Origin of the sequence: Aedoeadaptatus urinae (assembly GCF_900155585.1) — a bacterium.
In the GTDB taxonomy this organism is placed as follows: domain Bacteria; phylum Bacillota; class Clostridia; order Tissierellales; family Peptoniphilaceae; genus Aedoeadaptatus; species Aedoeadaptatus urinae.
Window position 1 is genome coordinate 341,516 of record NZ_LT707418.1, and the last position, 115,343, is coordinate 456,858.

Here is a 115,343-nt window from a genome sequence, read left to right on the forward strand (position 1 = left end):
GCCGATGACCGTATCCATGGCGCCCTCCACCGTAATTTTAAACTCGTCGATGTCCTGCACGCCGTAAGCGCCGGCCTTGTCCGAGTACGTGTTTTTATCTAAATAGGCCTTCATCTGCTCGTCGGAAAAATCTTCGAAGCGCACTCGGGACAGATCGTAGTCCACGTACTTCTCCTCGCCTAAAATACAGTAGGCGCTGATCACCTCGTGGACCTGCCCCCTTAAAGCCGAAAGCATGGCTTCGGCATCGGCGCGGTCCTTAGGCTTGCCTAAAATCTTGCCCTCTGAAACCACCACCGTATCCACGGCGACGACGGTATCGTCGGGCCGTTTGTCTTTCACACTCATGGCCTTTTGATAGGCCAACTGCATGGTGTAAATTTCCGGCGACGACAGGCGCAGATGCCTTTCGTCGTAGGCGGGTTTTTCGATTTCAAAGCTTAAGCCCGCGTCCGACAGCAGTTTTTTTCTGCGGGGAGATGACGATGCCAAGACAAGACTCATAGACGCACTCCGATCGTTTCCAAGTGGCGGCTGGCGTAGATGGCCGTCAAGCCGACAAAGTATCCCGTAAATAATCCTAAGATAAGTAAGAGAGGAAGGTAGGTCAGCAGGCCCATATTATGCACCATGATGATGGCCGTGGCGACCTGTCCCAAATTGTGAAAGAAGGAACCGATAAAACTGATTCCGATTAAGGATGCGCTCTTAATGGTCTTCAGAGAGAGAATCATGGCCAAAGAAGACAGCAAGGCGCCGGTGCCGCTGTAAAAAAAGCTGGTGACATTGCCGGTGACGAGCATGAGCAGCACGCTTTTTAATATGGCGACGACGAAGCCTTCCTTGGGTCCGAAGACCACGATGGTGGTGAGGATCACCACATTGGACAGGCCAAGCCGCGCACCGGGCAGGGGCACGGGCAGGGGCACCATGGTTTCGATGAAGCCGATAGCCACGGCGATGGCGACCATCAATCCTAAAAAAATTTGTTTACGTAAGTCCATCTTTACCTCAACAATACATCCATGGTGGGGGTCTCGTCGCTTTTAATCTCCGCGATAATGCGGTGGGGCAAACAGACGATCATCTCACCGGGCCGTTTGATTGGCGCCATTTTTAAGCAGATGCCGTCGGGGCAATCGGCCTCGGTCATGCGCGCCCCCTTTTCGTCGATGTGTAGCTTGTTCGTACCGCCATGGGCGTGAAATGTATAGGTCTTTCCCCTATGGGCTGCGTCCATGGGAATCTTTTTTACTTCTTTGCCGTCGATCTGCACGCTGACGTAGACGTGGGCCGCTTCCTTTTTCGGCACGAGCTGCGTCGCCCCCAGGCCCAGGGCCACAGCCAAGATGACGATGGCAATGATCACATCGGTTCTGTTCATAGCTCCCCCTTTTTCAACATTTAATTATACCATAGATAGGCGGTGGAAAAAGAAAGGCTCTATGGGAAAAACAAAAGCCCCGGCATGAAATATTGCCGAGGCTTTCTGACTCCGTTATGCTTTCGTTAATTCCTAAGGACATTAAAATTCGTTTTCTACCAGTTCAAACACTTCATCGTAACCCGGTGCCGTAATCCTTTGCCATCTTCTCGGATCGTATTTTCTCTCCTTGATAATAACGCTATCTTTTTCCTCACCGGAATCAAATGAGAACATTATTTCTAATGCCTCCATATCCATATAGAGAACACCGTCTTTAACAAAAGGCTTATTCTTGGGCCTAAAATATTCATAGGTCCCCTCTGGCGCGTAGTAAAGTTCGTCTGTGCTGATGACGAGATTCTTCTCAGCGAAATACACGGCGAAAAACTCGTCTCCTTCACTAGGCCAGGCCACCACATACCAGGACGTACCGTCTCCGGTATCCTTACAATAAGTCGAGGGATCGCTGTATATGCCGGTAAGTCGATCTGCAGGTGTTTTGGGATCGGAAAAGTTTTTCACGCATAGCAAGTTCATCTCGCCGACGGGATAGTAATTGACGCCGTCTTTTCGAATGACATTTACCGCACCTACGTCCTTGCCGTTGATGCGCACGTTGACGGACCCGCCCTTGTCTGCGGCGTCTTTTCCTTTTCCCGCTTTCACAAATTGGCGGCTCTTTTGATCGTAGTCGTAGGTCGTTTCTCTTTCCTTGCGCACGCCGCCGGTTTCGGACATTTCCAAGTAGGTTTCGTTATTGACGAAATGCTCGCCGATTTTATCGAAAATATCGATGTGGGAGGAAATATCCGGCTCGTAGACCTCGTTGTCCTTGACGCCATAGAGATAGCCCGTGCCGCCCGTAGTGAACAACTTTCTCAGATAGAGATAAGCATCTTTCCCCGCCGCCAAGAGATGGGGGTCGTCGTCAAATCTGTCTTCGTCCACATTGCGAACTTCCCGGGGCTGTAAATTTTCATCGATATAAATAAGCTTTAAGCCGTCACCATTCTGCACAATGGCGTAGGCGGCGAGCTTGCCGTTGTTGTCGTAGTCGTGAATCCACAAGCATTCCTTCCCGCTTTCGGTGGTGTAAATGGAGAAATTGTCCGCCGCAAATTGGCGAATGGCTTTTTCGTCATTACCGCTATCGGGCTTGCTCTTCTTTTCGGGCATATCGTTCAGATAACGGGAGGCGATTTGTTCGAAATTATCCTCGTTAAAATCCAGAACCTCTATAGGCTTTAGGCTGTTTCTGAAGTTCTCCATGTCCTGCGCATTAAAGGGCTCTTTGGTTTCCTCTACGATTTGAATCTTCGAAAACACATCACTTCCATCGGGATAAAGGTCACTGGGATAGGGCCTCCCTTCGCCGCCTGAGAAATCCACGTCATGGAGCGTGGCAAAGCCCTTGCCGTTGGCGGAATAACCGTAGTTGATCTTCAATACGCCGTCCACCACATTGAGCTCGTAAATAGTGCCATCGAAGACGTCGTCGATGTAGAGCCTGCCGTCGGCGTCGGTGTAAAGGCCCGTGGATAAAATGCTTTGGGCATAAGGCTCCAAGGTGTTAAATGTGGCGTAGCTGCCGTCGGAGAAAAATTGCACGATACAGAAAATGTAGTTCTCCTCGATTCGATTGGAGATTATCAAGAGGGGAAAATTAAAATGTCTGTCGTCGTAAAATGTAAATCGGATATTCGGATCCATGGTCATGGACGTGACCCGTCGTTCCATGACGGAGTCACCCAGATCTTCCACGAGATACGGCGCCTGCCCGGTTAGGATCTCGTCGTAAAGGGGGACCATGGCTTTTTTCATAACGCGCTTTTTGTAAAACTTCGTCTTCCCGACGGTGCCGTCAAACACGCTGTGAACCACGCGTTTCGGCACACTCCACTGCGGGTTGTAGCTCTGCCGCGGGATGGGGCTGCCCTTTCCGCTCACACAGCCTGTGATCAAACAGAGCAAAAGAAAAATCGACAGGTAACGCTTCATAACAACCTCCTCACTTTTACTTATTTACATTATAGCATGTTAAAAAATAAAAGCATCGGCGGTTTTTCGCACATAAAAACAGCGCCGACGGGAGGTCGACACTGTTCTCTTCTCAAGACAAAATCTTAATGAACTTTGCTGTTGTCGTCTGCGGCGACGACTTTTTCTTTTTCAGCTGCCTGTTGAGCGGCGGCTGCTTTCTTTTCTTCAGCAGCTTTCAATTTCTTTTGTCTTTCTTTTTCTTTCATTTTTTCAACCCGTTCGGGATATTCTACAAAGATGGCGCCGGTGGGGCACTTCGATGCGCAAATACCGCAGTTGATGCATTTCGAATAGTCGATCCTTGCCAAATTGTCTTCGACGTGGATGGCGTCTTTCGGACAATTCCGTTCGCAAAGACCGCAAGCGATACATCCGATGGAGCAATTGGTGCGTACCACTTTGCCCGGATCGTGGGTCGAACATTTAACTTCCGTTTGTTGTTTGTAGGGCATGAGGCCGATAATCTTCTTCGGGCAAATGTCGATACATTTTCTACATGCCACACATTTTTCCTTGTCGACGGAAGCGATGCCATTTTTAACGTGGATGGCATCGAATTCACAGACGCTGACGCAGGTGCCGCCGCCTAAGCAGCCGGAAGCACAGCCCTTGGAGCCGCGAGCGTAATCGCCGATAAGGCGACAATCCACCATACCGCTATATTCGTATTTGTTTTTGGATTTGTCGCAGTCCCCTTGGCAACGAACGACGGCCACTTGTTTTTCCACATCGCCTGCCGCTTGTCCCATGATTTCTGCCACTTTTTCAGCCACTTCTTGCCCGCCGATGGCGCATCCGTTTACCGGTGCGTCGCCGGCTACAATGGCGTTGGCCATCCCGGCACAGCCGGGGAAGCCGCAAGCCCCGCAGTTGGCGCCGGGCAGCGCATCTAATACATTGACGACGCGGGGGTCCATGTCGACGGCAAAAACCTTATCGGCAAAAGCCAACAAGACACCGAGCAGAAGACCCAACACGCCTAAAATAATAACCGCATAAATTACGTTTTGTGCATTCACGTGAATCGCCCCCTATACTAATCCTTGGAATCCCATAAAGGCGATGGCCATTAAGCCGGCACTAATCAGCGCAATCGGGACACCTTGTAACGGTTTCGGAATCGGCATGATTTCCATGCGTTCACGAAGTGCACTTAATAAAAGCAGCGCCAAGGTGAAACCTAAGGAAGCACCTAAACCGTTAATAATGGCTTCGAAAAGATTGAAATCACTTTGAATGTTCAAAACGGTGACACCCAGTACCATACAGTTGGTGGTAATCAAGGGTAAGAACACGCCCATGGCGGAGTACAATGAGGGAGATGATTTTTTAATAAACATTTCTACAAATTGTACCAAGGACGCGATAACGAGAATGAACACGATGGTTTGTAAGTATTCCAAGCCGAATACATTTAAGACGAAATGTTGAAGCAACCAAGTAACCGCCGATGCAATGACGACGACGAAGGTAACGGCGACGCCCATGCCCGTTGCGGTTTCCGTCTTCGAGGAAACGCCCAGGAAGGGGCAGATCCCGAGGAATTTCGCGAAAATATAGTTGTTAACTAAAATGGTCGATATAAGAATCGTAATAATCGTTGACATAGTTTACCTCCCTACGCTCTTTTAGCCATGATGCCGCGGTAGAGGGCAATCAACAGACCTAAAAGGATAAATGCACCGGCGGGGGAAGTGAAAATTCCGATACCGGGATAGGATTCAGGGAAGATTTGCATGTCTAAAAGCGTGCCGTGACCGAGTAATTCTCTGACCAGGGCCATAGACAACATGGCCAAAAGATAGCCGATGCCCGTTCCTAAACCATCGACGATAGAGGGAATAACTTTGTTTTGGTAAGCAAAGCCTTCCGCTTCACCTAAGATACAGCAGTTAACGACGATCAAAGGCAAGAAGATACCTAATGCGTTGTAGATCGCAGGGCTGTATGCGTGCAGAACCATTTCAACTAAGGTTACAAAGGCTGCAATGACGACGATAAACGCCGGAATCCGAACGTTGTTCGGAATGAAGTTTCTTAACATACTGACGACGGCATTGGAACAGATCAACACGAAGGTTACCGCAACACCCATGGCGATGGCCGAGGAGACGGCGGTACTGATGGCCAATACCGAACACAGGCCGATCATTTGCATAAAGATCGGATTGTTCTTGAAAATACTATTTGAAAAAACTTTTCCTAAATTCATGACTACCCCCTACTGTGCGCTGATTTCTTTGTAAGCGGGAAGAATGGAATTGATCCCATTGAGTACGGCGGTAGATGATATGGTCGCGCCACTGATCATCGGAATTTCATCTTCGGCTTTCGGATCTTTGTTTCCCTTCACTTCGCCGTTCTTATAGGACTTGCCTGCGAATTGTTCGAAGTAAGGCGATTCGGTAATTTGAGTACCGATACCGGGCGTTTCGGCATTTTGAATGTTTCTGAAACCGGCAATGGTTCCGTCATTTAAAAGGCCGATGGCATTGGTCATGGCGCCGCCATAGCCATTTGCCGTGTGATTGATACCGTAGCCGACGATTTCGTCGCCTTTTTTCGCTACGAAAACATCTTGAATGTCTTTGTATTTTTCGACGAGAGCCGCTTTTTTCGATTCGTCCAGGGGCTCAAATGTATCGGCTTTGTCGCCGTAAATTTCTTGATAGGCTTGAACGGATTTTTCAAATTCGGCTTTGGCAATAACTTCAGAAGTAAAGCTGTTGACAACAGCCAATAGTCCTGCCGCTATAGCGGAGATAACCAGGAGGACAAGACCTGTTTTAAGATAATTTTTCATTTACTTTGCCTCCCCATATGCTTCCGTTTTTGTCAAACGTTCGATCAAGGGGCTTGCTACGTTCATAACCAGGATGGAGTAGGACACGCCTTCCGCCATATTGCCTTTCATACGAATGACGGCCGTAATGATGCCGCAGCCGATGGCGAAAATAATCTTTCCCTTAACCCCTTGCGGTGTGGAGCTGTAGTCGGTCGCCATAAAGAATGCGCCGAGGAACAAGCCGCCGCCAAGAAGCTCGTAAGGAAGCAGGTCTGCGCTTAAGCCGAAGACCAAGAGGAAAACAGCCGTCGTCGCGATGTAGATGACGGGGATCTTCCAGTCGATGACCTTGCGTACCAATAAGTAGCAGGCGCCGATTAACAAGAGAATGGCGGATGTTTCACCGATGACCCCGCCGATGTTACCGATAAACATATCTTTTAACGGAGGGAGGGCATCTAAGTGTTCGCCGGCCTTGATGATGTTAAGAGGCGTTGCTGCCGATGCGGCATCTGCGGTTTCAGCCACTTTAGCCATGGCAGGTGCCGTGTAGGTAGCCATGAGTGCGGGCCAGGACAGCATCGCCATGGCACGACCGGCCAGAGCCGGGTTGACGAAGTTGCCGCCGATACCGCCGAAGGCTTCCTTGACGATGACGATGGCAAAGATCGACGAAATGGCGGGCACGTACCAGGGCACACCTGCGGGCATGTTCATGGCGAGCAGGATGCCGGTAACAGCGGCGGATAAGTCGCCGATTTGAGATTCCTTTTTCGTTACTTTTTGGAAAATAAATTCACTGCCTACGCAGCAAACGAGGCTGATTAAATAAATAATAAGTGCCTGCATTCCGAAGAAGTACACACTGCCGACGACAGCCGGTGCCATAGCGATGAGCACATCGCGCATAATCTTGGTGACCGAGTCGTTGGAACGAATATGGGGCGCTAATTGTACGAAGCGTCCATCTCCTTGTAAACTAGGAGATTTGGTTTTTACATTGTTTTCCATGACTACCTCCTATTATTTACGGGCATTGGCGCGGACTTCGCGTTTAGCAAGCTTGGTCGATTCGCTTAAATAGCGTTTTGCGGGACACACAAAAGAGCAAATGCCGCATTCCATGCATTGATCCGCATGGTATTCCTGACATTTGTCAATTCGGTTTCTCAGAATCGAAGCGTTAATTCGCGTCGGATTAATGTTGGCCGGGCAGTGATCCACGCAACGACCGCATTGGATACAGGGGCCTTCCTTGGAATCGTCGATTTCGACGTCGGTAAAGGCTAATATGCCGGAGGTAGTCTTCGTGATCGGCGATGTGAAATCGAAAATGGATTTGCCGGTCATGGGGCCGCCGCAAATGTATTCGATGACATTGTCTTTTACGCCGCAGTAGTCCAAAATATCTTGAACCGGCGTGCCGATGCGAACCAAAAGGTTCTTCGGATGTTCGATGCCGGAGCCGGAAACGGTAATGATCCGTTCGATGGAGGGCATGCCCTTGGCGATTAAATCGTAATAGGCCTTCGACGTTTGCACATTGGTTAAGAATACGCCCACGTCATTGGTAACGCCGTTTTGCGGAACAATACGACCGCAGACCGCTTCCGATTGCCGTTTGGAGTCCCCTTGAGGATATTTGGTCTTCATGGTAGCGACCTTTAAGGTCGGATATTTGGTTGCGACCATTTCGTTCGCCTTTTCAATGGCATCCGGTTTGTTTTGTTCGATGGCCAGATAAGCTTCGTCCGTGTGATAAAGATCTTGGAACAGCTTTAAGGATGCGAACAATTCGTCGGCCTGTTCCAGCATCAAGCGGTGGTCACAGGTCAGGAAGGGTTCACATTCCGCCCCATTCAAAATAACGACATCCAGTGCAGGATCGTCGCTCTTCAGCTTTGCGTGAAGCGGGAAACCTGCGCCACCCATGCCGACGATACCGGCATTTTTTACCAGGGCGACAATGTCGTCAATGCTCATATCTTTGTAGTTTTCTACCGGTTTAACGGAAGGATCCATATCGTCCTTGCCGTCGTTTTCGATAACGACCATATCCGTGTACATACCGTTTGCTGCATAACCTTTTTCAATGGCTACTACATCGCCCGATACACTGCTATGTACGGCCGCGGAAATAAACGCGTCGGAATTACCGACAATTTGCCCTCTTAATACGTGATCGCCTACGGCAACAGTAGGCTTACACGGTGCACCGATGTGTTGGCTCATGGGAATACGGACCAACTTCGGCGAAGGCAGAACTTCAATTGCGACTCCTTCTGACAGCTCTTTGTGTTCATCAAAATGAACGCCGCCCACAGAAAAAGTGAGATTCGTCTTTGCCATTCTTTCACCCCTTGCATTCTAGGAAATGAATCGCCGGGCAAGCGTTTTTGCCTGCAACAAAACAGACCGCAACGATAGCTGCCTGTCCTCGGCTCTTCAGGTTTCATCCTTCCCTATCTTATCAAAATCATTATGAAAAATCTAGTATTTGTCAAAAACGAACGTATAAAATGCGGCCCCAATTCGCCTGCAACGGGGAAAATATAGGGCCGACACGGTTTTTGTTTTTTTTAAATTTTTCTAGTAAAAAATTTTATGAGGGAAAGATGCGGGTAATGATTTCCCCTCGCATCACGATGTCGCCTTCGCCGACCTCATAAACAATTTCTCCCGCCTCGGGAGAATGGACGGGCAAGGTCATCTTCATGCTCTCCATGGTTAAAAGCAATTGCCCTTTTGAAGCGTACTCGTGAGGCTTTAAATAAAGGCGAATAATTTTTCCCGGCAAGGGCGCACGCACAATCACGACAACACCTCCCATAATCTTTCTCTTAAATCCGTAGGCGTCAGGACTGCATCGACCAAGCCGCTTTTTTGCGCCGCCTCGGCGGACAGGTGCATGGATTTATAGCTCTCCAGGTTTTTATTCGTTAAATGAAGGATGGTCATGGCAAGCTCCGCGCCCATGACACCGATACTCGCCTGCTTCAGCGCGAAGTAAGCGTCGGCACCCATTTCCTTACATCCCATGGCCATGTAGGCGCCGCCGAGGACCTTGCCCACGACCACCGTCGCCTTCTTTTCTCGGTGGCGAAGGTAGGCATCGAGCATCCGCCTGCCGCCGCCGAGGACGTCTTCTTCCTCCGACTGTGTGCCCGGCAAAAAGCCCGGGGTGTCCGCCAAGCTGATGACGGGAAGATGAAAGCGCTCGGCGAGAGAGTAAAAGGCCGCCGCCTTCTCCGCCGCCCCTTTATCCAACACCCCCGCCGCCACGGATGGATTATTGGCAAAGATGCCGACTCGCATCCCCTTGATCCGCGCAAAAAGCGTGATGGCGGAAGGCGCCCATTCTCTCCAAAAAGAAATGGCGCTTTCCTCGTCGATGATGCCGCGGATCAGAGCTTCCATGCTCACCGAATCGCCGACGGGCAAACTGTCCATTGCTGTCCCCTGCTTCTGTCTTAAAAAAGCCATGACGCGCCGGCAGTCCTCCGCCATCTCCTCTTCGTTGTCTGCGGGAAAATGAACCAGGCCCCGCTTCGCCCCTTCCTCGGCGCCGCCCATAGCCGAAAGCGTCGTCTCTTCGTAAATCGCCTTGGCGACGATCTTCGGCCCGGTGAGACACAAGGCCGCCTGCCCCTTCACGGCGAAGACCATGTCGCAAAGCTCCGCCATGTAGGCCGCCGCGCCGACACAGGTTCCGTAGGATAAAAACAGCTTCGGTGTGTCCAAATTGTGCAGGGCGCGAAATACGGAGCCCGCCGCGGAAAGAGACAGCTGGCCGTCGCTCATGTCCGCCCCCGCCGACTGACAAAGGATCACCAAGGGCGCGCCTCCTTCCTTCGCAATAGCGACGGCACGCACCAAAGACTGCCCTTCAAAAAAGCCTAAGGCTCCGCCCTTTTTCGTCGGGTCGAAGGCCGCGATGACCGTGGGCTTTTCCGCGATCTTTGCCGTGGCAACCGACACCGCCGATTGATTCTTTTCTATGAAATACAAGTTGTCCTCGTCCACAAGGGCTTCCATTCTCTCCCCTGCATTCGTCATTGGATCCACCTCCGAAATCGTGATACACAAAAAGCCGCACGAGAACGCGCGGCTTTCCTTGGTGCGGGAAAAGGGACTTGAACCCCCACGTGATGACTCACACATGATCCTGAATCATGCCTGTCTGCCGATTCCAGCATTCCCGCTCACGATAAATAATTATAACATGGGTTAAAGCTATTGTAAATAAGAAATAAAACAACTTCGTCATAAAAAACGGCTCACATAGATTTTATCTACATGAGCCGCTTGTGATTTGTTGGTGCGGAGAAAGGGACTTGAACCCTCACGTGATGACTCACACATGCCCCTCAAACATGCCTGTCTGCCGATTCCAGCATCTCCGCTCATCACAGGAATTGATTATAGCATAGGTGATCACCCTTTGTAAATCTTTTTTTAAGGAATCGAAAGCATCTTTTAAACTGCTTTTGGCCGAGAAAAAGCCTCGCCGATTTTCTCGACGAGGCTGATTTTATTTTTTTGTCGTTTTTTTTGCAGGATTTTTTCCCACGGTCACATCGTCGATGCCTCTTAAAACGTAAAATGCATTGGGACGCATGCGCCCATTGACGCGAGGCCCGGTGACGAGGACGTTTTGCTTAAAGACCAAGGGAACATAAGGCACGTCGTCGCGGAAGATTTTGTAAATCTTGTCAATGGATTCCTTGCGCTCGGAATCCTTTTGGGCGTGAGCCAAATTTTTCAGCTCCTCGTCCATGGCCGGATTGCTGTAGCGGCTGATGTTCATGCCGCCGATGCCGCCGGAGGACAGAACCTGAGACAGATTCACCACAGCGGAAAAGTCCATGCCCACCACGGCCATTTGGTAGCCGCCGCTTTGAAGGGCGCGGGCATAGCTGTCGGCTTGGGACTCTTGCTTTTTCTCTGCGTCCTCCCCTTCTGCCGGCGTATCGTTTCCTCCTGCAAAAGCCACGTGGGAGCGAATGCCGATTTTTTTGAGATCCTCGGACACCAGCTGCGCCTCGGTCTTCAGTCGGTGATTTTCGCCGTTGGTGAGAATGGTCAAATTCAGCGACTCGCCGTTTTTTCCCTCGCGGAAGCCGTCGCCGTCCACGTCTTTGTAGCCCGCCCGATCCAGGACAGTCATGGCGCCGTCCACGCTTAAATAGGATTCCTCTTTAGAGAAGGTGCCGGCGGAAAGTTTCGGATTAATGAAGAAATTCGCCATGGTGCCCTGAGACAGGTAGAGGCTGTCGATAATTCGCTCCTTATTGATGGCGAGGTCCAGGGCCCGTCGCAGCTGCACATCCTTCAGCATCGGGTCTTGGGTGTTCATGCTCACCACTTCCACTCGCTGGGTTTCGAAGGGCTCCACCTTGCTCTTTTCGTCGCTCTTGTAGCGATCCCAGGTGTAATCGTCTACGACGAAAAGATCGATCTGTCCCGCATCGTAGGCCTGTTGAATGGCTTCTTGATCGGGAAAGATTAAGCCCACGATCTCATCCACGTAGGGCAGATTGCCGTAGTAGTTGGGATTTTTCTCCAGGAACACCTTCTTGTTCTTCTCCCGCTTTTTAAGAAGGAAGGGACCGGAGCCTACCACGTCGAAGTCCTCCGGATCCAGCATGGCTTCTTCAGAATAGATATGGGCGGGCAAAATCGGAAAGCTTAAGAGCTCCAGGTAATTGCCGTAGGCTTGATTAAATTCGAAGTCGATGTTTCTCTCGTCGAAGATGACGGCCTTGGCCACCGAATCCAAATTCGTGCCGGCGCCGATGCCGGGAGTTCGTCGAAACAGCTGCTGATAGGGCGAATCCTCCGGCGCGTGCTTTACGGCATTAAAGGTAGCGGCTACGTCTTTCGTCGTAATGGGCGTGCCGTCTTGCCAGTAAATGTCTTTTCGCAGTGTAACGCTGACGCGGCGGCCCTCATCGGATGTCTCCACGTGCTCGGCAATGGAGGGCACCAATCGCCCGCTCCCCTCGTATTCAAAGAGGCGATCGAAAAGCAAATGGCTCAACTGAAAATAGGAGCGGTTTTGCGTGAGCAGCGGATTCAATGTGTCGAAATTGGTTAGTGGCACGGTGAGCGTCCCGCCGCCCTCGGAACTGTCCGCTCCTTTTTCTTCCACGACTTTTTTCGAGCCTCCCAGGGAACAGGAGGTTAATAGCAGCAGGCACAACAGAATAAGGAAGCCCTTACATTTTTTCACCGGTCCACGCCTCCAACGCCTCGTCTACCTGATTGTATAGATTCATTAAGTCCCCTGAATTGTCGAAAATCGCCTGAGCCCGTTTTTTCTTTTCAGCCAAGGGCATTTGCGAGGCGATTTTTTCCCTGGCATAGGCTTCGTCGATGTTATCGCGAGCCATGAGACGGGCCAGCTGTACCTCTTCATTCGCATCCACGAGCCAAATGGCGTCGAATTCCAACCCGTTGGCCTTTATGGCGTCGTACTCCTCAAAGAGCAGGGGGATATCGAAAAACACGAGGCCGTGAAAGCTTTCGGACAGCTCCACCATGGCGCGGATAATGGCCGGGTGCATCAGATCGTTGAGTTTGCGGCGGGCGTCCTCGTCCTTAAAGACCAGCTGCCCCAGCTTGTCCCGGTCCAGAGCGCCGTCGGGTTGCAACACATCGTCGCCGAATGTTTCCGCGATTTGTCTTAATGTATCGGATTCCGGGCGCACCAGATCCGCGGCAATGGCATCGGCGTCGATCACCGGATAGCCCAACCCCAGAAGATAGGCGGTCAACACGCTTTTTCCCGAGGCGATGGAGCCTGTAATGCCGATTTTATTTTGATTCATACCAATTTTCCCCCGTTTCCACTTCTACCTTTACGGGAATCGCCAGAGGCAAGGCCGATTCCATGGTCTCGACTAAAAGCTCTTTCACCCGCTCCCCTTCCTTCTTATCCGCTTCGATAATCAATTCGTCGTGGACCTGCAGCAGGAGCTTGGCGTCCAGGCCTTCGTCTTTTAATTTTCTGTACACGGCCACCATGGCCTTTTTCATCATGTCCGCCGCCGTTCCCTGAATAGGCATGTTCAGCGCCACCCGCTCGCCGAAGGAGCGGACGCTGAAATTTTTCGCCGCCAGCTCGGGAATGTAGCGCCGCCGATGGAACAGGGTTTCCACATAGCCTTGGGCCTTCCCCGTTTCCACGATGTCTTCCATAAATTGGTGAACGCCGCTGAATTTTTTCAGGTAATTGTCGATGTATTCCTTGGCTTCTTTTCTGGAAATGTCCAAGTCCTGAGACAGGCCGTAGTCGCTGATGCCGTAGACAATGCCGAAGTTTACCGCCTTGGCTCTAGAGCGCATGAGGCTCGTAACCTCGCTCGGGTCCACGTGAAAGACCTGAGACGCCGTGGTGGTGTGGATGTCCGCGTCATCCTTGAAGGCCTTCTGCATCACCGGATCCCCGGAAATGTGGGCCAAAATACGTAGCTCGATTTGGGAATAGTCGGCGTCGATAAATTCCGCCCCTTCCCCGGGCAAAAAGGCCTTTCGAATGCGCCGGCCCGCGTCGGTCTTAATGGGAATGTTTTGTAGATTCGGATTGGTGGATGAGATCCTTCCCGTGGCCGTAATGGTCTGTTGAAATTGGGAGTGAATCTTTCCGTCCGGTGCGATTTCCGCTTTGAGCCCTTCCACATAGGTGGACTGAATCTTGGCGAGCTGACGATATTTTAATATGCGGTCCACGATCACGTGCTCGCTTCGAAGCTTCTCGAGCACGTCTTGATTGGTGCTGAAGCCGGTCTTCGTTTTTTTAATGGGCGTAAGTCCCAGGTCCTCGAATAAAATTTCCGCCAGCTGCTTCGTGCTGTTAATATTAAATTCTTTGCCGGCGTCGTCGTAAATGGCGGCCTCCAAGCCTTGGATTTCATCCGCCAGATCGGCGCCGATTTCATCCAAGACCTTCTCGTCTACGAGAATGCCTTCGTGTTCCATGGAGGCCAGGGTTTCCACCAAGGGCATTTCGATGGTGGAAAAGAGCGCCCACATTTGAAGCTCTTTTAACTTTTCTTCCTGCGCCGCCATGACCTTAGGAAGGAATTTGTGCAACCGGGACAAATAGCCGACGACGTCCTCTTCCGCATCGAGGAGGGCTTTTCTGCTCTTGCCCTTGCCTAAAAAATCATCCGGCGAGGCGATGCTTTGGTTTTCGTATAAACCGATTAAATGAGACGCCTCGTAATTGGATTTCGTCGGATCCAGCAAATACTCGGCCACGGATGCGTCGAAGGCGACGTTTTTCGGTTCCATGCCGTAGTGGAAGGCGTAGAGAAACAGATCCTTTAAGTCGCTGCCCACGATGGTCACATCGTCGTCTTCCAAAATTTCCTTCAGGCGCAGAAAATCCGGTTCATCGGGAGACTTGACGATAAAGCCCTTTTCCTTTGCGGAAAGGCAGATGTAATCCACTTCGCCGCCGAAGTAGGGCCTGCCCTCCGTCATCAGGTGGATCATCACCTTGTCGGCCCCCGCCAGCCCCTTCACGGCATCCTCCATAGATGCGATGGGCAAGTCCTTTGCCTCCGCCTCCTCTTCCTCCCCTTGATCGGGAAGGCGCTTCAAAAGGGTGAAAAATTCATACTGAGTATAGAGATCCCGCAAAGCGTCCAGGTCGTAGGGCGTTCGCTCCAAATCCTCCAGGGTAAAGTCCAGAGGAATGGTTGTAATAATGGTGCCCAGCTTTTTGCTCAAAAAGGCCTGTTGCTTAAACTCTTCCAGATTTTCCTTTCGCTTCTTGCCGGTAATGGCGTCGAGGTTTTCGTAGACCCCTTCCATGGAATGAAAGTCGTGAATCAATTTCATCCCCGTCTTTTCGCCGATGCCCGGTACGCCGGGAATATTGTCGCTGGAATCTCCCATAAGCCCCTTGAGGTCGATGAGCTGCTTCGGCGTCATGCCGTATTCCTTTTCGATTCGATCCACATCGTAAACTTCCAAGTTCGTAATGCCTTTTTTCGTCATGAGGACGTGAATGTTCTCGTCAATTAATTGGAAGTAGTCCCTGTCGCCGGTAAGCAGATACACCTTCTTCCCCTCGGCGGCGGCCATTTTCGCCGCCGTGCCCGCCAGGTCGTCGGCCTCGTATTCCGGGGAGTCCACGGTTTTTATGCCCATGGTCTTTAAAATCTTCATTAAATAGGGCCACTGCTCGTCTAATTCCGACGGCGTCTTTTGCCGCGTACCCTTGTACTCTTCGTAGAGTTCATGGCGGAAGGTGCGGCCCTTTTGATCAAAGCACACGAGCAAATACCCGGGATCTATTTGCTCCACGGCATTTTCCATCATGGAGACGAAGCCGTACACCGCATTGGTGTAAAGCCCCCGCTTCGTTTGCAAAAGAGGCAAGGCGTAAAAGGCCCGGAAAAACAAACTGCTTCCATCTATTATTAAAATCGTATTTTTATTCATGGCTCCTCCTTGCCTTTATTATACACGAGTCGCCATGGAAAAGCCTTTACAGCTTTTTTAAGCAATCGTCTCCCCGCGTAATCCGGGGCTAAATAATACTTACCGTTTAGTGGACATAAAGCCGCTTAATACAGCACTACCGGGTTCTGTTTGAAAATCAGCGCACAAAAAAAGACGAAGCTGCAATTATCTGCAGCTTCGCCATTTCATTTTGGTGCCGAAGGCGGGACTTGAACCCGCACGGTGTTGCCACCGCTGGATTTTGAGTCCAGTACGTCTGCCAATTCCATCACTTCGGCCAACTGATACTTCGCTAGTATAACATATCCGTTAGCCGCGTGTAAAGAAAAGATTTTATTTCATAGTTAAAAAGCTGCCATAGGCTCTGTAGGTGGAGTAGATGTCCGCTTTGGACGCCACTTCCATGGGCGCATGCATAGAGAACAGCGCCGTACCCAGATCCACGACCTCAGCGCCGGTTTCGGCGAGGATGTAGGCCACGGTGCCGCCGCCGCCCTCGTCGACTTTGCCCATTTCCCCCGTTTGCCACAGAATATTGTCCTTGGCAAATTGATCCCGAAGGGCGGCGATAAATTCCACATTGGCGTCGTTGGTCGAGTTCTTGCCTCTGGCGCCGGTGTATTTCATCATGCAGACGCCTTCGCCTAAGCGAGCGGCGTTTTTCTTGTCCATGACCTCGGGATAGTTGGGATCCAGCGCCGCCGTCACGTCGGCGGAAAGAACGACGCTGTTGGCCAGGGCCCGGCGCACCATGACATTGGAGTCCACGCCCATTTTGTAGAGCACTTCCGCCACGGCGTTTTCAAAATACTTTGCGCTCATGGAGGTGTTGCCCACGGAGCCGATCTCTTCCTTGTCGGCAAAGATGGCGACACTGGTTCTCGTGTGGTCCTTTACCTCCAGCTGCGCCCTCAGGGATGCGTAGGCGCAGACCTTGTCGTCTTGGCCATAAGCCGCCACCATGCTACGGTCCAGTCCCAGGTCTCTGGCGTTAAAGGCGGGCACGACTTCCAGCTCTGCCGTTTCGAAATCGTCGGGATCCATGTCGTATTTTTTCTTTAATTCGTCGGCGACGGCCTCTTCCACGGAGCCGTTCAGCGGACGATGGCCGAAAAGGACGTTTAGATTTTCGCCGATAACCCCTTCCGCCAGGGATTTTTTATTTTGCGACTTGCTCAGGTGAGGCAAGAGATCCGTTACGGTAAAGATGGGATCGCCGGGATCGGAGCCCAAATTCACTTCGTGCTTTTTGCCGTCCTTCGTCACGATGACGCCGTGAATGGCCAAGGGAATCGCCGTCCATTGGTATTTTTTGATGCCGCCGTAGTAATGAGTCTTCAACAGAGCCACATTTTCCTCTTCGTAAAGGGGCGTCGCTTTTACATCCAGGCGAGGCGAATCGATGTGGCTTGCCACAATGGCCATGCCCTCTTCCAGGTCGCCGGCCAGATCGAAAAGGACCACGGATTTTTCCTTATTCAAGAAATAAATCCTGTCGCCACGCTTTAGTTGATCCACGGCATAAAAATCCTTGTAGCCCGCTTCCTTCGCCAGACGCACGATTTCCTTCGCCGCCATGCGCTCGGTTTTCGCCCGGTCCAAAAAGGCCTTGTAGTCGTCGGAAAAACCCATAATGGCTTCTTGCTCTTCCTCTCTGTCCCAATAAAACTTTTCATTTTCCATAATATGCTCCTATCTAATGGGAATCCCCGATATCGGGGACATCGTCGTTTTCTTTTGCTGCCAAATTATCTTCGGTCTTCGTGTGCTTCTCTTCGTCTTTGTCGTCGGGCTTCACCGTGGCCACGGGCTTGTTGTAGAGCAAGCAGTGGCCCAGCATGTGAGACATGAGTCGCTTTGCCGGATCCTTTAATTGGCCTTCCTCGTCGTAAAAATTTCTTTGATTCTTGGCGTCCTTGTTCCAATCGATTAAGGTGACGTTGGCGTATTTGTCGGCGATGCGCTGCAAGATGTCGTTGTTTTTATCTTCGAATTGCGGATCCGTCACCACATTAAACAAAAACACGGGGCGGCCCTGTGCGGTCTTTACGATTTCGTCCACGGCATCAAAGTTCAGGGCGCCGTCGTTTCCGATTTGAAGAATAATGGGGCCGTCCGCCGAGTATTCCTTGATCCGCGACACGTACCAGGAGGGATTTAAATTATCCGATCCCTGTACCTGCAAATTGGGCATGAGGCGCAGATAGGCTTCACGGGCCGATTGGGCGGTGCCGTCGCCTAAGAGGAGTCCCTCTTGCGACTGAAGCTTGCCCAAGTCCTCGTTGGTTAATTTGTAATAGGGCTTTTGGGCATTGACCTGCTCGATGGCTGCGGCCAATTCGTTTGACGGCTCGAACTGCTCCGTAATGGATGCCTTCTTTTTATCGGCTTTTTTATCGTCGGTAACCGCCTTTTTCACCGTTGCCTTTTCCCGCTTCTGCTGCTTCATGATCATCGGGCTCTGGGTCGCGTAGCTCAGGATCATGATCCCGCAGAAGACGGCGGCCAAAATCCCAAACGCCCGCTTGTTAAACAGACCTTTGACACGGAAAATATAATATGAAGCTTGAGACACGAGGAGCAGGACGATAAAGGCCAGGGGAATCCAAAGGCCACCGCTTAATTGAAGCCTGTCCCCCAAGGCGCTCATAAAAAAGAACACGGGCATGCTGTAAAGGTAAATGGAAAAAGCCCGCTCCCCTAACATGGTAAAGAGGGGAAATTGAAAGACGGCTTCGAAGGCATTGCCGTCGCGAAACAGAAACAGAAGGAAGAGGCTCAGCAACAAGCTCGTGAGAAAGAGCCCGCCCAGATACGCCGGCGCCGCCTCGCCCATAAAGAGCACGAAGATGACGAAGAGGATAATAATGCCGAGCATGGACATGTCGCGGCTGACCGTGCGGCTCCGTCCTTTGCCCAAAAGCTCATAGGCCACGGCGGGAAAAACAATAAAAAAGCTGAAGAGTCGACTTTCGGGGCTGTAAAATATGCGGGCCTCCGCCAAATCCAAGCCGCCGAAGATGCCCATAACGAGAGCGGAGACGATGCTGAGAACGCCGCCTAAAAAAGCCACGGAAATAATTTTTTGCCGGGTCTTCTTCCCTAAAATCACCAGGGAAAAAATGAAATAGCACTGCATCAAAAGAGACAAAAACCACAGATGCCCGAAGGGCGAGGGCTGTTCAATGCTCAAGGGATGACCAAAGAGGCTTTGAAAAATATTATTGCCGAACAGTAGTGACCACAGGGCCTGTCCCCGAACCATGGACAGATCGGCGTAAAAGAAAATCGCATAGACAGCCGTTACTACGGTCACCATGGCGAAAAGCTCCGGCCATAAGCTGCGAATCCTTTCGACTAAAAAAGGTCCCGGATAGGTTTTTTCCTTAATATAGCTTCGGAAGGTTTCAAATCCGAACAGTGCAAAGAGCAGCTGATAGCCTAAGTGGCCGCCTAAAAATACGCGGCTGAAGGCCATATATAGTAAGATAAGGCACAGGGCAAAGCCTTTGACTCCCTCCGCCATCTTTTTTTGTTTAATGGGCATAACTCGACTCCTTTGTTTGATGGTAACATTTTACCATAATCAAATAAAAATGGCTTATTCTTTACGTTGACGCCTTTTTTGTAAAATTCTTTAAAAAATGTCTGGACAAATGATCTCTGCCGCTATATAATTATTTCTGTTATCGACGTTTGCATCTTTAGCTCAGTTGGTAGAGCAACTGACTCTTAATCAGTGGGCCCAGGGTTCGAGTCCCTGAAGATGCACCAGATACGCGGAGCTTCGGCTCCGTTTTTTTATGCTTTTTTTTATTTTTGCAAAGAAAAAGCGACGCCTACACGTCGCTCTTATCTTTGCTTTTCCAGTAAAGGTCCCAAATTTTTTTCATGAGAATATCCTTGTCCCGCTGCCCTATCTTCTCCGAAGCCAGGGCTTTTTTCACACCGCTTAAAGATTGGCGCAGGATTTTGTAATCCTCGTATGCGTCCTCGTCCTTTTGCGGCGCGGCGAACTCTTCATCCTCCCGAAGGAGATCGTTAATGTCCACGTCGAAAATTTGGGCCATTTTTTTGTAAATCAATCGATTCTTGGGATAGCTGTCGCCGGATTCATAATTTTTTACCGTGCGCACGCTGACGCCCAAAGCGTCGGCCAGCTCTTGTTGAATCCAGCCTTTTTCCGTGCGCAGAATTTTTATTCTTTCTGCAAAAGTCATCGCATCACCCGAGCTTTCTATGTCCGATACTCATTTATCGGTCGTCCGTTTCTGCTTCCTCTTCGTCATCAGCCTCATCCGTCGAGCCGTCGCCGCGATTTTTTTCCAATATTTCCATAAATTCCGCGCCGGTTATGGTCTCCTTCTTCAAGAGATAGTGGGCAATGGCGTGAAGGCTGTCGATGTTTTCCGTCAGGAGCTCGTGACTCTTTTCTTGAGCCTTGGTAATAATGGCGCTGACCGCCATATCGATGTCAAAGGCCCGTCGATCGGAAACCGCCAAGGTGGTGTCGCCGCCTAAATACTTATTGGTTAAAGTTTCCATGGCCACGAAGCCGAACTCGTCGGTCATGCCGTAGCGGGTGATCATGGAACGGGCGATTTTCGTCGCCTGCTCGATGTCGTTGGAGGCGCCGGTGGTGCGGGTGTTGAAGATTAACTCTTCCGCCGCCCGTCCGCCGGTGAAGGTGACGATTTTATTAAAGGCCTCTTCCTTGCTGATGAGGAACTTTTCTTCTTCATCCACCTGCATGGTGTAGCCCAAGGCGCCGCTGGTTCTGGGAATAATGGTAATCTTGTGCACCGGCGCCGATTCCTTTTGCATGGCGGCCACCAGGGCGTGGCCTACCTCGTGGTAGGCGATGATTTCTTTTTCCCTTTGGCTGATCACGGTGTTCTTCCGTTGATGCCCGGCGATGACCACTTCCACGCTTTCCATTAAATCTTCTTCGCTCATTAGGTGGCGACCGCAGCGCACGGCGCGAAGAGCCGCTTCGTTAATCATATTGGCGAGATCCGCCCCGCTGGCACCGGCGGTGGCGCGGGCCACGGCATTGTAATCGATGTCGGCTTCCGTCTTCACATCCTTCGCGTGGACCCTTAATATGGCCTCGCGACCGACGAGGTCCGGCAGCTCCACGGGAATGCGGCGGTCGAAGCGACCGGGACGCAAGAGCGCCGGGTCCAAAGACTCGGGACGGTTGGTGGCCGCGAGGATAACCACGCCGCCATTGCCTTCGAAGCCGTCCATTTCGGCCAAGAGTTGATTCAAGGTTTGTTCCCGCTCGTCGTTGCCGGAAAAACCGGCGCCGTCGCGCTTCTTGCCGATGGTGTCGATTTCGTCGATAAAGACGATACAGGGCGCCTTTTCCTTAGCCTGTTCAAAGAGGTCCCGCACCTTGGCGGCGCCGAGGCCCACGAACATTTCCACAAATTCCGAGCCGGAAATGGAGAAGAAGGGCACCTTGGCTTCTCCCGCCACGGCCTTGGCGAGCAGGGTCTTCCCTGTCCCCGGAGGGCCTACGAGAAGGGCGCCCTTCGGAAGCTTGGCGCCGATTTCGGAATACTTGCTCGGGTTATGCAAAAAGTCTACGATTTCTCTTAAATCGTCCTTTGCCTCGTCCTGCCCCGCCACATTGGCGAAGGTGATCCCCTCCACGCTTTGGTCGTAAATTTTTGCGTTGCTCTTGCCGAAGCTCATGGGACCCACGCCTCCCTTGCCCATGGATTTCGTCATGGAGCGCAGGAAAATTTGTCCCACGGCCACCATCACAACCACCATCAGGGCAAAGCTCAAGAGGCTTTGCAAAATGGGATTCATTTCGCTGGGATACTTGCGGTCAAACTCCACGCCATTGTCGTAGAGGCGATTGACCAAGCTTTCGTCGGGGAAGCGCGCCGTTTCGTAACGCACATCCTTTTCCCCCTTGACGGTAAAGGCAATTTGCTTGTCGGCAATATGTGCCTCTTTCACTTTCTTTTGATCCACATCGGCCAAAAACTCGTTGTAGCTCACGCTCTTGATCTTTACCGGATCCTTTAAAATTTTCGGCATAAGCATAAACGAAATCAAAAAGACCAGGACGATTCCAATGGCGTAATATATAAACATCGGTTTATTTATATCTTTTTTCATCGACTCCTCCATTCATTCTATTTTTAATGTATATCCATAATTTAATGACTTATGCATTTAGATTCACTTTGATACTACCACAGGCCACGGGCCTTGAAGCGGCAAGACGAAAAACTTATCCCCATCTTTGCCTTTGCGTCCCGATAGTAAAGACTCGCGGAAAATTTCCTCCACGTCCCTTCTTTTTTAACTTTTGAGTAGGGCTTATGGTAAAATAGAATCAATCAAAATGCAATATATAAAGGAGGACCTATGAAAAAAATAAAATTATCCGCACTGACCGGCATCTGCCTCGGTCTGCTTCTGGTGGCTACGGGCTGCGCCAAGGACACGGCAAAGGCTGAAGAGGCGAATAACCAGGTGGAAGTGGTTGAAAACCAAAAGACATCGGAGGATTTAAACAAAGAAGCCGCCGAAAACAAGGCAAATGAAAATAGCGAAGACAAGAACGACGCCGAAAATAAAAAAGGGGAAAAAGACGCAAAGGACGGGGAAGAAAAAAGCTACGACGTCACCTTGACCTATCCCTCCACCGCCTACATCGTCGATGGCGACGAGGACAACAAGAAGGTCACGGAACAGGTGACCGTCACCGCATCGAAGGACAATGTGGTCACCAAGGTACTGGATCAATTGAGCCAAGCCCCCAAGACCGAAGGCGCCGAATCCGTCGGCTTGGATAAATTCGATTACTCTAAATCCAAATTAGACGGCACCACCGCCGTCGTCGATCTTTCCGGCGACCTCACCGGCGGTTCCCTGGACGAAGACGTGCTGGCACGCTCCATCGTCAACAGTCTGCTCTCCGTGAAAGGCATTAAGGCCGTAGAATTTACGGTGAACGGCGAAAAGGCCGAAAGCCTTATGGGTCATGTGGATATTTCCGAACCCTTTACGAAAAATCTGTAATCGAATATAAAGCTTGAGTCCGGCGAAAACCGGGCTCTTTTTTTGCAGCCGTTAATCGCCGTGCCGCTTTTACATTTTTTCTCCCAAAATAAAAAAGCCAAGGGGATTTCTCCCCCATGGCTTTAAGACGTCGGTCCGTTGAGTTTTAAATTTTCTTCCACCGCCGACGGATCGCCGGCCTTTGCCTTGTCCAGCATCTTTTTAAAATAGTCTCGTGTCGCGTCGTCACACTTGGCGGGGCTCATGTAGTTCATGGTCGGTGCCTTTTCCAATTCTTCAATAGCTTTATCGGCCCGCTCTTTATCCGTCTGATAATTTTTCAGCCACTCCTTTTCCCAAGCTTCTTCCCAATATTGGGACGCCCGCGTGTCGCCATAGCCCGCTTCGAAGGAGGCTTCTTTTTCCCCGTCCAATTCCGTAGGCACGGTATAATTGTCGGGCCAGTTTAAGGAAGCTGCCGTTTCTTTAAATTCTTTATTTGCAGCGTCATAGGAATCAAAGCCTTCCATAATGCTCTCATGACAGGCACAAAGGCCGAGAGCCGTGGCGAGGACAAAGGACACGCACAGGATTCGCCTAAATATTTTTCTCATATCAATCTCCTTTTCAATGTAAAAGCATCTCTACATCTCAAAGGATAGCACGGCCCCTGTTGCGAGTTTTTAATTCCCCTCTACGATATTCTTACTTTTTTCCTACTTTTTGAACCTTATCCGAAAACACACTTCATCGTCGGCGCTTTCCGCCGTGATTTCCGCTCCGTGGGCGCGGAGGATTTCTCGTGCGATGGCAAGACCCAAACCGGATCCGCCGGCGGAATGCCGCGAGGGATCCAGGCGGTAAAAGGGCTCGAAAATATTTTCCAAGGCTTCCTTGGGAATGGTCTTACAGGCGTTGGCAAAGTCAACGGTTACATCCGATTCCCCTTCTGTGACGGTCACATGAACGGCGCTGCCCCTGTCGCCATACAAATAGGCATTTTTCAAAAGATTGCCGAACACCCGAGACATCTTGTCGGCGTCACAGGAAAGAATCACATTTTGCGGCACATCAAGCTTGCAATCCATGCGCTTTTCGTCAAAGAGCGGTTTAAATTCAAAAATAATCTGCTCCAAGAGAAGGCTCAAATTGCATTCTGCCACGTCCAATTTCAAGTCAGACAAATTAAATTTCGTCATCTCGAAAAACTCGTCGATTAAATCGGAAAGCTCCTCGCTTTTTCTTAAGACGACGGCCAGATATTTCTCTCGCTCCTCGCCGGACAATTTCACATCGCCGCTTAATAAATTTAAGTAGCCCACAATGGATGCCAATGGCGTCTTCAAATCGTGAGCCAAATTCACGATCAAATCATTTTTTTGCTTTTGGCTCTGTGCCGCCAAGGCCTCGTTTCGAATGGATTCCGCCTTAAGTGCATTGATTTTCTCGGCAATGGCGGCGAGTTCCGGCGATAAGACAATGGAGTCCGCTTCTTTATCGAAGAGAAAGCTTGTGGCTTCCTGCAGCTCATCCACATAGTGAACCAATTGCTTAAACAGGCGGTAGGTGGTGAGCATAATGAGAAGAACCCAAGTGCCGAGGGCCGGGTAGAGCAGGTAAAGGTCCCGGTAATACAAATAGTTGAAGGGATCGTGACCGTTTAACCATCGGCGCAGGCAAAAGCTTGTAAAAAGCGTGGCGAAAAACACCGTGGCGGTTATGGCAACGACTCGGATCACGTAGCGCTTAAAAAACCCGCGGAGTAAGTAATCGTTGTTATTTTTCGATGACATAGCCCACGCCCCAAACCGTTTTAATGTACTTGGCGTGGCGTCCGGAATCGTGCATCTTTTCTCGAATCCGCCCGATGTGCGCCATCACCGTATTGTTATTGTCCATGTATTTTTCCCGCCAAATGGCTTCGAAAAGCGCCTCCGATGACACGACATCCCCCAGGCGCTCGCATAAGTACCACACGATTTCGAATTCGATGGGCGTCAGGGAAAGAGGCTTTTCGTTTAACATGCATTTGTGTTCCCTTTTATTGATGACCAAACCGCGAACGGAAATCTCCTCCTCCGCCCCGCCGCTTCCCTGATTGTATTGGCCACTTCGGCGAAGCTGAGTCTTGATTCTGGCCACGACCTCCAAAGGATTAAAGGGCTTGGTCATGTAATCGTCGGCCCCTATGGTCAGGCCCAAAATCTTGTCTCCCAAACCGATTTTCGACGTGAGCATGAGGATGGGGAAAAAATAGTCTTCGCGAATTTTTTTGCACAGGCTGAAACCGTCCAAGTCCTCCAACATAATATCTAAAATCATGGCGTCCGGCGGATCCGCTTTAATTTTTTCCAGGGCTTCCTCGCCGTCATAGGCCGTTTCCACGACGTATCCGTCGTTATGAAGATAGATCGCAAGCAGATCGCAAATTTCTTTCTCATCATCCACGATGAGGATTTTTTCTTTCATGGTTTTTCTCCGTAAGTCGTTAAAAATTCTTCCGCTTATTTGACTTCACTATACCACGAATCTGCATTTTCCATTGCAAGGATTTGTTTAAGGCATCTCCTTGCAAACAAAAACAAGCCTCCGCAGAGACTTGTTCATGAGAGAATCTGAAATTTCTTTTTACTTTTCCCTGTAATCCGTGCGATGGGCCAGAGCCGTGGCCACGGTGAGCTCGTCGTAATACTCCAAATCGCCTCCGACGGGTATGCCGTGGGCGATGCGGGTAATGTGAATGTCCACGTCGTCGAGCATGCGGGTAATGTAGCGGGCGGTCATGTCGCCGTCCTTCGTGGGATTGGTGGCGAGGATCAGCTCCTTCACCGGCTCGTGCTTTAATCTCTCCAAAAGCTCTCTGATGCGAAGCTTTTGCGGCACGATGCCACGCTCCGGCACGATGACGCCGTGGAGCACGTGGTACAGGCCGTTGTACTTGCCCGTGGCTTCCATGACCTGCACGTCTTGGGGCCGCTCCACCACGCAAATCACCGATCGGTCCCGCCGTTCGCTTTTGCAAATGGTGCAGGGATCGGAGTCCGTATAGTCGTGGCAGATGCTGCATTCTCTGATTTTTTCGCGGGCTTCCTGAATGGCCAGCGCCAAATGCTCCGCCTCCTCCGGCGGGGCGTCAAGCAAAAAGTAGCTGAGGCGCCGCGCCGTCTTCGTACCGATGCCGGGCAGGCGGCTCAGGCGATAAATCAACTCTTCCAGTGGCTTATCCATGATTAAAACATGCCCGGCATATTCAGTCCGCCGGTTAAGCGGGACATTTCCCCTTCCGTCTTAGCTCTGGCGCTCGCCATGGCTTCGCGTATGGCGGCGAGGATTAAGTCTTCCAAGGTTTCCACGTCCTCGGGATCCACGACGTCGGGATCGATGGACAGGCGCAGCAGCTCTTGCTTGCCGTTGACCACGGCGGAAACGACGCCGCCGCCGGCTGTGGCTTCAAACTCTTCCTTATCCAGATCCGCCTGCATTTTCTCCATATCCTTTTGCAGCTTTTGAACCTGCTTCATCATATTGTTCATATTTTTTCCGCCCATATTGGGAAATCCCTTTGCCATACTTCCTCCTTATTCCTTTTCAATGGTCACATCTTTAAACACGCGCTCCAAGGATTGAAGCACCGTATCGTCTTCGTCGCCGATGGCTTCCACGCGAACGGCTACATCGGGGCCCAAGACCTCGTGCACGCCCTCCGCCAGTGCCGCTTCATTGGCGTCGTTTTTTAACATTTGCAGATGGAAAGAAAATTTCGGTTGAAAGAGAATGGTCAAGAGATTCCCTTCCCACTTCGTTTCCTCCGCGTCCTTTAACAGGGCCGCACAGGCCACACTTTTCGCCTGAACCGCCGACTGCACGGCTTGCCACTTGTCCCCGTCAAGGGGCGATTTCTCGCCTTGTATTATATCACGGTCGTCGGTCCCGCTCAAAGGTGCGGGGACCTCGGGCTCCCCGTCGTCACCTGTCTTTGTAATGGTTGGCTCTTCTCTCTTCGGCGGCTGTTCTTTTTTCGGCGTCGCTTTTTTTATCGGCGCAGCAGGGCGGACGGGCTCATGCCGCTCGTCGGGAAACTCTCCCACGGCCCCTAAGTGAAGGGCTTTTAATAGAAGAATTTCCACCACGGCCCGAGGATCCTTGGCGTAGCGAAACTGCTCCCTGCCCTTTTGAAAGAGTTCCAGGCATCGGAAGCCGAAGTCTTTGTCCAAATTCTCGGCGTGGGCCTTAAAGGCCGCCCTGTCCCTTTCGCTGAAGCCCTTGGGCGGGGTTTTCGTGTACTCGTAAAATAAGAGATCTCTGAAATAGTCGATGATGGCATCGAGAAGCAGGGCAAAATTCTTTCCTCGGTCGTAGGCGCGGTCCAATGCGTCCACGATCAGGGCGCCGTCTGCCGTAAAGAGCCCGTCGACGATGCGAAAGATGCCCTCTTCCTCCGTGAGGCCCAGGGCGTCGTATACCGTCTCCCCGTCCACCCTGTCGTTTCCCATGGAAAGAATCTGATCCAAAATGGATAAGCTGTCCCGCATACTGCCGTCGCTGTGGGCGGCGATGACCGCCAGGCCTTCCTCGGTGTAGCTTCTCTTTTCCAGATCTAAAATTCGCGCAAGCTCCCTTTCGATCTCCTCTTCCTTTAATCGGAAAAAGGTGAAGCGTTGAGCCCGGGACAAAATCGTGGCGGGGATTTTTTCCGGCTCCGTGGTCGCCAAAATAAACAGGGCGTGGGCCGGCGGCTCTTCCAAAATTTTCAGCAGGGCGTTAAAGGCTCCCTTGCTGAGCATATGGACCTCGTCGATGATGTAAACTTTTTTCTTCGCCACAGCCGGTGCATAGGCCACGTGTTCGCGAATCTCCCGTATGTCGTCTACGGAATTGTTACTTGCCGCATCGATTTCCATAACGTCAAACAAGCTCTCGTCTAAAATGCCCCGGCAGACCTTGCATTCGTTGCAGGGATTGGCGCCCTCGGGCGAAAGGCAATTCACGGCGCGGGCAAAAATTTTCGCCACCGACGTCTTTCCCGTGCCTCGGGTGCCGGAAAAAATATAGGCGTGATGCACGCGCCCTTCCTTTATTTGATTTTTAAGTGCGGTAATGGTCATTTCTTGGCCCACCACCTCGTCGAATGTCTTGGGCCGATACCTTCTATACAGTGCTTGCATAATCTCCTCCGACCTTTAGTATACATGAAAAAGGCGCCGCGAGAAATCCTTGCCCTTATCCTTTTCTTAAATTTACACTGAAAACTTTGACCGTTCCTTCACGTTTTTATCACAAAGGGCCGCTATACTTAGGGTACATCAATGATATGAATCTTTTAGGAGGTATTTCGAAATGAAAAACTTGAAGAAAATCGCTAGCGCTATGGCAGTAGGTACCCTTATGTTCGGTCTCGTTGCTTGCCAACCCAAAGCTGAAAAAGCTGAAAACGCTGCAAACAACGCTAACAAAGCTGCTAACAACGCTGCTGCTGAAGCTAACGCTGCTCAAAACAAAGCTGCTAACAAAACCGAAAACGCTGCTAACGCTGAAAAAGCTGCTGACAACGCTAAAGAAGCTGCTGACAACGCTCAAAAGGCTGACAACGAAGCTAAGTAATCGACGCTTCGATTTAAAAAAAGCTCCGGTTCTTCCGGAGTTTTTTTTATGCATTCATTTTTGTGACTTCATTCTGTAATCTTGTGATTCTGTGTTATAATCTGGTGTAAGAGATGAAGAAGGAGGACGATCTATTGTATTGTTTTCAATGTGGCGAAGAGCTGGTTAAGGGCGCAAAGTTTTGTCACGTTTGCGGCGCCAATCAAGAAGAAGCGCGCAAGCTTTTTGAAGAAAATTTCAAAAACTCCGCACCTGCAACCGGTTCCGGTCATCCCGCTTCCGGCGGCGACACGAAAGTCGCCTATTCCTCCGACCCGGATGACGGCGAAGCCTTAAAAAATTACTTAAATAAAGTCGATACCCACGTGGGTATGAGTATCGAAAAACACGAAACCCTTTCCGGCGCTCGTCCCAAGCCGAAAAAACAAAAGGCGAAGGAAAAGCCCGCGAATAAAGCCCATGATCCGATCGAAAAAAACATAGCTCCCTCCCCGGCAAAGGAAACGGCACCGGTAGAAAAAGCGGCGTCGAAAGCGGAGGCACCTGCCAAGGTCGACGAACCGAAAAAGAAAAAGAAGAGCTTTTCCGCCATTTGGAACAGCTTCATCGACGAGGAAGACAATCCTTACTCGGTCTTCGGAGAAATGGCCGATCGCCTGGAGCAAAATCAAAAGGTTGTAGACGATACCGATGCGGATCGCCTTCGCGTCTCCCAAGACATGGGAGACATGGATCAGGAGCCCTTCGCTCAAACCGGCGATTTGTCCTCTTTAAATAAAAAGGTCAACGACATTTTAGACGCACAGGAAAAAGAAGAAGAGAAAAAAATTACCTCCAAGGGTATTCTCTCTTCCTTCTTCTCAAAGGATAAAGAAAAGAAGGAATCTCCTAACGCAAAGGACGACGATACCTTCGAAGCGTCGCCCGTGAATTCGGCTACGCATGGAGAACCGGAAGAAAAAATCATTCCTGCCGACGCCGTTCAACGAATCGATCTCACCGGATCTGAGGAAAAAATCATTCCCGCCGATGCAGAAGAAAAAGTCATTTCAGACGACGCCATTCAGCGAATCGATCTCACAGGCTCCGAAGAAAAAATTATTCCTGCCGACGCCGATGACTTGAGCCGGTCGAAAACGGCTCCTGTTGAAAAACAAGCGCCTTCCTTCGACGAAGCAGTCGCGCCTGAAAAGAAATCAGACGAGGCCCCCGTCGTCGACCGCGCGGAAGAAAAGCGAAAGAAAAAAGAAGCCAAGGCGGCTGAAAAAGCGAAAAAGCGTGCCGCAAAAAAAGAGGCGGGTCAAAATAAAAAGCCCTTCGCCTCCCTTTTCGCCGGCATAAATAACGGAGAAAAAAATAAGCGCAATGGCGCAGAGGGCGTCGAAAAACGTCAGCTCCACGTCAGCGAGCTTTCGAACAATCCCAATGTCTTAAAGGCATATGCCAAATTGTCTCGCGCTCGCAGTCGCGTCATGGCAAAGGGCAAGCAAGGCGTCTACGGCCTCTTAGGCATTGGCTTCGTCATCAGCTCCCTTCCCGTTTTATTTGCCTTCCGCGGCATCAGCATTCTGGCCATACTCTTTTCCATTTTAAAAGTCGCCATCGATCTCTTCGCCTTTTTCTTTGCGAACAATGTGGCGAGAAGGAACAGCTGTGAAGAAGACAATTTGCGTTCACGTACCGTGGACAATCTCATTCACTGGGTTCTGTATTTGATCCCCTACACCCTGATCTTCTTCATCCTGCCCTCCTCCTCGGCCATGGGCCGCACGACGTTGGGTTCGGTGACCCCCCACTTCCTCTTGAGCCTTCTGCTCTATCTGTGGATCCTGTTTTTGGCTTATTCTTCGGCCCACAAAATTTTGCCCAAGGAAAACAGCCGCGACTTCATTGCCTGGTACGGCATCATCTATGTAAGCATCGACCTGATCTCGAAGCTCTTCTGGATCATCGCCATCTTCCTTACATCCACCTTCTCGTAAAATCGAACCGCCTCGCGCGGTTCTTTTTTTCTTTTCGCCCTTATCACTTTTTCACGGCAAAGCCCTTGTTTCCTTCGGGAAAAACTTTTACAATAGGATAAGATTACCTAAAGGAGGATACTATGCCCATCGTTTGTAAATTCGGCGGCTCATCCCTCGCCAACAGCGAACAGTTTCATAAAGTTAAAGATATTATCGAAAGCGACGATAATCGCCGATACATTATTCCCTCGGCGCCGGGAAAAGCAAAAAACGGCGACCAAAAGGTCACGGATCTGTTGATCCTTCTTTATAATATGGCCGTGCACAAGCTTTCCTCGGCGGAGGTCATGAATATGATCGAATCCCGCTACCGGGAAATCTTAAACGGCATCGGCATCGAATTCGATTTAAAAACTGAGCTGGACGAGATTCTTTCCTACATTGCTTCCGGCAAGGTCAGTAAATCCTACGTCCTCTCTCGAGGCGAATACTTAAACGGAAAAATTCTGTCCGCCTATTTAGGCTATGACTTCGTCGATGCCAAGGACGTCATCTGTTTCGACGAAAACGGCACCTGGGACGAGGAGAGCAGCTACAAGGCCCTGGCAAAAATGCAAGAGGAGCACGAGCGGGCCGTCATCCCCGGCTTTTACGGCTCCACCCCTTCGGGCAAAATTGTCACCTTCAGCCGCGGCGGCAGCGACCTTTCCGGCGCCATTGTGGCCCGGGGCGTGAACGCCGAGCTCTACGAAAACTGGACCGATGTCTCCGGCCTTCTCGCCGTGGATCCGTCCGTTATCCCCCATCCGAAAAAGATCAAAAATATTTCCTATCAGGAACTGCGGGAGCTTTCCTACAGCGGTGCCAAGGTTATGCACGACGAGGCCATGTTCCCCGTCATCGAAAAAAATATTCCCGTGGTCATTCGAAACACCAATGCCAAGGACGACGCCGGCTCCTATATTATGGCCGACGTCCCCGAGGATGCGGAAGGCGAAGACATTACGGGCATCGCCTGCCGCAAGGGCTTTGACGTCATCAATATCGAAAAGTTTCGCATGAATCGGGATCTGGCCTTCCACAGAAAGGTGCTTTCCGTTCTGGAGGCCAACGATATTTATCTGGAGCACATGCCCTCTTCCATCGACTCCATTTCTCTGGTCATCGCCAGCAAGTATTTAAAGAATAAAACGGATCAGCTCATTGCCGAGCTTCAAACCTTTACCAATGCCGACCGCATTACCATGGATCACAACATCGCCTTGATCACCATCGTCGGTCGCAATATGAAAAACCGCATCGGCACCAGCGCCCATGTTTTCAGCGCTTTGGCCGCCGCCAATGTCAATATCCGCATGATCATTCAAGGGGCTAGCGAAATGAATATTATCGTCGGCGTCTTGGAGGAAGAAGCGGAAAAATCCATCGAAGCCATCTATAACGCCTCCTTCTGATAAGAAGCTTTCTTATTCCTATGAAATAGGGTATACTATGATTCATAAAGGGGTGCACACAGCTGAGAGAGGAAACACTCAACCCATAGAACTTGTACAGATAATGCTGTAAAAGGATAGGCCGATGCACGCCGGTGCATCGGCTTTTTTTATTGAAAGGAGTTTTAAAATGAAAGCAAGTATGGCTATTCAAGTGCTGCCTATGGTAGACGGCGGCACGGAAGAGGTCGTTCGCATCGTAGATGAAGTCATCGCCGTCATTAAGGACAGCGGATTAAATTACGTGGTCGCCCCCTTTGAAACCACGGTGGAAGGGGACTCCATGGACGAAATCATCGACCTGCTCCGCAAATGTGAAGCCAAGGTCATGGAAGAAGGCGCCAATTCCGTGTACTGCTACGTCAAATTAAGTCACGGCAAGGAATCTATTTTAACCATCGATGAAAAAATCGGCAAATATCAGTAAGCTCTTTCGGGGAAGCATTTTAATCGTCGCCCTATTGATCCTATGGCAGCTGTTGAGCACCTCGGGCCTGTTGCCCGGCTACCTGCTCCCCTCGCCGTTGCAGGTCATCAAGGCCTTTGTACAAGACTTCCCTCTCTTGGTGGGCCACTCGAGGGTCACTTTGGCCGAAGCGGCTCTCGGGCTTTTCTTCGGCATCGTCTCGGGCTTTCTCTGCGCCTTTTTAATGGATCGCTCGGCCTTTTTTAAGGACGCCCTCTATCCCCTTTTGGTCCTGACGCAGACCGTGCCCACCGTGGCCATTGCGCCGCTCTTGGTCCTTTGGATGGGCTACGGCATGACGCCGAAGGTGGTGCTCATCGTCATCGTCACCTTCTTTCCCATGGCGGTCAATCTTTACGAAGGCTTCGCCTCGGCGGATCCCGACGAAATGAAACTTTTGCGGGCCATGGGCGCCGAGAAGCGGGAAATTTTCACCTATGTGAAGCTTCCCAACGCCCTGGACGGCTTTTTCTCCGCCTTGAAAATCTCCGCCTCCTACTCCGTGGTAGGCGCGGTTATCGCCGAATGGCTCGGTGGCTTTCAAGGCCTCGGGGTCTATATGACCCGAGTGAAAAACGCCTACAGCTACGACCGCATGTTTGCCGTCATCTTTTTGATTTCATTTTTAAGCTTAATCCTCATGGGCCTGGTCAATCTCTTTCAACGAAAGGCCATGCCCTGGAAACAATTACATTCTTAGGAGACTGTTATGAAACGATTTTTACCCGTTCTTCTCGCCCTCTTTATGCTGGTCGGCTGCTCCAACGGCGCCGATAAGAAAGAGGACGGATACAAGCAAAAAGTACGCCTGGTCCTGGACTGGACCCCGAACACGAATCACACGGGCATTTACGTGGCCAAGGAAAAAGGCTTTTTAGATGAAGCTGGCATCGATCTCGAAATCCTTCAACCGCCGGAAGGCGGCGCGGAAGGCCTCGTCGCCAATGGCGGCGGCGAATTGGGCATCTCCTTCCAAGACACCATCGCCGCATCCTGGACCAAGGAAAATCCCCTTCCGGTCACCGCCGTGGCCGCTTTGGTACAACACAATACCTCGGGGCTTTTAAGTTTGAAAGACAAGGGCATCGACTCCATGGGCAAGCTCACCGGCCACACCTACGCCACCTGGAACATGCCCATCGAACAGGCCATGATTAAGACCATGGTGGAAGACGACGGCGGGGACTACTCCAAGGTCAATCTCATCCCCTCCAATGTCACCGACATCGTCGCCGCATTAAAAAGCAATGTGGACGCCGTGTGGGTCTACTACGGCTGGGACGGCATTAAGACGAAGGTCGAAGGCCTGGAAACCAACTACATTCCCTTTATCGACTCCCACCCCGAATTCGATTACTACAGCCCCATTTTAATCGCCAACAACGACTTCTTGAAGAATGATCCTGACACGGCTAAAAAAGTCTTGGCCGCCATCTCCAAAGGCTACGAATACGCCGCCGAACATCCGGAAGAAGCCGCCGAGATCTTGTTAAAGGCATCGCCTGAACTGGATAAGAAATTGGTGGGCGAAAGCCAAGCTTACCTTTCCACGCAATACATTGCCGATGCGAAACAATTCGGCGTCATCGACAAGGAACGCTGGAACGCATTCTACGGCTGGCTCTGGAAAAACAAATTGATCGATCGGGAAATCCCGGCAGATTTCGGTTTCAGCAATGACTACCTCCCTCAATAATCCGGTCTTAGTCGGCGAGGGCATCTGCCGCCGCTTCGGCGAAAAAACCGTACTGGATCACGTGAATCTTTCCATTCCACGGGGCAAGGTCGTGTCCCTTTTGGGCCAAAGCGGCAGCGGCAAGACCACCCTCTTTAATATTCTCGCGGGGCTGGATGTGCCCAATGAAGGCACGGTGCATCTCTTAGGCGAAGACGTCACCGGCGAGCCCGGTCACGTGGCCTATATGCTGCAAAAAGACTTGCTCCTTCGCCACTTAAAGATCATCGACAATGTGTCTTTGCCCCTGCGCCTGGCGGGCAAGAGCAAAGAGGAAGCCCGCGCCGCAGCCGACGGCTATTTTAAGGAGTTCGGCCTGGAAGGCACACAGCACAGCTACCCCGGCGCATTGAGCGGTGGCATGGCGCAGCGTGCGGCCTTTTTAAGGACCTTTCTCTTCTCGAAGGACCTGGTACTCCTGGACGAGCCCTTCTCACGCTTAGACGCCATTACAAAGGCCTCCATGCAGGATTGGTACCTGGCCATCAAGGAAAAATACGTGCTCACCACCGTCCTCATTACCCACGACATCGACGAAGCCCTGCGCATGAGCGACGTGATTCACGTGCTGTCGCCGAAAAAGAAATCCATCGCCTACAGCTACACCATACCGGAAGGCGATCGTGAGGCCTTTCAGCTGTCGAGAGAGTATTTGGACGCGAAGAAAGCCATTCAAAAAGCCATTATGGCATAGAAAAAAGCATCTGCCGAAAAGCAGGTGCTTTTTTCATGGGTAAATAGAGTTTCCAAAGGGACTTAAAAAAAAGGGACGCAGCGAAGAGACTGCGTCCTTTTTCAAAAGACAAGATTCTATGAGATTTTTTACTTCATAGCGGCCAAAGCATCAAGCATGGCTTGATAATTATTTGCCGCCAATAGGATTTGGACATAAGCCCAGTGATTTTCACTGACGTCCTTAAAGGAATTGAATTTCGCTTTTATCTTCATTAAATCCTGTTTGCTCATGTTCCGGCCTTCATAGCGATTTAGAATCGTTACAGCTTCAGCTCTCGTAATGGCTCCGTCGGGTTTAAAGGTACCGTCGGGGTAGCCGACAATTCGACCGTTGCCAAAGGCTTGATTAATGGCAGCTTCAAAGGGATGGCCCTTTACATCGGCGAAAGGCGCGATGCGATCCGTCTTTTTGTCGATGCCTGCCAGGGCCCGGGCAAATTCGGCTCGCGTAATGGGTTCGTTGGGACGGAAGTTTCCATTTTGATCCGCCAACATCAAATCATTTTTCACCATGGCGTTAATCGCTTCGTTGTACCAACTGCTGTCCGTGTCCTTAAAATCAGGTTTGGCCTTGTTGCTCGTATCCAGACCCGCCAAAGAAGCGATCATGGACGCCGCTTCGGCGCGACTGATCTTTCCTTCGGAGCGGAAGCTATTATCGCCGTAGCCGAAAATAAATGCCTGATACTTTACTTTCGGCTCCACAGGCGTACTCGGCGTTTCCGGATTTTCCGCAGCCGTCACTGCAACCATATCCCCGTTTTCAAAATACGTGTCATTTGCAAATTTTACATAGACAATGGGCTTAATATATTTGGCATTTTCGGGTAGCTTCGTGATTTCGATTTCATAGCCGCCGGCTACTTGTTTTACCGTGTAATCATCCCGAGGCACTTCCTGCTTCTTATATTTCGGCGTCGCCGACGTGCTTGTATCCACCCTCGTCGAGGGACTGCTTACTGCCTTGGGTTTCCCTTCTTCAAAATCCTTCTGTGTCACATAATTCAGCTTAAAGAAAGCTTTTTCATTCTCGCCGATCTTTCCGGCCCCTGCAAGATTCGACTGAATTTCAATCTTATTGTCCTTTAATGCCACATACTTTTTATTATTGTGGGGGTTGAGCTGATCTCGCTTCCCCAGCACCTTATAATTGACGAGGGCTTTTTTCGTATAATCCCTGAAGAGGCCGGATTTCTTTCCATTAACCTTTTTATAAGGGACACTTTCAATAAATTTCAATTCCTCTTCCGTAATTTTTTCTTTGCCTAATAAAGTCTTCGCTTTTTCAACGGCGCCCTTGACTTCATCTTTCACGCCCGGCTGAAATTCAATGGAATCGCTGTCAAGAACCTTCTCTTCCACTGTTTTCATGTACCTTTGAAGTTCGGCCTTGGCCTGTCTAACCCTTTCGGCAAATTCCACATTGGTCTTGTCCTCTTTGGAATTTTTCTCTTTCGCTTGCTCGCGTTCAAGGCGACTTATACTTTGGTTCCCGACAAGCGCCGGCTTTTGATTCGCATTCATTGCCCTATTCGTTTCGGAGCCGGAGGCGGCATAGGAGGATCCCGGCAAAAATCCTGCAATTAAGGTAAAGCCTAAAAGGCATGAGACGAAACCGACAGGCAATTTTCGCATTCCGTAACGAGGTCGTTGCTCTTTTTGTTTCATATTTTCTCCTTCATTATAAATTCCATGGCCCCTTTGTCCGCATCAAATCTATGTATTTTTCCATAGCAGACCTAATCCAAAGTTGTCATGATCAAAGTGATCTTCTAATTCGAAATTATATCACGCTGATAGTAATTATCAACTGTTATTTTGATATTCTTTCTCTTTTCTTTTATTTTTGCCTTCTACTGCCTTTTTATTCTTATGTTCTAGCTCATTTAAATTATTTCTTCCGCGCGGCTTTTTGAGGACTCTTTCAAAATAAAGAAAAAGCCTCTGCAGTCGTTTCCTACGCATGCAGAGGCTTTTCTCATTTCTTTTTTGATTGTCCGTTTAATTTAATTGATTTTTTAAATTCAGCATCATTTGAGTGGCTTCTTCTCTGCTTGCCGTGCCCTTGGGGTCGAAGAGATTGCCGCCCTTGCCGTGTAAGATACCGCGCTTCGTCAAGCTCGCCACGGCGGGACGAAAGACGGGATGAATCTTCCCGCTATCCTTGTAGGGCAGGCGGGCGTTGCCGTCGTCGTACTTCATGGCGACGTAAATAATTTTCGCCATCTCTTCCCTGCTCACCAGCTTATCCGGGCGGAAGGTGCCGTCGCCGTAGCCGTCGATGAGTCCCGCCTCCTTGGCCGCGGCAATGGCCTTGGTGTAGTAGGCATCGGGGGCCACGTCGTTAAAGCCCGTGACATTACTTTCCATGGGCAAATGCAGGGCCAGACTCATTAAAAGGGTAAATTCCCCGCGGCTCATGTGCTCCCGTCCTTGGAAGCTCTTCAGGCCTCGATAAAGGGCGGTGTTGATTCCCGCTCGCTCGGCCCTCGCCGGCACATGCTTGGCCCAGTTTGAGGTGGAGTAATCCCTCGTGGCGTAATTTAAAATGGCCATGGTGTCGTGGTAGCGAGCGTCTTTTCCCTTGGAACCCATAACCACGGAAATCAGGTGACGGCCTTTTTTCGTGTAGGTCGTCGTCAGGCATTGGCCGGAATAGGATGCCGTGCCCGTCTTAAAGCCGTTGATCCCGTTAAAATTGCGAAACTTTCGATAAAACAGATTGGTGGATCGATAGACCTCGTTTTTAAACATGGTCTGATGCTTCGACGTGGTGTTTAAAATCTCCGGGTAATCGCGAATAATGGATCGGGTCAAGAGGGCTTGGGCCCTGGGCGTGACGCGGTTGGGCTTCAGGCCGTTGGCCTCGGTGTATTGGGCATCGATCCCCAAAGCCCTCGCCTTTTCGTTCATGCGCTCGGCAAAACGGTCCTCGCTGCCGCCGCCCAGGTATTCCGCCATGGCGATGCCCATTTGATTGTTGCTGCGAATTAAAAAGGGCTCGAAGAGATCCCCCAGCCGCTCCGCTTCGTCGAAGGGCGTCTTGTCCCAGGGCGATTGGGTGCGGGCGTTGTCCGAAATGGGGATCACCGCGTCCCAGCTCACCTCGCCGCTCTTAATGGCGTCCAGTATAATATAGGCCGTCATGACCTTGGTCATGGAAGCGGCGGAATAGGCCTTGTCCGAATTTTTTTCGTAAAGCACCTGCCCCGTGTCGTAGTCCATAACGACGGCGCCCTGTGCGCTGATGGCCGGCGGCTCTGCGGCAAAGGCCGCCCCCGGCGTCATAAGCATGGCGATCATTAAGATCAGGGCCACCCATTGTTTGAATTGTTTCATTTCAAATCCTTTCCGTAAAAAATGTCTTCGTTTATTTTAACAAATCGCCATGAAAAAATCCCTACGGTTACCGTAGGGACTCTGTTATTTAATAGGATTGTCAAATAGAGCCATGATCTCGTCGGGTTTGTAGCCCTCGACGACCTTTCCGTCTGAAATGATCACCGGCACAAAGCTGTAGCCCTTTTCCTTAAATTCGTGAAGAGCTTCCGGATCCTTGGAAATGTCCTTTTCAACAAAGGGACGGTGAAGTTTATCCCTGAACATGGTTTTCGCCATAACGCAATATTTGCAGCCCTCTTTCGTATACATAACCACGTCTTCCGTTGCCTGTGCCGTCGGCGCATAGTCTCCGGCTTTTTTTGAAATCTTTGCCATTTCCGAGCGGCGCACGGGACGGTCCCCTCGGAAGTATCCGTCGCTGCCCTCGGCGGCGAGCACCCCTTCTTTTACCAAAGCGGCCACGTAGTCGGCTGCGGGAATTTGCACGTCGATCTCGTTGGATACGGTGCCTATTTGAGCCAGGTCTTTCACCTTCAGATCGGAGTGATCCTTCATACCCTTAAGGTTTAAGGCCCTGGCATAATAGGCGGCCACTTCTTTGCGGGCAGGGTACGTTATTCCTTTCGTCTTAAATTGGCCGGCGGCCTGTGCCGCTTTCAATTGCTTTGGCGTTATAATGCCTCGGTCCATGGCGTAGGCGGCGCTTTCCACCGCCCAATCGGGCACGTGGCAGGCTCGGGCCAAATCGCCATAGGAAAGCTTGGCTTGTGAGAGCGCAGATTCCGAGGGCTGTTTCACGCCTTTGATTAAAAGAAAAATTTCCGGCAACGTGACGTAGTTATCGGGCTTAAAGGTGCCGTCGGGATAGCCGCTTAAAACTTTTCTGTCCGCCATTTCGGAAATATAGCTATAGGCCCAGTGGTTCGTGCCCACGTCCTTAAAGCGGGCGGCGTAAGCGGCCGGGCTTTGAATGACCAATGTCAGTGCGGCCAGCGTCAGGGCTACAAGGGCTCTTTTCTTTTTCATCACTACTTCTCCTCCTCAAACAATAAAACAGAATTCGGATCCACGCGCTCCCTATGGGCGCTCAATGTTTCTTCCAATCGTCCCTTTACCTGTTCTGCTCGGGGACAGGGGGTCTCACCGCTTAATACGGCCTCTGCAGGCAAGACGTCGAAGTGCAGCCGGTCGCCCCAATACTTGTCCACGTAGAGCGCATCGGGCAGAAAGGCACTGACGCGAGTGCCCTTTTCATCCTTCGTCAGCTGAGCCCGCACCATTTGCCCCGTTTCCACCCGAGAGGTGTTCATGTACTCACGCCGCTGATTGGAAACGAAATTGCCCATAGAGTAGGCGACGAAGGTGCGCCTGTCGCCGTTTACGATATTGTCGATTCCCAGAGGCACGTGGGGATGGCTTCCGAAAATAATGTCCACGCCCTTTTTCGCCAGGTAGGCCGCCTGCTTCTTCTGCTCCGCCGTTGGCTCCTTCACATACTCCACGCCCCAGTGCATAAAGCAGACGATGGCATCGACGCCAGCCGCCTTTAATGCCTTGATGTCTTCATCCGCCTTTTCTTCGGAATAGACGGCCACGGCTTCGGGCTTCTCGCTGTTTTTCAAGACGCCGTCGTTTCCGTTGAGGCCGTAGGTGTAGGCGAGGAAGCCGATCTTCATGCCGTTCACGTTTTTGATCAAGGGCTCCGCCTTATTTTCGCCGGTGCCCACCACATCCATCCCCGCATCGGTTAGGGCGCGGTAGGTGGTCTCCACTCCCGGGCCGAAGGTGTCGTAGGCGTGGTTGTTCGCCGTGGCCACCACGTCAAAGCCCACGGTCTTTAAGTCCCGGGCGATTTCTATAGGCGATGCAAACATGGGAAAGGTGGTATAACCCTTCGCCCCGTCGGTCAATGTGGTTTCAAGATTGATCATGGCCACGTCGGCTCCCTCGATATAGGGCTTCAGGTACTGAAAGTCGCCGGTGAAGTCGAAGCCGTCTGCCGTCTTCGCTGCATTGATCTGCGGTCGGTGCACCATGTAGTCGCCGAAGGCGACGAGATTCACCACCTTCGCAGGCTCCGCCCTTTTCGCCGCCGGCTCTGGCTTTTGTGCCGCCACACAGCCGCTTAAAAGCAGAAGGGCCGCCAGAACAAGGGATACAAATTTTTTCATCGCAATTCCTTTTCTTAAAATTATTCGACACCCATATTGTACCAGTGTTTGTGAATTTTTTGTATGAAAAAAGCGGGGTCTCCCCCGCTCTCATCGACTACGTCTGTAAGCCGTGTTCTGTATCGGTTAACTATCTGTCTGGTCTTTCCGTCGCCGGAAAGCTCTAGCGACCTACCTACCGGAGGCGACGAGCAGCCGCCTTTGTTCCTCTTTGGTCTTGCTCCGAATGGGGTTTACATAGCCGCACAGTCGCCTGTGCGCTGGTGAGCTCTTACCTCGCCTTTCCACCCTTACCTTTGCAGGCGGTATCTCTCTGTTGCACTAGCCTTAGGGTCGCCCCTACCGGACGTTATCCGGCATCCTCGCTCTGTGGAGCACGGACTTTCCTCGCATGCGCGCAGTTAACTGACGTACTCGACGAATTATTTTACCACATTTATCCCTTCAGTTCAAAGACAAAGGGCGAATTCATCATAACGTGGGCCCGAGCGCCGGAGATTTCTTCCACCCACTCCGCCATGGCCATTAAGATGGCCTTTTCGCTGTGGAAGTGGCCGATGTCCAAAACCATGAGGCCGATTTCGTAGGCATGCTGGCCGTCGTGATGCTTAACATCCCCGGTGATGAGCACGTCGGCTCCTCGAAGGGCCGCCTCGTCGATGTAATCGGCACCGCTTCCGCCGACGAAGGCGATGGTGGAGACCGCGTCTTTTTTTCTGCCGTAGCCTCGCACGTTTTCGATGCCTTCTTCTTTAAAAATCGCCGCAAGCTCCGGCAGGGTTAAACGGGCCTCGCCCAGAATGCCCAGCTCGTCTTCTTCCGAAAGGACGCGGACGTTTTCGAGGCCCAGCTTGCCGATCCATTGATCGTTCACGCCGCCCTTGGCTTTGTCCATATTGGTGTGGGCGGAGTAGACGGAGATGCCCCGGCGAATTAAATCCACCACCATGGCGCCCTTGGTATTTTCTTCCGCCACATGGGAAAGGCCGCCGAAGAAAAAGGGATGGTGGGTTAAAATCAATTCCGCGCCCACTTTCTCGGCGAGATCCACCACCTCGGGGGTGACGTCCATGACCACTACCACATTGGTCACCTCGCGGTCCGTGAGTTTGATCTGCCAACCGCTGGCGTCCCAGGGTTCCTGGGTCTCTTCCGGCGCCCATGCCCGCAATTTATTTACGATTTCTACACAGTTCAATGTACGCCTCCCACTTTTCCACATCTCGTTTTGCTTTGTCGATTAAATCCTTTTTGCCGCTGACTTCAACGGCACGGGCCACGCCCTCGAGCCGCGCCTTTTCTTTTTCCGCCATGGGAAGAAAATCGTCGCAGGCGATAAAATTTTTCCACGACACAGCATCCGATCCACCCGGTGCGATTTTCATCATGGGATAAAATTTGCCACGCTCTTCCACGAGATCCGCTTCCAAAAGCTGAAAGCCCCCACGGGAAATGTAGTCGAATAAATCCTCCGCTCCCTGCATGGGCTGGACGATGCACCAATCCAGGGCATCCGCCACACCTTTTCCGCGAGAGAGAATGTCCGCAATTAAAAGGCCTCCCATGCCCATAATAATCGCTCCTTGGATTTCGCCGGGAGCAATGGGTGCGAAGCCGTCGCCGAGGCGGGTTTCGAAACGGCCCTTAAAGGCCCCTGACAGAAGAGAAGCCGCTTTGTTTAAGCTGGGTAGGGAAATATCCGTGGCGATGACTTTCTCGGCTCTATTTGCCTCTAAAAGGGCGTGGGAGATATAGCCGTGATCGCAGCCTATATCTCCCACGCATTGAACCTTCGGGATCATATGAAATACGGCCTGAAGCCGCTTGGACGATTGAATCATTCCAAAAAGTCCTTCAACTTTTTGCTGCGGCTCGGGTGGCGCAATTTGCGCAGAGCCTTCGCTTCGATTTGACGAATCCGCTCCCGGGTGACGTCAAATTCTTTGCCCACCTCTTCCAAGGTGCGTGCCCGGCCGTCGTCCAGGCCGAAGCGCAATGTAAGCACTTGTTTTTCTCTTTCCGTCAAAGTGGTGAGCACGTCGCCTAATTGTTCCTTTAGGAGAATAAAGGTGGCGGCTTCCTGAGGCGATAAAATATCGTCGTCGGGAATAAAGTCTCCCAAGTGGGAATCTTCTTCCTCGCCGATGGGCGTTTCCAGGCTCACCGGCTCTTGAGCGATCTTTTGAATCTCGCGCACTTTGTCTACGGTAATGCCCATTTCCTCGGCAATTTCTTCCGGTTGGGGATCCCGCCCTAAATCCTGAACCAATTGCCTTTGCACGCGCACCAACTTGTTAATGGTTTCCACCATGTGCACGGGAATACGAATGGTCCGCGCCTGATCGGCAATGGCACGGGTAATGGCTTGGCGAATCCACCAGGTTGCGTAGGTGGAAAATTTAAAGCCCTTGGTGTAGTCGAATTTATCCACGGCCTTCATCAGCCCTAAATTGCCCTCTTGAATTAAATCCAAAAAGCTCATGCCCCGGCCCACGTAGCGCTTGGCGATGCTCACGACGAGACGCAAATTCGCCTCAGCCAGCTCACGCTTGGCCAGCTCGTCTCCCTCTTCCATGCGCTTGGCAATGGCCACCTCTTCGTCGGGCTCCAGAAGGGGAATCTTGCCGATCTCCTTCAGGTACATGCGCACGGGGTCGTCGACGCTGCCGCCTTTGATTTCAGGCACCTCTTTTTTCTTTTTCGCCGCAATCTTGACCTTTTTATCCTCGTCGTCTCTTAAAATTTCCACGTCAAGGTCTTCAAACTCCGCATAGATGTCGTCCATTTCGTCGCTGGACAGGTCTATATCGTCAAGGGCATCGACGACTTCCTGCGCCGTTAAGCTGCCGTGCTTGACGCCTTTTTTAAATAACTTTTCAATGGCGGGATCTTTGTCCAAAATATGCTCGTCAAATTCGTGGATTTGATCCTTGTGATCCAAGTTGTTCGTCATCTATGATTCGTCCCCTTTTCTACTTCGTGTAAACGTCGGTTGATCTCATTCAGTTCGTATAATTTTTCGGACAGGCTTTCGTGCCCGTTCCCTTCAGACGACTGTTCCATATGTTCAATGTCGTGCAACAACTTCTGACTGCGCAGCCTGAGGCCCTCGGAATAAATTCGATCGATAAGCTCGCTGACTATGGCCTCAGCATGTATTAGATCCATACCCTTTGTGGAGCGATAAAAACGCTCTTTCATCTCGGGATAGGCATCAAAAAATTGGCCCTTTCGCTCTTCCTCCGGCAGGTCCTCCCTGTAAAGGTCCGACAAATAGGCAAACATGCGGCCGACACTCTCGTCCGCCACGTATTTCCACTGATCCTTCTTTTCGATAATGGCGAAAAAATCTTTGTCCTCCAGGCCGTACTGCAAGAGGCTGAGCCACAATCCTTCCTGACGATCGGCCTCCGGCTTTTTCCGCACTTCCTTCGGGCGGCTCGCCTGGCCGCGGCGAAACTCCGCTTCGAAGGACTCGGGCCTGACGCCGTAGGTCTCCGCAAATTTTTTGGCGAAGACATCGCGCTCCACGGGGCTTTTTACCTTCGATAAAATTCCCGTAACGCCCTTTAAAAATTCCGACAGAGAGGCGGCGTCCTCCAGATGGTAATTTTTTTCCAGATTCTGAACCTGAAACTCCACATAGGAAAGGCCGCGATTCAATTTCCCTTCAAAGGCGATTTTGCCGTAGTCGCGAATGTATTCGTCCGGGTCCTTGCCACCCTCCAAAACGATGATGCGGGGGCGAATGTCCTCCTCCAACAACACGTCGATGGCGCGATCCGTGGCCGCCTGTCCCGCCTTGTCGCCGTCGTAGCAAATAAATACCTGCCTGCCGTAGCGCTTGATGATGCGGGCCTGCTCCCGTGTAAGAGAGGTGCCCAGGCTCGCCACGGCATATCCGATGCCCGCCGCGTGAAGAGAGATCACGTCCATGTACCCTTCCACCAGGAGAATGCGCTCCCGGTCCGACATCTTCATCACGCGATTCAGCCCGTACAGCTCGCGACTCTTTTTATAGAGCAAGGTGTCCGAGGAGTTTAAGTATTTGGGCAGGCTGTCGTCCAACACGCGTCCGCCGAAGCCCACCACCCGGGATTTTCTGTCGATAATGGGAAAGATCAGGCGGTTTCTGAAGCGGTCGTAGTAGTGCTTGCGCTCCTCGTTATAGGAGAGGAGATTCGCTTCGAAAAGCTCCTTTTCGTCGTAGCCCTTCGCCTTCATGTGGCCCAGCAGCTGATCGCCGCCGGCGGGAGCAAAGCCCAAACCGAAGGCCAGGATCATGTCCTGTCCGATGCCGCGATTTTTTAAGTAGTCCAGGCTGTAGGGATTGCGGCTTAAAATTTCCATGTAATAAAGGGCCGCCTCGCGGTTCATGGCCACCATGCGCTCGCGCTTTTTGTCCGCGGCCGTGTCTCGGAAGGAAGGCTTTAGGTCGATGTGAAGGTCCTCGGCCAGCTTTTCCACGGCCTCGATAAAGCCCAGGCCCTCTTTTTCCATGAGAAATTTAATCACGTCGCCGCCGGCGCCGCAGCCGAAGCAATGGTAGTAGCCCTTATCCGGCTGCACAGAAAAAGAAGGGGTCTTTTCCGTATGAAAAGGACAAAGACCCATATAATTTCTTCCCTTTTTTTCCAGCTTGGTGTAGCGACCGATCCATTCGACAATATCGCTCTCTTCTTTTACCCGCCGGATAATTTCATCGTCGATGATCGAAGCCATATTGTCACCTGCTTTCTACAGACTGTGCCAATCCTTGGGCACAAACAGTTCCTTCCATACGTTGATGGCGAAGCGATCGGTCATGCCGGCGATGTAGTCGGTGACCATATCGTCACTCGTCATGTCGTGGGCCTTTGAAAAAGCCACGTGAGCCTCGGGTATGGCCTCGTGATTTTCCATAAAGTAGGCGTAGAGATCTCGAATGAGCCGCTCCACCTTTCCGTCTTCGCTCTTGACCGTGGGATTGAAGTACACCCGCTGAAACATAAAGGCGCGAAGATCCGACATGGCCTCGTAAATTCCCCGGTCCATGGTGATTTCATTTAAGTCACCGCTGGCATCGATGAGGCTTTTCACCATGGAGGTAATGCGCTGAGAATGGGTCGCTCCCAAGGTGGCCACGATGTCTTTCGGTATGTCTTCCATGGAGAGGACACCGGCGCGAATGGCATCGTCGATGTCGTGATTTAAATAGGCGATGCGATCGGCAAATTTTATGATCTGCCCCTCCAGGGTGTGAACGGGATTGACGGCCTGTTCCTTGGAATGATGTAAGATGCCGTCTCTCACTTCCCAGGTTAAATTCAGCCCCGGCCGGTCCCCTTTGGACTCCAGCAGATCCACTACCCGCAAGCTGTGGGCGGCGTGATCGAAGCCCTTAGGATGCAATTGATCCAGCACCGCTTCCCCGGAGTGGCCGAAGGGCGTGTGGCCCAAGTCGTGTCCCAGGGCGATGGCCTCCACTAAATCTTCGTTTAGCGCCAGGCCTCGGGCCATGGTGCGGGCGATCTGCGCCACTTCCAATGTGTGGGTGAGGCGGGTACGGTAGTGGTCCCCCTCCGGCGCCACAAAGACGTGGGTCTTATGCTTCAGGCGGCGAAAGGCCTTGGAGTGGATAATGCGGTCCCTGTCTCGTTGAAAACAGGTGCGCATGGAACAAGGGGGCTCTTCAACTAAGCGCCCCCTGGACCGGGCGGCGTGCGAAGCCTTCTCGTGCAGTATCGCCTCTTCGATTTGTTCCCATCGCTCGCGTTGCAGCATAGATCCTCCTAAAATCTGCTCACCATATAGTCGTTAATAATTTCCGCCGTCTCTTCGATGGCCTTATTGGACACGTCGATAATCGTACAGCCGATGTCTTTCATAATCTGCACGGAATAATCCACTTCTTCCTTGATGCGGTCCACATTGGCATACTTCGCCGAGGAGTTCAGTCCCAAGGCGCGAAGCCGCTCTTCCCGAATGGTGTAGAGCTTTTCCGAATTGGCGATTAAGCCGAAAAGCCGGCGCTTGTCCTTTTGATAGACCTCCTTGGGCACGGGCACTTCCGGCACCAGGGGCACATTGGCCACTTTGTAAAGCTTGTTGGCAAGGTACATGGACAGGGGCGTCTTGGACGTGCGGCTGACGCCGACGAGGACGATGTCCGCCTTGACCACGCCGCGAGGGTCCTTGCCGTCGTCGTATTGAACGGCAAATTCAATGGCTTCGACTTTTTTAAAGTAATTGTCGTCGAGGCGGCGAATGAGTCCCGGTTGACGCATGGGCTCGTAGCCTAAAATCGATTGGATCTCATCCATTGGCGGGCCCATGACATCTACCATATGCAGATTCAGCTCGCGCTCTTTCTGTTTCATATAGGCCCGGGTATCCTCATCCACATTGGTATAGACCACTAAGGCTCGCTTGTGCTTGGCCGCATCCTCCAACAGGGGCTTGACCTGCTCCACCGAGTTTGTGTAAGGGAAGCGCTTGATAGCGAAATCATTGGTATCAAATTGCCTGACCGAAGCCTTGGCAATCAGCTCGCCGGTTTCGCCGATGCTGTCGCTAATGACATACACCATAAGTTTCGAATCATCCCATGCGGAATCAGTCATCTTCGTTTCCCCCTAAATCTACAAGTAATCGGTTAATGTTGGTCTTTGTCAATCGGCCTACCACCTTCAAATGCTCTTCGCCCTCCACCACGGGTAGGGCGTCGATCTGGCCGTGATCGATGGCGCGGGCCGCTTGGTAAATGCTGTCTTTCGGTCCCACGGAAATTATATTTGGCATGCGGGTCATAATAAGCGAAATCGGCGTCTTTTCAAGATCCACCTTGCCGATGGCCGAGCGGAGCAAGTCCTTTCGCGAGACGCAGCCCACGAGATAACCGTCGCGGGTGACGAAAATCGTACCGATGTTTTCGAGAAAAATCATGCAGATACCGTCGTAAACGCTGGCCTTTTCGTCCAGCACCACGGGGACGCTCATAATTTCTTCCACCGTCATGCTGTCTAATATTTCTCTGATCCTCAGGTGGGTGGGATCGCCCTTGTAATAATAACCGACCTTGGGTCTGGCGTCTAAATAATCGAGCATGGTGAGCACGCTTAAATCATTACGAATCGTGCCTCTCGCCACGTCCAAGAGACCGGCAATGTCGTCGCCGATAATGGGTCCTTCTTCTCGAACGATTTTTATAATCTGCTCTTGGCGCTTACTCAGTTTCACAGGGCACCTACCCTTCGACGATTTGTTTTCCGTTAAACTCCCTTTGAACCAAGGCGTCGATTCGTTGAATCAAGCCTAAACGATTTTTTCTGAGTGCTTCGTCTTCCGCCATAACCATGACGCGGTCGAAGTATTGGTGAATGGAATCGGTTAAGCTGTTTAACAGCTCCAGATACCGTGCGTCGTCGCGGGCTCTGTAGGCATCGTCCAATTCAGGCTCCAAGGCGACGACCTTGTCGTACAGGTCTTTTTCTTCTTCCGTTAAGATTTCTTCGTTTACGGCTTCTTCCACCGGATCGTTTTTCGACGCGATGTTTTCCACGCGGGTCACCGCTTCCAGGAAGGACTTCCGGTCCCCGTCCACGAAGAAGTTTTGCAGCGACTGTGCCTTTTCAAAGACGCGCAGGCTGTCTTCCCCTTCGATGTCGTTTAAGCCTTGGATGATATCGTAGCGAATGCCATCGTCGTCCAGCATGGTATCGATGCGGCCGCGGAAGAATTTAAGAATTTGTCCCCGCACGTCTTCCCGGTCGAAGACCAGGCCCATGGAATCCACAAAGGAGAACAGGGAGGCGTCGATGCAGTCGCTTAAGGATAATTCCCAGCGCTTTTCGTTGATCATGCGCAGGATCCCGATGGCCTTTCTGCGAAGGGCAAAGGGGTCTTGGCTGCCGGTGGGCACTTCGCCGATGGCAAAGAGGCCGCAGATCGTGTCGAACTTATCGGCCAAAGAAACGATGGTTCCTGTGGTTGTTTCGGGCAGCTCCGCACCGCTTGATACGGGCATGTATTGTTCCCGAATGGCCTCGGCCACGACGTCTTCTTCCCCGTCCAGAGTGGCGTAGATGCTGCCCATAATGCCTTCGAGCTCCGTAAATTCCTGAACCATATTGGTCATTAAATCGGCCTTGGACAAATAACATGCCCGCTTTGCCGATTCCACGGTCTTGTCGCCTACGGCTAAAATTTCGCCGATGCGAACGACGAGATCTCCCAGGCGTTTGGACTTGTCCGCCATGGTGCCCAGCTTTTCCTGAAAGACGATGCCGTCCAATGCGTCGACGTAATCTTCCAAGGCGCGCTCTCTGTCGTTATCGAAGAAGAAGCGGGCATCTTCAAGGCGGGCTTCCAATACTTTTTCGTTGCCTTCGGCCACCACGTCGGCGTAGTCTTCGTTGCCGTTGCGAATGGTGATGAAGTAGGGAAGCAGCTCCCCTTCCGGACTGTAGACCGGGGTGTAGCGCAAGTGTTCCCGCATCGGCGTGGTAATGACCACGTCGGGGAGGGAGAGGAATTTTTCCTGAACATTGCCTAAAATCGCCGTGGGGTATTCCACGATAAAGGTCAGCTCTTCTAAGAGATCCTCGTCTTTATGAATTTCGCCGCCGTTGGATTTGGCTATGTGGCGAATTTGATAGAGAATAGATTCCTTGCGCTTTTCTTGGTCGAGAATGACGAAATTTTTCTCCAGAGCTTCTTCGTATTCCCGCACGTCGTTAATGACGATGTGGTCGCTGCCCAGGAAGCGATGGCCGCGGGTCACATTGGACAGGGCGATGCCTTCTAAATCGAAGGGCACGACGCGGTCGTTTAACATGGATAAGATCCAGCGAATGGGGCGAGCAAAGCGGATGTTCTTGCCGCCCCAGCGCATGTTTTTCGGGAAGGGAATGTGGTGGATGGCATCGGGAATAATCTCCGCCAAAATCACTTCCGCCGCCTCGCCCTTTTTATGAATGTGGGCGTAGACGTATTCGTTGCCCTTGAGCTCGCGCACTTCCAAATCTTCTTCCGAAACGTTTTGGCTGCGTAAAAAGCCTTCCAAGGGCTTGTTAACGGAGCCGTCTTCTTTATAAGCGATTTTCTTCGCCGGTCCCTTGACCCAGTCCTCGATATCGCCTTGGGCATCGTCGATGCCGTGAATCATGAGGCTCAGACGCCGCGGCGTGGCATAGGCGGCGATGTGATCGAAGTCCAGGTTCGCTTCGTTCAACGCCGTTTCCACCAGCTCTTTAAATGTATTTAAAGCATTGCGAATGTAGGAGGAGGGCAATTCCTCCACACCCACTTCAATTAAATAAATATTGTCGCGATTACTCATGATCGTCCTCCCCCTTCTTGATCAGCGGGTAGCCCATAGCTTCTCTCTGTTCAATATACTTTTGCGCCGTCAGACGAGCCATGTTCCGTACTCTGGAAATATAGGCTGCCCGTTGAGAAACGGATATGGCGCCTCTTGCGTCCAATAGGTTAAAGGTGTGGGAGCACTTCAATACGTAATCGTAGCCCGGCAAGACGAGATCTAAATCCAGGACACGGGTCGCTTCCTTTTCGTACATGTCGAAAAGCTGTTTCAGCATGTCGATGTCGGCAATTTCAAAGCTGTACTTCGAATGCTCGTACTCGGCTTTTTTAAAGATGTCGCCGTATTTAATGTGGTCGTTCCAGTCGATGTCGTAAACCGTGTCAACATCCTGCAAGTACATGGCGATCCGTTCCAAGCCGTAGGTCAGCTCCGCACTTTCCAAGTCACAGTTAATGCCGCCTACTTGTTGGAAGTAAGTAAACTGTGTGATTTCCATGCCGTCGAGCCAAACCTCCCAGCCTAAGCCCCAAGCGCCCAGGGTCGGGGATTCCCAGTTGTCTTCCACGAAACGAATGTCGTGCTTTAAGGGATCGATGCCCAACACTTCCAGGCTCTTTAAGTAAAGCTCCTGCACGTCTTCGGGGGACGGTTTTAAAATAACTTGCAGTTGATGGTGTTGGTAGAGGCGATTGGGATTGTCGCCGTAGCGGCCGTCCGCCGGCCGTCTGGAAGGTTCAACATACACGGTGCGCCAGGGTTCGGGCCCCAAAGTGCGCGTAAAGGTATGGGGGCTCATGGTCCCGGCTCCTTTTTCCGTATCATAGGGTTCCAAGACCACGCAGCCTTGTTCGTTCCAGTATTCTTGTAACTTCTGTATCATTCCTTGAAAATGCATTTCTTCCTCCCCTCTACATCCTCAACTGTAGAGATTGTATCTTGTCCAATTGTAAATTATCTACGGCGTAAGCTTTCATCAGCTCATAGATTTTTTCTAATGTACTCGGAAGCACATGGGATAAATTTATCTTATCCAATGGAGTATATAGCAAATGGCGAAAAGTGTAAATATCCTCCGGGTCCAAGGCGGTTCCTCCCGCGGCACCGTCGGCTTCCACCACGCCGCTGTCTGCGAGAAACACGTAAGAGCCCTCGTCGGTTTCGGGCATCATGGGCCGATAGCCCATAAAGCTTAAATACTTGATTAAAAAGCCGAGAAACACCGGAAGGGGCGCCTCTCTGACGGAGAGCTCGTGAAGGGCCTTCCGAGTCAAGGAAAAGATACGCGCCGTGCCCTCCCCTTCCACGCTGCTCTTATCCACGATTTCCACCAGGGCCGACGCATAGACCAGGGCGTCGTAATCATTTCTCAACCCCATATTGGCCTGCAAAATCTTTCCGCTGTTTAAATAATAAAAGCTCTTTCCCGCACTGAGGCGGTAGAGGCCGAAGGTGAAGGTCTCGCTTAAAGCCACGGTGGCCGATCGGCGGGACTTGGCGCCCTTTACCAAGACGGAAAGCTTCCCCGCCCGCTCTGTGTAGAGGCGAATGATTTTGTCGCTCTCCCCGAAGGGCATGGATGCGAGAACTACCCCTTGACACTCAATCCGCTTTGTATCCAAAGGCCTTTACCTTCTCGTCTTTTTCACGCCAGTTCTTGCTGACCTTGACCCAGAGCCGGAGGTTCACCCGCTCCGACAAAAAGGCTTCGATTTCTTTTCGAGCCTCGGTGCCGATGCGCTTCAGCATCTGTCCGTCTTTGCCGATAATAATGCCCTTGTGGGAATCCCGCTCCACGTAAATGGTGGCTTGGATTTCCATGATATCTTTTCCTTCCGGCTCTTTCATGGAGTCGATGGACACGGCCAGGCCGTGAGGCACTTCGTCCCTTAGATAGAACAGTCCCTTTTCCCTAATCAGTTCGGCGACGATAAATTTCTCCGGTTGATCGGTGATCATGTCCTCGGGGAAGTATTGGGGCCCTTCCGGCAAGTGGTCAAAGATCACATCCAACAGGTGGTCCACATTTTCGTCCTTTAAGGCGGAGACAGGGACGATGTCGTCGAAGCGTTCCATGGCGGCAAACTTGGCAATAATGGGGAGCACTTCGTCTCTGGGCGCCATGTCCACCTTATTAATGACCAGAATCGCCGGAATGTCCTTTCCCTCCTTGTCCATGGCATCGAGAATCATCTTGTCCTTGGGGCCCAGGTAGTCGCTCATATCCACTACCATAAGAATCACGTCCACCCCTTCCATGGAAGAGACACTGGTCTTTAGCATGTAGTCGCCCAATTTATTTTTCGGCGATTGAATGCCCGGCGTGTCCAGAAAAACAATCTGGCCCCGATCGTCGGTGTGGATCATGGTGATTTTATTTCTCGTGGTTTGGGCCTTGTTCGAGGTAATGGACAGTTTTTCCTTTAGTATTCTGTTTAATAGCGTGCTTTTGCCCACGTTGGGCCGTCCCACGACGCTGACAAATCCTGATTTATGCATCGACATCTCCTTTTACATTTTCCGGCCCGAAGCTGTGGGGCAAGAGCTCGTCCAGAGTATGGACGTGATAGTTTTCTTCGTCTTTCGCCACGACGATCGTGGCGTCTTCTCCAAATTCCCGAAGCACCTGTCGGCACACGCCGCAGGGATAGCCCATGTCATCACCCGCCACGACGGCGATAATTTTCACGCGCTTCGCCCCTTCGCTGATCGCTTTAAATACGGCCACCCGCTCAGCGCAGACCGTGGGCGTATAGGACGCATTTTCGATATTGCAGCCCGTGTACATCTTGCCGTCGTCGGCGAGAAGGGCCGCCCCCACGGCGTAGCCGGAGTAGGGCACATAGGCGCCCTGCTGCGCCTCTTTGGCCGCGGCGATTAATTTTTGAATCGTTTCTTTTCGGTTCATCTTATCCCATCCATACAAATATAATGGCGGCGACGGCAATGCCCAGGATCGCCCCCGCCACGGTTTCTATGGGCTTATGTATTTCCCCTTCGATACGGCTTTCCGCCACCAAAAAGGCCAGGCCAAAGGCGAGGGCGGCGATAAATCCGTTCATGGAAATAAAGGTAATGGAGGCCGCCATGCAAAAAGCAAGGGCCGAGTGGCCGCTGACGGCGCCGCCTTGAAAGTAACTGCCGCCGCTTTCCCGATTGTAAAGCTTGGCGCCCACGGTCAAAATCAAGACGATAATAATGGCCACAAAGGTCAGATGGGGCCCGGAGTTTTTAATTCGCACCAAAACCACGTCGGAAAAGGAAATGATCCGATCGAAGAAAAGCAAATAGCCCGTCACCGCCGCGTTAATGCCCGCCAGAAGCACCGCCCCGGCGCTGATGTCTTTGACCAGCTTCGCCATAGGGTGGTATTCCTGGGTAACCATGTCCACGGTGCGCTCGATGGCCGTGTTAAACAGCTCTGAGACGATGACGAAGGTCACCGCAAAGAGCAGGGCGATAAATTCGATGCGGGACAGGTTAAATAAAAGGCTGAAGGCGATGACGCCCAGTGCCGCCACGTAATGAAATTTCATGTTCCGCTCCGAATGAATGGAGCTGACGATGCCCTGTACGGCAAAGTTAAAGGATTTAATAAAATTACCGCGCTTCATATTCTTCCCCTTCAAAAGCCGCCAGAAGCTTTTCTTCCATTTCCCGCATGGCCGCCTTTTCATCCGGCTCCTCGTGATCGTAGCCCACCAAATGGAGCAGGCTGTGCACCGTTAAGTAGGTGAGTTCCCGGCGATAGCTGTGGCCGAAATCCTCGGCCTGCTCTTGAACCCTGCGGGTATTTATGATCACATCGCCTAAATTTCTGTAGTCGCCGTAAGCCTCATCCATGGGAAAGCTCAAAACGTCCGTGGTTTTGTCCACGCCGCGAAAATCCCGGTTCAGTCGACGGATCTCTTCGTCTTCTACAAAGCTGACGGACACCTCCACCTCGGCTTCCTCTGCGATTTTAGGAACGACGAAGGAGATCAGCTTCTCGATCAACTCCCTGTCCTCGTCGGATAAGGCGATGGTCTCCTGCCGGTCGTCCATATAAAGGCTAAGCTCAGTCATGGGACTTATCCTTTTTGTCCTTCTTGTCCGGCTCGTCGGCCGCCTGTTTTTCCTTTTCCCTGTCGAAGCGATCGTAGGCGTCGATGATTCGTTGCACCAAGGGATGGCGCACGATGTCGTTTCTGCCCAGGCGAATTATTTCGATGCCCTTGACCCCGTCTAAAATTTTCATTACCGTCTTCAGACCCGACTGCTTGCCTCGAGGCAAGTCGATTTGCGTCACGTCCCCGGTAATAATGGCCTTGGAGCCGTAGCCCAGTCGGGTCAAAAACATTTTCATCTGCTCGTTGGTGGAGTTTTGCGCCTCGTCTAAAATGACATAGGCATTGTCCAAAGTGCGGCCCCGCATGTAGGCCAAGGGAGCCACTTCGATAAGACCCTTCTCCAGGTACTTTTGAAAGGCGTCCTGACCCAAAATTTCAAAGAGAGCGTCGTAGAGAGGACGAAGATAGGGATCCACCTTCATCTGCAAATCCCCGGGCAAAAAGCCCAGGCTCTCCCCGGCTTCCACGGCGGGGCGGGTAAGGATGATGCGGTTTACCTCTTTTTCCTTAAAGGCCTTCACCGCATTGGCCATGGCGATGTAGGTCTTCCCCGTACCGGCGGGGCCGATGCCGAAGACCACGTCGTGGCTGCGAATGGCATCTAAGTAGCGCTTCTGCCCCAAGGTCTTCGGACGAATGGGACGGCCCATTTCCGTGTAGACGATGACGTCGTCCAGGAGAGAGGTGAAGCTGTCTTCGATGCCCGCCCGAACCAAGTCGATGCTGTAGGCCACGTCTTTTTTGTCCACCCGCTTTTGCTTGTGAATGGCCTCGATTAAATTTTGCAGGACGATGCCCGCCTGTCTTACGGGACGTTCCTCGCCCTTTACCGTGAGACCGTCGTCTTCCTGACGGATGTGCACGGAAAAGGCCTCCTCGATCATTTTCGTATGCTCGTCCAAATGGCCGAACAATTCCTTTAACACCTTGGGTTCACTAATGCCGATTACTAATTGATCTTGCAAAAACGTCTCCTTTACTTACGCTTACACTTGGGTTTGCTGAATACTTCACTGTAGATAAACGGCCGGTAGGCCTCGTCGAATCCCTCGATAACGGCAAAGGGCGATGGCTTTTTCTCTTCCGCTTCCGGCTTGACCGGCTCCACGGTACTTTCCATGGCCTTCTCGGCCTCTAGGGCGTCCTCTGTGGCCTTTTGAAGGGCCGCATCGCTCATTTGCCGCTTCTGTTTCGAGCCCTCGCTTATATGCCTCTGAGTTTTCTTTTTCGCTGTGTTTTTCTCGGGCTGTTGAAATTCTTTAATGGCATGCTGCACCTCAAAGGGCAGGGTCTTGTAATCCGGCTCCCGCCGTTTATGATTCTTATGATTCCCCTCGCCGCGACGTCTTTGCCCCATACGGCTTCTGATCAAGCCGTAGGCGGCTATGAGAAGAAGGGTTAGAAGACCGTTCATTCACGGGCCTCGTCGGATTTCTTTTTGTCGCCGCCAGCGATGGCTTCACGCATGGCCGTGTCGCTCTTTAAATTTTCAAGCTCGTAATAGCCGCCCACGGAAAGTTTGCCGGATTTCAATGCTTCCGCCAAGGCCTTGGGCACTTCCGATTGAGCTTCCACGACGCGGGCGTGCATGGCTTCCACTTCCGCACGCATTTCCTGTTCCCTGGCGATGGCCATGGAACGGCGTTCCGACGCCTTCGCTTCGGCGATGCGCTTGTCCGCTTCCGCCTGGTCCGTTTGCAAACGGGCGCCGATGTTTCGCGCCACGTCCACATCGGCAATGTCGATGGATAAAATTTCGTAGGCCGTGCCGGAATCCAATCCCTTGTCCAAAACGACGCGGGAAATATTGTCCGGGTTTTCTAAGACTTCCTTATAAGTTCTCGAGGAGCCCACGGTGGTGACGATGCCTTCGCCGACACGGGCGATAATGGTTTCTTCCCCTGCCCCGCCGACGAGGCGGTCGATATTGGCTCTGACGGTGACCTTGGCGATGACCAAGACTTCGATGCCGTCCTGTGCCACAGCGGAAATTTTCGGCGTCTCGATGACCTTCGGATTGACGCTCACCTGTACCGCTTCCAAAACGTCGCGGCCCGCCAAATCGATGGCGGCGGCCTCTTCAAAGTTCAACTGAATGTCGGCGCGCTGAGCAGCGATTAAGGCGTCCACCACGGCATCCACATTGCCGCCGGCCAGGTAGTGGCCTTCCACGGACGAAATATTTAAGCCCATGCCGGCCTTTGTGGCCTTAATCATAGGATTGACGATACGCCGCGGTCTGACACGACGCAGCCGCATGCCGATCAAATCGGTCATTCGTACTTTCACGCCGGAGAAAAACGCCGTGACCCAAAGGCCGATAGGGACCATGGTCAAAATAACAAAGAGAAAGACGACCACCACAATAGCGAGCAGTATGCCTAAGACGGATCCGATTCCCATTCGATTACCTCCCGAGGAATGATTTGTTATAAATTGGTTTTATCATTGCGTTTCATTTCGATTTAAAAAAAGTGCGGGCGAAAAATTATTCCCCCACGGCTCTGACGCTGACGCTTCGGCCGCGAATAGCCACGATTTCGATTTTGCGGTGGCCTTCGATTAAAGGGCCGGCGGAGTGTACGGTGATTTCCTCGCCGTTAAATTCGCCGATGCCTTCGGGGCGAAGCTGGGTTCTGGAATAGCCCACATCCCCCACCTTCAGAGCCAAAGGCTTTTTTGTTAAGGCCGGGCTTTCGCCCATAAGCTTCCGGACCACGGGCAGGCCTTCGCCCTTTTCCCACAGACCGCGAGCCATAACCAGAACGATGACGGCGGAGAGAACAAAAGTAAGTACGGCTTGAATCCCGCCGTCCATGGCAAGAGCCAGGGAAAGGAAAAACAGGACGATGCCGCTGATGCCCGCGACGCCGAAGCCCGGCACGATGGCCTCGACAAGCATAAGAATGCCGCCGACTAAACACAAAAGCAAAGTGACGACGGAGGCTCCGCCGACGAAAATTCCCGTAAGGAAATAAATAAGCAGTGCGGCGGTGCCGAAGATCCAGCTTTTGGAAAACTCTTTCGAAAAAAGGGCGTAGGTAAAGCTCGCTAAACCGATTATAACCAGCGCCGAGCGCAGCCACGGCAAGATATCGGCCGCAGCCCCCGTGCCGTAAGTCGGCGTCGTCGCAAAATAAGTGCCTAAGCTCGCCAAGAGAGCCTTCATACCCACACACCTCCTGATACAATTATACCCGAGGAAATTGCCATGTAATCGAAAATAACCCGGAGGCGCTCTCCGGGTTACTTTAATTTAAAATGCGATTGACGATGGCGTTAACCGCTTTGCCGTCGGCACATCCTTGTACCTTCGGCATAATGTTTTTCATGAGAAGACCCATTTGTTTTTTCTCCGTGATGTTGTTTTCTTCCATCACTTGGCGAATCAACTTTTCGAGCTCTTCTTCCGATAATTGTTCGGGCATGTATTTCATGAGAACGTCGATTTCCGCCTTTGTGCTTTCAACCAAGTCGTCGCGGCCGCCTTTTTCGAATTCTTCGATGCTTCCCCGACGTTCCTTGATTTCTTTGGCGAGTACCTTGAGTACGCCGTCGTCGTCTAGCTCGACGCGATCGTCCACCTCTTTTTGTTTAATGGCGGCGCGCACTAAAGTGATCGTATCCTTCGTTCTCTTATCCTTCGTCTTCATTGCAGTTTTTAAATCCTGCATTAAGGTTTCTTTTAAAGACAAATTAACACCTTCTCAATTAGTATTTACGTTTTTTTCTACGTGCTTCCTCAGATTTTTTCTTACGCTTTACACTGGGTTTTTCGTAGTGTTCGCGCTTGCGAACTTCTTTCAAAACACCACTGGAAGCACATTGTCTTTTAAATCTTTTTAAGGCAGATTCTAAAGACTCGTTTTCTCCAACGCGGATTTCCGACATGATTTCCCCTCCCCTCTTTTTGAAAAGAGTGAATAGCCTTTTCGACTAAATTCTTAACTATTATACACGTTTCGGGAGGCGAATTCAACAAAACTAAGGTTTTTCAAGGATCAACCCGGTGGCCATTGCAAACTGCGGCCGCCTAAGACGTGGAAGTGCATGTGTTTTACCGATTGGCCGCCGTCTTCGCCGATATTATTGACGACGCGGTAGCCGTCCTTCAGGCCTTGCTCCTTAGCCAGGTCGCGAATTTTTTTGAAGACGTAACCGATTAATTCGCCGTCTTCATCGTCCACGGTGTCCAGTGAGTCGATGTGTTTTTTCGGAATCACCAAAAAGTGAACCGGGGCTTGGGGATCGATGTCTTTAAAGACATAGATCTTGTCATCTTCGTACAAACATTGGGAAGGAATTTCGCCTTCGATGATCTTACAGAACAGACAATCCATTCGCATGCTCCTTTCTGATTCGGCCGGTGATCTCACCGCCGCTTTCTCCCTCAATTGTAACATATTGCAGGGTGTTTCTCAGATCTTCTTTTCCCTCTACGGCCATGTAAATGTAGTTCGGCGTATAGCCGTAGTTCTTGCCGTCTTTCTTCTCTTCGAAAAGCACGGGATAGGTCTTGCCGATTCTCTCCTTCACGAAATCCGATGCCAGCTTGTCCCCGAGGGCGATCATGCGTGCGGCCCGCTCTTTTTTTACGGGACCGGGAATTTGATCCGTCCTCTTAGCAGCAGGCGTATTTTTCCTCATACTGTAGGGAAAGACGTGGAGCCGCGAAAAGCCCATCTCCTCGACGAAGTCCAGGCTCTCTTGAAAATCCTCTTCCCCTTCTCCAGGAAAGCCCACGATGACGTCGGTGGTCAGTCCCACATCGGGAAAGACGCGCCGAATGCGCCGCACCGTGTCACGATACTCCTCGGGGCTGTAGTTGCGGTTCATCTCCCGCAAGGTTTTTTCAGCGCCGCTTTGAAGAGACAAATGGAAATGGGGCATAAAGCTTTTCAGCTTCGCCACCCGATCTAAAAAATCGTCGGTAATGGTCATGGGCTCGATGGAGGAGAGGCGAATCCGCTCGATCCCTTCCACCCGGTCCATGGCTTCGATGAGATCGATGAGGGACACATCCTCCGACAGATCTTTTCCGTAGCTGCCCACGTGAATCCCCGTCAAGACGATTTCTTTAAAGCCGCTTTCGGCGAGGCGCTTCGCCTCCTCTGTGGCATCGGCCATGTCCCGGGAGCGGATAAAGCCCCGGGCGTAGGGAATGATGCAGTAGGAGCAGTATTGATTGCAGCCGTCCTGCACCTTCATGTAGGCACGGGTGTGGTCTTCGATTTCTTTGATCTTTAAATGCTCGAAGTCCTCGCCCTGCTCGTGAGCCCTGACGTGGACGATCTGCTCCGCCCCCTGAAAGAGCGCGTCGATATAGCCGGGAAGGGCGGCGCGATCTTTCGTGCCTAAGACCAAATCCACGCCTTCGATTTTCGCCACTTCTTCGGCGGACACCTGGGCGTAGCAGCCCAGTACCACCACTTTGCAATGAGGATTCTCCCGCTTGTGCCGACGAATAATCTGGCGGCTCTTCCTATCGCTCTCGTTGGTCACCGTGCAGGTGTTAATGATGGCGAGATCCACGTCCATGGAATCGTCGTGGATATAGCCTTCTTTTTCGAGCATTTCCTCGACGGCTTCCGTTTCGTATTGATTGACCTTGCAGCCCAATGTATAGGTTTTAAATCGCCCCATGAACACCCCTTTCTATTTTTCGCTTCATCACATAGGATGCCACCACGCCTGCCGTCTCCGTTCGTAATATCCGCTCGCCCATGGTGACGAAGGCGGCCTTTGCTTCTTCCAGTAGATCGACTTCCCTTTCGGAAAAGCCCCCTTCCGGGCCGATGATCAGATAGATTCTCTTGGCACTAGACAGATCCGCATCTTCGATTTCCACGGCGGCCTCCCCCTCGTAACAGACGACGAGGAGATCGTCAGGCTCCGCTCCCTCGACGAGCTCGTCCACGGTAAGAAGCTCGCCGACATCCGGCACGCGGCGCCTGTTAGATTGCTTCGCCGCCTCTTGGGCGATTTTTTCGAAGCGGGCCTTTTTGCCCTCGTACTTCTTCGAAAGATTGGAGACGGAGCGATCCATCTGCAGGGGAACGAAGCCGTCGATGCCGCATTCCGTGGCGTGCTTCAGCACGGTCTCCGTCTTTTGATTCTTCCCCACGCCCTGAGCCAAAATCAGCTGCGCCTGTTCCTCTTCCCTCGCCAGAGCCTCTTCCACCCGCACAAAGGCGCGGTTGCCGATGATCTCAAGCATGCCGCGGTAAAGACTTTCGTTCCAAGCGATTTGGATTTCGTCGCCCTCCTTTGCCCTGAGCACGCGGAGCAGGTGGTCGCTGTCCTCGGCCTTTAATGCCGCGAGCTCGCCGACGGTAGGCAAGTCCTCTACAAAAAAATGCCTCATGCCGATCGCCTCGCCGCAATGGCCGACCAGTCGCCGTCGGTTTCGCTTTCGAGAATAACAAAGCCTTCCTTTGCCAAGGCGGCTTTTACATCCTCCAGCTTTTCTTTTAAAATTCCCGATGCGATGTAAATGCCCCCGGGCTTCACGTGAGAATACACGTCACTTGCCATACCGATAATCACTTCGGCGAAGATATTGCTCACCACCACGTCGGCTTCTTCCTTCACCACCTGAAAGAGATCGCCGAGGCGCACGTCGATCTTATCCTCCATTTGATTTTTCGCCGCGTTGTTCTTTGTGGCTTCGATACACTGGGGATCCAGATCCCCGGCGATGACTCTCCCGGCCCCCGAGGCCACGGCCACCAGGGACAAAATGCCGCTGCCGCAGCCGATGTCGATGACCGAATCCCCGAGCTTCACGTAGTGGCGCAAATAGCGAGAGCAGAGAAAGCTGGTGGCGTGATTGCCGCTGCCGAAGGCCATGCCGGGATCCAGTTGCAGAATTTTTTCGCCCTCCCGAGCATCGTAATCTTCCCAGCTCGGCACGATGGAAAGCCCCTCGTCGATGGCAATGGGATGGAAGTAGCGCTTCCAGTCGTTGGCCCAATCCTGATCGGCCACGGCTTCCGTTTCCGCCGAAAAGCCCAGGTCGCGAGCCGCCTTTAACAATTCGTCCATTTCATCTAATTGGGAGGCATCGAAATAAGCCTTTAATTCAAATACATCCGACGGAACCTGAAGCAAATCCTCGTCGATGCAGTCCCAAATAAAGGCGCCTTCTTTTAAATTGTCGATGGCTTCCGGAGAAATCACTTCGTAGCTGTCCACGCCCATGGACTGAAAGAGGGTCTCCCCTTCATCTTGCCGCGCCCGTTCCCCGGTGAGTTTCAGCATGTGGTATTGTATCATTCAAAAAAGTCCTTTAGTTTTTGTAAAAATCCCTTTTCCTGCTCGGTCTTTTTGTTTCCTACTTCGCTGCGCAGCTGTTCCAAAAGCTCCCGCTCCTCGTCGGATACTTTCGTCGGCACGAGAATTTTCACCATAAAGATCAAATCCCCGGCGCCCTTTCGACGAAGGAAGGGCACCCCTTCCCCTTTGATGCGGAAGTTTTCGCCGCTTTGCGTGCCGGCGGGAATGTCGTAATCGACGATTTCCTTCAACGTAGGAACCTTAATGGTGCCGCCTAAGACGGCGTCTTCGTAGCGAATGGGAATCTCTACGTATAAATTATTGCCGCGGCGGGTAAAGATCTCGTCCTCTTCCACGTGGAGATAGACGTACACCGTGCCCGCTTGGCCGCCGTTGTCACCGGCGTGGCCTTCCCCAGCCATGGTCATGACGCTTTGATCGTCGACGCCGGCGGGAATGCGCAAATGAAGGGTTCTGCTTACCGTCTCCTTGCCGCTGCCCTTGCAGTGCTTGCAGGGCTCTTCGATGACGGTCCCCGTACCGCCGCAGGTGTTACAGGGCACCACGCGCATAAAGCGGCCGAAGGCCGACGAGGTGGATTGGCGCACCTGGCCGCTGCCGCCGCAGGTTTCGCAAGTGTGGACCTTGCTCTCGTCCTCGGCGCCGGTGCCGTGGCAATGGGAGCAGTTTTCCGTACGGCGAATCTGAATATCTTTTTCCGTGCCGAACACCGCTTCTTTAAAGGTTAAATTGATATCGTAGCGAATGTGGGCGCCGTCTCTGGGCGCCTTGGCTTGATTGCCGCCGGAAAAATTCGCGCCGAAGCCCCCGCCGAACATGTCGAATAGGTCGCCGAAAATATCGCCGAAGCCGCCGCTGAATCCCCCGCCGCCGGAGGCGTAGTCGTTCTTAATGCCTTCTTCGCCGTAGACGTCGTAGGTGCGCCGCTTCGTTTCGTCGCTTAAGACTTCGTAGGCCAGGTTTACTTCCTTAAATTTATGTTCCGCCTCGTCGTCCCCCGGGTGCAGGTCCGGGTGGTACTGCTTCGCCTTTTTGCGATAGGCTTTTTTTATCTCCGCCGAGGTGGCGGTACGCTCGATCTCTAAAATCTCATAAAAATCTCTCATAGATACCATCTCTTTCTCTTCGCTCAAATAGTGATATCATACCCTATCCGCGGCGACTTTAAAAGATTCTAAAACAAAAAAAGAGCACCGAAGTGCCCTTTTTGCCCAATTGATTACTTATCGTCTTCATCGTCGACTACTTCGTAGTCTGCATCGACTACATCGTCGTCGGCCTTGGCTTCATCGCCTTGTGCGTTTCCTTGCGCTTGGGCTTGTTTATAAAGTTCTTCCGATACCGATTGGAAAGCCGTTTGAAGCGCTTCGGTCTTGGCCTTGATGGCGTCGAGATCGTCCGTATCCTTGACGCTCTTTAAGTCTTCGATGGCATCTTCCACCTTTTTCTTGTCGGCGTCGGAGATTTTGCCGTCGACTTCTTTCAGTGCGTTTTCCGAAGCGTAGATCACGGAATCGGCGTTGTTTTTAATTTCGATAGCTTCTTTTTTCTTCTTGTCTTCTTCGGCGTGAACTTCGGCTTCGCGAACTTTTTCCTTGATTTCATCTTCCGTCAGGTTGGACGAAGAGGTAATGGTAATGTGTTGTTCCTTGCCGGTGCCTAAGTCTTTGGCGCTGACGTTGACGATGCCGTTGGCGTCGATGTCGAAGGTGACTTCGATTTGAGGTACGCCGCGGCGAGCCGGTGCGATGCCGTCTAATTGGAAGCGACCCAAGGTCACATTATCTTGTGCCATTTGACGTTCCCCTTGAAGGACGTGGATATCGACGCTGGTTTGATTGTCGGCGGCCGTCGTAAAGATTTGGCTCTTCTTCGTGGGGATGGTGGTATTGCGTTCGATTAAGCGGGTGGTGACGCTGCCCATGGTTTCGATCCCTAAGGAAAGGGGCGTAACGTCTAAGAGAAGCAAGTCCTTAACATCGCCGCTTAATACACCGGCTTGGATGGCAGCGCCTAAGGCGACACATTCGTCGGGGTTAATGTCTTTTTGGGGATCCTTGCCGATAAGGTTCTTAACCAAGCTTTGTACGGCGGGGATACGGGTGGAGCCGCCTACCAACAGGACCTTGTCGATGTCCGATGCGGAAATGTTGGCATCCTTCAATGCTTCCATAACGGGACCTTCGGTTTTCTTTACGAGGTCGGCGGTTAATTCGTCGAATTTCGCGCGGGTCAGGTCCATGTTCAAGTGCAAGGGGCCTTCAGCCGTTGCCGTAATGAAGGGCAGGTTAATGTTGGTGCTCATAGTGGAAGAAAGTTCTTTCTTCGCCTTTTCTGCCGCTTCTTTCAAACGTTGCAAGCTCATGCGGTCGGCCTTTAAGTCGACGCCGTTTTCTTTCTTGAAGCTTTCGGCGATCCAGTCGATGACCTTTGCGTCGAAGTCGTCGCCGCCTAATCTATTGTTGCCGCGCGTGGATTGTACTTCGAAGACGCCGTCGGACAGTTCCAGGATGGACACGTCGAAGGTGCCGCCACCTAAGTCGTAGATCATAACCATGCTGGAATCCGTGTCCTTGTCTTCGCCGTAAGCGAGAGCGGCTGCCGTCGGTTCGTTGACGATACGCTTAACATCCAAGCCTGCAATACGTCCGGCGTCTTTCGTCGCTTGACGTTGGGCGTCGGTAAAGTATGCGGGAACGGTGATAACCGCTTCGGTAATGGTTTCGCCTAAATAGCTTTCGGCGTCGGATTTTAATTTTTGTAAAATCATGGCCGAGATTTCTTGGGGCGAGTAATCTTTTCCGTCGATGGTGACTTTGTGATCGCTGCCCATTTCTCTCTTGATGGACGATACGGTTCTGTCCGGGTTGGTGATGGCTTGACGCTTTGCCGTTTCACCGACGAGGCGTTCGCCGTCTTTGGTGAATGCCACGATGGACGGGGTCGTCCGGTTGCCTTCGATGTTCGGGATAATCGTCGATTGTCCGCCTTCCATAACGGCGACGGCGGAGTTCGTTGTACCTAAGTCAATACCAATAATTTTTGCCATTTTGTTTCCTCCTAAAATGTACGTTTTTTTTAATCTATATTATTTTGAGACCTTGACCATACTCGGTCGGATGACGCGGTCTTTAATCTTGTAGCCCTTTTGCAGGACGTCGATGACCACGCCGGATTCCACGCCTTCTTTTTCTTCAGTCATGACGGCGTGATGTAAATTGGGATCGAAGGGCGCATTCAGCGCGTCGATCTCTACGATGTCGTTTTTCGCCAACTCCCCTCGGAACTGATCGGCGATCATTTTCATGCCTTCGTAAAACTTTTCGTCCTTCACTTCGTCAGTAGCCAGGGCGCGCTCGAAATTGTCCAGCACCGGCAGAATGTCCAGGGCCAGCTTTTCCATGCCCAAGAGATGCATCTGCTGCTTTTCTTCGCCGCTACGTCTGCGGAAATTGCTGTAATCCGCCTGCAGACGCAGGTAGCGATCTTCGAGTTCCGCCAAGCGTTCATCCGTTTCCGGCGTCGCTTCGCCGACGTCGGCCTTTGCCGCTTCATCGGTCTCAACGGTTTGTTCCATTTCTTCATTTTCTTCCCGAGGATCCATATCCTTCGGTTCTTTGTTATTTTTTACTACCACTTCTCACCTCAACGTTCCTTCCCAAGTCTTTTCGACAGTGCATCGGTAAATGCCATAAGAGAATTTGCCGACTTTCTATAATTCATCCGCACCGGTCCGATCAATGCGATTCCGCCTCGATCGGTGCCGTTGATCGGATAGATCCGACTGATTAAGCTGTTGTTCTTCATGCTCTTCTCTTTGTTTTCCGAGCCGATGCGAAACCGTATGGCTTCGTCTGTGGCCATGGGATGAAAGAGCCGCAAAAGATTCGCCTTGTCCCGCACGTAATCCATCATGGATTTCATGCGATGGGGATCTTGAAATTCCTCGTAGCGAAGCAGATGGCCCACGCCGCTGATGACCACGTCCACCTCTTCCACCGCGTGAATGACGGAGGATAGGATCTCCGTGATTTGCAGCACGAAGATTTCGTAGCGAACCAGCTCGCCTGAGAGGACGAACTTCACGCCGTCGATGGCATCGAAGGGCGTGCCTACGAAGGCATCGGACAGGACGCCTGAAACGTAGCTCAGCTCCTCCTCGTCCACGCCGAAGCCCAGGTCGATCATGCGCTTGACGACGACACCGCGGTCGCCGACGATTAAAAGCATGACCATATGGTCGTTTACGGGAACGAGATCCAGATACTTAAGTCTCCGGTCGCTCTTTCTCGGCATCATCATCAATGCCAAGTTCTCCGTGTAATCGGCCAGAGCTTCCACGGCGGTGGAATAAAAATCCCTCGTGCCGTAAAGCTCCATGGGCATGGCGTTTTCGAAATAGTCCACGAGAGAATTCGGGTAGTCGATCTCGGGAATCAATTCGTCAACATAAAATCGATAAGCGCCCTCGGACGGAATGCGCCCGGCGGAAGTGTGTGGCTTTTCCAAAAAGCCCAGCGCTTCCAAATCGCTCATCTCGTTCCGTATCGTCGCCGATGACACGGCGAGGGACGGAGATTTCGAAATGGTGCGACTGCCTACGGGCACGGGAGAGGCGATGTAGGACTCGATAATCAGATTTAAAATTTCTATTTTTCTCTTGTCCAACGGATACCTCCCTTCCGCATTAGCACTTGTTTGATTCGAGTGCTAATCGCTTATGGTTTAAGTATACCACGGTTTTAGCACTTGTCAAGTGCGATTGCTAAAAATAAAAAAAGATTCCCCTTTTGAAGAATCTTTTCGTGACAAAGCAAGGGGCTATTTAATTTTCATGGCCGATTTCTTTTTGCCCTTTTTTACAGTCGAAAGAAATCCAATTCCACCTGATTTGCGAGATCTCTTCCTCTATTAGTCAACACCAGGCGATCGTCGATGACGGCAAGCAGGCCGCTCTTAATATTTTTTTCCATGGCCTCCCTGTGTACGGCTTCAAAGCTTTCCCCGGAAGGCAGAGGCGCCTTTAAGGAAATCCCTTCGTTGAGGCGAAGGCCCAGCATGGTGTACTCGTTGTCTCTATCTATATCCGAGAGGTGCTCCTCCTCGCCCATAGGCGCGCGGCCTTGAGCCAAGGCGTCTTTATAGGCGGAGAGGCTCTCAATGTTTTTCACCCGCCGCCCGTCCATGTGACCGCTGGCGCCGGGGCCAAGGCCGATGTACTCGCCTAAGCGCCAGTAATTTAAATTGTGGGCGCATTTGTGGCCGCCTTTTTCGAAATTAGAAATTTCGTATTGCTTATAACCCATGGCGGCGAGGCCCCTCTCGTAGGCGTGGACGTGGATGCGATCCAAGTCCTCCCTCTCTTCCATGCTTTTTCCGTAGCGGCGATCAAAGGCCGTGCCCGGCGCCACGATTAAGCTGTAAAGGCTCACGTGCTCGGGATTCAGCTTTTCGATCATGGCGAGGCTCGCCTCCACATCTTCCATGCTCTCTTCCGGCACCGACGAAATAAAATCCAGATTGATGTTTTTCGCCCCGCCCTCACGCAAATGAATGAAGGCGGCCTCGGCGGTCTTTACGTCGTGAATGCGGCCCATGATTTTCAACAGCTTGTCCGACGCACTTTGCACGCCCATACTGAAGCGATTGAAGCCGGCGTCGATTAAGTCTGCCACGTCGAGGCGAAGGACGCTTTCGGGATTGCCCTCCATGGTAATCTCCTTCACCTCCCCTAAATAGGGGCGCAGCTTTTCCATGATGCGCAGGAGGCGATCCGTGCCCAAGAGCGAGGGGGTGCCGCCGCCGAAAAAGACCGTGCTCACTTTTCTGGCGGACAAAATATCTTCGTACAGATCGATTTCTTTTGAGAGACTTTCCACATAGTCGTCGAAATCCCCGTCGCCCTTCTTCGCCAGGGAATAAAAATCGCAGTAGTCGCACTTTTTTTCGCAAAAGGGCACGTGGATGTAAATGCCCATTGGCTTTTTCATAGAACCTCCGAAAAAAACGGACCCCTTTAGGTCCGTCTTCCTTATTTGTCTTCGTCGTATTTGAGTACGGCAAGGAATGCTTCTTGAGGCACTTCCACATTGCCGATGGAGCGCATGCGCTTCTTGCCCTCTTTTTGTTTTTCCAAGAGCTTCCGCTTCCTGGAAATATCGCCGCCGTAGCACTTTGCCAGGACGTCCTTCCTGACGGCGCGAATGGTTTCTCTGGCGATGATTTTCGAGCCGATGGCCGCCTGAATGGGCACGGCAAATTGATGGCGAGGGATGACGCCGGTGAGGCGCTCGCAAATCTTTCTGCCCCGCTCGTAGGCCTTATCCTTGTGCACGATAAGGGAGAAGGCGTCCACCAGCTCCCCGTTAATGAGGATGTCCATCTTCACGAGATCGCCGGGCTCGTAGCCGATGAGCTCGTAGTCGTAGGACGCGTAGCCGCGGGTCTTGCTCTTTAATGCGTCAAAGAAATCGTAGATGACTTCGTTTAAAGGCAGCTCGTAGGTAATCATGACCCGGGTCTCTTCCAGATAGTCCATGCTGATGTAGCGGCCCCGTCGATCCTGGCAAAGCTCCATAATGGTGCCCACGTAGTCGGTGGGCGACATGATTTCCGCCCGCACGAAGGGCTCTTCCATAGATTCGATGGAGGTGGGGTCGGGAAGGTTCGACGGGTTTTGAATTTCCTCCGTCTCACCGTCCACGGTATGCACGCGGTAAATAACCGACGGCGCCGTGGTAATGATGTCCAGATCGAATTCCCGCTCCAGCCGCTCTTGAATAATTTCCATGTGCAAGAGACCTAGGAAGCCGCAGCGGAAGCCGAAGCCCAGAGCCACGGAGGTTTCCGCATCGAATACCAGGGCCGCGTCGTTGACCTGCAGCTTTTCCAGAGCGTCCCGCACGTCGGTGTAGGATTCCCCTTCGGCGGGATAGATGCCGGAATAGACCATGGGCACGACTTTTTTGTAGCCGGGCAGGGCTTCCTTCGGCGGATTTTTCGGATCGTAGATCGTGTCGCCGACTCGGGCCTCTTTGACGTTTTTAATGCTCGCCGTAATGTAGCCGACGTCGCCGGCGGAAAGCTCTTTAAGAGGGATGCTGCCGTTGGCATTGACGCCTACCTCCACCACTTCAAATTCCTTGCCCGTGGCCCACATTTTAATGCGGTCGCCGGCTTTGACCTTGCCGTCAAAAATGCGTACATAGCAGACCACGCCTCGGTAGCTGTCGTAGATGGAGTCGAAGATCAGCGCCTTTAAGGGGCCCTTCGCGTCGCCGGAAGGTGCCGGCACCTGATCGATAATGGCGTTTAGGACATCGTCGATGCCTACGCCGTTTTTCGCGCTGATCAGGGGGGCGTCCTCCGTGTCCAGGGCGATAATGTCTTCGATTTCTTTTTTAACTTCGTCCACGCGCGCCGAGGGCAGATCGATTTTATTGATCACCGGCACCAGCTCCAGGTCCTGATCCAGCGCTAAGTACACATTGGCCAGGGTCTGTGCCTCCACCCCCTGGGTGCAGTCCACCACCAAAAGGGCCCCTTCACAGGCCGCTAAAGAGCGGGAGACCTCGTAGTTAAAGTCCACGTGACCGGGGGTGTCGATAAGATTTAAAATATACTCCTCGCCGTCACGTTCGTGTACGAGGCGCACGGCCTTGAGCTTAATGGTAATGCCACGCTCTTTTTCCAGAGCCATGGAGTCCAATACCTGGGCGTCCATTTCCCGCTCCGTAAGCATGCCCGTCTTTTCTATGAGCCGGTCGGCCAATGTACTCTTGCCGTGATCGATATGGGCGATAATGGAGAAATTGCGAATATTTTTTTGACGATCGGTCATAGGTCCTCCTTTATACGTCCATTAATGAGAGAATACGGTGAATTTCGAAAAGGGATAGTAACGCAGCGCCGCCCGGGAGCGAATGTGTTTCTTTTCCACGGGGCCGAAGTAGCGGCTGTCGATGGACATACCCTCTTGGCGATTGTCTCCCATGACGAAAAATTCGCCATCCTTTATGTCCCAGGTGTTTTCCTCGTAGGTGCCCGTGGCAACCCCCGGGTGGGTATAATTTTCCTTCAATGCCACGCCGTTGACGTGGACTTTGCCGTCGGAGATTTCGATGTGATCACCGGGCAGGCCGATGACGCGCTTGACGTATTCCTTTCCCGATTCGTCCGGCGCATCGATGATCACGATGTCGCCCCGCTTGGGATCGGAGAAGTAATTGGGAAAGACGAGACAAATCATCCGTTCCCGTTCGTGTAGTGTGGGTTCCATGCTTTGGCCGATGACCATGGTGGTGTTAAAGATGAAATGGCGGATGACTACGGCCAAAACCACCGCCATGATTATTATTTTTATCATTTCTACCGCCGTGGAAGACGATTTTCCTTTTCCCTTCAAAATGTTCCCCTTTCTTGAATCTGACTATTCATTTTACCACAAACAAAATTTTTCTACATCTTTTATGAACTTCCTCTCTCCCTTTCTTGCAAAAGTGGAGACCATGTGGTAAAATTCTACAAGTTAAGGTATCCGAAGGGATAAAATCACAGTCGGAGGTGAATCATGGCAAATATTAAATCCGCTATTAAGCGTATCGGCACAACCAAGAAAGAAACGTTGCGCAATAAATCCGTTAAGACCGGCATTAAGACTTCCGTTCGCAAGTTTGAAGAAGCTCTTAATAAAGGTGACGTCGACGAAGCGAGAGCTCTCCTCCGCGCTGTCGATAAGAAACTTAAAAAAGCGGCATCGAAAAATGTTATTCACAAAAATGCGGCCGATCGTCGCATGAGCCGTTTAACCAAAAAATTAAATCGCGCCAACTAAAAAACAAAAACTGAAAACAGCCGTTTTCAGTTTTTTTCATGCCCATATTTAATTAGTCTCGAAGCATCCCGAGAAGCAAGGTCTCCAGCACGTCGCGATCCGCGGCGGAAGTGCTCTTCATGCGGAGCTCTTCATCTAGAATCAATCGGTAATGCCGCCTAAGCTGCTCTTTCGTATAAGCGCCGCTCTGTGCGGCTATTTTTTTGCCTTCGTAGGGCTTCACACCCATGAAGCGAAAAATATCCGCATCGCTTCTACCCGTCTCCCTCATGGTCTTGTAATACATGAGATTGCCCGTCTGCCGTGCGATCATGTATAGAATGCGCCCGGCGGGCTCTTCCTTGGCTTCAAATTCGTCTAAGAGCTTTAAAATCGTCGCCCCGTCCTTTCGCCCGATGGCGGCGAGAAGATCGAATATAGTGTCCGCGGAAAAGGGATCCAAAAAGGCGTCCACCGCCTCCGTGGTCACTTCCCCCTCCGACACGCTGGCGATTTGATCCAAGGTGTTTACGAGGCTCTGAAGGTCTCCTTCAAACTGTCTGTCGCCGTAGCCTGAAAGGCGAATGAAGTGCTCGAGCACGTCGGGTCGTATGCGGCGATTCTGTTTCGCCAAATAACCGGCGAGGAAATTACGAAGCACCCGGCCCGTGAGCCGCTCCATAGAAATGACCCGGCGGGCCTTGTCGAAGCGCTTATAAAGCTTCTGAGTCTTTTTTATGCTCGTCTCCGTCTCCATTAGAAGGAGCACGGTGGTATCGGGTATGTGAAAGACTTCCTCTAAAAAACGATCCAGATCCGGGTCGCCGCACAAAAGCCCGGCGTCTTTGACGACGACGATGCGCTTTTCCGACATAAAGGGCAGGGTGTTGGCCTTGGCCAAAATCTCTCCCACGTCCCCCGATGCCACGTCGTAGTTTAAATCCCGAGTGGCGGGGTCCAGGTATCTGTTTTCTATTTGCTTTCTCTTTTCTTCCATACCGAATTTTTCCGGTCCGTGAAGAAGATAGACTCCTTTATAATCCACTGATTCCATAAATCGTCTCTTTTCTTAAAATAATTTGCTCCTAAATTAGTTATATAGATCAAGCCTAACAGGTTGGCGGCAAAAAAGATACATTGCCCCGCAGTAAGGCGCCACGGTCTGTAAACGGACACTCGCACCTTTCCTTTTTTAAAGTTCATGGTAAGGGCGCCGTCTTTCGTCTGCCCGTAAGGGATGTGACGGGCTTTTAGGCGGTCCAACACCTCTTTATGAGGGTGGCCATAGGAATTATTCTCCCCCGCCGATATAAGGGCCAGGCGCGGCGCTGTGGCGTCGAGAAATTCCTCCGAGCTCGAGGTCTTCGAACCGTGGTGCCCGAGTTTGATGATTTCTTCCTTATGCCTTAGATCCGTCAGCAGCATTTTTTCCTGCTCGCTCGGCAAGTCGCCGAGAAAAAGCATGTGACAGCCGCCGGAGGCCAGCTCCATAACCATGGACAGGGCGTTGTCTTCTTCTCCGTAGGGCGGAAAGACCTTCATCTCCCAGCCCTTCATGGCAAACTTGCCTTGGATCTGGCGAATCCGCCCTGCCCTTTCTTCGATTTCGTCGTGCATGGCCCGGTCTTCGTCGCTTCCCGGCACCGGGGCAAAAATAGCTTTGATCTTAAAGTTTTTCGCCAAAGTAGTCACGCCGCCGGCGTGGTCCGCGTCGTAGTGAGAGAGAAAAATCCCATCAAGAGTCCCCACGCCTTTGGTCCGCAAAAAGGGCACCACGTATCGCGCCGTGGGATCGGCGCCGAAGCGGCTGCCTCCCGTGTCGATGAGCCCGCGAAAATCCTTCGCCTCCACATAGGCGCAGTCCCCCTGCCCCACGTAGAGCTGGGTCACGGACAGATCGGGGGCGGTCATTCGCCCCCAGGCGATAATCACCAACCCCACGAGAGCCGTCTGCAGCAGGAGCAAACGCCCCGCCTTTAGACGAAGGCGGCCGTAGGGAAAGGAGAGGGCGAAATGGAGCACGAGGTAATAGGCGCAGGCCTCCGCTACATTAAAGCTGGGTAAGACCCAGTTTAACGGCGCCATGGCCATGTGCCGCGTGAGAAAAAGAAAGGGAACGAAGATCCAATGGGTGACGATGGCCGCCCCCGCCGCCACCGGCCCGAAGACAACAGAAAGCAGGCTGACGGCGACGCCACCGTAGAGGATGGCCGCCGCCAAAGGCAGAAGCAGCACATTGGCGAAGAGGCCCATGATCGAAATGCGGCCCGTGGTGTGTAAGAGCAGGGGCGCAATGGCCAGGGTGACGCCCATGGACACGCCCAGCGCTTTCGCCACAGGCTCCCTCGCCGAGCCGAAATAGGGCAGCTTGGGATAGATATTTAAAATGCCGTAGACGGAAAAAAAGCTGAACAGAAAGCCCAGGCGGTAGATGTAAAAGGGATTGAATGCGAGAAAGACCGCGGCGCTGAAACCCAAGGCGTAATTGGGATCCACGGGACGGGTCATTCGCTTGCCCACGTCGGTAAAGAGAAGGGACAACCATACCCGCATGCCGCCGACGGGAAAGCCCGTGAGAAAAAGATAGAGGAGCAGAATCCCGTGAAGGGAAATCTTCCGCAGGTCGTAAGGCAAAGGCAGCTTCTTTAAACCCGCCGACAAACAGGCGAGAATGAGCTCGATATGTAGGCCTGAAATGGACAGAATGTGAATCACATTCAGGCTGCGAAAATCCTCCAGGCCTTCCCAGTCGGCGTCGTTGCCGAAGAGCATGGCAGACAGAAGCTTCGCCTCTTTCGGCGGAAAGTATTTCTCGGTGACTTCTCTGCCGAAATTCCGAAAGCTTCCCCGCAGCCCATACATTTTTTCTGTGAAAGTGTGGCCTTTCGGAAACACCTCTTCTTTCGTCGGGCGCAGAGTTCTGTCGATGCCGTGGGAGAGGCTGTAGTGAAGGCCGTCGAAGCCGCCGGGGTTTCGCGGCCGCTCCGGCTTCATGCTGCGCCCCCGCACCGCCATGGCCGTGCCCAAGCTCGGATTCGCCTCGGAAAAGACGCGCACCTTTTTAAAAGGGCTTACGTGCAATTCGTAGTAATTCTCCTTGGAGACCGACACCACGCCTCGTGCGGAAATTCGCTCGTTAGAAGCATCCGCCCCATGCAAGGACGATGCGGCAAGGACAAAGACGAGGAGGGCCGCTAAGGGATAGAGGGCGTCGGTTTTCTTTCTCCACAGAAACAAGGCGAAGGCTGTGAGAATCAAAACCGGGGCAGCAAAAGAAAGGGGCAGCCGCTCCGCTAGGAAGCAACCCCCGCCCATACAAAGGCATAAGAGAAACCAAACTTGTCTCATAACCACCCGCCCTCATAAATCCGGAATATGATAAAATAAGATAAAACTCGATCAAAAGTTAAAGGAGGCGTCTATGGCCCGCTATGAAAGGGAACCCTATCGTAATTCCATGAAAATAACCGTTCCCGAAACCGTAAAAAGTAAAGACTACCACTATTTTTTATTAGAAGACAGCATCGTCGCCCCGCCTGTTGAAGGCTACTACACCGGCGATAAAATCTTCATCGACGGCAAAGCAGCGGAATATTCCGTAGAAGGCGGCCGCATCCAATGTAAGATGGCCGCCGTTGAAAGCGGAAAAGAGGTGGAGCTTACCATCGATCGGCCTCACCGTCTGCAGGGCATGCAAAATAATATCGCCCGCATTCTCTTTACCAGCGCTCTGGAGTCTCTTCTCCACACGAAAATCCTCTCAGGCTCCACGGAAGACAGCTGCTATCTCGTCGTCGATGCCGCGGACATCGGCTTCGTGTCCCTGGAAAAAATAGAAAACTACGTTAATCATCTTATCGAATCCAATCTGCCGATTCAAGAAGAAAAGGACGAGGTCACCATTCCTTCCGTGGACAAGGTGCACAGCGTGGGGCCCCTTCTGAAAAATACCGGCGAGGTGGCTCTCTTCGCCGTGCAAAAAATCGAAAAGGTCGAAGAGGGACTGAAGCTCACCTTCGTCTGCGGCAAGGAAGCCTTGGACGATTACAGAAACCACCGCTACCTGACCAAGAACCTGTCCATGTATTTAAAAGAAAATACGACCCAGGGCATTTGGCAGGCGGTGAAAAAGCTTCAGGGCAAAATCGACGAGCAAAAGAAAAAAATTGACGCACTGGAAGAAGCCATGGGCAAGGAAGATGTGGAAGAATTCCTGGCCAAGCGCCGCACCGTGGAAGGCGTGGGATACATCTATACCACCCTTGAAAATATTAATTTTAAAAGCTTTAAGCGCCTGTCCGCCGCCATTCAGAAAAAGGCGAAGACTGTACAAATCTACGGCATCCCCAACGGCAACGAAGCCCAGATCCACGTCATTCGAAGCGCCGATGTCTCCGTGGATTTAAAAGACATTATGGACCGCGTGGCCGGCGAAAGGGAAGGCACGGGAAATATGTATCACGTCCAGATCAATGTGCCCCGGGCGCAAATGGGACAGATCATGGAAGCCTTTTTAATCGCCATTCAAAAGAGTTTAGCCTAAAGAGAAAGCCCTCGGAAATTCCGAGGGCTATTTTTATACGTCTTTTTCTAAAATTTCTACGCCGGTGGTGGTGATGTGGAGGATCCGAATGTCCCAGGTGGCATCCAGGGGCTCGGAAATTTTCTCCCAGGTCTTTTTAATGGCATCGAGATCGGCGGATTTTTCCGTAACGAATAAGAGGGTGGGTCCGGCGCCGCTAATGAGCACGCGACCCTTGTGGCTTTCCTCTAAAGTCTTCATGACGTCGTAGCCGGCGATGAGCTTGCTTCGGTAGGGCTCGTGGATCTTGTCTTCCAAGCCGAAGAACAAGGCTTCCGTGTCGGCGGTTTCCAAGCCGTGAATCAAAAAGCCCATGTGGCCGATATTGGACACCGTATCGGCATAGCTGAGGGACTTGGGCAGTGCCGCCCGAGCCTTGGCCGTGGACAGATCGAAGTCCGGAAAGGCGGCGATGGTAGCGAAGTTGTCGATATTATTGATCTTGCGATAGACCACGCCGTCATCGGTGGGCAGGCTGATGACGCAGCCCCCTAAAAGAGCCGGCGCCACATTGTCCGGATGGCCTTCGAAATCCGAGGCCATTTTTAAAATCTCCCCTTGGTCGAAGGGCTCGCCCAGCAGGAGATTCGCCCCCATCATGCCGCCGACGATGCAGGTGGCGCTGCTGCCCAGGCCCCGGGCGATGGGAATGTCCGCATCCACACGATAAAAGAAACCCTCCATGGTGGCGCCGGCCTTGTCGAAGACCACTTTCGCCGCCTCGTAAATCATGCTGTGGCGGTCGCAATCCCCGCCTTCCATGGAAAAGGTAAAGGTGTTGTATAAATCCAGAGCCAGGCCGATGACATCGAAGCCCGGACCCATATTCGCCGTCGTCGCCGGCACGCGCAGTTTAATCATGAAAACCCTCCTTCACGACTTCTTTCATCTCATCCACTGTAATGCTTTCGGTAAAGCGCTCGGGCAAATCGAAGACCTCCGTCAAAGGCTTCGGTACCTCTACGCCGTAGGCCTCTTGAATCTTTTTCAGGAGTTCCTCGTCTCCCTCTCCCTGAATGCCCAGGGCGTCCGCCACCGTCTCGGGAAATTTATAGGGGCTCGCCGTGGCCATGACCAGGACGTGATTGGCGGAGCCGTGCTTTTTCGCCCCATCGTAGGCCACCGCCGTATGGGGATCCATTAAATAGCCGAAGCGGTCGAAGACTTCCTTGATCCGCGCCTCTCCTTCCGCATCCGTGGACCAATAGCCCACGAGTTTGGAGCGGTGGATGGCGTCCATGGGAATGTCGAAGCGGCCCGTGACGTTCAGGGATTCCATTTTCTCGCGCACTTTGTAATCCCGCTTCAAGACCAAGTGCAGATAGCGCTCGATATTGCTCGCCACGAGAATGTCCATGGAAGGCGACGTGGTCTTATAAAAATCACGGTTCTTGTCGTAAACGCCGGTGGAAATAAAATCCGTGAGCACGTGGTTTTTGTTTGATGCGCAAATGAAACGGCCCACGGGAAGGCCCATTTCCCTGGCGTACATGGCGGCTAAAATATTGCCGAAATTGCCCGTAGGCACGCAGATGTCAATGGCATCGCCCATAGCGATGGTGTTTCTGCGCACCAATTCCAGGTAGGAATACAAGTAATACACCACCTGAGGCACCAGGCGGCCGATGTTAATGGAGTTGGCCGAGGAAAATTCGATGCCCGAACGGCGCGACGCTTCTCTCAGCGCCTCGTCTCTGAAAATTTCTTTCACCGTGCGCTGGGCGTCGTCGAAATTCCCTTCGATGCCGTAGACGTAAACATTATTGCCCCTTTGCGTGGACATCTGGCGGCGTTGAATGGTGCTGACGCCGTGGGCGGGATAAAAGACAAAGATGTCCGTGTTCTCTACATCCTGAAAGCCGGCCAAGGCGGCCTTCCCCGTGTCGCCGCTGGTGGCCGTCAGGATTCGCACCTTTCTCCCCTCCGCCGATGCGGCCATAAGGTAAGGGAGCATTTGCAGGGCGAAGTCCTTAAATGCCGCCGTGGGTCCGTGAAACAATTCCGCCACGGTCATGCCGTCGAGATCGAAATAATCCACGGGCTCCGTGCCGGAGAAGGTACCGTAGGCCTTCTTCGCCCAATCCAAAAGAGTCTCTTTGGAAAAGTCGTCGAAAAACAAATGAAGCACTTCCGCCGCCAATTCCACATAGCTGCAGTCCGCGTACTCGTTTAAATCCAAGGTGGGTATGTGCTCGGGCACAAACAAACCGCCGTCGTCGGCGGGACCTTTAAAGATCGCCTCTTTCGCCGAAAAAGCTTGGGATTTGTCCCGAGAAGAAAAAAATCGCATCGTCGTCTCCTTCATGTCCTTTATTTTATTAATGTATCACAGTTTACGCTATTTTCGTCTCCCGTACAAGGGCTTAGAAAGTATGATACAAAATTGACCTTCATGGATATTCTTACCATTGTCTATTATAATGTATATATAGAGAAATAGGGGGGATAGTATGTTTACCATTTTAGAAAAGAAAAATTTGGCGCCTCGCGTCTTTTTGCTACGCATTCATGCGCCTCGCGTGGCCACGGCCGCTCAACCGGGACAGTTTGTCATCGTCATCGCCGACGAGCACGCCGAACGGGTGCCCTTGACCATCGCTAATTTCGATCGCGAGGAAGGTTGGGTGGACCTGGTAGTACAGGCCTCCGGTCCGTCGACGACGAAGCTGTCCGAAAAGAAACAGGGCGATGAATTAAAGGATTTCGTCGGCCCCTTAGGCGTTCCGTCGGAATTCACCGAGCTCTCAGACGAGGAGCTGAAAAAACAACGTTACTTATTTGTCGGCGGCGGCATCGGTGCCGCACCGGTCTATCCGCAGGTCCGCTATCTGTCCGAACGAGGTGTCCACTGCGACGTGATCATCGGCTTTAAAAACAAAGAAGCCGTCATCTACGAAGAAGAATTCAAGGCATTGGACTGCGCTCTCTACGTTACCACCGACGACGGCTCCTACGGCTTTAACGGCATGGTCACGGCAAAGATCGAAGACCTCATCGAAAACGAAGGCAAGAGCTACGACACCTGCGTCGCCATCGGCCCCATGATTATGATGAAGTTCGTCTGCCTCACCACGAAGAAATACGATCTGCACACCATCGTCTCTCTGAACCCGATTATGGTCGACGGCACCGGCATGTGCGGCGCCTGCCGCGTCAGCATCGACGGCGAAACGAAATTTGCCTGCGTCCACGGACCGGAATTCGACGGCCACAAAGTGGACTTCGACTTGGCTATGAAGCGTCAAAAACAATATGTGAACGTGGAAAAGACAAAAGGTCAACAAGTCTGGAGGAATGCATAATGGATCGCTTTACAAGAGTCCCCGTACGGGAACAGGACCCGAATCAACGGAACAAAAACTTTGAAGAAGTCTGTTACGGCTACAATCACGACGAGGCCGTTCAAGAGGCGAAGCGTTGCTTAAACTGTAAGGTGCCTCAATGCGTGAAGGGATGTCCCGTCTCCGTGGACATTCCCGCCTTCGTCCACGAAATCGCCGAGGACAATCCCAAGGCCGCCGCCATGGAGCTTTCCAAGCACACGGCGCTGCCCGCCGTTTGCGGCCGCGTATGTCCCCAAGAAAGCCAATGCGAAAAATACTGCGTCCTGGGCAAAAAGGGCGATTCCGTGAGCATCGGCAAATTGGAACGCTACGCCGCCGACTACGCCCGGGAAAATCATATTCAAACCATCGAAGCCGAAGCGCCGAACGGACACAAGGTCGCCGTCGTCGGCGCCGGCCCCGCCGGCATTACCGTGGCCGGCGAGCTGGTGAAGAAAGGCTACGACGTTACCGTCTTCGAATCCCTGCAACAACCGGGCGGCGTTTTGGTCTACGGCATTCCCCAATTCCGTCTGCCCGACTCCGTCGTGGCAAGCGAAGTGGAAAAACTGAAAGACCTGGGCGTTAAATTCGAAACCAATACTATCGTCGGCCGCACCATGTCCTTAGACGGCATTCGCAACGAAGGCTACGAAGCCATCTTCTTAGGCACCGGCGCCGGGCTGCCCCGCTTTATGAACATCCCCGGTGAAAACTACAACGGCGTCTTCAGCGCCAACGAATTTTTGACGAGGACCAATCTCATGCACGCCTACGAAGCCGGCTACGACACGCCCATTATCGCCGGGCGCAAAACCGCCGTCATCGGTGGCGGCAACGTGGCCATGGACGCTGCCCGCGTCGCCAAGCGCTTAGGCGCCGATGTGACCATCGTCTATCGCCGCACGGAAAAAGAATTGCCCGCACGGGCCGAGGAGGTTCACCACGCCAAGGAAGAAGGCATTCACTTCCACTTCCTCACCTCCCCCGTGGAAATTCACGCCGACGACGACGGCTGGGTCACCGGCATGACCCTGCGTCCCATGGAACTGGGGGAACCCGACGAATCGGGCCGCCGCCGTCCCGTACCCAAGGAAGGCGAAGACTTCGACGTGGAAGTGGACACGGTGATTATGGCATTGGGTACCAATCCCAATCCCTTGATTACCGCCACCAATCCCGACATCGAAACCAATAAGAAGCAAGGCATCGTCATTACCGACGAGGGCCAAAGCTCCGTGGAAGACGTCTTTGCCGGCGGCGACGCCGTCACCGGTGCCGCCACGGTTATCCTGGCCATGGGCGCGGGCAAACAAGCCGCCAAAGGCATCGACGAATACATTAAAAACAAAAATAAATAAAGCCGTTTCAGGCAACAAAAAACAGCCCTCGTGGCTGTTTTTTTGTGCGGGCATATTCGCCGCCCGCTTTTATAAAATTTCCCTTACTCGTGATCGTGGCCGCAGCAGTGGTCGTGATCGTGTTCGTGATCGTGGCCGCAGCAGTGGTCGTGATCGTGTTCGTGATCGTGATTGTGAGCACAGCCGCAGTCGTCTTCCCCTTCTTCGTAGCGGGCGGCGAGCTCGTGAATCTTTTTGTGAATAGCGTCGTCGTGGAGAATGGTGTCCAGATTAATTAAAATCTCCATGGCGAAATCCACATTGCCGTCCTCTTCCGCCTTTTGTGCCAGACGCTTTAAAATTTCCACGCGGTCGGGATTCAAGGTGCCTTGAATGTGCCGCTCCTTCAGGTAATTTAAAAATTCGTCCTTCTCCGCCGGTTCCGCATCGGGATAGCGGCCGCCGATCATCATAAGATTGCCCTCGGCTTCGTCATTGTCGCCGTCGTAATCCTTTGCGATAATGCTCATGGAGAGGGCCAGGGCGGGTTTGTTTTCCTTAAAGAGGAAGTAGCCTTCGTTGGAGAAGCATTGGGAGAAATCCGATGCCAGATAGGCCGATCCAAAGGCCTTTTGATTGTACTCCTTCGCCTTTTCCATGTCCCCTTCCTGACGGGAAACTTTCGATAAGGTCAGGTAGTTGGCCGTGGACATGGGATTCACGGACAGGGCCTTCTCCAAGTAATTTCGAGCGTCGTCGTATTCTTTTAATTCCGCCGCCACGCCGCCGCGAAGGGTGAGCCACATGTCGATCTCGGGTCCCAAGATGGGCCGGCGATCGCCGTCTCGTTCCACGCGGCAGAAAACCTCCTCCACCATGGACTGGAAGGAGAAAAATTTCTCATCACTTTCAAGGGCTTCCAGTGCCGTCTTTAAAAAGTCCACTTCCTCCGCCATGCGGTCGATAAAGGTCTTGGCCCCTTCCATATCTTCGTCCAGGGTTTTTGCAAAAACCGCATCCAATAGGGTATAAAACTTATCGATACCGGCGCCGTCCTGCTTCAGGCTGCGGTAGTCGCCTGCATCGCCGCGGTGCTCGTCCATTAATTTTTGTCCGTAATCTAAAAGCTTTTGGGCCAGTTCCCCTTCCCCGGCCAGGGAAAGCTTTTGTACTTCGTCGTAGATGGCGTTTAAATCATCTACGTAATCGCCTGTAAGGCTGTTTATAAAGTCGTTGTATTCTTGTTCCATTGGTACCTCCACTAATAGTATATCAGAGCTCGAAAGGAGTTGTTATGGCCAGTCTCGTCACTCATTATTTTTTTGCCCGGCGCATCCATCCCACCCTGCCCGAAAAGGCGCGGGAAATTATCGCCGCCTATCCCGACCACTACGCCTTAGGCGCCCAGGGCCCGGATATTTTCTTTTACTATCTTACATCAAAAAAGCACAAGGTAGGCGGACAAATCCACGCCAAGCCTTTAGCGGATTTCCTCAAAAGAAATAAGGATTGGATCGAAAAGGGGCCGACCCTCTCCCCCACATGGGCCTACTTCTTCGGCTTCTTAACCCACTTTTCTTTAGACGCCACGGTGCACCCCTATATCGATTCGGTGGAAGAAAAAATTTCCATCGGCCACGTGGCCTTGGAGCGGGACTTCGACCGGGTGATTTTAGAAGAAGAGGGCTACGATCCCCGGGCCTTTCTCTGCCGGGAGCTCTTGCCCTCCCCCGCCGTCGTGGCGGCGGACGCCTCTGTCCTTTACGCTTCCTACGGCATCGACGCCCACGACGTGCGCCGGGCCGTGGCGTCTTTCCGCATCGGCCAGCAATTTTTCCACGTGGATAATTTAAAGACCTACGACCGGAAGCACAAAATCCTGAAGGCAGTGGGCGTGGACGATGCCTTCGGCGGCATGCTTTTAAATCCTAAGGGCTATTACGATTCCATCTACATCACCAATCCCGTGATGAAGGAGCTCATGACCCTCGCCTATCCCGTGGCCCGCACGGCCGTGACTGCCTTTACGGAAGGCGGCGACCATCCCCCGTTTTTCCAACTGGATTTCAACGGACGGTAACGAAAAAAAGGCCTCATCCTTCGATGAGGTCTTATCTTATTTTTCGCAGAATCAAAAAGCAAATCAGGACGCCGAGGAGCAAATGCCCCGCCACCAGGCCCCACTCTTTCTTTTTCACGAGCTCGACAAGCTCGATGAACCAATAGACGGCGTAAAGGCCAAGGCTGATAAAAATCGCCGCCATGGAAATGCGACTGCCCCAAACAAAAATCGGATCGGGATAGGCGCTCTTTGTAAGAACCACCAAAAGGAAGCCCGCAAGACCTACCATGGCAAAGACGAGGGCCGCCTTTTTAATCGCGGATTTAAGCTTGTTCATGGCGAAATACCTCTTTCGCATGGTCGATAAAATCATAGGCCGACGCTACCAGCAGGATGGAGCAAAGGAGCCGAAGCCAAAGCTTATTCGTATCGCTTAAAATATTTGAGAAAATAGCAAAGCGACTGACGTCGTAAAATAAGAGTAAATATTGTTTCATAAAATGATTTTACACCGACGGAAAAAATATGTAAAGGCACCCTTTCGGAGTAACCCCATAAAGTTGGACTTAATCGAGTAAGCATTTCGCTTACTCGATTTTGTTTTACATAACATTCGTTCTATGCGGATTTCATTGTTTTCCGACCAACCCCGGTTTTTAAGACTTTTTGGATCAGTTCAACCGCGGGCGCTTTTTTCATGGATGCTGTGCCTAAATAACTTCGTTGCGATGAAGAATGTAGTAGTCTTCAAGGTTCGCTCGGACGGGACGGGCACCTTCGAAGGCATCGCCTGTGTAGCGAATTTTTAAACGCTCCCCTTCGTAACGCATCCGAATAATTTGAACCTTTTTTTCATAAGCCGCCAATTCCGAAAATGGAATCCTCGACTCAAACACACGACCCTCCATTTTCTCGATCAACTTATCCGACGTGGTCTTGGCCCTGATTTTTCCGTCGTTTAGAATGATAATGCTTTTTGTAATGGCTTCAATGTCGGAAATAATATGGGTTGAAAAGAGAATGATCTTGTCTTTGGACATGTTGGACAAAATGTTTGAAAATCGAATGCGTTCGCCGGGATCCAAGCCGGCCGTCGGTTCATCTAAAATCAGAATTTTCGGATCGTTGAGTAAGGCTTGGGCGATGCCGACCCGCCGCTTCATTCCACCGGAAAAAGTCGATACTTTTTTGTCCTTTACATCCTCAAGATTTACAAAAGCGAGAACCTGGGGGATTTTTTCCTTCAGTTCCCTTTTACTTAATCCCTTTAATGCGCCCATATAGGTTAGAAACTCACCGGCCGTAAAGCCGGGAAAAACCGCAAATTCCTGGGGCATATAACCTAAAAGATCTCGATACTTTCCTTTCAGCTGAGAAATATCCTCTCCCCCGTAGAGGATACGGCCCTTCGTCGGCTTATCCACGCCGACCAATAACCGCATCAAGGTAGACTTCCCGGCTCCGTTATCCCCTAAAAGCCCATAAATTCCGGCATCCAGTTCCAAGTCCACATCCGAAAGAGCTTCTTTTTTTCCAAATTTTTTGCTTACGCTTTCAATTTTTAACATAATCAGCGCTCCTTATGCTTTACCAAACGACTTCCTTTTTCCCAGCCACATCCCGATCCATAAGAGCGCCCCGTAAATCATGGGAATGATCAGCGAAAGCAAATAGCAACTTTCTAGCCCCGGAGAAGATACGCGGGTACGAAGACCTTCGATGTTGATTAAAGACAAAGGCGAAAGGAATAGGAATTTCCCGGCAGAGGGAGAAGTCCACAGAGATTGAAGCAAGAAATGAATGGACACATAGGCCAGAACGAGGGAAAAGGAGATTTTCACGTCTTTGATTCGATCGCCTAAAAAAAGAAAAAGAAAGACAAGACAAAAGGTCAGCGCGAGCCCGTTTGAAAATTTATAGATAAAATACTGAAGGTAGGTTATCTGAATGGGAAAGAGAAAAAATTCTCTTGAATTTTGAATGAAAAGATCTCGGCCGTCGCTTCCGTAAACGAACAAAACCAATAGAGTAAACAGAGCCACGCCGCCCACATAGGTGAGGACGCCAATTTCCAAACCGTTGATTAGCCGAGCCTGAAAGAGTTTTTTCTTTCCGTAAAGGGTGGCTTCCACCATGTCCTTCGTTTTGAACCGCTCGTCTTCTTTCATTACGGGAACGAGGAGAAAAAGCAAGGCCAAGGCGACGGCGTAAAAAATCTTATCGAAGTTACGGAGGAGAACTTTCCAACCTTCACAATAGCCGATAAGGAGCCGATCCATTGGCTTCGCTCCTTGAGTTTGGCCTGCCTTTTTTATCAGATTCATTCGATACTCGAAAAAGCCTTGTGACGGCTGCTTGTCTCCTTGAAGCAGAGCATCATTTATACTCTCCACCGGCAAAAACTCATTAATGGAAATGTTCTCTTTGACCAAATTTTCTTGAGGCAAGTCGTACTTTGCGATTAAATTCTCCACTTTTTTATCGTTGTACCAGTTCTCCACCATCAGGTAGCGGTATTCCGTACCGTCAGAAATTTCCACGTGCAAGCTCTCTTGAAGATACCTCATCTGTTCCGCCTTGATAAGGCAGATCGACGAAAGCAACAAAAACAGACAGAGGGCCGGAAGGTAGGGGAAGGGAAGCATTCTTTTTCTATTGACTTCCAGTAAAAACTTCATTTGCCCTCTCCTCCTTTTAAGTAATAGCGGTTCATTATCGGCATGGCCAAAATTCGGCTACTCGCAATGTAAATCAAAGACAGAAAGCAGGCCATCGCCGTAAAGGGATAGACGTGGTTTTGAAGGACAAAAAGCTTGGACGCGGAGAAATTACCTCGCACAAAGTTTTGCGGCGTAAAGTAGGCCAGAGTATTCGCCCAAGGCTGCGGCGAATCCGCCCACTTCTCAAGCCAAACAAAGGCGAGCACCAAGACGAGCAGGGAGACTTTCGACTTGCGAAAGACCAGGGAGAATAAGAGAATAATATTGACCACCACGAGAACGGCGGCAAAACCGGATAAGGCTTCCAGAAAATACCCTTGCCAAGTGGTGAGGTTGAAAATCGCCGGTCCGGCATAAAATTCGATGGAGGCATTGGCTCCGTGAAGGGAATAAATCATTCCGTGGTAGAGAAGCAAAAAAAACAAATAGGCGAGGTACGCGAGTCCTGCAAATAATTCTGCCGCCCTTACCTTGGCTAAGTAGAGGGAAAGGCGCCCATTCTTCGCGTGCACATCCATTTCAGTAAATCCCTGCGCCTCGTCGGCTGACGTTAAGGAAGACAGGGCGAGGGCCAAGTAGATTAAAAAAATGTAAAAAGTCATGTGCAGGGCATCGCCCATGTAACGCCATCCTTCATTATAAGCGTAGTAAAGGGGCGTTTTTACTTCACCGGCTTGACGAAGAATGCTTTCAACCTCCGACCGCTCGTAGGACCGATATGAGGCGCGCGCCCATGAGCCGATGGCCTTTAAGCGATCTTGGTAAAAATTTTCAATCCCTTGGTCGCTCATATGAATTGAAAAGTCTTGGATTTCAATATCTTTCGGAAAATTCAAACTTTGCGCGAGCCACTGGAAGGGATAAATCAGCTTCAAGCCCAACTCTTTTTCTTCCGATCGTGCGCCTTCCACAAAGTCTTTTTCTTTGCTTTCGTTGTAAAGGGTCTGGACCTTTTTCATTTGCTCTTCGGTTAAAGGGCCGTCGTATTTAATCCCTTCTTCTTTCATCAACACCCAATAGGAAAGACCGGAGCCAAACTTTCCTCCCTCTAAGACCATGTCTAGGGATTGGCTATAAGGAAGGATCTTGGCCAGACAAATCAACAAAAACAGGCACGCAATCAGGGCATTGTTCTTGGTCGCTATTTTTTTTAATTCCAGTTTTACGACAGCAAACATCGATTTCTCCCCTTTTCTCCTAACACAGGCCGACCTGTATCTGCTCTTCAAAAGAATTTTTTCGTTTTTTGCCCTTATTGAACCGCCTTTTTCAAGTCGTAGTAAGACCCGGTAAAGACCACCTTCCATTCCTTTTCGCCATGAGGCTTGGCCAGGAGAAGTTCGTCATAGGACCCGTCCAGCCGCCTGGCTTCATAGACAAAGAGTTCGTCATTCTTAAGACCTTGAATCGGTCCTGTTCGCGCTTCCGCAGGGATGGTGCCAATCATTTCATCAATTCGGTAATCCACCGTTGGCCCAAAGACCAACTCTGCGTCGTGATCATTCTCGTGTCCCTCTTCCCTCGGTGGATAGATGTCCGGTTTTGATTTAATGTAATTTGACACCGCTTGATCCAATTCGATAAATAGATCGAGACTTCTGTCCTCCCCGGTCGGGCCGAGAACGACATCGCCGCCTCTGGTCACCGAACCGCTCATACCTTTTTCGATCCAGTCCTTTCTGTTCTTCGCCCGTTGCTTTGCGATTTTTTTATCCGCTGCGATATCTTCCGGGCTTCTCTCATCGGGACCGTCCTGTGTTTTGCCTTGGCTATCTTCACTTTTCCTTTGGTTCTGCACCATGGAATAGGTGGATTCTTTTTTTAGATACAGCGCCGAGGCCAGAACGACTAAAACCACAAAAATTCCTAAAACCACTTTTTTCTTGTTCATCATCTTCCATCTCCTTTTCTATTGATTATAGGCAATTTACACCTCGGTCACAGTTAACTTTTGTCCGAACTTTTCACAAAAAAAGAAGAAGGCTTGTGGCGCTTCTTCTTAAAAGGGGTCTATATAGCCGATTTCTCTAGCTTTTTGTACCATTTCTTGGTAATTTTTTACGTCTAACTTGCCGTAAATGCGATTTAATAAAACGGCCAGGGAAGAGGTGGACATATAGGCTTCTTTTGCGACTTCTTTTCGTGATTTTCCCGAGGCATAGAGGCGGAGAATTTTTAATTCGTTTTCCGTGAGCTTTTCCTGAAGATGTTTCTTAGAGGAAAAATACCTTTTGTTCTCCAAGCAAACCCCTCGTATCTTCGCTAAAAGACTTTGGGTCGACTCTTCTTTCGAAATAAAACCCATACAGCCCATATTCTTGGCCTTTTCCCGGTAAAAATCAAGATTATAGCCCGATAAAATCAACACTTTTACACCGTAATCCCGTATCAACGCTTTGCTTAACTCCAGACCGTTTTCTCCCTTCGCCATACCGTCCAGATTAATGTCTATAAGAAGAAGATCGTAGGTCTCTTCTTGTAATTTGTCTTTTATGTCTTTCATTTTCTCCGGAATATCCACCCGGATTTTCCCGCCGGATTCTAAATCCATCTTCAAGCATTGGGCCAGCATTTTATGATCTTCGATTAACATAATCCTCATAGATCCGCTCCTTTTTAACCGGTACATTCACATAGAAGGCCAGGTACTTTTCCTCTCCTTCTCGGCCTTCTTCTACCCGAAATACTCCGTCCAGCCGTTTGGTTTCGAAATCCAATAATTTCAAGCCGGTGCTCCGGCCCGCACCTTCCTCCAAGTAATCGCCGTGATTTATCATGGACAGATGAATCTCCTTTTGTTTTTCCTCCAAATGAATTTCGGCGTAATCGCCCTTTCCGTGCTTGAAAAGATTGCTCACCAATTCGTAAAGGGCTTTATACAGAAAGCTGTCGTAGGGGCCGGGCACTGAAAAGTCCTCGGAACAAGTGAAGTCTATTAGTATGCCCCGATTTTGATACTTGTCTTCCAAATCCTTAATAAGGCCGTAGTAATTGTTGCTTAAGCTTTCCTTCGAACTTAAGATTGGGTCATAGGCATTCAATTCTTGGCGGATTTTTTTAATGTCGTTGGAGAGAATTTCCAGAATTTGATCCCTCTCGGAAAAAGACGGGGCCTTTTGAACCAGCTTCTGTACGAGAATAATGTCCTGCAAAATCATATCGTGGAGAAAACGAGTGTTTTTCTCGGAGTAAAGCCGCGCATACTTATCCAACAGGAGATTTTCCTTTCCCCTGTTCAGGAGGCTGCCTATCTCTTCCCGGCTCAGGTCGCGGTAATTGAAGTAATTGGAGACCATGACGAAAAACGCGCTCAAGTAAAGGGAGAGAAAGAAGATTTCGGTAAATTTCCTTGGAAAACCGTTGACGATAAAAAGGATGAGAAAAATCACAGAGCAAAACTTCGCCCACTCTTTAAAAGACGGGACAAAGGCTTTGAGGGATAAATGACACGCTTTTGTAAGCAAATAGATTAAGATGGCGGCTAAGACGGCCATCATATAAAATTCCTCGTAATTCTCAAAATAATTCCACAGGGAAGAGAGATAGAAACTTCCCCATAAATACAAGACCAGGAAGACCGCAGTCGACACCATAATCCGGTAACTATAAAGGCCCCGCCCCTGTATTTCTTTCTTTTTGACCAGGAAAAAAAGAAGGGGAAACAAACAGAAAATAAAGTAGACCCCCATGTATAGAAAGTTGACCTCCAGAGAAGAAAAGGTCGATAGAAGAAAGATAGCAAAAAAAGCGATGAGGGTCAAAAGACGAAAAGGACCGAAGCGAAAGTGCCCTTCCAAAACGATATCCATATAGGAAAAAATCAGCTGAAGAACAAAAAAGTAGCGAAGAAGAATGTCATTGACCAGATACGCAACGATGAAATCTTCCGAGATAAAATAAAGGGGAATCAAAAGTAGAGTGGTGCAAACCCGATAGACGTAATTTTTTTCTCTCTCCTCAAGCAGAATAAAGAAAGAGATAAAATTCGTGAGCGTAAAAAGACCGGTTAAGGCGACGATATGAAAACTGCTGCCGCCTTTTTTTACGGCAACTAAATAAAACCAATAAAGGGCCAGCTGGGTCAGGCAATGGCTCCAAAGCAAGATCGGTTTTTTATACGGCAAAAATCGATTCACGGCTTCCTCCTCACGTTAATTAGTCTCTATTTTAATCATACTGAATTGAAAAGGAAATTTCACCTAACTTTTGTCCGAACATCATTGGAGCCGTCCTCCGATGTTTGATGATTGATCTAAAGTGAAAATGGATTCCTCCCCTTTCGGCAAAGGATTTGCTCTTACTCAACGCAAAAACACGCCACAAACTAAAGTGACCCCCAAAGATGGATTTCTTGGTCCAACTTTTGGGGGTCAGTGCATTTCGGATGCCTTTTTGATTTTATTCTTTTTTAGATTTTTCGATGATTTCCTCCGCCAGTTGTGCCGGCACTTCTTCGTAGCGAACGAATTCCATGGTGAAGGAACCTCGGCCTTGGGTCATGGCCCGAAGGTCGATGGCGTATTCATACATTTCCGCTTGCGGCGCTTCGGCCATAATCAGCTGACCGCCGCCGGGTTGTTGGTCCATCCCCAGGATTCTTCCCCGGCGTTTGTTCATGTCGCCCATAACATCGCCCATGTATTCATCGGGCACGGCCACTTCAACGGCCATAATGGGCTCTAAGAGCACGGGCTTGGCTTCGGCGATCCCCTTCTTAAAGGCGATGGATGCCGCCATTTTAAAGCTGACTTCGTTGGAGTCAACATCGTGGTAGCTGCCGTCGTAGAGAACGGCCTTGACGCCTGTTACGGGGAAGCCGGCGAGAACGCCTTTTTCCATGGATTCTTCCAAGCCCTTTTCGACAGCCGGGAAGTAGTTTCTCGGCACGCTGCCGCCGAAGACTTCTTCGTCGAAGACAAAGCCTTCGTCGGTGGGTTCGAAGCGAATCCAAACGTCGCCGTATTGACCGGCGCCGCCGGATTGTTTTTTGTGCTTGCCTTGAACGGAGGCGGTGCCGCGAATGGTTTCTCTATAGGGAACGATAAAGGGCACTTTCTTTACTTCGACGCCGAAGGTGTTCTTTAATTTGTCCAGGATGACGTCCAGGTGCACATTGCCTTGGCCGCCGATGGTCATTTGTTTCGTTTCGGCATTGCGGTTGAGGACGATGCCCGGGTCTTCGTCTTGGAGCTTGCGAAGGGAGGTGGTGAGTTTTTCTTCGTCGTTTTTCGATGCCGCTTCAATGGCATAGAAGTAAACGGGTTGCGGCATTTTCACGCGCTTGTACACGACCTTGTGGGCCTTGTCGCAAAGGGTGTCGCCGGTCTTCGTTACGGTAAGCTTCGCCACGGCGCCGATGTCGCCGGCGTGGATGGCATCCACAGGAAGCTGTTCCTTGCCGCGGATGACGAAAATACCGGTGTTCTTTTCTTCCACGTCTTGAGAGCTGTTAAACAGAGCCGTGTCCTTGGATATGGTGCCGCTCAGGACCTTGAAGATGGAAATCTTTCCGACGTAGGGGTCGGTAATGGTTTTAAATACCACGGCGGAGAAGGGATCGGTGTCGGAGATCGTGCGTTCTTCTCCCGATTCGTAGCGGAAGCCAGTGTGGGCCCGTTCGTCGTCCGGTGCGGGCATGTAGTTGACGATGGTATTCAGCAAAATGTCGATGCCGATGCCTTTTTCAGCACTGCCGACCAAGAGGGGTACGGCATCGCCGTTTAAGAGAGCGGCGGTGACACCGCGGAGCAGTTCGTCGCGGGTGAATTTTTCGCCGCTGAAGTATTTGTCCATAAGGACTTCGTCGCTTTCGGCGACGACTTCGGCGATTTCTTCATACATACGCTCCGTGGCCTTCACTTGGTCGTGATTCAATTCCACTTCTTCCGGAGCGGCGTTTTTATATTCAAAGCCTTTTTGGAAAATAACGTCGGTGACGCCGACGAAGTTTTCACCTTCGCCGATGGGAACGGAGAAGGGAATAACCTTTTTGCCGAAGAGGCTTTCGATTTGTTCCATGAGTTCGCGGAAATTGACGTTTTCTCCGTCGATCTTGTTGACGAAGATAATACGGGGCAGACCGATTTCTTCCGTATATTTCCACATTCTTTCCGAACCGACTTGCACGCCGGCGGTGGCATCGATAATCATCAGCGCCGCTTCCGCTGCGCGAAGTGCGCCCATGGCTTCACTGATAAAGTCCATGTAACCGGGCGTGTCGATTATATTTAATTTCATCTTTCGCCATTCGATAGGAATAATGCTGGTACCGATGGATGTACCTCGTTCTTTTTCTTCTTTAGAAAAGTCGGAGAGGGTATTTTTTTGATCCACGTGGCCGATTTGTTTTGTGGCACCGGATTGGTACAGGAGCGCTTCTGTTAGGTTGGTCTTGCCCGATCCGCTGTGCCCGACCAGGGCCAAGTTACGGACTTCCCTCGTGTTGTATGCTTTCATTAATTTGTTCCTCCTATCGTGAATTTCCTCGCGGAAACGTTTTTATGCCTAAATTATATCATAGCCCGATGTAATTTTCATTCTTCCCCGGCCTTTCGTCGGATTTTTATCTCGCCACGGTCCGTATACTAATTTTCGCTCACAAAAAAAACGAGCCGAAGCTCGTTCTTTCAATATTATTTTCGAAGCAGCTCTTCCATTTGCCGACGGGTCCAGCCGAAGGCGCCGCCGGAGTGGATAAAGAGAATATTTTCTTTGCCTTCCCAGCGTCCGTCTAAAATCTCGGAAATGGTGCCGTACATGGCTTTGCCGGTGTAGACCGGATCCAGGATGATTCCCGTTTGGGAAACGAAGTCCCAAATAAATTCCAGCTCTTCGGGACGACTCAGGGCGTAGCCCCGGCCTTCGTAGCCGCCGATGACGGTGACGGCGTCCGCGGGCACGGAGGTGCCCTTTAATTCGTTCATCTCGGCGATAATCGGCGGAAGCAGTTCCTTTTCGACGACCTCCTTCGGCGAGGAAATGGAAATGCCGACGATCTCCTTGCCCGCATTGTGAATGGCGTTGCCGTAAACGAGACCTGCTAACATGCCGGCGCTGCCGGTGACGCAGATGACGGCATCGAAGTTGATGCCCATGTCTTTTTCTTCTTCGAGAATTTCTTCGAAGCATTCCACGTAGCCGAAGCTTCCCAGGCCGTTGCTGCCGCCCATGGGAATGATGTCCACGGACTTGCCTTCTTTTTCCAGCTCCTCTTTCCACGATGCCATGATGGCGTCGCGATGGTTGTCGTAATCTTCCTGGGAGACGAAGCGAATGTCCGCCCCTGCCAGGCGATCCAAAAAGAGATTGCCCTCTTCGGGATAATCCTCGCTGCCCGTTAAAAGCAGGTGGCACTTAAATCCCAGTCGGGCACAGGCCATGGCCGTGGCCCGGGCGTGATTGCTTTGCACGGCGCCGGTGGTAATAATGTCCGTGGCGCCGTCGTCCAATGCCTTTTCAAGCAAGTATTCCAGCTTACGAATTTTATTGCCCGTCACCGACAGGCCCGTTAAATCGTCTCGTTTAATATAGAGGTTGATGGGCAGATCCGCATCCATAAGTTGAACCGGTTCGATGCGGGTCGGCGTATTGGCTAAAGATAATTTTTTCATTGAACACCTCAATAAGAATATCCATCTTTTTTATCAGCTCGACGAAGCACCTGCCACGCGCCGTTTTCGTAGGCGCAGATCCCGAGACCCAAGCTTTCGGCAATGGGTCCGGACCAGAAATCGCGAACCGCCACGCCTTCCATGACGTGATAGAGGGCCCGTATGCTGACGCCGTGACCGACGATAAGGACGTGCTCGTCCTGCGTCTGTTCCAGGCGCCGCAAAAAAGCTTCCGTCTTTCGGTAAAGGTCGTGAAAATCCATGAGGCCTTCCCGGTGATACTTCTCCGGCGTCTTTAAATAAAGGCGGGAGATGGGATCTTTTAAAATGTCTTTAAAAAGCATCCCCTCCCAAGGCCCCAAGGGCAACTCGCGAAGTGCTTCTACTTCTATTATGGGCACAGATCGCGATTTTAGCAAGCCCTCCGCTGTCTTTCGGGCCCGCTTTAAGTCCGAGGTGTAACAGCGGTCGAAGGGCACGGAGGCCAACTCCTCTCTCATGGATTCAATGGCCGCCTGTCCTTCCCGGGTGATGGGCGAATCCATTTGCCCCTGGATGCGATCCTCGCGGTTCCACTCCGTCTCCGCGTGGCGCAGGATATAGAGCTTCATCATTTAGATGCGTTCGAGAACAAAGGCGATGGTTCCGTCGTTTAATTCGGTCTTTTCCGCATCCAGAGGTTTCTTTTCCATGGATTCCGCCAGAGTTTCTTCCATGATTAAAGCTTTCGATGCTTCCAGCGCCGCTTCCACGTCGCCGTCGGCATCGTAGGCGATGCGAATGTGGTCGGTGACGTCGTAGTCGTTGGACTTCCGTTGCTTTTGTACCTTCGAAATAAATTCCCGGACGTAGCCTTCGGCGATTAATTCTTCGGTGAGCTCCGTGTCCAAGATAGCGAAGAGATTGTCGTCCATGCAGACGTCGAAGCCTTCCTTGGAGGAAATGTCCACGAGGACGTCGTCCAGATTGACTTCCGTGTCTTCGCCGTTTAGGTTCATGGTGACGCTGCCCTTCTTCAGCTCATCGTAAAGGGCCTTGGCATCGCCCTGAGCCAGAATTTTTTGGAAGTCCTTGATCTTGGGGCCGAACTTTCTGCCCACCTCTTGGAAATTTGGCTTCAATCTGTAGGTCATGTACTTGCTCAAATCCTCTGAGAAGACCACAGTCTTGACGTTCAGCTCCTCTTCAATTAAATCGGATAGGTCGCCGATAATGGGCTTCAGATTCCCATCCACCAAGACCTCGCTCAAGGGCTGGCGCACCTTGATCTTGGCATTTTCCCGTCCGGCGCGGCCCAAGGTGACCAATTGACGAACGATGGCCATTTTTTCTTCCAGCTTTTCGTCGATGGCAGCTTCGTCGGCGGTGGGATAGTCCGCTAAGTGGACGCTTTCGCCGCCGTCCAGGGTTTGATAAAATTCCTCGGCGATAAAGGGCGCGAAGGGTGCGATTAATTTTGCCACGCCGAGCAAAATGTCGTAGGTGGTCTTAAAGACCGCATCCCGAGAGGGGCTGTCTTCTTCGTCCCAGAAGCGACGTCTGTTTCGGCGGATGTACCAGTTGGAGAAATCCTCCGACACGAAATCCTGAATGTCGCGAACCACCTTATTCACCTCGTGAATTTCCATATTTTCCACCACGGACTTCACCAGGCTGTTGTATTTGGAAAGCATCCAGCGGTCGATTTCGTCGTAGGCGACGTCGGTGACTTCTCTGGGATCCACGTCGTTAATATTGGCATAGAGGGTGAAGAAATTATGGATGTTTCTTAAGGTGCGGAAGAATTTGCCGTTGACCTCTCTCAATCCGTCTTCGTCGAACTTCGTCGGGCTCCACGGCGGAGAGACGTACATGAGGTACCAGCGCACCGCATCGGCGCCGTACTTTTCGAAAAGCTCCGTCGGCGACACGGTGTTGCCCCGGGATTTACTCATCTTCTTGCCTTCTTTGTCCAGGATCAAATCGTTGACCAGGACGCTCTTGTAGGGCGCCTTGCCGGTCATGAAGGTGGAGATGGCCAGGAGGGAGTAGAACCAGCCCCGGGTTTGGTCGATGCCTTCACAGATGAAATCGGCGGGGAAGAGTTTGTCGAATGCCTCTTTGTTTTCAAAGGGATAGTGCCATTGAGCGAAGGGCATGGAGCCGGAGTCGAACCAGCAGTCGATGACGTCGGTTTCTCTTACCATGGTTCCGCCGCATTCGCAGCGCAAATGCACGTCGTCTACATAGGGGCGGTGAAGTTCCACGGTTTCGTCGATGTCTTCGATGGCCTCATCCACCAATTGCTTAATGCTTCCGATGCTTCGCGTCTTGCCGCAATCCGGGCAGCGCCACACGGGGAAGGGGGTGCCCCAGTATCTGGAGCGGGAGATGGCCCAGTCGTTTAGGTTTTCCAGCCAGTTGCCGAAGCGCTTTTCGCCGACGAAGGAGGGGAACCAATCGACGCCGTCGTTGTTTTTCACCAGCTGCTCTTTAAACTTCGTCACCTCGATGTACCAGGAGGGGTGAGCGTAGTAGATCAAGGGCGTCTTGCAGCGCCAGCAGTGGGGATAGTTGTGGACGATGGTTTCCTTGCTGAAGACCTTGTCCTGCATCTTCAGATAGTCGATGATTTCTTCGTTGACGCTGTGAACGAATTGGCCCTTCCATTGGGTTTCGGTAAAGTTGCCGTCGTCGTCTACCGGTTTCACGAAGGCCAAGTCATTTCTGCGGCCCGTTTGATAGTCGTCTTCCCCGAAGGCGGGAGCCGTGTGGACGATGCCCGTACCGTCTTCCGTGGTGACGTAGTCGGCGAGGACGACGACAAAGGCCTTGCCATCCACGTGGATTTGATCGATGAGCTGTTCATAGGCGCGGCCGTCGAGCGCTTTGCCCTTGACGACGTCCAGCACCTCGTATTCATCTTTTAACACCTTGTCTAAAAGATTTTTCGCCAGGTAATAGACATTGCCGTCGGCATATTTGACCTTGGCGTAATCCACGTCGGGGTGCACGGCCAATGCCACATTGGAAGGCACGGTCCAAGGCGTGGTGGTCCATGCCAGGTAGTAGGCATCTTCGTCCTTTGCCTTAAACTTCATGGTAATGGTGGGCGTCTTGTCTTCCTGATAGCCCTGTGCCACCTCGTGAGAAGCGAGGCCCGTGCCGCAGCGGGGGCAGTAAGGCAAAATCTTGTGGCCCTCGTAGATCAGGCCTTCGTTAAACATTTTATCCAGGATGTACCAGACGCTCTCGATGTAGGAGTTGTTGAGGGTAATGTAGGGATCGTCCAAATCCACGAGGTAACCCATGCGGGTGGTCATTTGCCGCCACAAGCTTTCGTATTCGAACACCGACTCGCGACATTTCTTGTTGAACTTTTCGATGCCGTATTTTTCGATGTCTTGCTTGTTGTGAAGGTTCAGCTTCTTTTCCACTTCGATTTCAACGGGGAGGCCGTGGGTATCCCAGCCGGCTTTGCGATTGACTCTATAGCCCTGCATGGTTTTATAGCGGCAGGTTAAGTCCTTTAACGTCCGCGCCATGACGTGGTGAATGCCGGGCTTGCCGTTGGCCGTCGGCGGCCCTTCGTAGAAAATAAAATCTTCCTTGCCTTCGCGGGTCTCCACGGATCGCTTCAACAGATCCATGTCTTGCCAAAAATCGACGATGCGCTTTTCACGCACGTCGGCCATGTCTTGGGACAATGTCTCAAATTTCGCCATAATACTCTCCTTTATTTAAAAATCTATAAAAAAAGTCCCCTCGTCTGATGACGAAGGGACGCTTTTATACGCGGTACCACCCTACTTATAGGATTCTATCACTCAAAGCCTTAACGCGGCGAACGACCATAAGGTTCTAGGGAAGGTGATGCGACTTTCACTGTATTGGCACGTCTCAGCTCCTGTGCCTCTCTGTGAATAGGGAATGAAAATCTTCGGCTTCCATTAATCGATATAATCTGTAATTTTCATGGACTGCAATTGACCGATAACGTCTCTTTGCAAACCGTACATGCTTCGGTGGAATTTGCACCCGGCAATTTCTTTTGTGTTGAAGCGGTTGCAATAGGGGTCATTTGCGTGTAAGCAACGATTCAACTCGATGGGTCCGTCGATGGCGAGAATAATATCGTACAGCGATATGCCTTCCGCCGGACGGTTAAGAATGTAGCCGCCCTTGGCGCCACGACGGGACGCGGTCAGCCCGCCAATGTTCAGCTTGCGCAAAATACGCAATGTAAACCTGGAAGGGATGCCCATGGTCTCTGAGATAGTCGGCGCACCGACAACTTGCCCTTCGTGAGCCGCCAGATGGGCGATAATACGAAAGGCGTAATCAATTTCCTGCGTCAGCTTCAATGCCTCACATCCTCCCTCAAATTTATCTAGATAAGGTATTCTAACATATTTATTTATTTTGGTAAAGCATAGAACCTGCCGTGCTCGGCCATAAATAGTTTGACCAGAAGAGACTCTTCGTCCAAAGCCACGTCTTCCAAATGAATCATCTGTCCCTTTTTCACGGGGCGGCGAAGCTTCGCCTCGCCGACGAGAAGTCCGATGGGAAGGAGGCCTTCGTCGTAAGCCCGATCCGCCTCCACCAATGTGCCGTAGGCCGTGTCGGATCCGATGCCTTGGATGGGTTCGCCCGCCTCCATATCTTTTTTCGCCACGGCGACGGTGTGGGCCACATAGCCCGCCTCCGGAGCAATCGTGGCCTCATTATACAAAACGGCTTTTGCAATTGTCAAAGGGGTTTCGATATTCGTCAGGTGATAGGGTCGGTACAAAATGTAATTGGGCCCGTCGCCCATGGAAAGATAGGGCATTTCCCTTTGAATCACCGGCTCGTCGGATTCCACGGAGACGAAGACGCCGGGGGCGATGCCGTGAACGAAATTCACCGTGCCCCTGCGGTTCATCTCCCCGCCCATATCCTTAGTCAAAAGCTTTTTGCTCAGATCCTTTATATCGGCGTGCATGCCCACGCAGCCGCCCTCGTCGGGCAAGAGGCCCGTGGCATTACATACGGCATTGAGCTCGATCATGGTATTGGTGGCGTCGACGAAGGAGGTGAGCATGCGGGGGCTGATGCCTTTTTTCTCCGCCTCGTCCCTTAAGGTCTCGGGAGTCGCCTCCACATTCATGGGATTGTTCTTTCCCTTTCCGGCGGCGACGACGCGGAAGCCTAAAAATTCGGCGAAATCATAGAGCTCCATAATGGCGCCGGGCTCGTCTCCCGCCGTGCCCGTGTAGCAAAGGCCCTTCTCCTGTGCCTTTTTTAAGAAATAGGGCCCGAGGAGCACGTCGCATTCCACATTAAAGCTGATGATGCGCTTGCCTGCATTCAATCCGTTTTCGTTTAACTGAGCGCCTGCCTCCGTATTCCCGGTGCAGTCGCAAATGGCATCCACTTCCTCCAGCTCCCAGGCCAGAGCGTTGTTCGTGGTAAGAACCGTCTTGCCCTCTTTAAGAAGCTCTCGAACTTCTTTTTCATCCAAGGTAAATCCGTAGGCGTCTTCTTTTAAGCCCACGTCCTTCGCCTTGTCCAAAAGGGCCTCTTCTCCTCTGGACGACCAAAGAACGACATCTATATTCTTAATACTTTTTAATTGTGCAACTAATCCCGATCCCATTAATCCGGCGCCGACGACGGCGATGCGTATGGGACCGTGGATAGACAAATCTTTTTGCAGCTTCATATTTGTCCTCCAATCATTCTTTAGAATTATAGCATAGATTGTCCCCTGCGGCGAAAGCCTCGGCCCACTACAGGCGAATCTTAACGCTATTTTTGATTTTCATCGGCGCCAAAGGGTATGAATTACCAGAATAGGAGTGAATTTATGAACAAGAACTATACATTAATGGAAAAGCGAACCATCGACGAGTTACACGGCGAGGTTTCTCTTTTAAAACATAATCGAACGGGGGCACAGATCCTCCTCATCGACAATCATAACCACAACAAGACCTTCGCCATCGGCTTTAAGACGCCGCCGGAAGATTCCACCGGCGTCGCCCACATTGTGGAGCACTCCACGCTGTCGGGCTCGCGGAAGTACAAGACGAAGGAGCCCTTTATGGACATGGTGGCATCCAGCGTGCAAACTTTTTTAAACGCCATGACCTATCCCGACAAGACCCTCTACCCCATCAGCTCCAGGAACGAGAAGGACTTTTGCCAGCTAATGGACGTGTATCTGGACGCGGTCTTTTACCCGGCCATGAAGAAAAATCCCAAGATTTTTTATCAGGAAGGTTGGCATCCGGAAATTCAGGACGAGAGCCTCGTGGCCAACGGCGTGGTCTTTAACGAAATGAAGGGGGTCTATTCCGATCCCAACAATCGCATCAGCGACATGATTCGAGAAAGACTCCACCCCACGGGCACCTATTCCCACGATTCCGGCGGCAATCCGAAAAACATTCCCGATTTAACTTACGACGCCTTTTTGGCTTTCCACGCCCGCTACTACCACCCCTCCAACAGCTACATCCTTCTCGCCGGAGATTTGGATTTCGACGAGCGCCTGAACTATTTAGACGAAGAATATTTAAGCCGCTTTGATTACGCGGATCCGGCCTCTGACATCGTCGGCCATCCCTTTTTCGACGAGCCCAAGGAATTTCACGACAGCTACGATTTAAGCGAAGAGGAAGACCCCGCCGGGAAGAATTACTTCGCCTTCTCCCTCTGTGCCAAGGAAAATCCCACGCCGGAAGACCTCTTGCTGCGCAGTTTCTTTCAAGAGCTTTTCGTCGAATCGGAAAACGGCCTCTTGAAAAAGCCCTTGCAAGATGCGGGCATCGGCGAAGACGTGTACTCGGAACTTTCCGTATCCAATACCTGGGACTTCACCCTGGTAGCCTACCGCGCCGACGGGGCTCGCTACGAGGATTTTAAATCCATCGTCAACGATACCTTAAACCGCTTGGCCGATGAGGGCATGGACGAGGATCTTTTGGAAGCGACCCTGGAAAAATTTGAATTTACCGTGCGCCGCGGCGGCGGCAGCCACGCCGATCTCATCTCCTACATCGGCGCCTTAAACACCTGGCTCTACGGCCAAAGCCCCTTGGACGGCTTGGAAGTGCTGCCTCTTTTAAATGAAATGCGTGAGAAGATCGGCACGGATTACTATCAGGAAAAGATCCGAGAATTTTTCTTAAAACCGACCCACCGCCTCTTTATGAATGTGGCGCCGGAGAAGGGCAAGCAAAAGAGAGAAGACGAGGCTCTGGCCGCAAAACAAAAAGCGGATCTCGCCGCATTGTCCGACGAAGAGAAAAAAGAAATCGAAGCTCTGGTCAAAGACCTGAGGGATTATCAAATGGCGCCGGATTCCGCCGAGGCCAAGGCCACCATTCCCAAGCTGGATCTCGAGGACCTGGCCGACGGCATCACGGACATCCCCCGCGACGTCGCAGAAAAAGACGGCGTCACTTTGACGAAAAATCCTCTGAACACCAATGGCATCGTCTATACGAACCTGGCCTTTCACATGGGCCATTTGACGGAAGAGGAATTGGCCTATGCCTCCCTGTTAGGGGAAGTATTGACCAAAGTCGCCACGAAAAATTACGACGAGGCGGCCCTTGAAACGGAAATCTTCCTCTCCGGCGGCGGCTTTACCTTCGACACCCCTGTGGAAGAGACGAAAGCGGGCTATGCCCCCTACTTCTTTATCTCAACCGGTGCCCTGCCCAGGCAGATCGAGCGGGGCTACGCCGTACTGGATGAAATCCTTCACGACAGCCGCCTGGCTGACGCAAACAGGCTCAAGACGATTTTAGAAGGGCTCAAGGCGGACATCGCTAACACCCTCTTGCAGTCGGGCCACAGTATCGTCTCCAATCGCGTGCGCACCCACTTCAGCGAAGGCGCTTATGTAGACGATATAATGAACGGCCTCGCCTTCTTCGACTTCGTCTGCGACCGCGTCGACGAAAAGAATTACGCGGCCGTGGGCGAAAAGCTTCAGGCCGTGGCGAAGAAATTATTCGCCAAAGATCGCCTCACATTAAATCTCATTGCGGAAAAAGAGGACTTGGACGAGGCGGAAGACGCCCTCTCTCCCCTGATTCAATCCTTTGACCTCATCGGCGCCGAAGATTATTCCCCGGCCTTTACGCCCGAAAAGGTAAAAGAGGCCTTCACCTTAAATTCTCAGGTCAATTACATTGCCAAGGGCGGCAATTTTAAAGACCTGGGCAAAAGCTACTCCGGCGACATGGCGGTGCTGGCCAATGTGATCAGCAATCTCTATCTGCACCGGGAAATTCGCGCCAAAGGCGGCGCTTACGGTGCCGGCATTCGCATCGCGAAAAGCGGCAATGTGGCCACCTACTCCTATCGGGATCCCCACGTGAAGGAAACCATCGCCGCCTACGACGGCATCGGCGATTTCCTTCGCTCCCTGGAGCTTTCCGAGCGGGATCTGGCGGATATGATCATCGGCGTCATGAACGTCTTCGATCCCCACATGGCGCCCCCCTCTTACGGCCTCATGGACTTTAAGCGCTTCTTAAACGGCACGAGCAGTGCTGAGATCGAATCTCTCCGTGAAGAGGCTCTAAAGACCACTGTGACGGATTTAAAGGGCTATGGCGACATGATGGACGCCCTTATGGGCGAAGATCAACTGGTGGCCATGGGATCCGAGGCCGCCTTAAAAGAAACGGCCGCCTTCGACCGCTACGAAAGTTTAAATCGATAATTCGACGAACAACAAAGCCCCGACATCCGAGAGCGATGGCGGGGCTTTTTCACGCCCGAATGTCTGCGCAAAAAAAGAAGCCCCCAAGGACTTCTTTTTCTGATTAACAGCAACAGCCGCCACTGCCTGCGCTTTCCGAATCCACCGAAGGCGAGGTGGAGCAGCCTTCGAAGGGGCCGAAGTGTCGGGAGCGATCGCCGATGACTTCGAAGTATTTGCCGAAGCGGGTTTGTTGAATCATGGCACAGGTGTTGCCGCAAACCGAGGCGGGCAGGTCCTTTTCGAAATGGTGGTGATCGTCCAGGTCAAAGGCAAATTCGTTGCCGACGATGCCGCCTTTGTAAATAATAAATTGGCCGTATTGTTCGCAAATGTCTTCCAGAAATTCGGGCAACTTCATGGCGCGAATGGTGCGGGAGGTAAAGCCGATATTGCCGGTTAATTTTTCAATTTCCGGATTGTCCACGGCCGCTTTGGAAGAAGACATGTAGCGGAAATCCTCCCAGCCCACTTTGCGCATGAGCCGGCGGAAATCTTCCACATACATGGCGCCGCCGATGCATTCGCCGCGTAGGACGGGGTGATCTTCCAATTCCTTCGGCATGCGGCGATCGGCGAAAATGTCCGAGAAGTAGAGTTCGCCGCCTTTTTTCAGCACGCGGTAGATTTCGCCGAACACCGCTTCTTTGTAGGGGGACAGATTGATGACGCAGTTGGAAATAACCACATCGACGCTTTCGTCTTCGATTCCGGCGGATTTTAAATCTTCGATATAACCCTTGACGAAGGTGACGTTCGATTCCTTGTAGCCGAATTTTTTCGCCATTTCGTCTTGGTGGGCTTTGGCGATGGCCAATTGATCGTCGTTCATGTCCAGGCCGATGACCTTGCCCTTTTCGCCCACGAGCTTGGAAACCATGTACACGTCGAGGCCCGTGCCGCAACCTAAGTCCAAGACGGTGCAGCCTTCCAAAGCCGGCGGAATGGGCGAACCGCAGCCGTAGAAACGGAGAATGATTTCGTCGGGAATTTGTTCTCTGATCACTTGCAAGTGTTCCGGCATATTGTCCAGGGCGCAGGAGCAAATATTGGTTTCCATTTGACCTTCTTTTTCGCCGGTGACTTCCGAATAATATTTTTTAACTTCTTCGCGAATATCCATGTTACTCTCCTTTAGCAGCAGCAATTATTGTTCGATTTCGATTGTTGTAAGGGTTCGATGACTTTCGTAAAGACCAAAGCCGCCAGGGCGCTTCCCACACAGGGACCCAGGGTGTAGACCAAAAGAACCTGCGGTGAAAAGGCTACGGCTTTAAAGCCGACCAGGTAGCCGACGATGCGGGGGCCCAAGTCACGGGCGGGATTTAAGCCCGCATTGGTCATGGGGCCGATGGTGCCGATAAGGCAAGAGATGGTGAGCCCGATAAACAAGGGGAAAAGATCGTCGCTGGGACGACCCAGATTGCAGCCTTCGGTCATGGAGAAAATAATAATGACCAGAATAAAGACGCCGAGACCTTCCGCAAAAGCGGCGACGCCGGGGCTGATGACGCCTTTCGCCGTGTTGGGGAAGACTTCGCACCAGATACTCGAGGGGCCGCTGGCCACGCTCATGGTCAAATTGTCGGCGACGAGGGCCGCTTGCACACTGTCTTTAAAGAAAATCCACAGGGCCAGGCCGGCTAAGAGGGCGCCGATCATTTGGCCGCAAAAATACACTGGAAAGTTTTTCCACGCGCAACGGCCGCTGAGGCACATGGCCAAGGTCACCGCAGGATTAAAGTGAGCCGCGGATAAGTTTCTCGTGGCGTAAATGGCGATGGCGATGGCGAGCCCCCAAATCATACCTACCTGAAAGGGACCGGTGTGGGCGCCGTACAAGGTTGCCGTGGCCACGGCACCGATGCCGAAAAAACACATAAGAAAAGTGCCGATGACCTCGCCCATCATCGAGTGCATCCACACTTTAGGCTCCGACTTAACTACGTCGTTCATAATTCCTCCTTTTGGATAATATATTTATTATCAGTTTATCCTCTGGAGTAAATTCCTGTCAATGAACATAGATATCTATTCGTTTTTACAATGGAGAATGTTTTTTGCCCCCGTTTTTCTATAGCCGTCTTCATTGAAAAAGCACCGAGCCTATGCTCAGTGCTTTCGTTTACTTATCTTCTTTTAAGGCTTGGCTTGCTTCTTCGGAAAGCTCGTCCCTTTCGATGTGCTCCCCGGTTCCCAGGGGATCTTCGGAAAGGGTCTCGCCGTTAAAGATGGCTTCGAATTCCTTGCCGCTAATGGTTTCTCTGTCCAAGAGGGCGTCGGAGACGCGGAGCAGAGTGTCCATGTTCTCTTTCAAAAGAGTCTTTGCCTTGTTGTAAGCATCCCCGACGAATCGGCGCATTTCTTCGTCGATTTCCGCAGCCACTTCTTCGGAGTAATCCTTTGTGTGGCTCATGTCCCTGGCGACGAAGACCGAATCGGAATCGCTGCCGTAGGTTAAGGTGCCGACCTTTTCGCTCATGCCGTAGGTAGTGACCATCTCACGGGCGAGCTTCGTGGCCCGCTCGATGTCGTTGGATGCGCCGGTGGAGATGTCGCCTAAAACTAAATCCTCCGCCACGCGGCCTCCTAAGAGGCTCACCAGCTCGTCCTGCATTTCCGTCTTCGTGGTGAAATGCATAATGTCGTCGTCGGGCAAAAAGGCCGTAAAGCCGCCGGCGCGACCGCGGGGAATGATGGTGATCATGTGCACCGAATCAAATCCCGGCAAGAGGCGGGAGACTACGGCATGACCCGCCTCGTGAACCGCCGTGAGCTTGCGCTCTTTTTCCTTAATGACGGCGCTGGTCTTTTCGGGACCTGCCACCACTTTAATGCTGGCCTCGTTGACGACGGCCATGGTGATCTTTCTCAAATTGGCGCGAGCCGCCAAAAGGGCCGACTCGTTCATTAGGTTTTCAAGATCCGCCGGAGTAAAGCCTGCCGTACGCTTGGCCACTACGGACATGTCCACGTCCTCGGCCATGGGCTTTTTCTTGCCGTGAAGTTCCAAAATTTCTTTTCGCGCCCGCACGTCGGGAAGGCCGACGTAAATTTGTCGGTCAAAGCGCCCCGGGCGAAGAAGGGCAGGGTCCAAGATGTCGGCACGGTTGGTGGCCGCCATGACGATGACCCCTTCATTGGTGCCGAAGCCGTCCATTTCCACGAGCAGTTGATTTAAGGTTTGTTCCCGCTCGTCGTGACCGCCGCCGAGGCCCGCGCCCCGTCTGCGTCCCACGGCGTCGATTTCGTCGATGAAGATAATACAGGGGGCGTTATTTTTTGCCGTTTCAAAAAGATCCCGCACCCGGCTCGCGCCGACACCCACATACATTTCCACGAAATCCGAACCGCTCATAATATAAAAAGGCACCTTCGCCTCGCCTGCCACGGACTTGGAAAGGTAGGTCTTCCCCGTTCCCGGCGGCCCCACGAGGAGCACCCCTTTGGGAATGCGCGCCCCCATGGCGACGAATTTACCCGGGCTCTTTAGAAAGTCGACGATTTCGGAAAGTTCTTCCTTTTCTTCTTTCAAACCCGCCACGTCTTTAAACGTAATTTTATTATCCTCATCTTCCATGACCCGGGCCTTGCTCTTGCCGAAATTCATCATGCGGCCGCCGGCGCCTTGCTGGGATCGCATAAAGCTGAAGAACAGATAGCCCATAAAGAGCATGACCACGAAAGTGGGCAGAAAACTGGTCAAAGAAGGGGATTGATTATTGACAGGCGTAGAGGACAGGGCGATATCGCCGCGCTCCACCGGCTTCTTTAAATACTGCTCATAAAAGGAATCGCCGATAATGGGCGGGATGTTTGTCCGAACTACGTCTTTGTTTTTTTTCGTTACCAGAGCTTCCGAACCCTTTAGGTCGATGGATTTTATTTTATCCTGTTGGATCATTTCCACAAGCTTCGTGTAGCTGATCTCTTCCGTCGCCCGTTGGGACGGATTCATAAAGTAAATGCCGAAAATCAGCATGCCGAGAAGCACGAGATAAAAGGCGACGCCGCTCCATTTTCTATTCAATATTACTAACCTCCTCTTCTGTCGTACTCTTCAGTATACCATATTTAAGGTATTATTTTTCGTAAATCTCAGGCTTTAATACGCCGACATAGGGCAGGTTTCTATATTTTTCCGCAAAGTCGATGCCGTAGCCCACGACGAATTTATCCGCCACCTCGTAGCCCACGTAATCCACCTGCACCGCCCGCTCCCGGCGGGAGGGCTTGGTAAGCAAGGTGGCGATGGCCACGTCCTTTACGCCGCGACTTTCCATGACTTTCGTCAAATAGCTGAGGGTGAGGCCCGTGTCCACAATGTCCTCCACGATAAGAACGGACTTTCCTTCCACCGTGGTGGAAAGGTCTTTTAAGATCCGCACCTCGCCGCTGGAGGTGGTGGATGTGCCGTAGCTGGAAACGTCCATAAAGTCGATTTCCATAGGCAGGTCGATGGCCTGAATCAAATCCGCCATAAAGGCGAAGGCGCCTTTTAAAATGCCGATGACGATAAGATTTTTTCCGCGAAAGTCGTCGGTGACGGCACGACCGATGCGTTGTACGGCCTCCTGTATCTCTTCTTTGGAAATTAAAACTTCCGCTACATCTCTTTCGATGGAATCCACGCGAGTTTCTGCCATGATTTTTCCTCCTGCCTATAGGCTTTTCTCAAACCGACGACCCAAATCACTTCGTCTCCTTCGACGACCACGGGCCAGCTGTCCCGCAGCTCGCGATTGATTTTTGCGTCGATAAAAACATCCTTTAATTTCTTGCGGCCGACCTTTAACCCAATCACATCCCCGGGCCTCCTGGTGCGAATTTTTACGCGGGAAGGATCCTTGACGTAGACAAAATCCTCGCCCTCGCCTAAGTAAAAGCGGTGGCCCATAAATTCGGCCTCGCCGTCGATTAAGCTTACAGCATCGATAGGCTCCGTCCCTGCAGGGGGCGGGGAAAAAATAATTTTATCGTAGCTCCGCGCCACCCGCAGGCCCGGAAGGTCGATGCCCTTGCCCGTCTGTGCCTCTTTTAATCCGTCGACGGCTAAAATGTGCTCGTAGCCGATATTTTTCACATGGCCCTTGATGCTTTCGATCGCCCTGCGAAAGACCCGCCGGCGCAAAGCGTCGGGCAGGTCAAAAATTTCCTCGTCGATGCTTACGCGCGTGGGCGACTCGTGCGCCAGGGCCTCGTAACGCTTTTCGGCCTCCCGGGACAAATAGCCCTCGTCCTCCTCTACCATGGTTCGAAAATTTGACATGGCTCGACGAAAGCCGGGGTTAATGGCCTCGGCTTCGGGGATGATGTTGAGGCGCACCCGGTTTCTGGAATAGGTGGGCTCGAGATTGGTCTCATCCACCACATAGGGAATGTGGTTTTCCTCCAGTGCCGCCAGAATCTCCTCTTTTGTCAAAGAGAGCAGGGGCCGAAACAGGTCCCCCTCCAGCACCTTCATGCCCTCCATGCCCCGGAGGCCGGTGCCTCGAATCAGCCGCAGGAGCATGGTCTCCACCTGATCGTCCAAGTGGTGAGCCAGGGCGATGAGCCCGCCGGGCGCTTTATGGCGCCTGAAAAAATCGTAGCGCAAAATCCGTCCCGCTTCCTCCGTGCCCAATTTATTTTTCCGGGCATAGGCGGTTACGTCGGCCCGCTCGACGACGAGGGGAACGGCCCACTCCCTACAAAGGGCCTCGACGAAGGCCTGATCCCTGTCCGCCGTCTCCCTGAGGCCGTGATGCAAATGGGCGGCCCTTAAATCAAAGGGCACCTTCTCTCTATAGGCCTTCAGCAAACAGAGCAGATACATGGAATCCGGCCCGCCGGATAAGGCCACGAGGACGTGGCTGTCCCTATGGATGATTTCGTCGAATGACACGATCACAAAGGCCTCCGTTCAAAAAAAGAGCGTCGCTCGGCGACGCTTGCTTTATCTTCTCTTCGTCTTACCTTGTCTCACATTGCGACGCTGTTTCGCACTTTCAATCTTTTCATTGCTGACCTTCATGAATTTGCTCAACATATCGTCGAAGCTGGACGCATCGGATTTATGGACTTCTCTGTTTAATTGAACCGCCTGTGGCAGGGGCTTTTTCTGTTCCGTCTTCGGCCGAGCCTGCTTCATGCTTAAGGCGATTTTTCCGCCGTCATCCACGGTGAGCACCTTGACCTTGACCTTTTGCCCCATGGATAAATGATCCGAGACTTCCTTGACGTATTCATCGGATATTTCCGAAATATGTACCAGGCCGTTGTGATCCTCGTCCAATTGAACGAATGCTCCGAATTTTACGATGCCCGTGACGACGCCGTCTAAAATAGCTCCTACTTCGATTGCCATAAATTACCTTGAATCCTCCTCGTTGGTTTCGCCCGCCCGTTCTTTTTCCTTGTCCACGTAAATAACCTCTCTCGGCTTTACCATGCCTAAATCCTCACGGGCCACCTCTTCCGCAAACTCCATGCTGTCGCTGTTGCGAATGGCGGCACCCGTGGCTTTTATTTCCTTGGAACGGGCTTCGATTTTCTTTTTGTTTTCCCGCATTAATGCTTCTTTTTGGCGAGTCTCTTTCCAGGTTCCGAAACTGATGACAACGCAAAGGACGACCACGGCGATAATCGCCCAACGGGCCGTTTGAACGGGTACTCTGTGAATTTTTCTTCCCTTTGCCATACACTCACCTCGATAATACTAGTATCGCACGTTTTGCCATTCTTTTCAATCGTCGGGAAGGATTTCGTAGAGATCTTCGGCGCCTTTTTTTTGCACATTGTCCTTAATGTCCAAGACCCGCACCCTTTGGCATCGATTGCCGAATTGCACGGCCACGGTATCGCCGATGGCCACCTCGTCCCCGGCCTTGGCGGTCTTTCCGTTAATGGTCACCCGGCCGCCGTCGCAGGCTTCCTTGGCCACGGTGCGACGTTTAATGATTCTTGCGTTTTTCAAATACTTGTCGATGCGCATAGTTTCCCCTTTAAAAAAAGGGCTCTTGCGAGCCCTCGAATTACTTGTTGACCGATTCTTTTAATGCCTTACCTGCGCGGAAGACGGGAGCCTTCGATGCGGGGATCTTAATGACTTCTTCAGGATTTCTCGGGTTTCTGCCTTCGCGGGCCTTGCGGTCACGTACTTCAAAGGTACCGAAGCCGACTAATTGGACTTTTTCGTCTTTAGCTAAGCTTTCTTCGATGGTGCTTAAGAATGCGTTTAATGCGTTTTCGGCATCTTTCTTGGATAAATTGCTTTTTTCAGCGATTTTGGAAATAAGTTCAGATTTGTTCATAATGTCCTCCTAAAGATTTTCATGTTCGTTTCTTTCTTTTTCGGAAAGAACGTCGGTGAATCGAGCCATCGTCGTCGCCAGCAAGCTTTCCGCATCGATCCCACAGCTTTCCGCGTCGGTCAATACGTCTATAAGGCCACGCGCTATGCGACGTGAATCCTCGTCCATGTCTGCCGTCGTCTCGGAGAGAAGAGGATCGCTCTTTGTGAGCCGGATCGTCTTTTGTCCCCGCAAAAGGGCCGGAAGACCGTCGTAGTGACGAAGCTTTTGCGATAGCGTTTGGCTGCCGCGTTCCGCCGATTTGATGCCTTCCCAATCATTGATGCCGCCTTGAAAGACGTGGGGATGGCGTCGAATCATTTTATCTACCAGCACCCGGACGAGACTCGCCAGGGTGAAGGTTCCTTCTTGCGCCGCCAGTTCGGCGTGAAAGATAACTTGAAAAAGGACGTCGCCCAGTTCTTCTTCCATGGCGAAGGCATCCTTGCAGTCGATGGCGTAGGCCGCCTCGTAAGCTTCCTCGATTAAATTGGCTTTAATGCTTTCATGAGTTTGTTTCACGTCCCAAGGGCAACCCTCGGGGCCGCGAAGCCGTCGAATCAGCCTAATAATATCCCTTACGTCCCCATGCTCATCTGTCTTCGGAACGAAGAGGCTGGTTTCATAGCCGTAATCGTCGAAGCGATCCAACATATAGACGAGCCGCTTTTCGAAAAAGGCCTTTTCCTCGTGTCCCGCATGGGACAGAACGAATACCTCGTGCTCGTCGCCGTAAAGCTCGGACAGGGCCAGCTTCAATTCGCGCACGATCCGCTGATTGTACACTTGGGTCACAATAGTGTCCACGTGCAGATCCAGATCCAAGTCGGAAAAATCGTCTCCGTTAATGATCTTCATGCCGTCGACGGGATCTCTCTTCACTGAGCTCAGGACCGGCTCGATAAAGCTCAAGCCGTCTACGATTTCAATGGCGGGATCCTTCTCCAGCAAATAGATCACGGTCTTTTCCGCGATCAGGGGGTGACCGGGAACGAAGTACGTAATGTCCTCGTCCCGGGACCGTTCCATTAAATCCTCGCAGATGGCGCGGTAAATGGAATCGAAGTCGTCCTCGGATTCGTACAGATAATCATAAGCTTGGTAAGGAATATGGTGGGAGCGAAAATACGCGACTGCATCGTGCGCTTCCGTCCTGAGAAATTTTTTCGATTCGTCGTGAATGGCCTCCAGAGCTTTAACCGTAAGGTCTTTTTCGTTGGTCGGACCGAGACCGACAATTCGTAGCTTTCCCATGACGTCCCCCTTTTACCTAAGTTATTGTACTATTCGCGGCAGGCTTTGTCTAGCTTAAAAAGGATTTTTTAGCCGAATTTAGCCATTTTTCGCCGAAACTCGTCGGCGATCTCCCTTAAAAAATAAAAGGACATAAAAAAACAGCCTATATGACATAGGCTGTTTCATTACCGAAGGGAAGCTTATTTCTTTTCTTCCGTCTTGTTGCCGGCGTTTTGTTCTTGCGTATTCTTTGCTTGTGCGTCGGCTTTTTCGTTTCCTTGACCCTTGGTGCCGCTGACCTTGATGGGTTCCACGGGAATGTCCTTCGCCGTGTTCACCAAGCGTTTGACCTTGGCATCCTTTTCGAGCTTGTCGTTGTATTCCTTAAACTTATCGCGAATCACCGCTTCCTTCACTGCGTCCTTGGCGCTGTTGAAGTCGTTGGAAATCTTGTCAAGCTTAATAATGTGGTAACCGAATTGGGTCTTTACGGGATCGGAAATTTCGCCGGGCTTCATGGAGAAGACTTTTTCGTCGAATTCCTTGACCATTTGTCCCGGTGTGAATTGACCTAAGGAGCCGCCGTTTTGAGCGGAACCGGTGTCCAGGCTCTTTTCCTTTGCCAGCTTCGCGAAGTCGGCGCCGCCGTCCAATTCCTTCTTAATCGCTTCGGCTTCTTCCTTGGTCTTGACCAAAATATGGCTGGCTTCCGCCGTTTTAAATTCGTCCTTGTGATCGTCGTAGTACTTCTTCAGTTCTTTTTCCGTCGGTTCCATTTCCTTCATCATTTTTTCTTGGTACTGTTGCATGAGAAGGTTGGTCTTCGTGTATTCCTTCATCTTTTCTTCGGTCAGGTTGTTTTCCTTCAGGGCTGCTTGTAATTTTTCTTCGCCGCCGTACATCTTGACCATCTTATCGAATTCGGCATCCACGTCCTTGTCCGAAATCTTAATGCCCTTGCTTTCGGCATCTTGTTTGTAAATTTCGAAGCGAACCAAATTGTCCAAGGTATTTTGACGCATCATTTCGCCCATGGTTTGCTTACCGTCTTGGGTCTTTTGGGTCAAGAAGTCTTCACCGTATTGAGCCATGGCTTGTTGGGCCTGCATCTTGTATTCCCGTTCGTAATCTTCGATGGAAATATCCTTGCCGTTTACCGTGGCGGCGACGTCTTTTTTGCCGCAGCCGGTTAAGAGAACCGAGGCAGCCAGGCAGACGACACCGATTTTTGTCAGAGTATGCTTAATAGTCATAATTTTCCTTTCTTTCTTCACATTGCTTTCTGTCTATTATAACAAAAAAATTAATTCTTGCGTGTGTGCAATTTGTGTACTTTCATAAGATCCAGTACTTTTTCTATCTCATCCAATGCATTTTTCTCCGCCGTCAGCCGTATGCTGTATTCCCCCGCCATGGAAAAGACCAATCGCTTGCCGAAGACGCTGGTCAGTTCGTTTAAGAGGGACAGATCCAATTCGTAGCCTTTGACGAAGTAGAAGGTGTAGTCGTCGCCCTTTTGCTGAATGGTTTCCACCTGCAGGGTGGAGGCCATGTGGCGAAGCTTGGACAGGTGGGTGAGCTGCAGCACCGCCTTGGGCGGATCGCCGAAGCGGTCGATGAGCTCGTCGATGACGTCCCGCTCGTCCTCGTCGTCAGTGATGACGGCAATTTTTCGATACATTTCCATACGCTGGGTCTCGTCTTTAATATAGCTTTTTGGAATGTAGGAGTCGATGAGCACGTCCATGGACGTATCTGCCTCCTCCACATCCTCCTCGCCCTTGGCGCGGCGCACAGCCTGCTTTAAAAACTTAATGTAGAGATCGTAGCCGATGGCGTTCATGTGGCCGTGTTGGCTTTCGCCTAAAATATTTCCCGAGCCGCGGATTTCCAAATCCCGCATAGCGATCTTGTAGCCGCTACCGAATTCCGTAAACTCGCGAATGGCGGCGAGACGCTTTTCCGCTACCTCGGAAATGCTCGCATCCCGCTTGTAGGAAAAGTAGGCGTAGGCGATGCGATTGCTCCTGCCGATGCGTCCCCGCAGCTGGTAGAGCTGGGACAGGCCCAGGCGGTTCGCCTCCCACACGATCATGGTATTGGCATTGGACACGTCCATCCCCGTCTCGATAATGGTGGAGCAGAGGAGCACGTCGATGTCTCTGTTATAAAACTGAAGCATGGTGTTTTCCAGCTCCCGCTCGCCCATTTGGCCGTTGGCCATGGCGAAGCGCGCCTCGGGCACCATCTCCTGCAAATCGCTGAGCATTTTTTCCATGGTCCGCACCCGGTTGTAGACGAAGTAAACCTGTCCGCCTCTGTCCAGCTCCTTTAAAATGGCTTCGCGAATCATCATGGGATTGTATTCCACCACATAGGTCTGTACCGGGAAGCGCTCCCCGGGGGGCTCGTCGATGACGGACATATCCCGAATGCCCGCCAAGGACATTTGCAGGGTCCTCGGGATCGGCGTCGCCGTCAGTGTCAGGGTGTCCACATTTTCTTTTAAGAGCTTCAGCCGCTCCTTGTGGCGCACGCCGAAGCGCTGCTCTTCGTCGATGATGAGAAGGCCCAGGTCCTTAAACTTCACGTCCTTGGACAAGAGGCGATGGGTGCCCACGACGATGTCCACAGAACCGATGCGCAGCCCCTCCAGGTCCTTCTCCTGCTCTTTTTTCGAGCGGAAGCGGGACAGCAGGGCCAGGTCCACGGGAAAGTGGGCGAAGCGCTCACGCATGGTGTTGTAGTGTTGCTGGGCGAGAATGGTGGTGGGGACGAGGAAGGCCACCTGCTTGCCGTCGAGGACCGCCTTAAAGGCCGCTCTCAGGGCCACCTCCGTCTTTCCGTAGCCCACATCGGCGCAGAGGAGCCGGTCCATGGGCTTGGCCTCTTCCATGTCCTTCTTAATCTCTTCCGCCGCCTCCAGCTGCCCTTCCGTCTCGTCGTACTGAAAGGCGTCTTCGAAATCCTTCTGCCAGGGCTGATCTTCCGTAAAGGCGTAGCCCGTCACGTCTTCCCGCTTGGCGTAGAGGCGAATTAAATCTTCCGCCATCTCTTCCACGCTGCGCTTGGCCTTGGCCTTGGTATTCTTCCAGGTCTGGGTGTTCAGGCGATTCACCTTCACCGGTCCGTCGTCGGTGGCGATGTAGCGGTGAATCAGCGCCATTTGATCCATGGGCAGAAAGAGCTTGTCCCCTCCCTTATAGAGCAGGGTAATGTAATCCCGCTGAATGCCCTGGACCTCTAAATTCGTCGTGCCCATAAATTTTCCGATGCCGTGCATTTCGTGAACCACATAATCGCCGACGGAAAGGCTCGCCAAGTCGATGACGTCTTTTTTCTTGCGGCGCCGCTTCTTTTTCTTCGTCTCGCCGAAAATTTCCGTGGCGTTTAGCAGGACGAAGCGGTCTTCTTCCATTTCGAAGCCGCCGTGCACGTGGCCCGAATCGTATTGTATCTGAGCGGGCATTAAGTTTTCGCTAAGAGGCACGGGATCGAAGCCCATGTCCCGCAAGCTGTCTTTCAGGCGCAGGGTCTTTTCTTCGCTACCGCCCAAGAGGACGACGGAATAATTTCGGTCCAGGTAGCGGCGTATCTCCTCTTTAAAAAAGCGCAGACGCCCGCCGAAGCTGGTAACGGTCTTTATATTGAAATTGGCGATGCGCTTTACCGGCAAATCGTTGGTAGCCCGCACGATGTAGCTGGAAAGAATGAGATCCCGTGCCTTGAAATCTCTATAAATGGCGTCGTAGTCCAGTTGGATGGACATATGGGCCTTTAAAAGCTCGCCTGCTTCGGCGAGATCGCTTAACGTATCCCCTAAGGAAAGCTCTTGATTCTGTGCCACTTCCCTCATGCGCCGCGGCTCGTCTAAAAAAACGAGGGGAGGCTCTGTAAAGTAATCGATAATCGATGCCCGGGCCTCGTCGGGAATGTAGGGCAGCAAAAGATCGGTGTGGGACAGAAAGGATCCGTCCTTCAATTTTTCCACGAGAGGCAGAAATTTTTCTTCCGCCCGCTCTTGGGACACGCGGCTTAATTTTTTTATCTTCTTTAAATCCTTTTCCACGGCGGTAGCCATGGTATCCCGCAGATCCTCGTCAAAGATCACGTCGTGAACGGGAAAAATTTCCGCCACCTCCACATCCTCCACGGAGCGCTGGGTGTAGGGGTCGAAGCGGCGAATGGAATCCACCTCCACGTCGAAGAGCTCCACGCGGTAGGGATAGGTGTCCGGGGTGTAGATGTCGACGATGCCGCCTCGTATAGAAAATTGGCCCATGCCTTCGACGAAATCCACGCGCCGATAGCCCGAGGCCAACAGCTTTTGCATCAGAGCGCCGGTTTCCACCACATCCCCTAATTTCAAAGAAAAGGATGCGTCCTTTAAGTAAGAGGGCTTGAGAAAAATGCCGCCTAAGGCTTCCGGCGTCGTCACCACAAACCTCGCCTCGCCCCGGATCATGGCATTCATGGTCCTGAGCCGGGCGCTTAAAAGCTCGTTGCTTCCCGCGTCCCGCTGAAAGAAGAAAAGTTGCCGCGGCTGCAGGAGATAGACGCCGTCCTCGGCGTAGTAGGACAAGTCTTCCGCCAATTTCTTCGCCCGGGCGCTATCGTATGTGACCAAAAGAACGGGCCGCTTTTGATCTTGGTAAATGGTCTCCACGGCAGGGGCAATGGCAGGCTCCGCTAAGCCGTAACAGCCGATGGGCATTTCTTTATCCCTGATGCCTTCCAAGATTTCTTGAAAGGAGGGATCCTTTGAAAAAAGCTCATTGTAAATACGCGTCATCTTGCCTCCTAAAAAGCAGCTCCCGTGAGCTGCTTTCTACTTTCCGTTATAGGTATTCATGGCCTCGTCCAGCCCGCTTTTTAAAAAGAGCAGGGCGGCGTCCTTCGCCTTTTCAATGGTCTCGTCCATCACTTTTTCTTCCTCATCCGTAAAGGTGCTGAGGACGAAATTGGCCAGGTCCATATGGGGATTTTTCTTTCCCACGGCGATTTTTAAGCGGGGAAATTGATCGGACTGCACCTGATAAATAATGGACTTCAAGCCGTTGTGCGTGCCGGCGCTGCCCGATTTTCTGAGGCGAATGGTGCCGAAGGCGATGTCGATGTCGTCGACTAAAACCAGCACCTCCTCCGGCTCGATTTTAAAATAATCCATGCAGGCCCGCACCGATTGGCCGGACTCGTTCATATAGGTTGTGGGCTTTAAAAGACGCACCTTTTTTCCAAAGGCGCGTCCCTCCCCGTAAAGTCCCTTAAATTTAATGGTGTTTACGGGAATATTTAAAGCATCGGCAATGGCATCCAAGGCCATAAACCCCACATTGTGCCGGGTGTTTTTGTAGCGATCTCCCGGATTGCCTAAACCGACGATAAGCATATTACACTTCTTCGAAAATTTTGCTGATGGAACGGTCGGTGTTGACCCGGCGAATGGCGCTGGCGAGTATGGGCGCAACGGAAACCACGTCGATTTTGTCGATGTGCTTTTCCTCGGGCAACTCGATGGTGTCGGTGATGACGAAGCGTTCCATAATGGAATTGTCGATGCGCTCAATGGCGGGGCCGGAAAGGACGCCGTGGGTGGCGCAACCGTAAATTCGTTTGGCGCCATGGTTTCTTAAGGCTTCGGCGGCCTTGCAAACCGTGCCCGCCGTGTCGATAATGTCGTCGACGAGAATACAGTCTTTTCCTTCGATGGAGCCGATGACGTTCATGACCACATTTTCGTTGGCCTTAGGCCGTCTCTTTTCGATAATGGCAATGGGCGCGCCGTTTAATTCTTCGGCGAATTTCCGCGTGCGGGTGACACCGCCTAAATCCGGGCTCACGGCCACGATATTGTCCGTGTCGATATGGCTCTTAAAGTATTTCGCCAGATAGGGCACGGCGGTTAAGTGGTCGACGGGAATGTCGAAGTAGCCTTGAATTTGTCCGGCGTGCAGGTCCATGCAGATAACGCGATCGGCGCCGCTGACGGTAATTAAATTGGCGACGAGCTTCGCCGTAATGGGTTCTCTCGCGCGCACCTTTCTGTCTTGGCGGGCGTAGCCGTAATAGGGCACGACGGCGTTAATGCGTCCTGCCGAAGCCCGCTTTAAGGCGTCGATTAAAATTAACAGCTCCATTAAATGATCGTTGACGGGGCCGGAGGTCGGTTGAATGACGAAGACATCTCTACCGCGAACCGAATCCATAATGTCGATGGAAATTTCTCCGTCGGAAAATTGCTTGACCTCGCAAGCACTTTCGTCGATGCCCAATTCATCACAGATTTTTTGTACCAAAGCGCGATTGGAATTTCCCGAAATAATGACGACTTCACCGTTATGTTTCATACTAGCTGTCCTTTCTCCGGTTCCAACCGGCAATCATCTTCTGTTCACTTCTCTCTACTGCTAAGCTTTCATCGCCTACATCTTTGGAAATAGTGCTTCCCGCGGCGATAAAGGCGCCTTCGCCGATGGTGATCGGCGCCACTAAATTTACATTGGAGCCGATAAAGGCGTTGTCGCCAATGGTGGTGCGGAATTTCTTTCTGCCGTTGTAGTTGCAGAAAATCACGCCGCAGCTGATATTGACGTTCTCGCCCACGTCGCCGTCGCCGATGTAAG

The 115,343-nt window shown here is 51.7% G+C and carries 107 protein-coding genes, 4 tRNA genes and 1 other RNA gene (2 of these 112 running past the window's edge); 15 read left to right on the top strand and 97 right to left on the bottom strand.

What is annotated here, in order from left to right; genetic code table 11:
* From BQ7397_RS06865 to BQ7397_RS06960, 20 genes are all read right to left on the bottom strand, one after another.
* Positions 1-504, bottom strand: partial view of a Maf family protein gene (locus BQ7397_RS06865; protein ID WP_077075373.1) — the 5' portion only. It extends 54 nt beyond the left edge of the window; the window shows 504 of its 558 coding nt (coding positions 1-504); the start codon lies at positions 502-504; its stop codon lies off the left edge, out of view.
* Positions 501-1,004: a Gx transporter family protein gene (locus BQ7397_RS06870; protein ID WP_077075374.1), complete on the bottom strand. Its 504-nt coding sequence runs from the start codon at positions 1,002-1,004 to the stop codon at positions 501-503. Before BQ7397_RS06870 ends, BQ7397_RS06865 begins: the two co-directional genes overlap by 4 nt.
* A 2-nt stretch (positions 1,005-1,006) precedes the next feature.
* Positions 1,007-1,384, bottom strand: coding sequence for a NusG domain II-containing protein (locus BQ7397_RS06875; RefSeq protein WP_077075375.1), 378 nt, complete (start codon positions 1,382-1,384; stop codon positions 1,007-1,009).
* A gap of 141 nt (positions 1,385-1,525) precedes the next feature.
* Entirely contained in the window at positions 1,526-3,424 is a 1,899-nt protein-coding gene (locus BQ7397_RS06880; RefSeq protein ID WP_077075376.1) for a hypothetical protein, read from the bottom strand.
* Between the two features lie 125 nt (positions 3,425-3,549).
* Complete coding sequence (locus BQ7397_RS06885; RefSeq protein ID WP_077075377.1) at positions 3,550-4,485, bottom strand: RnfABCDGE type electron transport complex subunit B; 936 nt, start codon at positions 4,483-4,485, stop codon at positions 3,550-3,552.
* A gap of 12 nt (positions 4,486-4,497) precedes the next feature.
* Positions 4,498-5,073 (bottom strand): electron transport complex subunit RsxA, encoded by a 576-nt coding sequence (gene rsxA, locus BQ7397_RS06890; protein WP_068457610.1) that lies wholly within the window; start codon positions 5,071-5,073, stop codon positions 4,498-4,500.
* Between the two features lie 11 nt (positions 5,074-5,084).
* Complete coding sequence (gene rsxE, locus BQ7397_RS06895) at positions 5,085-5,678, bottom strand: electron transport complex subunit RsxE (RefSeq protein WP_077075378.1); 594 nt, start codon at positions 5,676-5,678, stop codon at positions 5,085-5,087.
* 9 nt (positions 5,679-5,687) lie between these two features.
* Entirely contained in the window at positions 5,688-6,269 is a 582-nt protein-coding gene (locus BQ7397_RS06900) for an RnfABCDGE type electron transport complex subunit G (RefSeq protein ID WP_068457604.1), read from the bottom strand.
* Complete coding sequence (locus tag BQ7397_RS06905) at positions 6,270-7,262, bottom strand: RnfABCDGE type electron transport complex subunit D (protein ID WP_077075379.1); 993 nt, start codon at positions 7,260-7,262, stop codon at positions 6,270-6,272.
* Between the two features lie 12 nt (positions 7,263-7,274).
* Positions 7,275-8,600, bottom strand: a complete 1,326-nt coding sequence (rsxC, locus tag BQ7397_RS06910; RefSeq protein WP_077075380.1) for an electron transport complex subunit RsxC — start codon at positions 8,598-8,600, stop codon at positions 7,275-7,277.
* Positions 8,601-8,853: 253 nt separating this feature from the next.
* A complete protein-coding gene (locus BQ7397_RS06915; protein ID WP_077075381.1) occupies positions 8,854-9,066 on the bottom strand; it encodes an acyl-CoA carboxylase biotin carboxyl carrier protein subunit in 213 nt (70 codons plus the stop codon).
* Complete coding sequence (locus BQ7397_RS06920) at positions 9,063-10,307, bottom strand: carboxyl transferase domain-containing protein (protein ID WP_077075382.1); 1,245 nt, start codon at positions 10,305-10,307, stop codon at positions 9,063-9,065. The genes BQ7397_RS06915 and BQ7397_RS06920 overlap by 4 nt, the downstream gene beginning before the upstream one ends.
* A 59-nt stretch (positions 10,308-10,366) precedes the next feature.
* Positions 10,367-10,453: transfer RNA gene (locus BQ7397_RS06925), tRNA-Leu, on the bottom strand.
* Between the two features lie 114 nt (positions 10,454-10,567).
* A tRNA-Leu gene (locus tag BQ7397_RS06930) sits at positions 10,568-10,654 on the bottom strand.
* A 128-nt stretch (positions 10,655-10,782) separates the two neighbouring features.
* A complete protein-coding gene (locus BQ7397_RS06935; RefSeq protein ID WP_077075383.1) occupies positions 10,783-12,483 on the bottom strand; it encodes an ABC transporter substrate-binding protein in 1,701 nt (566 codons plus the stop codon).
* A complete protein-coding gene (coaE, locus tag BQ7397_RS06940) occupies positions 12,470-13,081 on the bottom strand; it encodes a dephospho-CoA kinase (protein ID WP_077075384.1) in 612 nt (203 codons plus the stop codon). Before coaE ends, BQ7397_RS06935 begins: the two co-directional genes overlap by 14 nt.
* Positions 13,068-15,704 carry a DNA polymerase I gene (polA, locus tag BQ7397_RS06945; protein ID WP_077075385.1) on the bottom strand — a complete coding sequence of 879 codons (2,637 nt, stop codon included), beginning with the start codon at positions 15,702-15,704 and terminating at the stop codon, positions 13,068-13,070. Before polA ends, coaE begins: the two co-directional genes overlap by 14 nt.
* A 212-nt stretch (positions 15,705-15,916) precedes the next feature.
* Positions 15,917-16,003 (bottom strand) — tRNA-Leu (locus BQ7397_RS06950).
* A gap of 55 nt (positions 16,004-16,058) precedes the next feature.
* On the bottom strand, positions 16,059-17,408 hold the full coding sequence (locus tag BQ7397_RS06955; RefSeq protein ID WP_077075386.1) for an aminopeptidase: 1,350 nt from the start codon (positions 17,406-17,408) through the stop codon (positions 16,059-16,061).
* A gap of 13 nt (positions 17,409-17,421) precedes the next feature.
* Positions 17,422-19,272, bottom strand: a complete 1,851-nt coding sequence (locus BQ7397_RS06960; protein WP_077075387.1) for an acyltransferase family protein — start codon at positions 19,270-19,272, stop codon at positions 17,422-17,424.
* Positions 19,273-19,423: 151 nt separating this feature from the next.
* On the opposite strand from BQ7397_RS06960, the gene BQ7397_RS06965 reads away from it, so the two are divergent.
* Positions 19,424-19,499: transfer RNA gene (locus BQ7397_RS06965), tRNA-Lys, on the top strand.
* Positions 19,500-19,564: 65 nt separating this feature from the next.
* On the opposite strand, the gene BQ7397_RS06970 is transcribed toward BQ7397_RS06965, so the two are convergent.
* Both BQ7397_RS06970 and ftsH (BQ7397_RS06975) read right to left on the bottom strand, forming a co-directional pair.
* On the bottom strand, positions 19,565-19,945 hold the full coding sequence (locus BQ7397_RS06970) for a helix-turn-helix domain-containing protein (RefSeq protein ID WP_077075388.1): 381 nt from the start codon (positions 19,943-19,945) through the stop codon (positions 19,565-19,567).
* A gap of 34 nt (positions 19,946-19,979) precedes the next feature.
* On the bottom strand, positions 19,980-21,872 hold the full coding sequence (gene ftsH, locus BQ7397_RS06975) for an ATP-dependent zinc metalloprotease FtsH (protein WP_077075389.1): 1,893 nt from the start codon (positions 21,870-21,872) through the stop codon (positions 19,980-19,982).
* Between the two features lie 240 nt (positions 21,873-22,112).
* Here ftsH (BQ7397_RS06975) and BQ7397_RS06980 point away from each other — a divergent pair, with 240 nt between their 5' ends.
* The gene (locus BQ7397_RS06980; protein WP_077075390.1) at positions 22,113-22,769 is read left to right on the top strand and encodes a GerMN domain-containing protein; all 657 of its coding nucleotides are present in this window, start codon (positions 22,113-22,115) and stop codon (positions 22,767-22,769) included.
* A gap of 122 nt (positions 22,770-22,891) precedes the next feature.
* Here the strand turns inward: BQ7397_RS06980 and BQ7397_RS06985 are convergent, their stop codons facing one another.
* From BQ7397_RS06985 to dnaX, 6 genes are all read right to left on the bottom strand, one after another.
* Positions 22,892-23,362, bottom strand: a complete 471-nt coding sequence (locus BQ7397_RS06985; RefSeq protein ID WP_077075391.1) for a hypothetical protein — start codon at positions 23,360-23,362, stop codon at positions 22,892-22,894.
* 102 nt (positions 23,363-23,464) lie between these two features.
* The gene (locus BQ7397_RS06990; RefSeq protein ID WP_077075392.1) at positions 23,465-24,541 is read right to left on the bottom strand and encodes a sensor histidine kinase; all 1,077 of its coding nucleotides are present in this window, start codon (positions 24,539-24,541) and stop codon (positions 23,465-23,467) included.
* Positions 24,525-25,217: a response regulator transcription factor gene (locus BQ7397_RS06995; RefSeq protein ID WP_077075393.1), complete on the bottom strand. Its 693-nt coding sequence runs from the start codon at positions 25,215-25,217 to the stop codon at positions 24,525-24,527. Before BQ7397_RS06995 ends, BQ7397_RS06990 begins: the two co-directional genes overlap by 17 nt.
* Before the next feature lie 159 nt (positions 25,218-25,376).
* On the bottom strand, positions 25,377-25,976 hold the full coding sequence (gene recR / locus BQ7397_RS07000; RefSeq protein ID WP_077075394.1) for a recombination mediator RecR: 600 nt from the start codon (positions 25,974-25,976) through the stop codon (positions 25,377-25,379).
* Between the two features lie 2 nt (positions 25,977-25,978).
* On the bottom strand, positions 25,979-26,317 hold the full coding sequence (locus BQ7397_RS07005) for a YbaB/EbfC family nucleoid-associated protein (protein WP_077075395.1): 339 nt from the start codon (positions 26,315-26,317) through the stop codon (positions 25,979-25,981).
* Positions 26,318-26,326: 9 nt separating this feature from the next.
* Entirely contained in the window at positions 26,327-27,913 is a 1,587-nt protein-coding gene (dnaX, locus tag BQ7397_RS07010; protein WP_077075396.1) for a DNA polymerase III subunit gamma/tau, read from the bottom strand.
* A gap of 172 nt (positions 27,914-28,085) precedes the next feature.
* Here dnaX and BQ7397_RS07015 point away from each other — a divergent pair, with 172 nt between their 5' ends.
* The 7 genes from BQ7397_RS07015 (at position 28,086) to BQ7397_RS07045 (ending at position 34,701) form a co-directional block, all read left to right on the top strand.
* Positions 28,086-28,349, top strand: coding sequence for a hypothetical protein (locus BQ7397_RS07015; protein ID WP_077075397.1), 264 nt, complete (start codon positions 28,086-28,088; stop codon positions 28,347-28,349).
* Between the two features lie 134 nt (positions 28,350-28,483).
* A complete protein-coding gene (locus tag BQ7397_RS07020) occupies positions 28,484-30,331 on the top strand; it encodes a zinc ribbon domain-containing protein (protein ID WP_077075398.1) in 1,848 nt (615 codons plus the stop codon).
* A gap of 122 nt (positions 30,332-30,453) precedes the next feature.
* Positions 30,454-31,767, top strand: a complete 1,314-nt coding sequence (locus BQ7397_RS07025; protein ID WP_077075399.1) for an aspartate kinase — start codon at positions 30,454-30,456, stop codon at positions 31,765-31,767.
* Between the two features lie 169 nt (positions 31,768-31,936).
* Positions 31,937-32,233, top strand: coding sequence for a thiamine-binding protein (locus BQ7397_RS07030; protein ID WP_077075722.1), 297 nt, complete (start codon positions 31,937-31,939; stop codon positions 32,231-32,233).
* Positions 32,208-32,972, top strand: a complete 765-nt coding sequence (locus BQ7397_RS07035; protein ID WP_077075400.1) for an ABC transporter permease — start codon at positions 32,208-32,210, stop codon at positions 32,970-32,972. The genes BQ7397_RS07030 and BQ7397_RS07035 overlap by 26 nt, the downstream gene beginning before the upstream one ends.
* A gap of 9 nt (positions 32,973-32,981) precedes the next feature.
* Positions 32,982-33,968, top strand: a complete 987-nt coding sequence (locus BQ7397_RS07040; protein ID WP_077075401.1) for an ABC transporter substrate-binding protein — start codon at positions 32,982-32,984, stop codon at positions 33,966-33,968.
* A complete protein-coding gene (locus BQ7397_RS07045; protein WP_077075402.1) occupies positions 33,949-34,701 on the top strand; it encodes an ABC transporter ATP-binding protein in 753 nt (250 codons plus the stop codon). The genes BQ7397_RS07040 and BQ7397_RS07045 overlap by 20 nt, the downstream gene beginning before the upstream one ends.
* A 128-nt stretch (positions 34,702-34,829) precedes the next feature.
* Here BQ7397_RS07045 and BQ7397_RS09015 read toward each other — a convergent pair whose 3' ends face one another.
* The 36 genes from BQ7397_RS09015 to lepB all read right to left on the bottom strand — a co-directional run bounded on the left by BQ7397_RS09015 (position 34,830) and on the right by lepB (position 69,326).
* Positions 34,830-36,410, bottom strand: a complete 1,581-nt coding sequence (locus BQ7397_RS09015) for an S-layer homology domain-containing protein (protein ID WP_234970592.1) — start codon at positions 36,408-36,410, stop codon at positions 34,830-34,832.
* Between the two features lie 333 nt (positions 36,411-36,743).
* Entirely contained in the window at positions 36,744-38,081 is a 1,338-nt protein-coding gene (locus BQ7397_RS07055) for an S-layer homology domain-containing protein (protein ID WP_077075403.1), read from the bottom strand.
* A gap of 84 nt (positions 38,082-38,165) precedes the next feature.
* Positions 38,166-39,110, bottom strand: a complete 945-nt coding sequence (locus tag BQ7397_RS07060) for an S-layer homology domain-containing protein (RefSeq protein WP_077075404.1) — start codon at positions 39,108-39,110, stop codon at positions 38,166-38,168.
* A 2-nt stretch (positions 39,111-39,112) separates the two neighbouring features.
* On the bottom strand, positions 39,113-40,255 hold the full coding sequence (locus BQ7397_RS07065; RefSeq protein ID WP_077075405.1) for a CapA family protein: 1,143 nt from the start codon (positions 40,253-40,255) through the stop codon (positions 39,113-39,115).
* Between the two features lie 90 nt (positions 40,256-40,345).
* Positions 40,346-40,672, bottom strand: an RNA gene (rnpB, locus tag BQ7397_RS07070) — RNase P RNA component class A.
* Between the two features lie 19 nt (positions 40,673-40,691).
* Entirely contained in the window at positions 40,692-41,453 is a 762-nt protein-coding gene (locus tag BQ7397_RS07075) for a Nif3-like dinuclear metal center hexameric protein (protein ID WP_077075406.1), read from the bottom strand.
* Positions 41,428-42,096, bottom strand: a complete 669-nt coding sequence (locus BQ7397_RS07080; RefSeq protein WP_077075407.1) for a class I SAM-dependent methyltransferase — start codon at positions 42,094-42,096, stop codon at positions 41,428-41,430. Before BQ7397_RS07080 ends, BQ7397_RS07075 begins: the two co-directional genes overlap by 26 nt.
* Positions 42,093-43,208: an RNA polymerase sigma factor RpoD gene (rpoD, locus tag BQ7397_RS07085; protein ID WP_077075408.1), complete on the bottom strand. Its 1,116-nt coding sequence runs from the start codon at positions 43,206-43,208 to the stop codon at positions 42,093-42,095. The genes BQ7397_RS07080 and rpoD overlap by 4 nt, the downstream gene beginning before the upstream one ends.
* Positions 43,205-44,977, bottom strand: coding sequence for a DNA primase (gene dnaG / locus BQ7397_RS07090; RefSeq protein ID WP_077075409.1), 1,773 nt, complete (start codon positions 44,975-44,977; stop codon positions 43,205-43,207). The genes rpoD and dnaG overlap by 4 nt, the downstream gene beginning before the upstream one ends.
* A gap of 15 nt (positions 44,978-44,992) precedes the next feature.
* Positions 44,993-46,018, bottom strand: a complete 1,026-nt coding sequence (locus BQ7397_RS07095) for a deoxyguanosinetriphosphate triphosphohydrolase (protein ID WP_077075410.1) — start codon at positions 46,016-46,018, stop codon at positions 44,993-44,995.
* Positions 46,019-46,026: 8 nt separating this feature from the next.
* Positions 46,027-46,857, bottom strand: a complete 831-nt coding sequence (locus BQ7397_RS07100; RefSeq protein WP_077075411.1) for a pyruvate, water dikinase regulatory protein — start codon at positions 46,855-46,857, stop codon at positions 46,027-46,029.
* Entirely contained in the window at positions 46,850-47,473 is a 624-nt protein-coding gene (locus BQ7397_RS07105) for a transcriptional regulator CcpN (protein WP_077075412.1), read from the bottom strand. The genes BQ7397_RS07100 and BQ7397_RS07105 overlap by 8 nt, the downstream gene beginning before the upstream one ends.
* 7 nt (positions 47,474-47,480) lie before the next feature.
* Positions 47,481-49,574: a glycine--tRNA ligase subunit beta gene (gene glyS, locus BQ7397_RS07110; protein ID WP_077075413.1), complete on the bottom strand. Its 2,094-nt coding sequence runs from the start codon at positions 49,572-49,574 to the stop codon at positions 47,481-47,483.
* Positions 49,567-50,454 carry a glycine--tRNA ligase subunit alpha gene (glyQ, locus tag BQ7397_RS07115; protein ID WP_077075414.1) on the bottom strand — a complete coding sequence of 296 codons (888 nt, stop codon included), beginning with the start codon at positions 50,452-50,454 and terminating at the stop codon, positions 49,567-49,569. The genes glyS and glyQ overlap by 8 nt, the downstream gene beginning before the upstream one ends.
* A gap of 13 nt (positions 50,455-50,467) precedes the next feature.
* Complete coding sequence (recO, locus tag BQ7397_RS07120) at positions 50,468-51,178, bottom strand: DNA repair protein RecO (RefSeq protein WP_144019989.1); 711 nt, start codon at positions 51,176-51,178, stop codon at positions 50,468-50,470.
* Entirely contained in the window at positions 51,159-52,061 is a 903-nt protein-coding gene (era, locus tag BQ7397_RS07125) for a GTPase Era (RefSeq protein WP_077075416.1), read from the bottom strand. Before era ends, recO begins: the two co-directional genes overlap by 20 nt.
* Positions 52,048-52,464 (bottom strand): cytidine deaminase, encoded by a 417-nt coding sequence (locus BQ7397_RS07130; RefSeq protein ID WP_077075417.1) that lies wholly within the window; start codon positions 52,462-52,464, stop codon positions 52,048-52,050. The genes era and BQ7397_RS07130 overlap by 14 nt, the downstream gene beginning before the upstream one ends.
* Position 52,465: 1 nt before the next feature.
* The gene (locus BQ7397_RS07135; RefSeq protein ID WP_077075418.1) at positions 52,466-53,170 is read right to left on the bottom strand and encodes a diacylglycerol kinase; all 705 of its coding nucleotides are present in this window, start codon (positions 53,168-53,170) and stop codon (positions 52,466-52,468) included.
* Complete coding sequence (ybeY, locus tag BQ7397_RS07140; protein WP_077075419.1) at positions 53,157-53,621, bottom strand: rRNA maturation RNase YbeY; 465 nt, start codon at positions 53,619-53,621, stop codon at positions 53,157-53,159. Before ybeY ends, BQ7397_RS07135 begins: the two co-directional genes overlap by 14 nt.
* Complete coding sequence (locus BQ7397_RS07145; RefSeq protein WP_077075420.1) at positions 53,614-54,630, bottom strand: PhoH family protein; 1,017 nt, start codon at positions 54,628-54,630, stop codon at positions 53,614-53,616. Before BQ7397_RS07145 ends, ybeY begins: the two co-directional genes overlap by 8 nt.
* A gap of 11 nt (positions 54,631-54,641) precedes the next feature.
* The gene (locus BQ7397_RS07150) at positions 54,642-55,079 is read right to left on the bottom strand and encodes a hypothetical protein (RefSeq protein ID WP_077075421.1); all 438 of its coding nucleotides are present in this window, start codon (positions 55,077-55,079) and stop codon (positions 54,642-54,644) included.
* Entirely contained in the window at positions 55,076-56,068 is a 993-nt protein-coding gene (gene floA, locus BQ7397_RS07155; RefSeq protein WP_077075422.1) for a flotillin-like protein FloA, read from the bottom strand. The genes BQ7397_RS07150 and floA overlap by 4 nt, the downstream gene beginning before the upstream one ends.
* Positions 56,069-56,153: 85 nt before the next feature.
* Positions 56,154-56,834 (bottom strand): NfeD family protein, encoded by a 681-nt coding sequence (locus BQ7397_RS07160; RefSeq protein ID WP_077075423.1) that lies wholly within the window; start codon positions 56,832-56,834, stop codon positions 56,154-56,156.
* An 82-nt stretch (positions 56,835-56,916) separates the two neighbouring features.
* Positions 56,917-57,360, bottom strand: coding sequence for a GatB/YqeY domain-containing protein (locus BQ7397_RS07165; protein WP_077075424.1), 444 nt, complete (start codon positions 57,358-57,360; stop codon positions 56,917-56,919).
* A 16-nt stretch (positions 57,361-57,376) separates the two neighbouring features.
* Positions 57,377-57,556: a 30S ribosomal protein S21 gene (gene rpsU, locus BQ7397_RS07170; RefSeq protein WP_068367335.1), complete on the bottom strand. Its 180-nt coding sequence runs from the start codon at positions 57,554-57,556 to the stop codon at positions 57,377-57,379.
* Positions 57,557-57,666: 110 nt separating this feature from the next.
* Positions 57,667-58,005 carry a histidine triad nucleotide-binding protein gene (locus BQ7397_RS07175; RefSeq protein ID WP_077075425.1) on the bottom strand — a complete coding sequence of 113 codons (339 nt, stop codon included), beginning with the start codon at positions 58,003-58,005 and terminating at the stop codon, positions 57,667-57,669.
* Positions 57,986-59,308: a tRNA (N(6)-L-threonylcarbamoyladenosine(37)-C(2))-methylthiotransferase MtaB gene (mtaB, locus tag BQ7397_RS07180; RefSeq protein WP_077075426.1), complete on the bottom strand. Its 1,323-nt coding sequence runs from the start codon at positions 59,306-59,308 to the stop codon at positions 57,986-57,988. Before mtaB ends, BQ7397_RS07175 begins: the two co-directional genes overlap by 20 nt.
* Positions 59,295-60,029, bottom strand: a complete 735-nt coding sequence (locus BQ7397_RS07185; RefSeq protein ID WP_077075427.1) for an RsmE family RNA methyltransferase — start codon at positions 60,027-60,029, stop codon at positions 59,295-59,297. The genes mtaB and BQ7397_RS07185 overlap by 14 nt, the downstream gene beginning before the upstream one ends.
* Positions 60,026-60,940 (bottom strand): 50S ribosomal protein L11 methyltransferase, encoded by a 915-nt coding sequence (gene prmA, locus BQ7397_RS07190; protein WP_077075428.1) that lies wholly within the window; start codon positions 60,938-60,940, stop codon positions 60,026-60,028. The genes BQ7397_RS07185 and prmA overlap by 4 nt, the downstream gene beginning before the upstream one ends.
* On the bottom strand, positions 60,937-62,067 hold the full coding sequence (gene dnaJ, locus BQ7397_RS07195; protein ID WP_077075429.1) for a molecular chaperone DnaJ: 1,131 nt from the start codon (positions 62,065-62,067) through the stop codon (positions 60,937-60,939). The genes prmA and dnaJ overlap by 4 nt, the downstream gene beginning before the upstream one ends.
* Before the next feature lie 113 nt (positions 62,068-62,180).
* A complete protein-coding gene (gene dnaK, locus BQ7397_RS07200) occupies positions 62,181-64,010 on the bottom strand; it encodes a molecular chaperone DnaK (RefSeq protein ID WP_077075430.1) in 1,830 nt (609 codons plus the stop codon).
* A gap of 39 nt (positions 64,011-64,049) precedes the next feature.
* Positions 64,050-64,598: a nucleotide exchange factor GrpE gene (grpE, locus tag BQ7397_RS07205; protein ID WP_077075431.1), complete on the bottom strand. Its 549-nt coding sequence runs from the start codon at positions 64,596-64,598 to the stop codon at positions 64,050-64,052.
* Between the two features lie 8 nt (positions 64,599-64,606).
* Positions 64,607-65,629, bottom strand: coding sequence for a heat-inducible transcriptional repressor HrcA (gene hrcA / locus BQ7397_RS07210; protein ID WP_077075432.1), 1,023 nt, complete (start codon positions 65,627-65,629; stop codon positions 64,607-64,609).
* Between the two features lie 191 nt (positions 65,630-65,820).
* The gene (gene hemW, locus BQ7397_RS07215; protein ID WP_077075433.1) at positions 65,821-66,951 is read right to left on the bottom strand and encodes a radical SAM family heme chaperone HemW; all 1,131 of its coding nucleotides are present in this window, start codon (positions 66,949-66,951) and stop codon (positions 65,821-65,823) included.
* A 41-nt stretch (positions 66,952-66,992) separates the two neighbouring features.
* Positions 66,993-68,801 (bottom strand): translation elongation factor 4, encoded by a 1,809-nt coding sequence (lepA, locus tag BQ7397_RS07220; protein ID WP_077075434.1) that lies wholly within the window; start codon positions 68,799-68,801, stop codon positions 66,993-66,995.
* A gap of 21 nt (positions 68,802-68,822) precedes the next feature.
* Positions 68,823-69,326, bottom strand: a complete 504-nt coding sequence (gene lepB, locus BQ7397_RS07225) for a signal peptidase I (RefSeq protein WP_077075724.1) — start codon at positions 69,324-69,326, stop codon at positions 68,823-68,825.
* 204 nt (positions 69,327-69,530) lie between these two features.
* Here lepB and rpsT point away from each other — a divergent pair, with 204 nt between their 5' ends.
* A complete protein-coding gene (rpsT, locus tag BQ7397_RS07230) occupies positions 69,531-69,794 on the top strand; it encodes a 30S ribosomal protein S20 (RefSeq protein WP_077075435.1) in 264 nt (87 codons plus the stop codon).
* A 52-nt stretch (positions 69,795-69,846) separates the two neighbouring features.
* On the opposite strand, the gene holA is transcribed toward rpsT, so the two are convergent.
* On the bottom strand, positions 69,847-70,827 hold the full coding sequence (gene holA, locus BQ7397_RS07235) for a DNA polymerase III subunit delta (RefSeq protein WP_077075436.1): 981 nt from the start codon (positions 70,825-70,827) through the stop codon (positions 69,847-69,849).
* Positions 70,746-73,121 carry a DNA internalization-related competence protein ComEC/Rec2 gene (locus tag BQ7397_RS07240; protein WP_077075437.1) on the bottom strand — a complete coding sequence of 792 codons (2,376 nt, stop codon included), beginning with the start codon at positions 73,119-73,121 and terminating at the stop codon, positions 70,746-70,748. The genes holA and BQ7397_RS07240 overlap by 82 nt, the downstream gene beginning before the upstream one ends.
* A gap of 73 nt (positions 73,122-73,194) precedes the next feature.
* Here BQ7397_RS07240 and BQ7397_RS07245 point away from each other — a divergent pair, with 73 nt between their 5' ends.
* Positions 73,195-74,316 carry an alanyl-tRNA editing protein gene (locus BQ7397_RS07245; protein WP_077075438.1) on the top strand — a complete coding sequence of 374 codons (1,122 nt, stop codon included), beginning with the start codon at positions 73,195-73,197 and terminating at the stop codon, positions 74,314-74,316.
* Positions 74,317-74,349: 33 nt separating this feature from the next.
* On the opposite strand, the gene thrB is transcribed toward BQ7397_RS07245, so the two are convergent.
* Both thrB and thrC read right to left on the bottom strand, forming a co-directional pair.
* Positions 74,350-75,216 (bottom strand): homoserine kinase, encoded by an 867-nt coding sequence (gene thrB / locus BQ7397_RS07250; protein WP_077075439.1) that lies wholly within the window; start codon positions 75,214-75,216, stop codon positions 74,350-74,352.
* Positions 75,209-76,645, bottom strand: a complete 1,437-nt coding sequence (thrC, locus tag BQ7397_RS07255) for a threonine synthase (RefSeq protein ID WP_144019991.1) — start codon at positions 76,643-76,645, stop codon at positions 75,209-75,211. Before thrC ends, thrB begins: the two co-directional genes overlap by 8 nt.
* A gap of 160 nt (positions 76,646-76,805) precedes the next feature.
* On the opposite strand from thrC, the gene BQ7397_RS09500 reads away from it, so the two are divergent.
* Positions 76,806-77,657, top strand: a complete 852-nt coding sequence (locus tag BQ7397_RS09500; protein WP_083703458.1) for a sulfide/dihydroorotate dehydrogenase-like FAD/NAD-binding protein — start codon at positions 76,806-76,808, stop codon at positions 77,655-77,657.
* A complete protein-coding gene (gene gltA, locus BQ7397_RS09505; protein WP_083703459.1) occupies positions 77,657-79,039 on the top strand; it encodes an NADPH-dependent glutamate synthase in 1,383 nt (460 codons plus the stop codon). The genes BQ7397_RS09500 and gltA overlap by 1 nt, the downstream gene beginning before the upstream one ends.
* Before the next feature lie 83 nt (positions 79,040-79,122).
* On the opposite strand, the gene BQ7397_RS07265 is transcribed toward gltA, so the two are convergent.
* Complete coding sequence (locus tag BQ7397_RS07265) at positions 79,123-80,268, bottom strand: tetratricopeptide repeat protein (RefSeq protein WP_077075441.1); 1,146 nt, start codon at positions 80,266-80,268, stop codon at positions 79,123-79,125.
* A 44-nt stretch (positions 80,269-80,312) separates the two neighbouring features.
* Here BQ7397_RS07265 and BQ7397_RS07270 point away from each other — a divergent pair, with 44 nt between their 5' ends.
* Positions 80,313-81,098: a zinc dependent phospholipase C family protein gene (locus BQ7397_RS07270; RefSeq protein ID WP_077075442.1), complete on the top strand. Its 786-nt coding sequence runs from the start codon at positions 80,313-80,315 to the stop codon at positions 81,096-81,098.
* Between the two features lie 31 nt (positions 81,099-81,129).
* Here the strand turns inward: BQ7397_RS07270 and BQ7397_RS07275 are convergent, their stop codons facing one another.
* The 13 genes from BQ7397_RS07275 to BQ7397_RS07335 all read right to left on the bottom strand — a co-directional run bounded on the left by BQ7397_RS07275 (position 81,130) and on the right by BQ7397_RS07335 (position 97,096).
* Positions 81,130-81,417: a hypothetical protein gene (locus tag BQ7397_RS07275; protein ID WP_077075443.1), complete on the bottom strand. Its 288-nt coding sequence runs from the start codon at positions 81,415-81,417 to the stop codon at positions 81,130-81,132.
* Positions 81,418-81,790: 373 nt separating this feature from the next.
* Complete coding sequence (locus BQ7397_RS07280) at positions 81,791-82,648, bottom strand: ABC transporter ATP-binding protein (protein ID WP_077075444.1); 858 nt, start codon at positions 82,646-82,648, stop codon at positions 81,791-81,793.
* Positions 82,649-82,660: 12 nt separating this feature from the next.
* Complete coding sequence (locus tag BQ7397_RS07285; protein ID WP_077075445.1) at positions 82,661-83,758, bottom strand: hypothetical protein; 1,098 nt, start codon at positions 83,756-83,758, stop codon at positions 82,661-82,663.
* A complete protein-coding gene (locus BQ7397_RS07290) occupies positions 83,755-84,978 on the bottom strand; it encodes a hypothetical protein (protein ID WP_077075446.1) in 1,224 nt (407 codons plus the stop codon). Before BQ7397_RS07290 ends, BQ7397_RS07285 begins: the two co-directional genes overlap by 4 nt.
* Before the next feature lie 74 nt (positions 84,979-85,052).
* Positions 85,053-85,694, bottom strand: coding sequence for a hypothetical protein (locus BQ7397_RS07295; protein ID WP_077075447.1), 642 nt, complete (start codon positions 85,692-85,694; stop codon positions 85,053-85,055).
* Between the two features lie 105 nt (positions 85,695-85,799).
* The gene (locus tag BQ7397_RS07300) at positions 85,800-86,402 is read right to left on the bottom strand and encodes a response regulator transcription factor (protein WP_077075448.1); all 603 of its coding nucleotides are present in this window, start codon (positions 86,400-86,402) and stop codon (positions 85,800-85,802) included.
* Positions 86,374-87,936 (bottom strand): sensor histidine kinase, encoded by a 1,563-nt coding sequence (locus BQ7397_RS07305; protein WP_077075449.1) that lies wholly within the window; start codon positions 87,934-87,936, stop codon positions 86,374-86,376. The genes BQ7397_RS07300 and BQ7397_RS07305 overlap by 29 nt, the downstream gene beginning before the upstream one ends.
* Before the next feature lie 262 nt (positions 87,937-88,198).
* Complete coding sequence (gene fusA, locus BQ7397_RS07310; protein WP_077075450.1) at positions 88,199-90,256, bottom strand: elongation factor G; 2,058 nt, start codon at positions 90,254-90,256, stop codon at positions 88,199-88,201.
* A 176-nt stretch (positions 90,257-90,432) separates the two neighbouring features.
* Complete coding sequence (locus tag BQ7397_RS07315; RefSeq protein ID WP_077075451.1) at positions 90,433-91,410, bottom strand: D-cysteine desulfhydrase family protein; 978 nt, start codon at positions 91,408-91,410, stop codon at positions 90,433-90,435.
* Between the two features lie 8 nt (positions 91,411-91,418).
* Entirely contained in the window at positions 91,419-92,024 is a 606-nt protein-coding gene (locus BQ7397_RS07320; protein ID WP_077075452.1) for a histidine phosphatase family protein, read from the bottom strand.
* A complete protein-coding gene (gene ileS, locus BQ7397_RS07325) occupies positions 92,025-95,114 on the bottom strand; it encodes an isoleucine--tRNA ligase (RefSeq protein ID WP_077075453.1) in 3,090 nt (1,029 codons plus the stop codon). It abuts the gene before it with no gap.
* 225 nt (positions 95,115-95,339) lie between these two features.
* Positions 95,340-95,753, bottom strand: coding sequence for an RrF2 family transcriptional regulator (locus BQ7397_RS07330; protein WP_077075454.1), 414 nt, complete (start codon positions 95,751-95,753; stop codon positions 95,340-95,342).
* Between the two features lie 53 nt (positions 95,754-95,806).
* On the bottom strand, positions 95,807-97,096 hold the full coding sequence (locus tag BQ7397_RS07335) for an NAD(P)H-dependent oxidoreductase (protein ID WP_077075455.1): 1,290 nt from the start codon (positions 97,094-97,096) through the stop codon (positions 95,807-95,809).
* Positions 97,097-97,240: 144 nt separating this feature from the next.
* Between BQ7397_RS07335 and BQ7397_RS07340 the strand changes: the two genes are divergently transcribed.
* The gene (locus BQ7397_RS07340; protein WP_077075456.1) at positions 97,241-100,114 is read left to right on the top strand and encodes an insulinase family protein; all 2,874 of its coding nucleotides are present in this window, start codon (positions 97,241-97,243) and stop codon (positions 100,112-100,114) included.
* 103 nt (positions 100,115-100,217) lie between these two features.
* Here the strand turns inward: BQ7397_RS07340 and BQ7397_RS07345 are convergent, their stop codons facing one another.
* From BQ7397_RS07345 to glmU, 15 genes are all read right to left on the bottom strand, one after another.
* Positions 100,218-101,276 carry a methyltransferase domain-containing protein gene (locus BQ7397_RS07345; protein WP_077075457.1) on the bottom strand — a complete coding sequence of 353 codons (1,059 nt, stop codon included), beginning with the start codon at positions 101,274-101,276 and terminating at the stop codon, positions 100,218-100,220.
* A gap of 11 nt (positions 101,277-101,287) precedes the next feature.
* Positions 101,288-102,109 carry an MIP/aquaporin family protein gene (locus BQ7397_RS07350; RefSeq protein WP_083703461.1) on the bottom strand — a complete coding sequence of 274 codons (822 nt, stop codon included), beginning with the start codon at positions 102,107-102,109 and terminating at the stop codon, positions 101,288-101,290.
* A gap of 169 nt (positions 102,110-102,278) precedes the next feature.
* Positions 102,279-104,183 (bottom strand): ATP-dependent zinc metalloprotease FtsH, encoded by a 1,905-nt coding sequence (gene ftsH / locus BQ7397_RS07355; RefSeq protein WP_077075458.1) that lies wholly within the window; start codon positions 104,181-104,183, stop codon positions 102,279-102,281.
* A 52-nt stretch (positions 104,184-104,235) separates the two neighbouring features.
* Positions 104,236-104,799, bottom strand: a complete 564-nt coding sequence (gene hpt / locus BQ7397_RS07360) for a hypoxanthine phosphoribosyltransferase (protein WP_200801211.1) — start codon at positions 104,797-104,799, stop codon at positions 104,236-104,238.
* Positions 104,760-106,043: a tRNA lysidine(34) synthetase TilS gene (gene tilS / locus BQ7397_RS07365; protein WP_077075459.1), complete on the bottom strand. Its 1,284-nt coding sequence runs from the start codon at positions 106,041-106,043 to the stop codon at positions 104,760-104,762. Before tilS ends, hpt begins: the two co-directional genes overlap by 40 nt.
* Positions 106,044-106,088: 45 nt before the next feature.
* Positions 106,089-106,499 carry a S1 RNA-binding domain-containing protein gene (locus tag BQ7397_RS07370; protein WP_077075460.1) on the bottom strand — a complete coding sequence of 137 codons (411 nt, stop codon included), beginning with the start codon at positions 106,497-106,499 and terminating at the stop codon, positions 106,089-106,091.
* Positions 106,500-106,502: 3 nt separating this feature from the next.
* The gene (locus BQ7397_RS07375) at positions 106,503-106,832 is read right to left on the bottom strand and encodes an FtsB family cell division protein (RefSeq protein ID WP_077075461.1); all 330 of its coding nucleotides are present in this window, start codon (positions 106,830-106,832) and stop codon (positions 106,503-106,505) included.
* Between the two features lie 45 nt (positions 106,833-106,877).
* The gene (locus tag BQ7397_RS07380) at positions 106,878-107,126 is read right to left on the bottom strand and encodes an RNA-binding S4 domain-containing protein (RefSeq protein WP_077075462.1); all 249 of its coding nucleotides are present in this window, start codon (positions 107,124-107,126) and stop codon (positions 106,878-106,880) included.
* 40 nt (positions 107,127-107,166) lie between these two features.
* On the bottom strand, positions 107,167-107,445 hold the full coding sequence (locus tag BQ7397_RS07385) for an HU family DNA-binding protein (RefSeq protein ID WP_077075463.1): 279 nt from the start codon (positions 107,443-107,445) through the stop codon (positions 107,167-107,169).
* Between the two features lie 9 nt (positions 107,446-107,454).
* Positions 107,455-108,738: a MazG nucleotide pyrophosphohydrolase domain-containing protein gene (locus BQ7397_RS07390; RefSeq protein ID WP_077075464.1), complete on the bottom strand. Its 1,284-nt coding sequence runs from the start codon at positions 108,736-108,738 to the stop codon at positions 107,455-107,457.
* Positions 108,739-108,920: 182 nt separating this feature from the next.
* Positions 108,921-109,973 (bottom strand): peptidylprolyl isomerase, encoded by a 1,053-nt coding sequence (locus BQ7397_RS07395; RefSeq protein WP_077075727.1) that lies wholly within the window; start codon positions 109,971-109,973, stop codon positions 108,921-108,923.
* 50 nt (positions 109,974-110,023) lie between these two features.
* Positions 110,024-113,512 carry a transcription-repair coupling factor gene (gene mfd / locus BQ7397_RS07400; protein WP_077075465.1) on the bottom strand — a complete coding sequence of 1,163 codons (3,489 nt, stop codon included), beginning with the start codon at positions 113,510-113,512 and terminating at the stop codon, positions 110,024-110,026.
* 36 nt (positions 113,513-113,548) lie between these two features.
* Positions 113,549-114,109 (bottom strand): aminoacyl-tRNA hydrolase, encoded by a 561-nt coding sequence (gene pth / locus BQ7397_RS07405; protein WP_077075466.1) that lies wholly within the window; start codon positions 114,107-114,109, stop codon positions 113,549-113,551.
* 1 nt (position 114,110) lies between these two features.
* The gene (locus BQ7397_RS07410; RefSeq protein WP_077075467.1) at positions 114,111-115,067 is read right to left on the bottom strand and encodes a ribose-phosphate diphosphokinase; all 957 of its coding nucleotides are present in this window, start codon (positions 115,065-115,067) and stop codon (positions 114,111-114,113) included.
* A 1-nt stretch (position 115,068) separates the two neighbouring features.
* Positions 115,069-115,343: the end of a bifunctional UDP-N-acetylglucosamine diphosphorylase/glucosamine-1-phosphate N-acetyltransferase GlmU gene (gene glmU / locus BQ7397_RS07415; RefSeq protein WP_077075468.1), read on the bottom strand. 1,099 nt of this gene lie beyond the right edge of the window; only the last 275 of its 1,374 coding nucleotides appear in the window; its start codon lies off the right edge, out of view; it ends in the stop codon at positions 115,069-115,071.

Excerpts from the sequence above, each read along its gene's own strand:
- BQ7397_RS06870 (WP_077075374.1), bottom strand. The coding sequence starts at position 1,004 with ATGGACTTACGTAAACAAATTTTTTTAGGATTGATGGTCGCCATCGCC.
- BQ7397_RS06875 (WP_077075375.1), bottom strand. The coding sequence starts at position 1,384 with ATGAACAGAACCGATGTGATCATTGCCATCGTCATCTTGGCTGTGGCC.
- BQ7397_RS06880 (WP_077075376.1), bottom strand. The coding sequence starts at position 3,424 with ATGAAGCGTTACCTGTCGATTTTTCTTTTGCTCTGTTTGATCACAGGC.
- rsxA (WP_068457610.1), bottom strand. The coding sequence starts at position 5,073 with ATGTCAACGATTATTACGATTCTTATATCGACCATTTTAGTTAACAAC.
- rsxE (WP_077075378.1), bottom strand. The coding sequence starts at position 5,678 with ATGAATTTAGGAAAAGTTTTTTCAAATAGTATTTTCAAGAACAATCCG.
- BQ7397_RS06900 (WP_068457604.1), bottom strand. The coding sequence starts at position 6,269 with ATGAAAAATTATCTTAAAACAGGTCTTGTCCTCCTGGTTATCTCCGCT.
- BQ7397_RS06905 (WP_077075379.1), bottom strand. The coding sequence starts at position 7,262 with ATGGAAAACAATGTAAAAACCAAATCTCCTAGTTTACAAGGAGATGGA.
- rsxC (WP_077075380.1), bottom strand. The coding sequence starts at position 8,600 with ATGGCAAAGACGAATCTCACTTTTTCTGTGGGCGGCGTTCATTTTGAT.
- BQ7397_RS06920 (WP_077075382.1), bottom strand. The coding sequence starts at position 10,307 with ATGACGAATGCAGGGGAGAGAATGGAAGCCCTTGTGGACGAGGACAAC.
- coaE (WP_077075384.1), bottom strand. The coding sequence starts at position 13,081 with ATGAATCAAAATAAAATCGGCATTACAGGCTCCATCGCCTCGGGAAAA.
- polA (WP_077075385.1), bottom strand. The coding sequence starts at position 15,704 with ATGAATAAAAATACGATTTTAATAATAGATGGAAGCAGTTTGTTTTTC.
- BQ7397_RS06955 (WP_077075386.1), bottom strand. The coding sequence starts at position 17,408 with ATGGAAAATGAAAAGTTTTATTGGGACAGAGAGGAAGAGCAAGAAGCC.
- BQ7397_RS06960 (WP_077075387.1), bottom strand. The coding sequence starts at position 19,272 with ATGCCCATTAAACAAAAAAAGATGGCGGAGGGAGTCAAAGGCTTTGCC.
- BQ7397_RS06970 (WP_077075388.1), bottom strand. The coding sequence starts at position 19,945 with ATGACTTTTGCAGAAAGAATAAAAATTCTGCGCACGGAAAAAGGCTGG.
- ftsH (WP_077075389.1), bottom strand. The coding sequence starts at position 21,872 with ATGGAGGAGTCGATGAAAAAAGATATAAATAAACCGATGTTTATATAT.
- BQ7397_RS06980 (WP_077075390.1), top strand. The coding sequence starts at position 22,113 with ATGAAAAAAATAAAATTATCCGCACTGACCGGCATCTGCCTCGGTCTG.
- BQ7397_RS06985 (WP_077075391.1), bottom strand. The coding sequence starts at position 23,362 with ATGAGAAAAATATTTAGGCGAATCCTGTGCGTGTCCTTTGTCCTCGCC.
- BQ7397_RS06990 (WP_077075392.1), bottom strand. The coding sequence starts at position 24,541 with ATGTCATCGAAAAATAACAACGATTACTTACTCCGCGGGTTTTTTAAG.
- BQ7397_RS06995 (WP_077075393.1), bottom strand. The coding sequence starts at position 25,217 with ATGAAAGAAAAAATCCTCATCGTGGATGATGAGAAAGAAATTTGCGAT.
- recR (WP_077075394.1), bottom strand. The coding sequence starts at position 25,976 with ATGGATAAGCCACTGGAAGAGTTGATTTATCGCCTGAGCCGCCTGCCC.
- BQ7397_RS07005 (WP_077075395.1), bottom strand. The coding sequence starts at position 26,317 with ATGGCAAAGGGATTTCCCAATATGGGCGGAAAAAATATGAACAATATG.
- dnaX (WP_077075396.1), bottom strand. The coding sequence starts at position 27,913 with ATGCAAGCACTGTATAGAAGGTATCGGCCCAAGACATTCGACGAGGTG.
- BQ7397_RS07015 (WP_077075397.1), top strand. The coding sequence starts at position 28,086 with ATGAAAAACTTGAAGAAAATCGCTAGCGCTATGGCAGTAGGTACCCTT.
- BQ7397_RS07025 (WP_077075399.1), top strand. The coding sequence starts at position 30,454 with ATGCCCATCGTTTGTAAATTCGGCGGCTCATCCCTCGCCAACAGCGAA.
- BQ7397_RS07030 (WP_077075722.1), top strand. The coding sequence starts at position 31,937 with ATGAAAGCAAGTATGGCTATTCAAGTGCTGCCTATGGTAGACGGCGGC.
- BQ7397_RS07035 (WP_077075400.1), top strand. The coding sequence starts at position 32,208 with ATGAAAAAATCGGCAAATATCAGTAAGCTCTTTCGGGGAAGCATTTTA.
- BQ7397_RS07040 (WP_077075401.1), top strand. The coding sequence starts at position 32,982 with ATGAAACGATTTTTACCCGTTCTTCTCGCCCTCTTTATGCTGGTCGGC.
- BQ7397_RS07045 (WP_077075402.1), top strand. The coding sequence starts at position 33,949 with ATGACTACCTCCCTCAATAATCCGGTCTTAGTCGGCGAGGGCATCTGC.
- BQ7397_RS09015 (WP_234970592.1), bottom strand. The coding sequence starts at position 36,410 with ATGAAACAAAAAGAGCAACGACCTCGTTACGGAATGCGAAAATTGCCT.
- BQ7397_RS07055 (WP_077075403.1), bottom strand. The coding sequence starts at position 38,081 with ATGAAACAATTCAAACAATGGGTGGCCCTGATCTTAATGATCGCCATG.
- BQ7397_RS07060 (WP_077075404.1), bottom strand. The coding sequence starts at position 39,110 with ATGAAAAAGAAAAGAGCCCTTGTAGCCCTGACGCTGGCCGCACTGACA.
- BQ7397_RS07065 (WP_077075405.1), bottom strand. The coding sequence starts at position 40,255 with ATGAAAAAATTTGTATCCCTTGTTCTGGCGGCCCTTCTGCTTTTAAGC.
- BQ7397_RS07080 (WP_077075407.1), bottom strand. The coding sequence starts at position 42,096 with ATGATTCAATCGTCCAAGCGGCTTCAGGCCGTATTTCATATGATCCCG.
- rpoD (WP_077075408.1), bottom strand. The coding sequence starts at position 43,208 with ATGACGAACAACTTGGATCACAAGGATCAAATCCACGAATTTGACGAG.
- dnaG (WP_077075409.1), bottom strand. The coding sequence starts at position 44,977 with ATGGCTTCGATCATCGACGATGAAATTATCCGGCGGGTAAAAGAAGAG.
- BQ7397_RS07095 (WP_077075410.1), bottom strand. The coding sequence starts at position 46,018 with ATGCTGCAACGCGAGCGATGGGAACAAATCGAAGAGGCGATACTGCAC.
- BQ7397_RS07100 (WP_077075411.1), bottom strand. The coding sequence starts at position 46,857 with ATGACTGATTCCGCATGGGATGATTCGAAACTTATGGTGTATGTCATT.
- glyS (WP_077075413.1), bottom strand. The coding sequence starts at position 49,574 with ATGAGTAATCGCGACAATATTTATTTAATTGAAGTGGGTGTGGAGGAA.
- glyQ (WP_077075414.1), bottom strand. The coding sequence starts at position 50,454 with ATGCATTTTCAAGGAATGATACAGAAGTTACAAGAATACTGGAACGAA.
- era (WP_077075416.1), bottom strand. The coding sequence starts at position 52,061 with ATGTCGATGCATAAATCAGGATTTGTCAGCGTCGTGGGACGGCCCAAC.
- BQ7397_RS07130 (WP_077075417.1), bottom strand. The coding sequence starts at position 52,464 with ATGAACCGAAAAGAAACGATTCAAAAATTAATCGCCGCGGCCAAAGAG.
- BQ7397_RS07135 (WP_077075418.1), bottom strand. The coding sequence starts at position 53,170 with ATGAAGCGCGGTAATTTTATTAAATCCTTTAACTTTGCCGTACAGGGC.
- ybeY (WP_077075419.1), bottom strand. The coding sequence starts at position 53,621 with ATGACTGAGCTTAGCCTTTATATGGACGACCGGCAGGAGACCATCGCC.
- BQ7397_RS07150 (WP_077075421.1), bottom strand. The coding sequence starts at position 55,079 with ATGAACGGTCTTCTAACCCTTCTTCTCATAGCCGCCTACGGCTTGATC.
- floA (WP_077075422.1), bottom strand. The coding sequence starts at position 56,068 with ATGGGAATCGGATCCGTCTTAGGCATACTGCTCGCTATTGTGGTGGTC.
- BQ7397_RS07160 (WP_077075423.1), bottom strand. The coding sequence starts at position 56,834 with ATGAAGGCTCTCTTGGCGAGCTTAGGCACTTATTTTGCGACGACGCCG.
- rpsU (WP_068367335.1), bottom strand. The coding sequence starts at position 57,556 with ATGTCGGAAATCCGCGTTGGAGAAAACGAGTCTTTAGAATCTGCCTTA.
- BQ7397_RS07175 (WP_077075425.1), bottom strand. The coding sequence starts at position 58,005 with ATGGATTGTCTGTTCTGTAAGATCATCGAAGGCGAAATTCCTTCCCAA.
- mtaB (WP_077075426.1), bottom strand. The coding sequence starts at position 59,308 with ATGGGGCGATTTAAAACCTATACATTGGGCTGCAAGGTCAATCAATAC.
- BQ7397_RS07185 (WP_077075427.1), bottom strand. The coding sequence starts at position 60,029 with ATGAGGCATTTTTTTGTAGAGGACTTGCCTACCGTCGGCGAGCTCGCG.
- prmA (WP_077075428.1), bottom strand. The coding sequence starts at position 60,940 with ATGATACAATACCACATGCTGAAACTCACCGGGGAACGGGCGCGGCAA.
- dnaJ (WP_077075429.1), bottom strand. The coding sequence starts at position 62,067 with ATGAGAGATTTTTATGAGATTTTAGAGATCGAGCGTACCGCCACCTCG.
- dnaK (WP_077075430.1), bottom strand. The coding sequence starts at position 64,010 with ATGGCAAAAATTATTGGTATTGACTTAGGTACAACGAACTCCGCCGTC.
- hemW (WP_077075433.1), bottom strand. The coding sequence starts at position 66,951 with ATGAAAAAGCCAATGGGCATTTACATCCACGTGCCCTTTTGCGAAAAA.
- lepA (WP_077075434.1), bottom strand. The coding sequence starts at position 68,801 with ATGACCGATCGTCAAAAAAATATTCGCAATTTCTCCATTATCGCCCAT.
- lepB (WP_077075724.1), bottom strand. The coding sequence starts at position 69,326 with ATGATAAAAATAATAATCATGGCGGTGGTTTTGGCCGTAGTCATCCGC.
- rpsT (WP_077075435.1), top strand. The coding sequence starts at position 69,531 with ATGGCAAATATTAAATCCGCTATTAAGCGTATCGGCACAACCAAGAAA.
- holA (WP_077075436.1), bottom strand. The coding sequence starts at position 70,827 with ATGGAATCAGTGGATTATAAAGGAGTCTATCTTCTTCACGGACCGGAA.
- BQ7397_RS07240 (WP_077075437.1), bottom strand. The coding sequence starts at position 73,121 with ATGAGACAAGTTTGGTTTCTCTTATGCCTTTGTATGGGCGGGGGTTGC.
- BQ7397_RS07245 (WP_077075438.1), top strand. The coding sequence starts at position 73,195 with ATGGCCCGCTATGAAAGGGAACCCTATCGTAATTCCATGAAAATAACC.
- thrB (WP_077075439.1), bottom strand. The coding sequence starts at position 75,216 with ATGATTAAACTGCGCGTGCCGGCGACGACGGCGAATATGGGTCCGGGC.
- thrC (WP_144019991.1), bottom strand. The coding sequence starts at position 76,645 with ATGCGATTTTTTTCTTCTCGGGACAAATCCCAAGCTTTTTCGGCGAAA.
- BQ7397_RS09500 (WP_083703458.1), top strand. The coding sequence starts at position 76,806 with ATGTTTACCATTTTAGAAAAGAAAAATTTGGCGCCTCGCGTCTTTTTG.
- gltA (WP_083703459.1), top strand. The coding sequence starts at position 77,657 with ATGGATCGCTTTACAAGAGTCCCCGTACGGGAACAGGACCCGAATCAA.
- BQ7397_RS07265 (WP_077075441.1), bottom strand. The coding sequence starts at position 80,268 with ATGGAACAAGAATACAACGACTTTATAAACAGCCTTACAGGCGATTAC.
- BQ7397_RS07270 (WP_077075442.1), top strand. The coding sequence starts at position 80,313 with ATGGCCAGTCTCGTCACTCATTATTTTTTTGCCCGGCGCATCCATCCC.
- BQ7397_RS07275 (WP_077075443.1), bottom strand. The coding sequence starts at position 81,417 with ATGAACAAGCTTAAATCCGCGATTAAAAAGGCGGCCCTCGTCTTTGCC.
- BQ7397_RS07280 (WP_077075444.1), bottom strand. The coding sequence starts at position 82,648 with ATGTTAAAAATTGAAAGCGTAAGCAAAAAATTTGGAAAAAAAGAAGCT.
- BQ7397_RS07285 (WP_077075445.1), bottom strand. The coding sequence starts at position 83,758 with ATGAAGTTTTTACTGGAAGTCAATAGAAAAAGAATGCTTCCCTTCCCC.
- BQ7397_RS07290 (WP_077075446.1), bottom strand. The coding sequence starts at position 84,978 with ATGTTTGCTGTCGTAAAACTGGAATTAAAAAAAATAGCGACCAAGAAC.
- BQ7397_RS07295 (WP_077075447.1), bottom strand. The coding sequence starts at position 85,694 with ATGATGAACAAGAAAAAAGTGGTTTTAGGAATTTTTGTGGTTTTAGTC.
- BQ7397_RS07300 (WP_077075448.1), bottom strand. The coding sequence starts at position 86,402 with ATGAGGATTATGTTAATCGAAGATCATAAAATGCTGGCCCAATGCTTG.
- fusA (WP_077075450.1), bottom strand. The coding sequence starts at position 90,256 with ATGAAAGCATACAACACGAGGGAAGTCCGTAACTTGGCCCTGGTCGGG.
- BQ7397_RS07315 (WP_077075451.1), bottom strand. The coding sequence starts at position 91,410 with ATGAAAAAATTATCTTTAGCCAATACGCCGACCCGCATCGAACCGGTT.
- BQ7397_RS07320 (WP_077075452.1), bottom strand. The coding sequence starts at position 92,024 with ATGATGAAGCTCTATATCCTGCGCCACGCGGAGACGGAGTGGAACCGC.
- ileS (WP_077075453.1), bottom strand. The coding sequence starts at position 95,114 with ATGGCGAAATTTGAGACATTGTCCCAAGACATGGCCGACGTGCGTGAA.
- BQ7397_RS07335 (WP_077075455.1), bottom strand. The coding sequence starts at position 97,096 with ATGAAGCTGCAAAAAGATTTGTCTATCCACGGTCCCATACGCATCGCC.
- BQ7397_RS07340 (WP_077075456.1), top strand. The coding sequence starts at position 97,241 with ATGAACAAGAACTATACATTAATGGAAAAGCGAACCATCGACGAGTTA.
- BQ7397_RS07345 (WP_077075457.1), bottom strand. The coding sequence starts at position 101,276 with ATGGATATTCGCGAAGAAGTTAAAAAATATTATTCGGAAGTCACCGGC.
- BQ7397_RS07350 (WP_083703461.1), bottom strand. The coding sequence starts at position 102,109 with ATGAACGACGTAGTTAAGTCGGAGCCTAAAGTGTGGATGCACTCGATG.
- hpt (WP_200801211.1), bottom strand. The coding sequence starts at position 104,799 with ATGGCAGAAACTCGCGTGGATTCCATCGAAAGAGATGTAGCGGAAGTT.
- BQ7397_RS07370 (WP_077075460.1), bottom strand. The coding sequence starts at position 106,499 with ATGGCAATCGAAGTAGGAGCTATTTTAGACGGCGTCGTCACGGGCATC.
- BQ7397_RS07375 (WP_077075461.1), bottom strand. The coding sequence starts at position 106,832 with ATGGCAAAGGGAAGAAAAATTCACAGAGTACCCGTTCAAACGGCCCGT.
- BQ7397_RS07380 (WP_077075462.1), bottom strand. The coding sequence starts at position 107,126 with ATGCGCATCGACAAGTATTTGAAAAACGCAAGAATCATTAAACGTCGC.
- BQ7397_RS07385 (WP_077075463.1), bottom strand. The coding sequence starts at position 107,445 with ATGAACAAATCTGAACTTATTTCCAAAATCGCTGAAAAAAGCAATTTA.
- BQ7397_RS07390 (WP_077075464.1), bottom strand. The coding sequence starts at position 108,738 with ATGGGAAAGCTACGAATTGTCGGTCTCGGTCCGACCAACGAAAAAGAC.
- BQ7397_RS07395 (WP_077075727.1), bottom strand. The coding sequence starts at position 109,973 with ATGACTATTAAGCATACTCTGACAAAAATCGGTGTCGTCTGCCTGGCT.
- mfd (WP_077075465.1), bottom strand. The coding sequence starts at position 113,512 with ATGACGCGTATTTACAATGAGCTTTTTTCAAAGGATCCCTCCTTTCAA.
- pth (WP_077075466.1), bottom strand. The coding sequence starts at position 114,109 with ATGCTTATCGTCGGTTTAGGCAATCCGGGAGATCGCTACAAAAACACC.
- BQ7397_RS07410 (WP_077075467.1), bottom strand. The coding sequence starts at position 115,067 with ATGAAACATAACGGTGAAGTCGTCATTATTTCGGGAAATTCCAATCGC.